This is a genomic window from Geobacter sp. AOG2, from assembly GCF_019972295.1.
Taxonomy (GTDB): domain Bacteria; phylum Desulfobacterota; class Desulfuromonadia; order Geobacterales; family Pseudopelobacteraceae; genus Oryzomonas.
Genome location: NZ_BLJA01000001.1, coordinates 1,072,726 through 1,188,068, shown reverse-complemented (window position 1 = coordinate 1,188,068; position 115,343 = coordinate 1,072,726). Strand labels below are relative to the sequence as shown.

At 55.7% G+C, this 115,343-nt stretch carries 104 protein-coding genes (2 of these 104 only partly in view); 53 read left to right on the top strand and 51 right to left on the bottom strand.

Going from position 1 to position 115,343, the window contains the following annotated elements; genetic code table 11:
• A protein-coding gene (locus tag LDN12_RS05470) for a hypothetical protein (RefSeq protein WP_223921671.1) crosses the window boundary here: on the bottom strand, positions 1-29 show its 5' end (the start). The gene continues 127 nt to the left of window position 1, outside the view; 29 of the gene's 156 nt are visible here — the first part of the coding sequence; it begins with the start codon at positions 27-29; its stop codon lies beyond the left edge, outside the window.
• A 130-nt stretch (positions 30-159) separates the two neighbouring features.
• On the opposite strand from LDN12_RS05470, the gene LDN12_RS17950 reads away from it, so the two are divergent.
• Positions 160-441 (top strand): PilZ domain-containing protein, encoded by a 282-nt coding sequence (locus LDN12_RS17950; protein WP_223921670.1) that lies wholly within the window; start codon positions 160-162, stop codon positions 439-441.
• Between the two features lie 201 nt (positions 442-642).
• On the opposite strand, the gene LDN12_RS05460 is transcribed toward LDN12_RS17950, so the two are convergent.
• The 7 genes from LDN12_RS05460 to LDN12_RS05430 all read right to left on the bottom strand — a co-directional run bounded on the left by LDN12_RS05460 (position 643) and on the right by LDN12_RS05430 (position 7,994).
• Entirely contained in the window at positions 643-1,428 is a 786-nt protein-coding gene (locus tag LDN12_RS05460; protein WP_223921669.1) for an FRG domain-containing protein, read from the bottom strand.
• Between the two features lie 39 nt (positions 1,429-1,467).
• The gene (locus LDN12_RS05455) at positions 1,468-1,917 is read right to left on the bottom strand and encodes a gamma-glutamylcyclotransferase family protein (RefSeq protein ID WP_223921668.1); all 450 of its coding nucleotides are present in this window, start codon (positions 1,915-1,917) and stop codon (positions 1,468-1,470) included.
• 66 nt (positions 1,918-1,983) lie between these two features.
• On the bottom strand, positions 1,984-2,916 hold the full coding sequence (locus tag LDN12_RS05450; protein WP_223921667.1) for a zinc dependent phospholipase C family protein: 933 nt from the start codon (positions 2,914-2,916) through the stop codon (positions 1,984-1,986).
• 31 nt (positions 2,917-2,947) lie between these two features.
• On the bottom strand, positions 2,948-3,451 hold the full coding sequence (locus tag LDN12_RS05445; protein ID WP_223921666.1) for a DUF2062 domain-containing protein: 504 nt from the start codon (positions 3,449-3,451) through the stop codon (positions 2,948-2,950).
• A 10-nt stretch (positions 3,452-3,461) separates the two neighbouring features.
• Complete coding sequence (locus tag LDN12_RS05440) at positions 3,462-4,514, bottom strand: prolipoprotein diacylglyceryl transferase family protein (RefSeq protein ID WP_223921665.1); 1,053 nt, start codon at positions 4,512-4,514, stop codon at positions 3,462-3,464.
• Complete coding sequence (locus LDN12_RS05435; protein ID WP_223921664.1) at positions 4,505-5,548, bottom strand: phosphatidylserine decarboxylase; 1,044 nt, start codon at positions 5,546-5,548, stop codon at positions 4,505-4,507. Before LDN12_RS05435 ends, LDN12_RS05440 begins: the two co-directional genes overlap by 10 nt.
• Positions 5,520-7,994, bottom strand: a complete 2,475-nt coding sequence (locus LDN12_RS05430; protein ID WP_223921663.1) for a hypothetical protein — start codon at positions 7,992-7,994, stop codon at positions 5,520-5,522. The genes LDN12_RS05435 and LDN12_RS05430 overlap by 29 nt, the downstream gene beginning before the upstream one ends.
• Before the next feature lie 664 nt (positions 7,995-8,658).
• Between LDN12_RS05430 and ppk1 the strand changes: the two genes are divergently transcribed.
• The 5 genes from ppk1 to LDN12_RS05405 all read left to right on the top strand — a co-directional run bounded on the left by ppk1 (position 8,659) and on the right by LDN12_RS05405 (position 14,936).
• Positions 8,659-10,866 carry a polyphosphate kinase 1 gene (gene ppk1, locus LDN12_RS05425; RefSeq protein ID WP_223921662.1) on the top strand — a complete coding sequence of 736 codons (2,208 nt, stop codon included), beginning with the start codon at positions 8,659-8,661 and terminating at the stop codon, positions 10,864-10,866.
• Between the two features lie 79 nt (positions 10,867-10,945).
• Positions 10,946-11,767 carry an RMD1 family protein gene (locus LDN12_RS05420; protein ID WP_223921661.1) on the top strand — a complete coding sequence of 274 codons (822 nt, stop codon included), beginning with the start codon at positions 10,946-10,948 and terminating at the stop codon, positions 11,765-11,767.
• Positions 11,768-12,269: 502 nt separating this feature from the next.
• The gene (locus LDN12_RS17865; RefSeq protein WP_274382199.1) at positions 12,270-13,544 is read left to right on the top strand and encodes a DUF3300 domain-containing protein; all 1,275 of its coding nucleotides are present in this window, start codon (positions 12,270-12,272) and stop codon (positions 13,542-13,544) included.
• A 40-nt stretch (positions 13,545-13,584) separates the two neighbouring features.
• Complete coding sequence (locus tag LDN12_RS05410) at positions 13,585-14,562, top strand: DUF2950 domain-containing protein (protein ID WP_223921660.1); 978 nt, start codon at positions 13,585-13,587, stop codon at positions 14,560-14,562.
• A complete protein-coding gene (locus LDN12_RS05405; RefSeq protein ID WP_223921659.1) occupies positions 14,562-14,936 on the top strand; it encodes a hypothetical protein in 375 nt (124 codons plus the stop codon). Before LDN12_RS05410 ends, LDN12_RS05405 begins: the two co-directional genes overlap by 1 nt.
• A gap of 33 nt (positions 14,937-14,969) precedes the next feature.
• Here the strand turns inward: LDN12_RS05405 and LDN12_RS05400 are convergent, their stop codons facing one another.
• Genes LDN12_RS05400 through LDN12_RS05385 form a run of 4 tightly spaced genes read right to left on the bottom strand, consistent with a single transcriptional unit; the run spans position 14,970 to position 19,115 of the window.
• Positions 14,970-15,878 (bottom strand): hypothetical protein, encoded by a 909-nt coding sequence (locus LDN12_RS05400; protein ID WP_223921658.1) that lies wholly within the window; start codon positions 15,876-15,878, stop codon positions 14,970-14,972.
• Between the two features lie 23 nt (positions 15,879-15,901).
• Entirely contained in the window at positions 15,902-17,338 is a 1,437-nt protein-coding gene (locus LDN12_RS05395; protein WP_223921657.1) for an MBOAT family protein, read from the bottom strand.
• A 3-nt stretch (positions 17,339-17,341) separates the two neighbouring features.
• Positions 17,342-17,578: an acyl carrier protein gene (locus tag LDN12_RS05390; RefSeq protein WP_223921656.1), complete on the bottom strand. Its 237-nt coding sequence runs from the start codon at positions 17,576-17,578 to the stop codon at positions 17,342-17,344.
• A 1-nt stretch (position 17,579) separates the two neighbouring features.
• Positions 17,580-19,115, bottom strand: coding sequence for an AMP-binding protein (locus tag LDN12_RS05385; RefSeq protein WP_223921655.1), 1,536 nt, complete (start codon positions 19,113-19,115; stop codon positions 17,580-17,582).
• Between the two features lie 490 nt (positions 19,116-19,605).
• Here LDN12_RS05385 and LDN12_RS05380 point away from each other — a divergent pair, with 490 nt between their 5' ends.
• Entirely contained in the window at positions 19,606-20,076 is a 471-nt protein-coding gene (locus LDN12_RS05380) for a Spy/CpxP family protein refolding chaperone (RefSeq protein WP_223921654.1), read from the top strand.
• Positions 20,077-20,286: 210 nt separating this feature from the next.
• A complete protein-coding gene (locus LDN12_RS05375; RefSeq protein WP_223921653.1) occupies positions 20,287-20,628 on the top strand; it encodes a hypothetical protein in 342 nt (113 codons plus the stop codon).
• 257 nt (positions 20,629-20,885) lie between these two features.
• Here the strand turns inward: LDN12_RS05375 and LDN12_RS05370 are convergent, their stop codons facing one another.
• From LDN12_RS05370 to LDN12_RS05335, 8 genes are all read right to left on the bottom strand, one after another.
• Positions 20,886-21,353, bottom strand: coding sequence for a hypothetical protein (locus tag LDN12_RS05370; RefSeq protein ID WP_223921652.1), 468 nt, complete (start codon positions 21,351-21,353; stop codon positions 20,886-20,888).
• 96 nt (positions 21,354-21,449) lie between these two features.
• Positions 21,450-22,313, bottom strand: a complete 864-nt coding sequence (locus LDN12_RS05365) for an undecaprenyl-diphosphate phosphatase (RefSeq protein ID WP_223921651.1) — start codon at positions 22,311-22,313, stop codon at positions 21,450-21,452.
• A gap of 371 nt (positions 22,314-22,684) precedes the next feature.
• The gene (locus tag LDN12_RS05360) at positions 22,685-23,074 is read right to left on the bottom strand and encodes a hypothetical protein (protein WP_223921650.1); all 390 of its coding nucleotides are present in this window, start codon (positions 23,072-23,074) and stop codon (positions 22,685-22,687) included.
• Positions 23,075-23,339: 265 nt separating this feature from the next.
• Positions 23,340-23,834 carry a HyaD/HybD family hydrogenase maturation endopeptidase gene (locus LDN12_RS05355; protein ID WP_223921649.1) on the bottom strand — a complete coding sequence of 165 codons (495 nt, stop codon included), beginning with the start codon at positions 23,832-23,834 and terminating at the stop codon, positions 23,340-23,342.
• 21 nt (positions 23,835-23,855) lie between these two features.
• Positions 23,856-25,556: a nickel-dependent hydrogenase large subunit gene (locus tag LDN12_RS05350; RefSeq protein ID WP_223921648.1), complete on the bottom strand. Its 1,701-nt coding sequence runs from the start codon at positions 25,554-25,556 to the stop codon at positions 23,856-23,858.
• Positions 25,557-25,615: 59 nt separating this feature from the next.
• A complete protein-coding gene (gene nrfD / locus LDN12_RS05345) occupies positions 25,616-26,899 on the bottom strand; it encodes an NrfD/PsrC family molybdoenzyme membrane anchor subunit (RefSeq protein WP_223921647.1) in 1,284 nt (427 codons plus the stop codon).
• On the bottom strand, positions 26,892-27,905 hold the full coding sequence (gene hybA, locus LDN12_RS05340) for a hydrogenase 2 operon protein HybA (RefSeq protein WP_223921646.1): 1,014 nt from the start codon (positions 27,903-27,905) through the stop codon (positions 26,892-26,894). The genes nrfD and hybA overlap by 8 nt, the downstream gene beginning before the upstream one ends.
• A 2-nt stretch (positions 27,906-27,907) precedes the next feature.
• The gene (locus LDN12_RS05335; RefSeq protein ID WP_223921645.1) at positions 27,908-29,071 is read right to left on the bottom strand and encodes a hydrogenase small subunit; all 1,164 of its coding nucleotides are present in this window, start codon (positions 29,069-29,071) and stop codon (positions 27,908-27,910) included.
• A gap of 271 nt (positions 29,072-29,342) precedes the next feature.
• Here LDN12_RS05335 and LDN12_RS05330 point away from each other — a divergent pair, with 271 nt between their 5' ends.
• Positions 29,343-30,707 carry a sigma-54 dependent transcriptional regulator gene (locus tag LDN12_RS05330; RefSeq protein WP_223921644.1) on the top strand — a complete coding sequence of 455 codons (1,365 nt, stop codon included), beginning with the start codon at positions 29,343-29,345 and terminating at the stop codon, positions 30,705-30,707.
• Positions 30,707-32,668, top strand: a complete 1,962-nt coding sequence (locus LDN12_RS05325) for a cache domain-containing protein (protein ID WP_223921643.1) — start codon at positions 30,707-30,709, stop codon at positions 32,666-32,668. The genes LDN12_RS05330 and LDN12_RS05325 overlap by 1 nt, the downstream gene beginning before the upstream one ends.
• Positions 32,669-33,542: 874 nt before the next feature.
• Here the strand turns inward: LDN12_RS05325 and LDN12_RS05320 are convergent.
• Positions 33,543-33,722, bottom strand: a complete 180-nt coding sequence (locus LDN12_RS05320; protein WP_223921642.1) for a CsbD family protein — start codon at positions 33,720-33,722, stop codon at positions 33,543-33,545.
• 1,420 nt (positions 33,723-35,142) lie between these two features.
• Here LDN12_RS05320 and LDN12_RS05315 point away from each other — a divergent pair.
• The 6 genes from LDN12_RS05315 to LDN12_RS05290 all read left to right on the top strand — a co-directional run bounded on the left by LDN12_RS05315 (position 35,143) and on the right by LDN12_RS05290 (position 43,024).
• Positions 35,143-35,622, top strand: coding sequence for an outer membrane protein (locus LDN12_RS05315; RefSeq protein WP_223921641.1), 480 nt, complete (start codon positions 35,143-35,145; stop codon positions 35,620-35,622).
• A 115-nt stretch (positions 35,623-35,737) separates the two neighbouring features.
• Positions 35,738-37,318: a methyl-accepting chemotaxis protein gene (locus tag LDN12_RS05310; protein WP_223921640.1), complete on the top strand. Its 1,581-nt coding sequence runs from the start codon at positions 35,738-35,740 to the stop codon at positions 37,316-37,318.
• Positions 37,319-37,568: 250 nt separating this feature from the next.
• Complete coding sequence (locus tag LDN12_RS05305; protein WP_223924033.1) at positions 37,569-38,486, top strand: MoxR family ATPase; 918 nt, start codon at positions 37,569-37,571, stop codon at positions 38,484-38,486.
• A gap of 44 nt (positions 38,487-38,530) precedes the next feature.
• Positions 38,531-39,349 carry a DUF58 domain-containing protein gene (locus tag LDN12_RS05300; RefSeq protein WP_223921639.1) on the top strand — a complete coding sequence of 273 codons (819 nt, stop codon included), beginning with the start codon at positions 38,531-38,533 and terminating at the stop codon, positions 39,347-39,349.
• Entirely contained in the window at positions 39,336-41,258 is a 1,923-nt protein-coding gene (locus tag LDN12_RS05295; protein ID WP_223921638.1) for a DUF3488 and transglutaminase-like domain-containing protein, read from the top strand. The genes LDN12_RS05300 and LDN12_RS05295 overlap by 14 nt, the downstream gene beginning before the upstream one ends.
• Positions 41,259-41,494: 236 nt before the next feature.
• Positions 41,495-43,024: a Ppx/GppA phosphatase family protein gene (locus LDN12_RS05290; RefSeq protein WP_223921637.1), complete on the top strand. Its 1,530-nt coding sequence runs from the start codon at positions 41,495-41,497 to the stop codon at positions 43,022-43,024.
• Positions 43,025-43,084: 60 nt separating this feature from the next.
• Here the strand turns inward: LDN12_RS05290 and LDN12_RS05285 are convergent, their stop codons facing one another.
• The 8 genes from LDN12_RS05285 to LDN12_RS05250 all read right to left on the bottom strand — a co-directional run bounded on the left by LDN12_RS05285 (position 43,085) and on the right by LDN12_RS05250 (position 54,795).
• The gene (locus LDN12_RS05285) at positions 43,085-45,235 is read right to left on the bottom strand and encodes a GGDEF domain-containing response regulator (protein ID WP_223921636.1); all 2,151 of its coding nucleotides are present in this window, start codon (positions 45,233-45,235) and stop codon (positions 43,085-43,087) included.
• 21 nt (positions 45,236-45,256) lie between these two features.
• Complete coding sequence (locus LDN12_RS05280) at positions 45,257-46,627, bottom strand: sensor histidine kinase (RefSeq protein ID WP_223921635.1); 1,371 nt, start codon at positions 46,625-46,627, stop codon at positions 45,257-45,259.
• A gap of 615 nt (positions 46,628-47,242) precedes the next feature.
• The gene (locus LDN12_RS05275) at positions 47,243-47,752 is read right to left on the bottom strand and encodes a chemotaxis protein CheW (protein WP_223921634.1); all 510 of its coding nucleotides are present in this window, start codon (positions 47,750-47,752) and stop codon (positions 47,243-47,245) included.
• Between the two features lie 51 nt (positions 47,753-47,803).
• A complete protein-coding gene (locus LDN12_RS05270) occupies positions 47,804-48,148 on the bottom strand; it encodes a hypothetical protein (RefSeq protein ID WP_223921633.1) in 345 nt (114 codons plus the stop codon).
• Positions 48,149-48,166: 18 nt separating this feature from the next.
• Positions 48,167-49,807 carry a methyl-accepting chemotaxis protein gene (locus LDN12_RS05265; protein WP_223921632.1) on the bottom strand — a complete coding sequence of 547 codons (1,641 nt, stop codon included), beginning with the start codon at positions 49,805-49,807 and terminating at the stop codon, positions 48,167-48,169.
• 59 nt (positions 49,808-49,866) lie between these two features.
• Positions 49,867-51,510 carry a methyl-accepting chemotaxis protein gene (locus tag LDN12_RS05260; RefSeq protein WP_223921631.1) on the bottom strand — a complete coding sequence of 548 codons (1,644 nt, stop codon included), beginning with the start codon at positions 51,508-51,510 and terminating at the stop codon, positions 49,867-49,869.
• Between the two features lie 262 nt (positions 51,511-51,772).
• Positions 51,773-53,182 (bottom strand): sigma-54 dependent transcriptional regulator, encoded by a 1,410-nt coding sequence (locus LDN12_RS05255; protein WP_223921630.1) that lies wholly within the window; start codon positions 53,180-53,182, stop codon positions 51,773-51,775.
• A complete protein-coding gene (locus tag LDN12_RS05250; RefSeq protein WP_223921629.1) occupies positions 53,179-54,795 on the bottom strand; it encodes a response regulator in 1,617 nt (538 codons plus the stop codon). The genes LDN12_RS05255 and LDN12_RS05250 overlap by 4 nt, the downstream gene beginning before the upstream one ends.
• Positions 54,796-54,962: 167 nt before the next feature.
• Here LDN12_RS05250 and LDN12_RS05245 point away from each other — a divergent pair, with 167 nt between their 5' ends.
• The 5 genes from LDN12_RS05245 (at position 54,963) to LDN12_RS05225 (ending at position 61,208) form a co-directional block, all read left to right on the top strand.
• Positions 54,963-56,915, top strand: coding sequence for a cache domain-containing protein (locus LDN12_RS05245; protein WP_223921628.1), 1,953 nt, complete (start codon positions 54,963-54,965; stop codon positions 56,913-56,915).
• 53 nt (positions 56,916-56,968) lie between these two features.
• Positions 56,969-58,363 (top strand): sigma-54 dependent transcriptional regulator, encoded by a 1,395-nt coding sequence (locus LDN12_RS05240; RefSeq protein WP_223921627.1) that lies wholly within the window; start codon positions 56,969-56,971, stop codon positions 58,361-58,363.
• A 135-nt stretch (positions 58,364-58,498) separates the two neighbouring features.
• Positions 58,499-58,918 carry a hypothetical protein gene (locus tag LDN12_RS05235; RefSeq protein WP_223921626.1) on the top strand — a complete coding sequence of 140 codons (420 nt, stop codon included), beginning with the start codon at positions 58,499-58,501 and terminating at the stop codon, positions 58,916-58,918.
• A 156-nt stretch (positions 58,919-59,074) separates the two neighbouring features.
• Positions 59,075-60,349 (top strand): nodulation protein NfeD, encoded by a 1,275-nt coding sequence (locus tag LDN12_RS05230; RefSeq protein ID WP_223921625.1) that lies wholly within the window; start codon positions 59,075-59,077, stop codon positions 60,347-60,349.
• A 79-nt stretch (positions 60,350-60,428) separates the two neighbouring features.
• Complete coding sequence (locus LDN12_RS05225; RefSeq protein WP_223921624.1) at positions 60,429-61,208, top strand: slipin family protein; 780 nt, start codon at positions 60,429-60,431, stop codon at positions 61,206-61,208.
• A 120-nt stretch (positions 61,209-61,328) separates the two neighbouring features.
• Here LDN12_RS05225 and LDN12_RS05220 read toward each other — a convergent pair whose 3' ends face one another.
• Positions 61,329-61,727, bottom strand: coding sequence for a secondary thiamine-phosphate synthase enzyme YjbQ (locus tag LDN12_RS05220; protein ID WP_223921623.1), 399 nt, complete (start codon positions 61,725-61,727; stop codon positions 61,329-61,331).
• A gap of 94 nt (positions 61,728-61,821) precedes the next feature.
• Between LDN12_RS05220 and LDN12_RS05215 the strand changes: the two genes are divergently transcribed.
• Positions 61,822-61,983 (top strand): hypothetical protein, encoded by a 162-nt coding sequence (locus tag LDN12_RS05215; RefSeq protein WP_223921622.1) that lies wholly within the window; start codon positions 61,822-61,824, stop codon positions 61,981-61,983.
• 69 nt (positions 61,984-62,052) lie between these two features.
• Here the strand turns inward: LDN12_RS05215 and LDN12_RS05210 are convergent, their stop codons facing one another.
• Positions 62,053-62,691 carry a LysE/ArgO family amino acid transporter gene (locus LDN12_RS05210; RefSeq protein WP_223921621.1) on the bottom strand — a complete coding sequence of 213 codons (639 nt, stop codon included), beginning with the start codon at positions 62,689-62,691 and terminating at the stop codon, positions 62,053-62,055.
• A gap of 140 nt (positions 62,692-62,831) precedes the next feature.
• Here LDN12_RS05210 and LDN12_RS05205 point away from each other — a divergent pair, with 140 nt between their 5' ends.
• From LDN12_RS05205 to LDN12_RS05195, 3 genes are all read left to right on the top strand, one after another.
• Positions 62,832-63,845 (top strand): GlxA family transcriptional regulator, encoded by a 1,014-nt coding sequence (locus tag LDN12_RS05205; RefSeq protein WP_223921620.1) that lies wholly within the window; start codon positions 62,832-62,834, stop codon positions 63,843-63,845.
• 25 nt (positions 63,846-63,870) lie between these two features.
• A complete protein-coding gene (locus LDN12_RS05200) occupies positions 63,871-64,161 on the top strand; it encodes a DUF2917 domain-containing protein (protein ID WP_223921619.1) in 291 nt (96 codons plus the stop codon).
• 88 nt (positions 64,162-64,249) lie between these two features.
• Positions 64,250-66,919, top strand: a complete 2,670-nt coding sequence (locus tag LDN12_RS05195) for an MMPL family transporter (RefSeq protein WP_223921618.1) — start codon at positions 64,250-64,252, stop codon at positions 66,917-66,919.
• 136 nt (positions 66,920-67,055) lie between these two features.
• On the opposite strand, the gene purT is transcribed toward LDN12_RS05195, so the two are convergent.
• The 9 genes from purT to LDN12_RS17860 all read right to left on the bottom strand — a co-directional run bounded on the left by purT (position 67,056) and on the right by LDN12_RS17860 (position 75,599).
• Entirely contained in the window at positions 67,056-68,240 is a 1,185-nt protein-coding gene (gene purT / locus LDN12_RS05190; RefSeq protein WP_223921617.1) for a formate-dependent phosphoribosylglycinamide formyltransferase, read from the bottom strand.
• A 39-nt stretch (positions 68,241-68,279) separates the two neighbouring features.
• A complete protein-coding gene (locus LDN12_RS05185) occupies positions 68,280-69,191 on the bottom strand; it encodes an IPT/TIG domain-containing protein (RefSeq protein WP_223921616.1) in 912 nt (303 codons plus the stop codon).
• An 84-nt stretch (positions 69,192-69,275) separates the two neighbouring features.
• Positions 69,276-70,355: an LPS export ABC transporter permease LptG gene (gene lptG, locus LDN12_RS05180; protein ID WP_223921615.1), complete on the bottom strand. Its 1,080-nt coding sequence runs from the start codon at positions 70,353-70,355 to the stop codon at positions 69,276-69,278.
• 4 nt (positions 70,356-70,359) lie between these two features.
• Positions 70,360-71,508, bottom strand: coding sequence for an LPS export ABC transporter permease LptF (gene lptF / locus LDN12_RS05175; protein ID WP_223921614.1), 1,149 nt, complete (start codon positions 71,506-71,508; stop codon positions 70,360-70,362).
• A 151-nt stretch (positions 71,509-71,659) separates the two neighbouring features.
• Positions 71,660-71,923 carry a YkgJ family cysteine cluster protein gene (locus LDN12_RS05170; RefSeq protein ID WP_374045082.1) on the bottom strand — a complete coding sequence of 88 codons (264 nt, stop codon included), beginning with the start codon at positions 71,921-71,923 and terminating at the stop codon, positions 71,660-71,662.
• Positions 71,924-72,015: 92 nt separating this feature from the next.
• Positions 72,016-72,396, bottom strand: a complete 381-nt coding sequence (locus tag LDN12_RS05165) for a desulfoferrodoxin (protein ID WP_223921612.1) — start codon at positions 72,394-72,396, stop codon at positions 72,016-72,018.
• Positions 72,397-72,712: 316 nt separating this feature from the next.
• A complete protein-coding gene (locus tag LDN12_RS05160) occupies positions 72,713-74,038 on the bottom strand; it encodes a citrate (Si)-synthase (RefSeq protein ID WP_223921611.1) in 1,326 nt (441 codons plus the stop codon).
• 195 nt (positions 74,039-74,233) lie between these two features.
• Positions 74,234-75,430: a Xaa-Pro peptidase family protein gene (locus LDN12_RS05155; protein WP_223921610.1), complete on the bottom strand. Its 1,197-nt coding sequence runs from the start codon at positions 75,428-75,430 to the stop codon at positions 74,234-74,236.
• A 40-nt stretch (positions 75,431-75,470) separates the two neighbouring features.
• Entirely contained in the window at positions 75,471-75,599 is a 129-nt protein-coding gene (locus LDN12_RS17860; protein ID WP_274382198.1) for a hypothetical protein, read from the bottom strand.
• 304 nt (positions 75,600-75,903) lie between these two features.
• Here LDN12_RS17860 and LDN12_RS05150 point away from each other — a divergent pair, with 304 nt between their 5' ends.
• Positions 75,904-76,518: an OmpW family protein gene (locus tag LDN12_RS05150; RefSeq protein ID WP_223921609.1), complete on the top strand. Its 615-nt coding sequence runs from the start codon at positions 75,904-75,906 to the stop codon at positions 76,516-76,518.
• Positions 76,519-76,614: 96 nt separating this feature from the next.
• On the opposite strand, the gene LDN12_RS05145 is transcribed toward LDN12_RS05150, so the two are convergent.
• The 3 genes from LDN12_RS05145 to LDN12_RS05135 all read right to left on the bottom strand — a co-directional run bounded on the left by LDN12_RS05145 (position 76,615) and on the right by LDN12_RS05135 (position 80,800).
• A complete protein-coding gene (locus LDN12_RS05145) occupies positions 76,615-76,791 on the bottom strand; it encodes a hypothetical protein (RefSeq protein WP_223921608.1) in 177 nt (58 codons plus the stop codon).
• 78 nt (positions 76,792-76,869) lie between these two features.
• Entirely contained in the window at positions 76,870-78,528 is a 1,659-nt protein-coding gene (locus LDN12_RS05140) for an AMP-binding protein (RefSeq protein WP_223921607.1), read from the bottom strand.
• Positions 78,529-78,634: 106 nt separating this feature from the next.
• Positions 78,635-80,800: a PAS domain S-box protein gene (locus tag LDN12_RS05135; protein ID WP_223921606.1), complete on the bottom strand. Its 2,166-nt coding sequence runs from the start codon at positions 80,798-80,800 to the stop codon at positions 78,635-78,637.
• A 320-nt stretch (positions 80,801-81,120) separates the two neighbouring features.
• Between LDN12_RS05135 and LDN12_RS05130 the strand changes: the two genes are divergently transcribed.
• The 5 genes from LDN12_RS05130 (at position 81,121) to LDN12_RS05110 (ending at position 86,381) form a co-directional block, all read left to right on the top strand.
• Entirely contained in the window at positions 81,121-82,650 is a 1,530-nt protein-coding gene (locus LDN12_RS05130; protein WP_223921605.1) for a glutamate synthase-related protein, read from the top strand.
• A 3-nt stretch (positions 82,651-82,653) separates the two neighbouring features.
• Positions 82,654-83,103 carry a 4Fe-4S dicluster domain-containing protein gene (locus LDN12_RS05125; RefSeq protein WP_223921604.1) on the top strand — a complete coding sequence of 150 codons (450 nt, stop codon included), beginning with the start codon at positions 82,654-82,656 and terminating at the stop codon, positions 83,101-83,103.
• Complete coding sequence (locus LDN12_RS05120) at positions 83,100-84,410, top strand: NAD(P)/FAD-dependent oxidoreductase (protein WP_223921603.1); 1,311 nt, start codon at positions 83,100-83,102, stop codon at positions 84,408-84,410. The genes LDN12_RS05125 and LDN12_RS05120 overlap by 4 nt, the downstream gene beginning before the upstream one ends.
• A 77-nt stretch (positions 84,411-84,487) precedes the next feature.
• Positions 84,488-85,600, top strand: coding sequence for a glutamine amidotransferase family protein (locus LDN12_RS05115; protein WP_223921602.1), 1,113 nt, complete (start codon positions 84,488-84,490; stop codon positions 85,598-85,600).
• A gap of 34 nt (positions 85,601-85,634) precedes the next feature.
• Positions 85,635-86,381: a hypothetical protein gene (locus LDN12_RS05110; RefSeq protein WP_223921601.1), complete on the top strand. Its 747-nt coding sequence runs from the start codon at positions 85,635-85,637 to the stop codon at positions 86,379-86,381.
• 109 nt (positions 86,382-86,490) lie between these two features.
• Here LDN12_RS05110 and bioA read toward each other — a convergent pair whose 3' ends face one another.
• From bioA to bioB, 3 genes are all read right to left on the bottom strand, one after another.
• On the bottom strand, positions 86,491-87,852 hold the full coding sequence (gene bioA, locus LDN12_RS05105; RefSeq protein WP_223921600.1) for an adenosylmethionine--8-amino-7-oxononanoate transaminase: 1,362 nt from the start codon (positions 87,850-87,852) through the stop codon (positions 86,491-86,493).
• 106 nt (positions 87,853-87,958) lie between these two features.
• On the bottom strand, positions 87,959-88,675 hold the full coding sequence (bioD, locus tag LDN12_RS05100) for a dethiobiotin synthase (RefSeq protein ID WP_223921599.1): 717 nt from the start codon (positions 88,673-88,675) through the stop codon (positions 87,959-87,961).
• 160 nt (positions 88,676-88,835) lie between these two features.
• Positions 88,836-89,828 carry a biotin synthase BioB gene (bioB, locus tag LDN12_RS05095; RefSeq protein ID WP_223921598.1) on the bottom strand — a complete coding sequence of 331 codons (993 nt, stop codon included), beginning with the start codon at positions 89,826-89,828 and terminating at the stop codon, positions 88,836-88,838.
• A gap of 639 nt (positions 89,829-90,467) precedes the next feature.
• Between bioB and LDN12_RS05090 the strand changes: the two genes are divergently transcribed.
• From LDN12_RS05090 to LDN12_RS05065, 6 genes are all read left to right on the top strand, one after another.
• Positions 90,468-91,127: an FKBP-type peptidyl-prolyl cis-trans isomerase gene (locus tag LDN12_RS05090; RefSeq protein ID WP_374045081.1), complete on the top strand. Its 660-nt coding sequence runs from the start codon at positions 90,468-90,470 to the stop codon at positions 91,125-91,127.
• A 15-nt stretch (positions 91,128-91,142) separates the two neighbouring features.
• Positions 91,143-91,523 carry a hypothetical protein gene (locus tag LDN12_RS05085; RefSeq protein ID WP_223921596.1) on the top strand — a complete coding sequence of 127 codons (381 nt, stop codon included), beginning with the start codon at positions 91,143-91,145 and terminating at the stop codon, positions 91,521-91,523.
• 33 nt (positions 91,524-91,556) lie between these two features.
• Positions 91,557-91,892: an FKBP-type peptidyl-prolyl cis-trans isomerase N-terminal domain-containing protein gene (locus LDN12_RS05080; RefSeq protein ID WP_223921595.1), complete on the top strand. Its 336-nt coding sequence runs from the start codon at positions 91,557-91,559 to the stop codon at positions 91,890-91,892.
• An 83-nt stretch (positions 91,893-91,975) separates the two neighbouring features.
• Positions 91,976-96,742, top strand: a complete 4,767-nt coding sequence (locus LDN12_RS17855) for a chitobiase/beta-hexosaminidase C-terminal domain-containing protein (protein ID WP_274382197.1) — start codon at positions 91,976-91,978, stop codon at positions 96,740-96,742.
• Between the two features lie 60 nt (positions 96,743-96,802).
• Entirely contained in the window at positions 96,803-97,363 is a 561-nt protein-coding gene (locus LDN12_RS05070; protein ID WP_223921594.1) for a hypothetical protein, read from the top strand.
• 225 nt (positions 97,364-97,588) lie between these two features.
• Positions 97,589-98,866, top strand: a complete 1,278-nt coding sequence (locus LDN12_RS05065) for a cohesin domain-containing protein (protein WP_223921593.1) — start codon at positions 97,589-97,591, stop codon at positions 98,864-98,866.
• Between the two features lie 83 nt (positions 98,867-98,949).
• Here LDN12_RS05065 and LDN12_RS05060 read toward each other — a convergent pair whose 3' ends face one another.
• From LDN12_RS05060 to LDN12_RS05050, 3 genes are all read right to left on the bottom strand, one after another.
• Entirely contained in the window at positions 98,950-100,740 is a 1,791-nt protein-coding gene (locus LDN12_RS05060; RefSeq protein WP_223921592.1) for a GspE/PulE family protein, read from the bottom strand.
• 7 nt (positions 100,741-100,747) lie between these two features.
• Positions 100,748-101,164 (bottom strand): hypothetical protein, encoded by a 417-nt coding sequence (locus LDN12_RS05055; RefSeq protein WP_223921591.1) that lies wholly within the window; start codon positions 101,162-101,164, stop codon positions 100,748-100,750.
• A gap of 213 nt (positions 101,165-101,377) precedes the next feature.
• Positions 101,378-101,869 carry a ferritin family protein gene (locus tag LDN12_RS05050; RefSeq protein ID WP_223921590.1) on the bottom strand — a complete coding sequence of 164 codons (492 nt, stop codon included), beginning with the start codon at positions 101,867-101,869 and terminating at the stop codon, positions 101,378-101,380.
• 186 nt (positions 101,870-102,055) lie between these two features.
• On the opposite strand from LDN12_RS05050, the gene ettA reads away from it, so the two are divergent.
• Positions 102,056-103,735, top strand: coding sequence for an energy-dependent translational throttle protein EttA (gene ettA, locus LDN12_RS05045; protein ID WP_223921589.1), 1,680 nt, complete (start codon positions 102,056-102,058; stop codon positions 103,733-103,735).
• Between the two features lie 181 nt (positions 103,736-103,916).
• Here ettA and LDN12_RS05040 read toward each other — a convergent pair whose 3' ends face one another.
• Entirely contained in the window at positions 103,917-104,393 is a 477-nt protein-coding gene (locus tag LDN12_RS05040) for a DUF721 domain-containing protein (RefSeq protein ID WP_223921588.1), read from the bottom strand.
• Positions 104,386-104,643, bottom strand: a complete 258-nt coding sequence (locus tag LDN12_RS05035) for a hypothetical protein (protein WP_223921587.1) — start codon at positions 104,641-104,643, stop codon at positions 104,386-104,388. Before LDN12_RS05035 ends, LDN12_RS05040 begins: the two co-directional genes overlap by 8 nt.
• Positions 104,644-104,718: 75 nt before the next feature.
• Between LDN12_RS05035 and LDN12_RS05030 the strand changes: the two genes are divergently transcribed.
• The 15 genes from LDN12_RS05030 to LDN12_RS04960 all read left to right on the top strand — a co-directional run.
• On the top strand, positions 104,719-105,018 hold the full coding sequence (locus LDN12_RS05030) for a DUF3343 domain-containing protein (protein WP_308464309.1): 300 nt from the start codon (positions 104,719-104,721) through the stop codon (positions 105,016-105,018).
• Between the two features lie 21 nt (positions 105,019-105,039).
• Positions 105,040-105,615 carry a sulfurtransferase-like selenium metabolism protein YedF gene (gene yedF / locus LDN12_RS05025; protein ID WP_223921586.1) on the top strand — a complete coding sequence of 192 codons (576 nt, stop codon included), beginning with the start codon at positions 105,040-105,042 and terminating at the stop codon, positions 105,613-105,615.
• Positions 105,616-105,703: 88 nt separating this feature from the next.
• Positions 105,704-107,065 (top strand): signal recognition particle protein, encoded by a 1,362-nt coding sequence (gene ffh, locus LDN12_RS05020; protein WP_223921585.1) that lies wholly within the window; start codon positions 105,704-105,706, stop codon positions 107,063-107,065.
• A gap of 62 nt (positions 107,066-107,127) precedes the next feature.
• Positions 107,128-107,394 (top strand): 30S ribosomal protein S16, encoded by a 267-nt coding sequence (gene rpsP / locus LDN12_RS05015; RefSeq protein ID WP_223921584.1) that lies wholly within the window; start codon positions 107,128-107,130, stop codon positions 107,392-107,394.
• Positions 107,395-107,448: 54 nt separating this feature from the next.
• Positions 107,449-107,679: a KH domain-containing protein gene (locus LDN12_RS05010; protein ID WP_223921583.1), complete on the top strand. Its 231-nt coding sequence runs from the start codon at positions 107,449-107,451 to the stop codon at positions 107,677-107,679.
• Complete coding sequence (gene rimM, locus LDN12_RS05005; protein ID WP_223921582.1) at positions 107,679-108,203, top strand: ribosome maturation factor RimM; 525 nt, start codon at positions 107,679-107,681, stop codon at positions 108,201-108,203. The genes LDN12_RS05010 and rimM overlap by 1 nt, the downstream gene beginning before the upstream one ends.
• Positions 108,200-108,946 carry a tRNA (guanosine(37)-N1)-methyltransferase TrmD gene (trmD, locus tag LDN12_RS05000; RefSeq protein WP_223921581.1) on the top strand — a complete coding sequence of 249 codons (747 nt, stop codon included), beginning with the start codon at positions 108,200-108,202 and terminating at the stop codon, positions 108,944-108,946. The genes rimM and trmD overlap by 4 nt, the downstream gene beginning before the upstream one ends.
• On the top strand, positions 108,927-109,520 hold the full coding sequence (locus tag LDN12_RS04995; protein ID WP_374045034.1) for an RNA methyltransferase: 594 nt from the start codon (positions 108,927-108,929) through the stop codon (positions 109,518-109,520). Before trmD ends, LDN12_RS04995 begins: the two co-directional genes overlap by 20 nt.
• Positions 109,521-109,553: 33 nt before the next feature.
• Entirely contained in the window at positions 109,554-109,910 is a 357-nt protein-coding gene (rplS, locus tag LDN12_RS04990) for a 50S ribosomal protein L19 (protein ID WP_223921580.1), read from the top strand.
• A 158-nt stretch (positions 109,911-110,068) separates the two neighbouring features.
• On the top strand, positions 110,069-110,269 hold the full coding sequence (locus LDN12_RS04985) for a carboxymuconolactone decarboxylase family protein (RefSeq protein ID WP_223924029.1): 201 nt from the start codon (positions 110,069-110,071) through the stop codon (positions 110,267-110,269).
• Between the two features lie 366 nt (positions 110,270-110,635).
• Positions 110,636-110,881 (top strand): hypothetical protein, encoded by a 246-nt coding sequence (locus LDN12_RS17945; protein ID WP_374045080.1) that lies wholly within the window; start codon positions 110,636-110,638, stop codon positions 110,879-110,881.
• 208 nt (positions 110,882-111,089) lie between these two features.
• On the top strand, positions 111,090-111,740 hold the full coding sequence (locus tag LDN12_RS04975; RefSeq protein WP_223921578.1) for a ribonuclease HII: 651 nt from the start codon (positions 111,090-111,092) through the stop codon (positions 111,738-111,740).
• Complete coding sequence (locus tag LDN12_RS04970; RefSeq protein WP_223921577.1) at positions 111,725-112,897, top strand: metallophosphoesterase; 1,173 nt, start codon at positions 111,725-111,727, stop codon at positions 112,895-112,897. Before LDN12_RS04975 ends, LDN12_RS04970 begins: the two co-directional genes overlap by 16 nt.
• A 163-nt stretch (positions 112,898-113,060) precedes the next feature.
• Positions 113,061-114,965 (top strand): GspE/PulE family protein, encoded by a 1,905-nt coding sequence (locus tag LDN12_RS04965; protein WP_223921576.1) that lies wholly within the window; start codon positions 113,061-113,063, stop codon positions 114,963-114,965.
• Positions 114,962-115,343, top strand: the start of a protein-coding gene (locus LDN12_RS04960) for an HDOD domain-containing protein (RefSeq protein WP_223921575.1). 461 nt of this gene lie beyond the right edge of the window; only the first 382 of its 843 coding nucleotides appear in the window; its start codon is at positions 114,962-114,964; its stop codon lies beyond the right edge, outside the window. Before LDN12_RS04965 ends, LDN12_RS04960 begins: the two co-directional genes overlap by 4 nt.

Genomic DNA, 115,343 nt, shown 5'->3' with positions numbered 1-115,343 from the left:
TTAACCGCCTGCACCGGTGGGGGTTCCACCTGAAGAGTAATTTCCAAGGCGGGGAGCAGTTGGTTGACCGGTTATTTTTTTCCGTGCGTTGCTATCATTCAATAAAATGGTATAAATTATGTGAGTTGATTGAAAAAATTTTAATCTGCGAAGTGCGCTATGGAAGAGCAAAGGCGTCACATAAGGCTCGTTGACGATGAGCGATGTCATCTACGCTTGGGAGATTTGTATTACTTGGCTACGATTAAGAACATCTCGTTGAGTGGTGCTCTGTTACATTTCTACACCCCGCCGGAGAGATTTCAAATTGGTGATAATTGCCAAATCAGTCTGGATGGCGGAAACCTTTACAACTATAATTGTGAGGTCGTTAGGGTTGAGACTTCTAATGTTGCCATGAAATTTATCGGCATACACTCTCTAAAAGAGGTTGAGCATTGAGTCTGCAGCAGGGTGTTCCAGACTTGAATCAAGCGATTGAAACTCTTCCAAAACAACCAATTTTGCGCCTGTCAGGCAAGCGTGATGTAAATGCGCACCATCATCTGCGCCTGTAAACACTCTCGTCTTTCAATCCGAAGCGATCAAGAATCTGCAACTCCAAAAACCGCTAAGAATCACCAGTCCAATGTGAAATTTGAGCTACATCCTCGGACTGTAATGACGTTTCAGCCAACGGCTCAACCCATCGAGGCCGGGAAAGAGGACCCGTTCGTTGATATTCGACTGGTCGAGCTTGTCCCGGATCTCCCACTTAAGAGAAGCCGGAACGACAATCTTGCGCGCGATTCCGGGATAGACCGCCAGCCAGTCGTCAAGCACCATGCAGGGATCGGACATGACCGAACAAAAGGCATGTTGGTTGACGATCCGGTCGTCTATGGATGGGGGCTCGAAGAAAATTGCCACCTTTTCGCTCGTAAGCGCGTCGAGTTCCGGCAATGAATTGACCACATCCGAAAGCAGTTCGACCGTCAGCACGTTCGCGCCTTCCAGCTCAAGCCTGTCCTTCAAGGTTCTCGGCAGCAATTCGTGCGCCTTGACATAATTGACCGCCCAGATAACGCCATCCGTGTCGAATTTGTCGATGTTGGCGGTGGCGAAGTGCATGGCGATAAATGGGGAATAGGTCCAATCGAGTACCCGTGTCGGCAGGCCGTAGTGCTGCGCAACGGAGAGCCAGTGCCAGAGGGAATCACGCTCAACAACGGTGCGGTGGGCATATTTCTTGAAATTACGCAGCAGGTGCCGTTCAAGGTCGGCAAATTCTCCGCCCAGCCGGATCAAGGTTGTCTCAAGACGATACCCGGTGTCTGAAAGTCCCCGGAAGGCGAAGCGTGACCTGAAGCGTCGCAAATCCTCATTCCACGAATCGGCAAAGAGTTCGTTTTGCAACTCCTCCCACGAACTGACTATAAGGGTTTCCATAAAACCGGAGCCTCCTTTTACCTCGGTGTCCGCACGGGTTCACACCCCGCACAAGGCATCACAACCCGTCACGGGGATGAACTTTCTCATATAGCGGGCGACATATTCGGGGCAAAGCGCTGAATCGGAGATGCCACGATTGATCCGTCCCACATATTCCGGCCATGCTACCCCTTCCGTCTCCACCGGGTCAATATATACCAGACATGGTGTGCTGTGCCCGTCCAGGATAACCGGAACGATTTCCTTACGATATCCACCCTCGTAAACGCCCTCGTAGCGGTCGAGGCTGCATTCGTCGGGCTCCGTCAGCATATATACCTTCCCGTGGACCTCGTCACGCGGAGACGCGACAATAGTGGCGTATCCGCGTTGTGATATTAGCCAGCGATAACCCTGCAAAATCCCATAACCAATCTCTTCGTGGTCAGGGCAGCGGTCATGCATCTGGTTCCGCCACAGGTTCGATCCATAGGCAAAATATAACATTACTGCCCTGTCCTTTTAAGTTCAGCGGATAGTCCAAAATCGGCCGCATCACCGTTTACCGGATTATCAGTTCCAGAAGGCATATTTCCCCTGATCGTCCCGGCCGGTATCCAGATTCCACTCCCGTATGTACGACAGGCATGACATATCATCGACACAGACCCCACGCTCGATCATTCGCCATATGAGACTCACATTCTCAATTGCCCTGTCGAATATATCGTTATAATGCATAGTGAACCCGGTGGGTATCTGTAGGTTTTCGACGTACTGCATGTCAACCCCGCCGGATGTCGGATACCTCAGGCCGGTCCGAGAGACTATGACCTTTGCCAGCGGAAACAAAGCACCATCCGCTGCATCACCGTTGTTGGCAAGGGAAACGAATCGTGAATACCATCCTTGAACATCGGGGGGATGGGAAACATACAGATCGGGATGCACCTCTTCCAGCATGGCGTTCCAAAGCTGCACGATGACGTCATCGAGCCGTTCCCGAATGATCTGCTCGCCACAACTCGATACGTCGACGGAAAAATGATTCGATTCGCCGATCTCCCCCTGGTTCATCCGCTGATACACAAACGCATCCTGATGCATTTCGCACAGGCGATGCTGCCTCTTGTTTTCAGCATAGTCCCCAACCTTGATCTGAACGACCGGGTGAATTGTGACATCTGCCGCCACATGGGCGGAGTACCCCAGAAGCCAGGCTAGGGCCTTGCACCGGGCATTATTATCGATTGACCTGACATACCGCACCCCGCTTCGGATCATGTCACCTGTCCGCGTATAGTGCATGGCATCGGCCCATAAGAAGGCATTCTCGTCATCTGCCTCGAGGTTGGGATAGTCGGGGCTTACGGCACCAAGCTCGCAGAATGCGAAAAAATCCAGGATGGCGCTCATGGCCTCACAGGTCGGCACATGGACCGACTTTTTCATAATGTTCTTTCTCAGTTCGTTGACAAGGGTTATGTGCGCGTAGGGGCCGGGCATTTCACCTCCTTCTCGGTATGAGCGGTTACAGCTACTGTCGCGGTACTTCCGACGCGGAGCGTTTCCCTCCTATCATCATCGAAAATACCAGATAAATGACAAACGCCAGTGGTGGTGCCGTCAGCAGCCAAGCGCCGGTGGCCTTGAACGTGGCCCACGCAAACAGCCTGAACATGCCGGCACCGTGTCCATGAAGCACATACGTAAGGATTTCGGCCGGAAACGGAGGTCCCCAGGGGAACAGCCGCGCCCCCAGCCTGCAATAAGGTATGATGAGGGCCAATTGGAGCGGGTAGAAGAGGTAATTGACCGATTGGAGCACGACCTGATTGAGCCTGAAAACATATGCCACCGCAATACACAGAAGCGTCGTGCCCCACACAATCGGCAACAGGCCCAACGCACCACCGATGCAGAGCGTAACAAGAAGCTTGCGGGGGGTAAGCCCGGAGGCCAGGATTGTCTTCAGGCGCTGCGCAACCGCCCGCCTTGGGCTCCAGCCGCGTGGTTGCTCTATACCATCTGTTTTGCTCATGACAGGACCTTCATATGCGATCAGTGTGGACATGGAATTCAAGGGTCGCGCCGGTAACCGTACTGCGCCCCGTGTACAGGAAAATCACCAGCCAGATTCCCTGTAAAAACAGGATCAGGGCAGGATTCCAAAGGTTTGAAAGCCCGTTCAGCAGGTCCGGCAGGCCGGGCGTCTCATCGTACAAGAACAACACCGTTGCGATGGAATAGATGACGCCGATCATACCCATGACCTGATAGGCGGACAACCTCCCCTCACCCCGGTAATCCGCCCGCAGGGTTTCGGACAGCGTTCTCCAACCCTGGGTTGCAATGGTAGCCGTCAGGAATGCCGCGGCATGATGGGCTGACAGGAACAGCCAAGTAGCAATAAACCCAAATGCTGTGTAGAGTATGGCCGTGACCGCCTGAATGGGCACCACCTCCGTCCCCTCCATTCCGCCGGCATAGGCGACCTTTTTGGTGGTCCCGGAAAAGACGAAGCAACGCCCGGCAAAAAGGCGCTTCAGCATGCCGGTTGATGCCGATAACGGCTTGCCGTAACAACAACCGAAACTTATGCACGCCAAACGGCCCAACCCCTCGCCGAAGGCGTAGGCGATGGCAATGGCGGCATAGGCCGCCATGATAGGGATATGGAAGGAGAAGGCCGCGCCAGCTGTCCGGTTGAGCAGTGCAATCAGCGGCGCTGTGATAAGTATGCCGACAAACACCGCGCCGCCTACCGTAAAGGTGTGAGCCTTTTTTTCTACGATCCGGGCCACCAGCCGTGAAGCCGGGACGCAGCAGGTAAGAAGCGCCACCACCAGCAGCGCCGTTCCCAATGGCGAGAGACCCGCTGCTCCCATCAGGACGAGGAGTACCAGTACCGCAACTAGATAGGCGTTGGCGGTAAGAATTCCGTACCAAGTAAAATTAACTCCGCGCCAGCCGCCCGGTTTTGTCCTTTCGGACGGCACCGTGGCAAAGATCTGCCATCTCTCCGCGGGCAGGCACGTAAATCCCCACCAAAGATAGAGCGACATGAGCGTTGCTGCGGAAAACAGGACGATTGTCACGAGCATGATTGACTCCCTTGCATGGAATGGCCTTGTCGGGTATTTCCGGGACATGGAATCGCCGATGCGATCAGAGACCGTACCTTGACATCAGTTTCGACCAGGGGACTTCCAAAACCCTGCGTAAAGCGACTCGACACGCCTGAACGGCGCATGTTGCTGAGCAGGTCCGCGCTGAAACCGACGCGCCCTTGCTGGAAGATAAGGATATCCGTGCTGCTTCCCGGCCGGTACAGGCTCTTCGGCTGCCCTTTTTCGAGAAACATCCCGCGTTCAAGCGTTTTCGGAGCATCGTAACCCTGTCTACTGTAAGCCTGGACAATATCGCCGATCATCAGGGCAACCACCTCGATCATCGCCACGAGGCCAGCCCCTGTCCCCCCCGGAACATCGGTATCGATGACCGTCACCACACGCTTGTTCTTCGAGTAGGGGGTGGCGACACAGACGACGGCGGAAGGGTTACATGAATGGTAATCGCCGTCAATGGCGTAGCAATCAACGACCTGCCCGGCTACCGGCGTATGGTTGTAGTGGTATTTGTCCGGCGTAAGCCGGAAGATCGCAAAGTCCCCTCCGGAAAATGCCGCCTGCCATTGTTTCTTATCATGGCCCAACAGTTCCTCAAATGAAAAGAACTTTTCCTTCAGGAACAGCAGAGATGTCTCGTGGAAGGAACCGACCACAAGCCGGGCATCGGCGGGTGAAACAACCGCCCCGGGCTCCTCCGGCATGGGGCGGCATTCCTGAAAACGAATCTTCCGTTCGAATATCTTACGTGGCGTATCCAGTCGATCAGGCGGGTCGAGACATTCGGCGAGATCAATACCACAATCATCCAGAAACCGTTTTTTCCCAAGTATGGGGCGGTCGAAATTGACCATCCCGAGGATATGCGATGACCAACTACTGGTCAAGAGCCTGAAAAGTCCAGTGCTGTTCTCCCGCACCCCATGATAGAGGAGTCTGACCATGCGATCTCCAAACAACCGTTCGGTGACGACCCTGCCGCTATGCCGTTCGATGTACTGGTGTAGCATGTTCCTGGCAACCCCCGATGTCGTTGGATTCTTGTGTTATCTGCTTTTCTTCACATGAGACTGTCAACAGGATGAGGTTCATCAGTCGCTGCAAGCTTGTGATGTCGGCCTGCTCCAACAGGACCGATTCTTTGACCGTTTCCAGAAAACGAGCAGCGTCCTGCCCCTGGAGCGTGAACCGCAGGGCTTTACGCACCCCATCGTCCAACATTGCCGACTCCTGACCGAAACGCCGGCACTCGACCTCAAGGAAGCGAAAAGCCTCCTCAATGTGTCTTCGCCTCAGGGTTTCCCGGTAATAGCGTTCAGCCCCGACATTGAAATCGCGGGACTTGAGGCTCATGGGAGAGCGTGCGTTCACCTCGTTAAGAATACCGGCCGTCAGCCGGCCTGCGGCGGTGCGCTGTTCCGGCTCGGCAAGGCGCTCTTCAAGATCTTTCAGCGTGACATTCAGATCTAGGAGTTCGATCAGGTCTGCCGCATCTTCCCTGATTACCCTGACGAGTGCCTTGCAGTACTCATGGTTCTGGACGCGCAGGTAGCCGGGATAGCGGCTACTGGAGCGTACTGCGTTGGTTTTCTTGAGAATTTTGCTCAGAAAAACATTGGTAGAGCTTTTGCTGACGAAAAAAGTGGGAATGCCGATCGCAGAGCCGAAGAAGATCTGCCGTCGCTCACTTTCCACGGAGGAGGTGTCGGGAATATGGGCATGACTGGTCCCCGTGGCGATATATTTGTAGGCGAGAACCGTTATGAGCGTTTGCAAGTCCGCAGCCCGCCCCATGTCCTCTTCGAAATTTCCGAAGAGGCTGTAATGCCTGCCTTCGAATCCAGAAAAGCCCATCTTGGCGTACTCCCGCGTTTTGTAGAGCAGGTAAACCGACATTTGCTCGTCGAAAACCCCCATATCGGCCAGATCCTTCCGCAGACGGTCGGTATTGCCCGTAAGCCCATTCAAGGCCGGGCTGCGATCGGTGGAGAGCAGGCAAACAAGATAGTCCACCAAGCGGTAATCGGGTACAAAATCGCCCTTGAGCCCGAAAACCTTGCTAAACAGCTTGTCGAGGGCCACCGGCCCAAAGGGGGTAACCGGCTGGCCGCAAACGGAAAGGCTGGCCTTTTTCTTCCAGCGACGCCACATCATCCTGAGATGAGTGTAGTCGAGTTCGTGCGGCAGAAAACCCAGTGCCTTCTCGGGATGGAAATCGGTGTAGGCGAGACGGTAGGGAGCAGCGGTGTAGGTTCCGACGAATAGCGGCAGGAAATGCTCCGTTATCTTGATGGCAAGGTCGCCCAGATGTTTCTCGTCAACCGCCCCGAAACCCGACCTGCCATCGGCAAGGGCCTGGGACAAACGCTTGCTGCCGATGCTGATGTGGGTGCCGTTGTTGGCAAGGCTCACATTTGAAAGGTTGGGGAGCACCACCAGATTGTTAAGAATGATCCGCGATTCGCGCAGCTTGGCAACGGCATTGAGCTGACTGCGGGAGAGCACCTGATGGCATAACTGCATGTAACGGTACTTCGCCTCACCCTTGTCCCAACCGGACAGACAGGGACTCATGAACAGTTCCCGGTAAAAGGTATCCGAGACGTGGTCGTTCATCTCCTTTTGCCGTACCGGAGGATGGGGCGCAAAATAGATCATCGCTCTCTGACCTTGTTTTTTCAGGCCAAAGGCTTCATTTGCATACATTACCAGCAGCTGAGTCATGAGATAGCGGATAGCGCTTTCACGGGCAATGGCCTTTCCCATGCCACCCGCCGGTGTCAGGGAAACAACATTGAATGAGAAGGTCTCCGGCGAGGTGTTGTCGTTTAAGTAATGGCCCATGAGACGGATGCCGGTTTGTCGGATACCAGGGGGAAGAATCCGCTGGGAACCGAGCAGGTCTGCCAGCGCAAGCTTGATCAGGTAACTGATCGGCAGACGGAGCATCTCTTCCCCCGATGCATCATGCAGGATAAAACGCTCCCAATCGGCTCGCCTCCCTGCGGCGGAATTCTTCTTGTCCGCCAGAAGATCCATCTCGAAAACAGCAGTTGCGTAGGACGAAAGATGTTTGCGCGGGAAACGGACCCAGCTGTTTTCCCAAACTCGTGAGGGATTGTCTGCAATGAAACGTTCCAGATCGGCAATGACCTTTCGTGGTGTTTCCCCGGCAGCGGCCTGTTTCATGATATTGGCAAAGTAGTTGGATTGTTCGATGACAAGCGGAAGGTCTACCTCGTCCTTGTCCCCCACAACTACGGCCTGCAACTCGTTTTCCGACCCTGCGGTAACGTCGCTAAAGGAGAAGGGCAACGTTACCGCCATCTTTTCCGCGGATTCAAAGGAAACGCCGATTCTCGATAAGGCTTCACGCTCACTTACCGGACGCATCACGGCTTCCGAGGGGTATTGTTTTACTATGGACGCAAAGCGTTTCTTATTTATGGTGTGCATACGATTCCCATTCCGGCTGCGACTCGTAACCTCTCAAGAGCGGATTTACGGTAGCCTGGTTCGTTGTGACGCTGTGTAACGGCTTGATCGGAGGACAGATGGTACGGAAGGTCTTTACGGGAAAGACTGCAGGTAACTGCCGGAAGATTCACATGCGCTTCACAATTCATCTCGCATGTTTATATGATAATTTTGTAGCTGCAGTATGTACACCATGTAACTTTTGTGTGAACTTCATGGGGCAGGTCACGACCAAAGCGTTCCGGTTCGGCGTCAGCTACTTCCGCTCGTGCTTGCCGGTAAGATACCGACGGCAGCGAGAAGCATCGGAGCAAATAGCTGGACGCCCGCTAGATCCAGTAAATTCATACAGATTTTATTGTTACAATATTGTTACTTTTGGTCTGCGGATATTGTAATTATTTCTATTTATTGTACTAATGGTCACAATTCGCCGGAAAGCATGTTTCTGTACCTCGTGAGGGAATGCTGTCACGGTTGATATTCGTGACGGCTTGTACAACGGGGGCATTGAAGCGAGAAGGGAAGAAAACAGACTGGAAACATACGAGACGAGGATGCAGACCAGGGTCCATCATCCAAAAGAACAGCAAGATTGCTACGAAAATCATTTTCATATCTGAATACACGCCAGCCAGACCACATGACACCACACCGAATTACCACAAAGGGGATTCCCCGAGGCCTCGCTCCGAATCAGCAAGAAAGAATCGATGAGTGCGTATCGTCATCCGCCCCGCCCTCTTCTCTCTTCGATCTTTCCGCCCCACAATGGTATCTCAACCGTGAGTTGACCTGGCTATCCTTCAAGCGCCGTGTGTTGTGCGAGGCGGAAGACGAGCGAGTGCCTCTGCTCGAACGTCTGAAGTTCATTGCCATCGTAAGCGGTAATATCGACGAGTTTTTCATGAAACGTATCGGCGGCCTCAAGCAGCAAATCGGCGCCGGCATGTGCGAACTCACCCCGGACGGCCGTAAACCCCATCAGCAGGTACAGGAGTGTTACGCTTTCGTGAGGAAGTTGGAGGTATGCCGTGACGAGATCCTCGGTAGGATTCTCCAACTCCTACGACTCAAGGGAATTGTCATCAAAAGCTACGGGGAGCTTTCGACAAATGAGAAAAAACAGATCCGGGAATACTATCACACGAACATCTTCCCCCTGCTGACGCCACAAGCCATCGATCCGGCTCACCCTTTTCCCTTCATCTCCAACCTCTCGCTTAACCTGTTGGTTACATCGTGCTATCCAAAGACAAAGAAAACCATCCTGTCACGCGTGAAGGTCCCTGTTGGTCAGGATACGCCACGTTTCATCAGGATCGGAACCAAAGAAACCTTCGTCAGCCTGGAAGACGTCATGATGCACAACATGGACATGCTCTTCCCGGGGATGCGGATGCAAGCCTGCGAACTGTTCCGGGTTACCCGCAATGCAAACACTGAACAAAACGAGGAAGAAGCCGACGACCTGATGGCGATGATCGAGTCGGAACTCAAGGAACGCAAGTTCGCACCTATTGTCCGGCTTGAGGTTGGCACCGGCATGGGCCCGGCGCATCGCGGCAAGCTGGCGAGTGCGTTGCAACTGAATGAAGAGAGCGATATTTTTGAACTGCCGTTGATGCCGGCAATGCGTGATCTATTGGAAATCGCGCGTCTGGATAACCCACGCCTGCACGACCCGCCGCATCACCCGATCGATCACCACCTGCTACAAACGCCGCGCAATATCTTTCATATCATCCGTGACGCCGGCTCTATCTTGTTACAGCATCCCTATGAGTCATTCGCCACCTCGGTGGAGCGTTTTCTGCGCGAGGCAGCCGCAGACCCCAAGGTACGCGGCATCAAGATGACCCTCTATCGCACCGCCAGCAACAGCCGCATCATCGACTCGCTGGTACAGGCGGCCCATAACGGCAAGCAGGTTGCCGTAGTGATCGAACTGAAGGCGCGTTTCGACGAGGAGGCCAATATTCGCCTCGCCGAGCGGATGGAAGAGGCAGGCATCCATGTCACCTTCGGCGTAGTGGGGCTTAAAACCTATTGCAAGGTAATCTTGATTGTGCGTCAGGACTACAGCGGACTAAGACGCTACGTCCACATGGGGACGGGGAATTACCATACCGACAAGGCCCGGGAGTTCAGCGACATTGGCATACTCACCTGTGATAACGCCATCGGTCAGGACGTGACCGAGCTATTCAACTATCTAACCACAGGGTTTTCCGTCAAACGCAACTACACGAAACTGATCCCTGCCCCCCTTTCCCTCAAGAAGGTCATCCTGAAAAATATCGAAAGGGAAATAGCGTTCCATACGGAGAACGGCGGCGGGCATATCCGCTTCAAGATGAACGCGCTGGAGGACTCCGATATCGTCGAAGGGCTCTACAAGGCATCCATGGCCGGTGTAAGGATCGATCTCATCGTGCGCGACACCTGCCGATTGCGTCCCGGTATACCGGGTCTCTCCGAGCATATCCGCGTTACCAGCATCGTGGGCCGCTTCATGGAACACTCCCGTATCTATTATTTCAGGAACAACGGGCAGGATGAGTATTTTATAGGCTCGGCCGATCTCATGAAACGCAACCTTGAGGCCAGGGTGGAGATCCTTATTCCGGTCGAGGCACCGGAGTTGAAGCAGGAATTGCATCACATTTTCGATATCCACGACAATGATCAGCGCTCGGCCTGGGACATGCAACCGGACGGCACGTATATCCAGCGGGTCCCTTCCAAAGACAGAAAAAATACCGGAAGCCACCAAATGTTAATCGCCAGCGCCGAGCAACGCTCGAAGGCGGTCATGAAAGAAAAAAAGAGGGGCCATCACACCCGTTAAAACGGAAATAACCGGTATTGTGGTGCTGAAACACAAGGAAAACGTGATAATATTGTAAAAACGGCCAAATCGAGGAGAGATGGATACCTACTCATTCAATGCCTTTGCCTTCGGAGGCGAGCTCGACCTGAATCGCCTGGCCACCGTACTCGGTATGTCCCGCAGATACCGGTGGGAAGAGTCGATGAAGCTCAATCCGGTGACCTTCGCCCTTGCTGTGGAAAACGACGTCGAGGCGGTTCATCTTTTCTACTTCGGATGCGCAGTATTTCTCAACTGTTCGGGCGCCATCATCGCCCGCTTTCTGGATGGCATCAAACAGCATGTAGAGGTCGTGAAAATTCCCCCCCAACTTACTTTCCGGGAAGAATACCAGCTTGAGATTGATGCCACCCGCGAAGCGGCCATCACCAACGACTATGCCGTCATGCAGAACTATAATCAGGCGTTTATCGACATCATCTGTTTTGTGATCGCCAAGTCGGTTGCTCTGGAACGGATTGAAGAGCGGGTCGATACGGTCTTCGATGAGGTGGAAGTGCTGATCTCCAACCTGGGGAAAGGCACCCTGGAACTCCCCGACCGCGACATGGCGCGGCTGGCATCGTCCATCCTGGGCTTCAAATTTACGTCGATTGCCCACATCATGGTGTTGGATAAGCCGGACATCACCTGGGACGACCCGGAGGCCGACCGTCTCTACCTTACCATGGCACGCTTGTTCGAACTGAACCAGCGCTATCAGGAGATCAAGCACAAGTCGGAGACGCTGCTCGACATGACCGACGTCTTCTCCAACCTTTCCCATGCCCGCCGCGCCGCCCGCCTGGAATGGATCATCATCATCCTGATCGCCATCGAGATCATCCTCTATATCTTCGAGATCATGCGACGCCACTAGGCCCGTTCATAGTAGCCGGGCAGGCTGTGCGTCTCTGAGGCACCTCCGACAAAGCTTCAGCGAATTCATCCGGAAAACCGTGCAACTCCTGGCGCTGGCCCTGTCTCATGCCATGTCCTCATGATCGGGCACCATGCCTCGGCACTTGTGCAGTTTTCTTTTCTCGTCTATACCGCCACACCATTCCCGTTCCCGCCAGGGGCCTTCCAAAATCGCTGGCAGCATTTTTTTTGTAACCAGAGCTCTGGTTTCCGCGTTTAAAAGATATATGCACCGTGAAAAACCATCGGGCAGAGTATCAGCCGCGGGGCATCATACGAACATCCGTATTTCCGGGCGTGACCCGGCAGTGCTGATGCAGCCCGATCTGAGACCTGTCGGGACGCGGGATGTGGGACAGACCTGCGGAGCCCATGCCTGTAAAGACGGCTTACCATCCCGCAGAGTTCTGGTACACTTATTAAAGAGCCCGGTACAACGGCCGGAGTCCATGGAGAGAGCCATGAAACCATTTTTGATCACTCTGCCTGCGGTGTTCCTTGTCCTGGGGCTGGTAGCAGGCCGTGCGGCGCGCGCCGAAGGCGACCAGTATGTTCCGTCCGACGGGATGGAACAGGTGAATGACGCCCCTTTTACAGCTGAGGAGTTGGACGATCTGCTCGCCCCCATCGCCCTCTACCCTGATCCGCTGCTCGCCCAGATACTGCCTGCGGCCACCTTTGCCGACCAGATAGACCTGGCGGCCCGGTATGTCAGGCAGTACGGGCAAGCGGCCCGGATCGACGACCAGCCGTGGGACGTGAGCGTTAAGGCGGTGGCCCATTATCCCGACGTGCTCTCCATGATGGATCAAAAGTATGATTGGACCGTATCCCTTGGACAGGCCTACATCAACCAGCAGCAGGACGTGATGGACGCGATCCAGCGCCTGCGCGCCGAAGCGGAGGCCAGGGGAAATCTTGCATCCACCCCTGAACAGCAGGTGGTGAACGAAGGAGGGTTCATCAGCATCGACCCGGTGGCGCCCGATGTGATCTATGTCCCCTTGTACGATCCCCAGGTGGTATACGTCGAAACGGGGTACGGGTTCATTACTTTCGGTCCCGGATTCATCATCGGAACCTGGCTGAACCGTGATTGCGACTGGCACGGGCACCGGATCTATTACCACGGTTGGCGGGGCAATGGGTGGATCGGCCGGAGTCGCTCTCATGTCCATATCCGGAACAGCGTCTACATCGACAACCGTTACCGGACGATCACTACCAACAGAAAGACACTGCAACACGACACCACGCGCTACCGCGAGGAGATCCGCCGCAACGTGCGGCTTCGTCCCGAACTTCCGGGCCGTCCGGCAGCCCCGGCCAAGGGCGGCGGGCAGCGTCCTCCGACCATGACCGGCAGCGGAGCCCCTGTGCGGCCAGCCCCCGGGGTGGGTGGCCAGCGTACCCCGGCCACGGGCAACCGTCAGCCGGCACCCTCCCCGGTCACTAACGTCTACCGGGGTAGGGACGTCCAGAGATCGCAACCGGCGTCCCAGACCGGCTACGGCGGCTACGGCAGCAACAGGGACGCGGCTTCCTACCGTCAGCGCGGGCAGAGCAGCAGGGGAACCATGCAACAATTCACCCGCCCGGCCCCAGCCCAGCGCCCGGCGGTTTCACGCCCAACGCCTGCCCCGAGGTCGGTTTCACGTCCGGCGCCAGCCCAACGCCAGCCCCCTTCTGCCCCCCGTCCGGCGCCGTCCGCCGAAGGAGGACGGCAGCAGCGTTAGGTAAAACGGGTCACGCAGCCGGTTGTACTTGAAGAAAGGAATGAAGCGTATGATGGATTTGGGGAAGATCGTGTTCCGCGGCGCAGGGGCGTGGTGTTTGTGCGCCTTGTTCGTAGTGATGGCGCTCAGGCCGGCAGCCGGCTTTGCCGCCCAGTCCGGCTCGGTCCAACGGTTCTTTGCATCTCCCGAAGAGGCCCGCCAAGCCTTGATCAGCGCCGTTCAGCACAAGGACCATGGAGAGTTGAAGAGAATCTTCGGCCCGATTGCCGCTGAATTGGAACCGGGCGATCCTGTGGAACAGGCCGCGGAATTCGACCATTTCAGCCGACATGTGCGGGAAGGGACCGAACTGGTCAAAGAGGGAGATACAAAGGCAATCCTGGTCATTGGAGCGAAGAAATGGCCGTTCCCCGTACCGATCGTCAAACGAGGCGACGCTTGGCTGTTCAACACGGAAGAGGGGCGGGAGGAGATCCTCAACCGACGCATCGGTCACAACGAGCTGGTTGCCATCAATGTCTGCCGGGCTTATGTGGATGCCCAGCGGGAATATTACGCCATGCCGGAACCGGATGGCGAGCAATTGCCCAAATATGCGCGGCACATGATCAGCCGGCCGGGTAAAAGGGATGGGCTCTATTGGCCGACCGTATCCGGCGAAAAGGAGAGCCCACTCGGTCCCTTGGTCGCCAAGGCAAAAGAAGAAGGGTACATGCAGAAGCGCGCGGCAGGGCAACACGGCCCCCGGCCATACCACGGCTACTATGTCCGGATTCTCACCCGTCAGGGGCCGAACGCACCGGGCGGCAGGTTCAGCTACGTCATCAACGGCAATATGGTGGCCGGCTATGCCCTGATCGCCTATCCAGCCAAGTGGGGGGTTTCGGGGGTGATGACGTTCATTGTGAACCAGAGAGGAAGGGTGTATGAAAAGGATCTGGGGCCGAAGACCGGAGAAATCGCGCGCAAGATGGAGGGCTACAATCCTGACCTGACGTGGAAGCTGGTAGAACAGTAATGATTACGGCACACAACACCGGTATGGCGAGCGACAGGCAGGAACACCCAAGGGACAACAGGCTGCAAACACGCCTCTACCTTTGCGGAATCTTTATCCTGCTGGCCGGCCTGGGCGCCGCCGTCCTCATCTTCCTGGCAGCGGGGGATGCGCCGGAGGGGATACCGGAGTTTGACATCGAAGGGTCCAGGAGATCGCTTCGTGACTTGGAGCTTTACGGCGGCAAGGCCAATGTCCTCGCTACGGAGTTCATCGCTTGGTTTGGCGGGTTGTGGCATGGGCGATCCCTCGCCGCTACCGTGGCGTGCATCGCCGTGGTACTCGCTGGCGGGCTGTTCCATGTCGCCCACAACTGGCTGCCAGAGCATCGATAAAACCGGACACGGGTATATCCCCGAGCGGCCAGATCACATTATCGGCTTTATTACGCCGACAAGGCCATCAGTAGCCAAAGCCTGACCATGCTTGTTGAAGTGCAGAGGATCGTAAAAAAGTTCGCGTCGATGTTCGAACATTTGGTTGTGATCAATGAAGAACACATCCGGGTCTTGCGCGTCATAGCTGCGAAACATTCCCACGACCTTATCCCGATAAGCTTTATCAATCCTGTCCCGTTCCAAATCTACAATAGGCAGAAACAACAGGACGGTCTTGACGTTTTTTGATTTAAGCAGCGCAAGTGTTTCCTCGAAACATTTCACTGTAGCAGGATTTATGGTGAGATTGGCATAGGGGTTACCGTTCCTGACCAGATTCTTTCTGTAACTGACCTCATCGAAATAATCGCCAGGAATCTCGGCGGTTTTAAAATGGTTGATGACAGCCCTGGCAAAAACCTTGGGGTCGTTATACCGTAAGGATCTGATGTATTTTTGTGAATAATATTCGGACCATGTACTTCTGCTTTTCAGATAACCGTCGATATTCTCGTTGCCCATAAATGGAAACAATTGCTTGTACTGTTTCATGTGCTCAGGATTATAGGTCCTGCCGTTAAAAGTAAAAAAATCGACATCATAGACTACTATTTTTGTTTGATGCGGATGTTCGCCAAAGTAATGACGAATCATTGCCAGTCGGTCGAATGCATCCATTCCCGCTACCGCATATTTGGCTACCGGGACCTTGAGACCCTGTTCCAGCCTTTTTTTATCTATGGCATGGTCTGAACGGGAATGCCCGACGCACAGAATCCTTGCCCCGTTGGTGAATCCATAATACCTATTGAGACCATCTTTCAGGTAGGCATCCACCGCGTAGTCAGTAGCAAGAATGGCTACGCAAATGAGTATCAATTTTAGAATCAATCTGGTCACTTCGATACCCTGGAATGGTTATACTAAAACTTGAAATAGACAAACATACTGTCGATGTCGATATTACAAACCAGCAACAACACTACCAAGCCGTAATATATCGACCACCTAAACCAGAGTGGCTTATCGTAAAATTTAGTTTTCACATCAGAAAATCTTATGAAAATATATGACAAATTAACAATGCCTAGGGAACACAGAAGTATCAAGAGCGATATTTTTCCGGAAGTCAGGAGTGCCGATGTGATATTACTATCAAAGCCTGAAAACAGATGCCTTATGATATACAAGGCATCTGACAGGGAATTTGCTCTGAAAAATATCCAGGCAAAACAGACCAGATTGAAAGTGGCTATGGTTTGCCAAATCTTAAGAACTGCCGTCTTTTCCAGACCTGTCTTTTTATGAATCTTTTTTTGCAGAGGCTTGTAAAATACCGATGTCGCCAAGTACGCACCGTGTAGAAGCCCCCACACGACAAAACCCCATGAGGCCCCGTGCCAGATACCGGAAATAAAAAACGTCACCATGAGGGCTGACGCGGTGCCCCACGTCTTCCAGTCGCGCCAACGCATTTGAAGGGGCTTGAAGATATAGTCCAGAATCCAGCGGGAAAAGGATATATGCCATCGTCTCCAGAAATCGGCAACAGAGTTGGCCATATAAGGGCTGTTGAAGTTCTGGCTCAGGTTTATGTTGAACATGCGCGCAGTGCCCAAGGCCATATCGGTATAGCCGGAAAAATCGAAATAGATCTGCATTGCATACAGATAGGTAGCAAAGATGAAGGAAAAGCCCGTAAATGAATGGACATCATTGTAAACCGTATCGACGATCAGGCTCAATCGGTCGGCCACCACCACCTTTTTGAAAAGCCCCCAGGTAAACAGGAACATGCCGGAACGCATGGCATCATAATCGAACCGGTACGGCCGCTTCAACTGCGGCAGCAGGTCTCCGGCTCGCTCGAGGGGGCCTTGCAGCAGTTTCGGGAAGAATGCCATGAAGAGAGCGTAATGGCCGAAGTGTTGTTCCGGCTCCTCGATCTCCAGATAGATGTCTGCCAGGTAGGATATCGCCTGAAAGGCATAGTAGGAAACACCTATGCTGATGAGCGTCCGGGAGAGGGTGGCATTGAGCCCGAAGATGCTGTTGGCGTAGGACTCGATAAAGGGAAAATACTTGAGGACGGCCAGGACTGCAACGCACGCAAAAGTGCCTGCCCAGAGCCAGCGTTTACGGATGGTTTCATCCTGGGATGCGGCAATGCGGAGTCCGCAAACATAACTGATGCCCGTTACCGTCAATAGCACTGCCAAGAGATAGGGTGCCTTGAGAGCGGCATAGAAGCCGTAGCTGGTTCCGAGTAGGACCAGCCAGCGCCAGCGGTCGACAGTTACGAAGAAAAGCAGGTAGGTGGCTGGCAGAAAGAGAAAATAGACAAGCGAGTTGAACGGCACCCGTTAGGCCGCCAGCTTTCGTTCGATGTCGGCTATCAGGTCGCCAACATTGCGCTGTTTGAGCAACTCTTTCTGGGTAAAGCGGATATTGAACTTTGCCTCGATGGTGGTTACCAGGTTGACGTGGGAAAGGGAATCCCACCCATCGATATCGTTGGCGGACGTAGTGGGATGTATCTGGATAGCATCGTCATCGAACACCATGCAAAATATCTGGTTCAGGGTTTCAGTTATTGTCATGTCATATCTCCAGGGTTGAGATGTCGCCAGGATCTTCGCCGGTATAAATTGCTTTGAGCACTCGGCGCATGATCTTGCCGCTCTTGTTTTTGGGAACCCCTTCACAGAAGATGATTTCCTGAGGTGTGGCAATGCTGGAAGCACGATTTGATACGTGCAGCCTGATTCTGATCTCCAAGTCTTTGGTCGGCAGACATCCTTCATGCAGGTGGACATAGGCCACCACCTTCTCGAAGAGTAGGTCATCGGGCACGCCAATTACGCCCGATTCGGCTACCTCTTTTACCTCCAACAGGGCACTTTCAACCTCGAATGGGCTGATGAGATGGCCGGCGGTATTGATAACGTCGTCGCTCCGCCCCATAAACCAGTAGTAACCGTCACTATCCCGTCGAGCGGTATCGCCGGTATAGAAGTAGCCGTTCCTGAACTTGGAGTTGTAGGCCGACTCGTTATGCAGGTAGGCCACAAACATGGAAGGCCAACCGGCCTTGATGCACAAGTTTCCCTGTTCGTCATCCGCCAGCTTCGTGCCGTCATCCGCAAGGATAGCCGCCTCTATACCGTCAAAAGGCTTGCCCATTGAACCGGGACGGATGGGAATACCAGGCAGGTTGGAAATCATTATTGCACCGGTTTCGGTCTGAAACCAGGTATCATGGATATCCCGATGCAGGAGGCGGCGCGACCATGCAATGACTTCCGGGTTCAGTGGTTCGCCAACGCTGTAGATGGTGCGGAGGGCCGAGAGGTCGGCATGTGTAAAGATGTCCTCCTCTTCCCGCATGAGCATGCGCAAGGCGGTCGGCGCAGAATACCAGACTGTTATCCGTTCCCGTGCCAAAATATCCATCCATATCTGAGCATCGTACCCGCCGCCGTAATGCACCTGGGTTATGCCAAGGCTCCAGGGGGCAATAATTCCGTAAGAGGTTCCGGTAACCCATCCTTGGTCGGCAGTACACCAGTAAATGTCGTTATGCTGCAGGCCGAGTACGTTCTCTGCTGTTGCCCTCTGGCCCACCAAGCTGCCATGGCGGTGGAGTACCCCCTTAGGCTTCCCTGTGGAGCCGGAGGTGTAATGCAGGACCGACGGGCTATCCGGCGAAGTTGGCTGCACTTCGAATGAGTCTCCTGCTTCAGCCATGGCGCGGGCATAGCTGATTATGCCGTTGCCGGGATCATCGTCCCCATCCACCAAGATAACGAACTTAAGAGCCGAGAGTTGCCCGCGTATGCGGGCAATCTTCTTATAGAGGCTCTTACGGGTAATGATACCAACCGATCCTGAAGCACCGAGACGGTCAAGGAGTGCATCCTCGCCAAAGTTTGAAAAAAGGGTACCGCAGATCGTCTGGGCCTTAAGGGCGCCAAGGAAGGCAAAGAACTGTTCCGGCATCTTGGGGAGAAAGGTGAAGAAGATGTCCCCTTTACTGATGCCAAGGCCGGCAAGCACATTGGCAAAGCAGCTACTTTGGGCGTCAAGATCGTCAAAGGTGTAGTCGGTCCTGCTGCCGTGTGCGTCAATCCAACGCATGGCAGTTCTCCCCCCCAGCCCCTTCCGGCATTGGAGTGCAGTGCAAGCGTATCCGATGTTGTGTTCAATTCCCGCATTCATGGCTGAACCATTAAAATGTATCAAAATGAAGATTAAAAACCACATTGGCATCACCCCACGTACCGACAACACAGGGAGATGGGAAACTTATGGCTGTATAACACATTTGGCCTCACCTCAAAAACAACAAATGTAACAGGCCTGCGTACCAGCGGGTCTGATGCTTCCCCTCACACCCTTCCGTGCCGATTTTCCGCCATCCGGTATTTACCCATCCCTTGAGAACAAGCCTTAAGTATGGGCCAGATCAACGGTTCCTACCGTTTTTCCCGCTTCTCAAGGAGGAGTCTTTTCCGTTGTTGCCCGCCGCGGATAAACCCGTAACCTTTTCCCCGTAACTACCGTCTACAAAGCAGGTTGCACAAATCGTTCGGCGGAGGTTACGACAATGTTTAGAAACCGAAAAAGTATGGCAAAAATCGTAGTACTGTTGTGTATTGGGGCAATAACGGCGTTTGCCGGTATGGCACAGGCAGACGACGGAGGATGGGATAGCGGGCATTGCGGCAATCACATGAAGCAGCGGATGCATCACAACTTCAAGAGAATTGCCAAAAAACTTGGCCTGACCGAAGCGCAGAAAGCCCAGGCAAAGGCGATCTTCCAGGCCAACAGGGATGCGATGAAGCCGATATTCGCCAGCCTGCGCACCGAGCGAAAGAATCTCCAGGCATTGATCCACGCCGATACCATCGACGAGGCGGCGATCCGCGCTGAAACCGCCAAGGTAGCCGGTATCCAAGCTGACCTTAACGTCGGCAAGGCTAAAGCCGGGGCACAGTTCCGCGCCATTCTCACACCTGCCCAGTTGGAGACACTGAAGACCATGCACGACAAGCGGCGGATGAAAGACGCCCCGGCCGCCCCTCCAGCCCAATAAGCCATTCCTGTCCGGCCGATCAGTTTATCTGCGCATGAAAGACACGCAGCACAAAGCCCCTTTGCACCTGAGGCTTTGTGTTGCGTGGTTGAATAACTGGAACGTGATACCGGATCACGACAAGACATGACTTTGCAACGACCAACGAAAATCTGGTAAAATAATTTTTTAAGGGATATGTTTCAGGTGCCACCGTCAGAGAGGTCGTTCATGCCGGATACGCCCCCAACATACAACATATTCCACGTCGTAAAAGCCGTTGTGCTCACCACTATTATTGTTTCCCTGCTGGGCTATATCGACTGCATAACCGGTGAGATATCCATAGACGTACTATATATATTTTGTATATGTGTCGTAACATGGTTTACGAATACCCTTATCGGCATCGTCTGTGTGCTGGAAATCATACTGGCAAAAACGACCGCCGACTACTACGACCATATCAAGATAGGCTCGCACCTTTATGAATGGAATACCTTTACCTATCTGTTCATATACCTTGTTGTCTGCCTGTTGGTTAAAAAATTAAAAAAGGCGCTGTCAGCGTAATCAGCTCTCAAAAAATGATGGCAACGTGAAAGAAAATCATACTATCGACACGTTGCTCATGCATGCTTCCCTGTTACAACCCAAAACAGCCCAGAATAACTACGTCGGATTGACTATGCTCGACGCCAAAAGGGTTGGCAACATCCTGCAGATGGCCCGATACCGCCGCTCGAGACGAAGCAGTCGAGGCGCACCAAATAGCTTTAACGACCGTCCAACACCATCGATGCTCTCATCAATAATCTTTCAACAACAAATTAAAATTTGACTCCCGCACCGATACTGAAGAAATCCATGCGGTCGTTGACGTGCCGGCGGTATTCTGCGTTCAGGAAGAACAACCCAAGGGGAATATCGGCACCGCCCATCACTACCGGGGTGTAGGTCGCGGAGTTGTGGCCGTGGAATTCGACAGCCTCACCCAGACCAGCATAGGGCCTGATAAAGGGAATCGGGAGATGGGCCTTGAAGAGTGCGGTGATCGGCACGGATTTATCGCGCTGGATAGAGTTGATGTGATTCTTGTTGGGCATGACATAGCCGGCGCTTGCGCCGACAGAGATGATCGGGTTGAGATACAGATCGCCGAACACCTCAAAGGAATTGGTGTCATAGTGGCCGTGGGCGATGCCGTCGCGAATACCGATGCCGATCGAGTCGGCCGCCACGACGTTGTTGCAAATAGCCAGGGTCAGTACTAATGATAGGGCCAGTAAAGTTTTCATGCCTGTTCTCTCCTCTTGAATAGTAGGTCTGGCAGCGCAGATGCGAGCATTAGCCATCATATTTGATACGGGAATACCGGACGAATCGGGCTGTCTTTACATCCCAATCCGATAAAATGTAAAAACAACGGAAGCCGCAACAAGGCAGTAAAAACCGAAGAACTGCCAACGTCCTTTCTCCAGCCAGCTCGAAAGCCAGCGTAAAGCGAGGAGGCCTGCCAAAAAGCTCAATACCATCCCCACAATGCTGGGGAAGAAGAGTCCCGCCAGATGCGCCCCCTGGGTTGACGTGGTGAGTGTCTGCGCCTTCAAGAGACGCCAAACCTCGCGAGCGATCACGGGTGGTGTGAGTATAACCGCCAGAGCAAAGCTGAATTCTTCGGCCTTTTCCCTGGCAATCCCCAACAGCAATCCTGCGGAGATAGTAGCGCCGGAGCGCGAAAAACCGCGAAAAGGGAGACAGAGGCCCTGGACCATCCCGATCAGGGCCGATTCCCTTACTCCCAAGTCGGCAGACGTCGACGCACGTTTCCCATACAGACCGGCAACGATAATCAGCACTCCAGCCGCAGTCAGAGCAGCCGAGATTAAACCCAGATTCCCGAACAGCAACTCGATCTCGGCATTGGGGATCTCTCTCAGGACAGCCCTTTCGATAACTGCTTTCAGCACCAGCCCGACCATGCCGGTCAGGATGGTGGAGATCATGATGAGCTTGAAGGCACGCATAAACTGTTTCCGGGAAGCAAAAAAGCTCTCCCGCCACGACCTCCAAAAATAACAGATGACCGCAAACATGGTCCCGGTGTGCAGCATGACCAGCAGGAGCGTCATTTCCGGAGTAGTGGGATCGAGGCCCATAAGTTTGGCAATCACGATTACATGGGCGGAACTGGAAACGGGTAACAACTCTGCAGCACCTTGAACTGCTGCAAGGGCAAATATCTGGAGGATAGTCATGGGAAGATCACACCTGTCGATTCTTTGAAGTCGGAGAAAAATTGTGTGACAGACTAGCATATATCTATGCGCAAAAGAAACAAAACCGCTGTGCATCCCTTAAGGGTGCGGAACCGGCAATGTTTGGGGTCCGACTACGTGGGTGGAAGGAGGATACGACAGAAAATCGGCAGATCTTTCGGAGCCCACAGTGGAGTAAGGTGACCATTTCAAGATGAGACTTGGTGGGTGGCGTTGAATAAAAGATGAGGGAGTAGAGGGACTGCCACATACCCTCCGGTGTTAGGAAGCGGAGACTGCTCTGCCCTCTCCCCAGCCGATTGCGATCCGACACTCAGCGGGGACGCCTTCCGATATATTGGCAGGGTGTCTCAATGTTCAGTGTGGAGCGTTGTCTGCCCTGCCCTCTCGCGAGTGAGCATTTTGGAGAGCACGGCGGCGATTTCATCAGCATCATCGTCCAGGCACCCCATAAAACGCGGGTGGAGATTGTAGCCATCCGCGACGGTCTCCATATCCCGGTCAGGCAGAATCAGGACGGTGCAAATATCATGCAGCAGCCATTTCATCAGTTGTATTTCGGCAAACTCAACCTTGGAACCGACAATCAGCACAGCAACCACAGGCTCCATGGACGGGTTCATGATCCTGCTGACCAAGCTGCCCATTGCGCTGAATACTTCAGTTTCAGGGACGGTCCGCACCACAGCATCCCGGATATGGTCACCAACCCCATCTCGTGCGAACAGGAGTATCTGCATGGTCTTCGATCCTCTGGGAAATTGCCTTATGAGCGAAGCACCGGCAATAATTGTATCGGCATCTGATACCCCTAGGGGTTATCGTTACAATGCCGATAAAAATCACAGTTCCGCAAAGGCGGGGAAATGACACCATCCCCTACGGATGCAGGTCGATCACACCGACCTCGAAACCCATACCTTGCGCCTCTCAGCAGGATTCAATTCCCTCATACGTTTTTTGCCTTGTAGTTGTCATTGTCGCGCTTTCCTTCCAAAAGAGAGCCTATCGGCAGGGTTCCCCCGATTTCGGTGCAACATCCAACCCGAGAGAAGTCAATTCAAGGGCGACCATTTCTGCCAGTCTCCCAATACTGCCGCCAACCTCCTCGGACATCTCGAGGCCGGTTTCTATCGATTTGGGCTCAACGCCGAAAAGCACCACCCGCTTGGGCATCCCGTCGATCAGTTGCGCGGTGGCGAGAAGGTCCGAGACCCCAAGCTGATGTGGCGAAATCTTCTTCTGAAAGAGGGCCGGTACCTTCTCGCCTTCCAACCGGATAAAGCTGCCGGGCGGATTTCCGCTCTTCACCACGTCGAGGAGAATGAGATAATCTTTCCCCCGGATATACTGCAGAAGCTCTATACCACTTGTGCCGCCGTCAAGGAGTTCGACTCCCGGCGGGGTCTCGTAGCTCCTTTCGAATTCTTCCACGGCCCTCACACCTGCCCCCTCATCCTGAAGGAGCAGGTTGCCGATGCCAAGCACAAGAACTTTCACAGCGAGCCTCCATTCTCTATCCTAAAGTGCTTTGACCTTCACGATTTCCCTGTTTTCCGTATCAACCATGTGGATGGCGCATGCCAGGCAGGGGTCAAAGGAATGTACCGTTCTCAGTACCTCAAGCGGTTTTTCAGGATCAGCCACCGGGGTTCCCACCAACGACGCCTCGTAGGGGCCGGGTACATCCTGTGCGTTTCGCGGTCCAGAGTTCCAGGTGGAAGGGACAACGGCCTGGTAGTTTTTGATCTTGCCGTCTTTGATCACAATCCAGTGGGAAAGCACGCCCCTCGGCGCTTCGTGCAGCCCAACCCCCTTGATCTCACCGTTCGGAAATTCCGGTTTGTTGAAGGTCCAGCTGTCTCCTTTCCCGATATTGTCCATCAGGGCCTGCCATTGTTTCTGCAGGGTTTCGTACAGAACCGCTGCGCGTACGGCCCTGGCCGCATGTCGACCGATGGTCGAATAGAGCGCCGTAATGGGCACCTTCTCGCCGGCCATGCCGCTGATGGTCTCAAGGGCCTTGTTCGTATATCTCTTGGTGTGCGCGTCCCCCGCGGCGTACATGCAGAGGATATTAGCGAGGGGGCCGACCTGGGCGGGCTTGCCGTTGAACGTGGGGGCCTTGACCCAGGAGTATTTACCGTCGTCCTGAAACTCCGTATAATGGGGTTCCGTGTCCTCTTCCCAGGGATGGCGGGTCCAACTGCCGTCGTACCAGGAATGCTTGACGCTCTCCTGCACTCCCGCCCTGAAAAACTCATCATGAAAGCCCGTTATGGGATGGAATCTGCCGATGTCACCATCGGGGATATAGCCGCCGGGGTGGTCGAAAACGGTCCCCTTGGTATCCATCGGGAATTCTGGCACCGACAGGTAATTGGTGACGCCGGCCCCGTATGCGGTCCATCCCTTGTAGAAGGCGCCGATGGCGCATACGTCCTGGAAATAAACGTTGTTCACGAAGTCGCCGAGTTCGTCGATAAGGGCTTTGACGTAGAAGAGCCGCTCCATGGTAAGGGTGGAGGGGCTGTCCGTATTTATGGGATTGGCCACGCCCCCCACGGCCAGGTTTTGGATGTGCGGCGTTTTCCCGCCCAGAATGGAGACGATCATGTTCGCCTTGCGCTGGACCTCAAGCGCCTGAAGATAATGGGTCACGGCGAGAAGATTTACCTCCTGCGAAAGCTTCATGGCCGGGTGGCCCCAATAGCCGTTGGCGAATATACCCAACTGCCCGGTCCCCACAAAGCCCTTCAGCTTATTCTGCGTCTCCGTGAATACCTGCGCGCTGTTCAGGTGCCAGTTGGATGTGTTCTGGGCCAGTATCGCTGTTTTTTTGGGGTCAGCCTTCAGGGCGGATGTTACATCCACCCAATCCAGGGCCGAAAGGTGGTAGAAATGTACGATATGATCCTGAATGGCATGAGCGGCCATCAGGATGTTCCTGATATATTGCGCGTTCAGGGGTATTTCCAAATTCAACGCATTCTCAACCGACCTGACCGAGGCTATGGCGTGGACAGTGGTACAGACCCCGCATATTCTCTGGGTATACAACCAAGCCTCTCGTGGATCCCTGTCCTTCAATATCAGTTCTATGCCGCGCCACATCTGGCCCGACGCCCATGCCTTGCTTACGCGGCCGTTGTCCAGTTCACAGTCTATCCTCAGATGGCCTTCAATCCTCGTGACCGGATCAATGCTGATTCGCTTTGCCATATCTTCCTCCAGTTGAACCCAATAAACGTACGGTTCATTCAGATAGTTACTGCTCTTGTTTAATGATGCGACTCGGGAAACAGGGGCAGATATTTGGCGCAGAGTTTGAAGCCGAGGATCGCAAAGGCGATCATACCCATCGTCAGCGTCGTTTCCATCATCGAGGGGAAATAATCGCCGCCCGAACGGCTCGCAAACTCGGAAACCCCGAAGACCCCCACGTCCATACGGTTCATCAGCACCCCAAGTATCACCAGGATATCCACCACAAAGATACGGTCCAGATTGGTCCTGACGGAGCGGAAGGAGAGCAGGAAAAGCGGCAGTATCACACCCACCGTCATCTCGATCAGATAAAGGTTCCCCAGGAAGCTCCCATCCAGAACCGCACCCACGCCCGGCCCGGTCGCCAGGTGCCAGACCTTCATGACGAGGTACACGGAGCCGACGATCATTACCCCTCGGGCCAATCCTTCGACCACATCACGGGGAGGCTTGTGGTTGAACACCTTGCCGGTGAGCAGGGTCTCGAAGCTAACGATGGCCAGCCCCAACATGATCGCCGAGACGAGGAAATGATAGGGGATCAGATGGCTGTACCAGATCGGGGACAGTTTGGCCGGCACGATCAGATAGTTGGCCCCCAATGAGGATTGGTGAAGCAACGACAGCGCCACACCGAACATGACGGCTCCTATCATGATACGGCTGACGAAGTTCAGGGCGCGCTGCCAGCCGAGTTTTTCAAACACCATGGGACTCGATTCCGTGCCCAGGGTGGTAAGATAGAGCACAAGGTGCAGGGCGACGATGAACATGATCGAGTTAACCTGCCACATCACCAGGGGATGCCAAATGACAAAGGAACGTCCCACGTCAAGGGTGATGGAGATGGCCGCCAGCAGGTAGCCAAAAAAGGCGTTCAGGATCGAGGCGCGGGCAATGCACTTGTACTTTTTCCAGTTCAGGATGTAGACCGCCCCTGCAATCAGGAACGCTCCGGCCGCCATGGCCACCCCACCCAGGACATCGAAACCGATCCACAGCCCCCACGGCCAGAGATCGTTCAGGTTGGATGCGGCCCCGATGCCAAAGATCAACCGGTACGCGGCAACGACCGCTGCAAGGCCTATCAAAGCTACCAGCACAAGGGTAAACGGCGTGACCATCTTGATCCCCAGGTCCTTGCTGGGTGTATCGTCCAGAAGCTTGTTGATGACGCCTCCCAGTTTTGTACCGACATACCTGGTCGCATCGATATCGGAGAGGCTGTATTCATCGGCCATAAACCTGTTGATGACGCCGCCCCATTTGGGGCCGACATATTTGGTCGTATCAATCATGGCTCTCCTCCTTGTCCTTCCGATGCGTAAACGTATAGATGGCCGTCCCTCCCGTAAAAACCCCCGCGAAAACCCACAGGACCTTGCGTACATAGGCCCACGTCAGGGAAGGAAGATCGAAATGGGGGATATTCTTCCGGAAACCGAGCAGTTCGAACGACACGCCTGAGAGCATGATGTTCTGGGTTCCTCCCGCCTCGGTCAGGCCGTAGACACCGTCGGCATACCGGGCAACCGGCCTGCGCGACTTTTCCGTCGAATCAACGGTCTGTATCGGGAAGTCATACTCCGTTCCCGGTTTCAGGCTGAGCCGATACCGGGCCTCGTTGCGTAAGTCCACGACCTTACCGAAGATGGTGGCCCCGGTGGGACAGAACTCGGCGCAGGCGGCGTACTTGCCCTCGGCGTAACGATGCCGGCACAACTGGCACTTTCTGACCTCCGGCCAGGCCGAGTCCCATTCATAGCGAGGAACCCCGAACGGGCAGGCGAGCTGGCAATAGCGGCAGCCGATGCACCTCTCGGCAAGGTAGTAGACGGAACCGTTCTCCGGGTCCTTCCTGAACGCGCCGGCCGGGCAGACTGAAACGCATGCCGGAGAGACGCAATGGAGACATTGCTGCTTGAAATAGGAATACCCGTTCACGGCCGTGTCCTTTTTTTCTGCCGTGCCGTTTTTGTAGACCTTGACTATATTGAGCGTCTTTCCCGACAACTCCTGCGGCGCGTCCCATATCCCGTTGTTGCCCGGAACTCCCCCGTTCTCATAGGGCGGCGCCGTCATCCCCTTCTTGTAGAGCGCACCGCCGGGCACACTGTTCTGCTCCTTGCAATTGACCATGCAGGATTTGCAGCCGATACAGAGCGTTGCGTCGTACAGAATCCCAACCGCATGGGGTGGGAGTTGCGTTGACATACGCGCGTCAGCGAGCGGAATACCGGAAACCAGGAGCAGCCCGCCTCCGCCGGCGACGCCTTTCAGAAATCCCCGTCTGCTGATCGCCATGGCTACTCCTCCTTGTCCCGGGCGTTCTCCTCATGCTGCCCGTGGGGCTTGTCCTGGGTGGTATCTTTCTTGGTGCCGAGGCCGGTCAGCATCGCCGCGCCGGCGGCACCGACCACAATACCTGCGGACCCGGCAGCAAAGGTCTTGATGCCGGGGGAAACACCCGGCTTGTTCGGGAACGCTTCGCCGAAAAACACGGGCGGGGTCAGTTCCTTCAGGGTTGCTAATTGATGGAGCGGAGCGGAGAAGCCCACGCCTTTTTCGGCGCAGCCGAAACAGGGATGCCCCACACCTACGGGCCATGTGCCAGCGCCGGTGTCGCCGAAAAGAACGGATGGGCAGTTGGCGTAGGTCTCGGGCCCCTTGCAGCCCAGTTTGTAGAGACAGGCGCCCTTCCGGTGTAACCCGTCGCCAAATTGTTCCGCAAACCTTCCTGCATCGAAATGAGGTCTTCTTTCACAATTCTCGTGGATAAGGCGACTGAATGCGAACCGGGGCCTCCCTTTTTGATCAAGTTCGGGGAGCTTGTTGAACGTGACGAAATAAAGAATCGTCGAGAGCAGGTTGTAAGGATTCGGCGGACAGCCGGGGATCGTAACGACTGTTTTATTGGTAAGGATTTCCGGCACCCCCTTGGCCTCGGTAGGATTCGGGCTCGCTGCGGCAACCCCGCCCCATGAGGCGCACGACCCCATGGCCACGATTGCAGCGGCCTGCGGCGCTGTTTCGTTCAGGATATCCAGGGCGGTCCTTCCCGCGATCTTGCAGTAGATCCCGTGTTCTTTGGTGGGAATGGCTCCGTCCACCACCAGAATAAATTTGCCCTTGTTCCCTTTTATCGATTCAGCCTTTGCGGCCTCCACCTGATGACCCGCCGCGGCACTCAGGGTTTCCGAGTAATCCAGCGAGATGAGATCGAGAATGAGGTGTTCCAGGGTAGGATGGCTGGAACGCAGGAGTGACTCGACGCACCCTGTGCATTCCTGGAATGAAAGCCAGATTACCGGAGGACGTTTGGGATTGACGATGGCCTCGGCAATTCTCGCACCCACGCTGAGCGGAAGGCCCATTCCGACGGCCATAACCGAACAGAATTTAAGGAAATCCCTTCTCGAAACTCCGCCAAGTTTTTGTCTGACCGAGTTAAACGCATCTGAGTTGCTCATAACTCCTCCTTTCCTTGATGGCACTAAAAACCTGATGCTTTTTTCCTGAAATTGCGCAAAACTGTCTTGAAAAATCATGCTATACTGTATACAGCAATTCATACGCCAATCGAGGTTATCTCGCTGTATCAAGCGGTTGTGATGTCAGTGTTACAAAGGCTTTCAGGGGTTTGGGCAAAAAATAGCAGGTTTGACGTGCGGGAGATTTTCCAACTGCAACGTTGTTTAAAACTGACTTGATTTGCGCAAAACTGTCTTGGAAGGTGGGCACATGTCACATATCTGCATTTGCGACGATGAGGAAGGAATCCTCAAGTACTTCGGAAAAGTGCTTAAAAAGTATCAAGTGGCCACCTTCAACCGTGGCGAAGAACTGCTGGCGCACCTGGAATCCGAGGCCGGCGACCGGGTTGAATTGTTGCTGCAGGACCTGAGAATGCCGGATCTTGACGGCATCCAGATACTACGGCGTGTCAAAGAAATGCGGCCTGACCTGCCGGTGATCATCATAACTGCCTATGCAACGATCGATGATGCGGTCAGGGCCATCAAACTGGGCGCCTATGACTATGTGACCAAGCCATGTCCCAACGAGAAGTTGCTCAGCATGGTGGAAAACGTACTGCACCTGAGCCGCCTGACAGCAGAGAACCGCCGTCTACGGGCCAGGATACACGGAGGGGGGCATGAGCCGATCATCTTTTCCAGCCCCCGCTTTCGCGAAGTTTACGACCTCACCCTCAAAGTTGCATCCAGCGACGCCAATATCCTGATACTGGGCGAATCGGGCACCGGCAAGGAGTTGATCGCCAGCGCCCTGCATCATAACAGCCTGCGGCGCCACCATCCCTTTGTCTCACTCAATTGCGCCTCCCTGTCGGATACCCTGTTGGAAAGCCAGTTGTTCGGGCACCTGAGAGGCGCCTTTACCGGGGCCTTCGCCAATCAGAAGGGTATGCTGGAAGAAGCCGATGGAGGAACCCTGTTTCTGGACGAGATCGGCGACATCAGTCCCGCGGTTCAAGGCAAGCTACTTCGGGTGATTCAGGAGCGCGACTTCATACCTATCGGGTCCACGCATCCCAAAAACGTGAATGTGCGCTTCGTGGCGGCCACCAACAAGGAGTTGCAAAACGAGGTCTCCGAAGGACATTTCAGAGAAGACCTCTACTATCGGCTGAACGTAATCACCATTACCCTGCCGCCCCTCAGGGAACGCCCCGAGGACGTGGAGCCTCTGGCACGGCACTTTCTGCACCGCTTCTCCGAATGCATGGGGAAGGAGATCCACGGCATCGATTCCAGGGCACTGGCAGCCTTGCAGGCCTACACTTGGCCAGGCAACGTGCGCGAACTGGAAAATGTCATGGAACGGGCCGTAATCCTCACCTCCGGCAGCCACATCAGTGCCGACGTCATCCCTCTGCACAGCGAACAAAAGGAGCCTTCATCTGTGCCTGCTCCGGCGCATCAACCGCAGATGGTTGCCCTGGATGAGATGGAGCGCCAGCATATCGAGGCGGTATTGAGGGGAAACCATTACAATAAAAGCCGTACGGCAGAGATACTTGGCATCTCGCGCCGGACGCTTGACCGACGTATCTCCGATTTCGGCCTGATGAACTGGGAGGAGTGATGAACCACCCACATGCCTCCATCCGCCGTAAGTTCATCTTCGCCACCCTGACACCACTCTGTGTTGCCATACTCCTCAGTTGGCTGATCGGATTTCAGTTGATCACCGACCATGTATTCCGTCAGGCCCAGCAAAATATGATACAGGGTCTCAACCTCGCCCGCACGGTCTACCGTGACGAAATTAATCACCTTGATAGTGTAGTTAAGGGAGCCGCACTCATGCCGGAGCTTGTCCAACGGCTTGGCGACTCCCGTTTCGAACGGTCGGAAAAAGTGTTGTTGCAGATTCTGCAAACGGAGAATCTCAGTTTTTTGAACCTGATCGATGCAAAGGGGGTGGTGCACTACCGGGCAGCCAACCAGCAACAGCATGGAGACCGGTTGGAAGACGACCCGATACTGGACCGCGCCCTTAATGGAGAGTTGACCGGCGGGGTGCAAATCTACTCCCAGGAACGCCTGAGGCTGGAGAACCCGGTTCTGGCACAGACGGCACAAATAGCTCTTACGCCGACCCCCAGGGCTCGCATAATTACGCGGAACAGGGAGCCACGCGGGCTGATGCTGGTAGCGGCGGCTCCCTTGCTGACTAGTGACGGCCGTGTTGTCGGAGCGTTACAGGCCGGCTTCATGCTTAATGGCGACAGCATGGTGGTCGATACCATCACTCGCATCGTCTTTGGCCAGGATGGGAAAGGCGCAGCCACGATCTTTCTGGGAGATGTGCGGATCGCCACCAACGTCCGTGATACGTCCGGAGACCGCGCCATCGGCAGCCTCATGTCGGAGGATGTGGCTCGAGTAGTGCTGAAGCAGGGCGAGAACTGGAGCGACCGCGCCTTTGTGTACCGTAACTGGTATATTTCGGCCTATGAGCCGATTCGCGATCCCTCCGGCAGCGTGGTGGGAGCTCTTTACGTCGGCATGCCGGAACAGCCTCTTCTGGACCTTAAAAAAAGACTCAACCTGATCTTTGCCGGCGTGCTGCTGTCCGTAGCCCTGATCGGCATTAGCCTTGCCACCTGGATCAGCAGTCGCATGGCCCGACCGGTGCGCGCACTGGCCGAGGCCACCCGGCGTATGGCCTCCGGGCAACACATAGAACCGATAACGGTAACAAGCAACGATGAGATCGGGCTATTGGCTAACGAGTTCAACAAAATGACTCGCGAGGTCAGTTTACTGAATCAAACCTTGGAACAGAAGGTGGCAGAGCGCACTAGGGATCTGGCGGAGAAGAACGCGCAACTGCTGGCGACCCAGAATGAGTTGTGCAGAGCCGAGCGGCTGGCCAGCCTGGGCATGCTGGCGGCCGGGGTGGCCCACGAGATCAACAACCCGCTGGCGGTGATTCGCGGCAATGCCGAGCTTCTACAAAGCGCCATTCCGGCTGGGAATGAAAACCGCGAAGAGGCTGACGCCATTGTGGAAGAAGCCATCCGCATCGAGCGTATCGTCAATAATCTGCGGGTCTTCTCGCGTAACGGTATAAAACGCGTTTCAAGTTTTTCCTTGGGGAAAATGCTCGACACCATCCTTAATCAGATCGGTCATCAGATACCCCTCGACCGCTACCGGATAATGAAGAATTATCGGGAAATGGATGTGGATATCGAAGGGGACAAGGACCAGTTACGGCAGGTTTTCACCAACCTGATCATAAATGGCTTGCAGGCTATGCCAGAGGGTGGAGAACTGGTAATGAGTGCCGAGACTGACCAACGGGTAAGGGTAATGGTGCAGGACAAAGGCTGCGGCATTCAGGATGAGGACAAGGAGCGGCTCTTCTCCCCCTTCTTCAGTACCAAGGCCCAGGGTACGGGGCTGGGATTGGCAGTGTCTTACAGCATCGTCAGGGACCATGGGGGGGAAATTCGGGTGGAAAGCCGCGTCGGTGAGGGGACAACCTTTACAGTGGTGCTGCCTCTCCGGCAGGAACCAGTCGACCGAACCGTATGAATGCTCCGGCATCCCATTGCATACGATGCGCCTCCCATGGAGTTACTTGTCCGCACTTATTCTCCCGATCTCTTCCCTGTCCGATGTCTTGGATAGGACCTGTCCACCGTCACCCCTCTCTCTGTTGATCCCCTCAATTCAGATACCACACAAGAACTCACTCACGTACGGTCGAGATCCGGCAGCAAAGTTGCATGCCAATAAAGAAAGTCAACGGGAGGGTATTTAATGGAAACACTTGATAGGGATACGGCCGGAAAATTGTTCAACCACTATCGTAAGCACCGTGACGGCATCAGGAACAAACCGGAAATGGCGTCAATCTGCCTGATCTGTGGCTCTATCCATGTCTTCCCCGACCCACGAGATGCTCATATGTTGGTTTGTCGCAATTGCGGCTTTGCTTTTGACCGTTATGAGTGTACGGCTTGCGGTAAAACCATCGATGGGCGGGACCCGCAAAACCCCGGTTGCCGGGAGTGCGGTTGGAGAGTCTGCACCTGCGGACAATGCGGCTGTCCACAGGTGCAGACAACTGTTGAGTGAAAAAAGGTTTTAATAGGGACCTTCCTGGTAGGGACGCGCCCTATTTTGATCAAAAATTAAGCACTTGACTCGCAAGCGGAATGATCGAGAAGCTTGTGGAGGATAAAACCTGTTATGGCATTGACCACAACGGTTGTTTATATAACGACCTGTCGTATACTACATTGCTAAAAAAACGGAAAGCAAGTTACCAAACAGGGGGTACCGGCGATTCCTCACGGGGAATCAGGTCCCGATGCCCCCTGCATGTTTCTCCATCACTTTTGCCCACACCTTTCCATAGGGAACACGGACTTTCAGCCGGTGGGCAGTCTGCCGAAACGCCGCTTTAAAGCCCGCAAAACCCTTGAACCTTGCCGATCTTCCATTGAACCTTGCCGGCTACTTTTTCAAGTTTACCTCTGGTTCCCAGCATGGTATTCGAACAGACCTTCCCGGTAATCTCCCTAACCGTGCCGCGCACTCTGTGGAAGAGTCCTCTTGCCTGGAACTTGGTGCTTAGTTTCATAACACACCTCCTCTTTCCCCCCATAATGCCATTGATCGGTATTTAAGACTTCTGACAAACGGGGATCCTCGCAACAGCACTACTCTTCTGACCACCAGCTTACAGCTTCCCGCCGGTTCGCCTTGTTACTCGAGAAGTCTCCGGCTCTTACTTAGCCTTCAGTGTACGAGAGACTTCTCTTGCAACACCCATTTCTGGCACCTATTCTTTCTCTTGATACGCAGTATTCGACCATTCTTTCTAAGTGGTATTATAACAATAATCTTATGAAAAATGTCATAAGATTATTGTCCTGCCGGAAAATCATTCACCCACATGACCATTGCCAGCATATGAGGATTGTCGCATATAATACTCCTCCTGTTTGCTCCAAATTAATTGCGTGGCACGATCCAACGTCAAGTTGAGGTCTTGAATGCTCGTACGTGGGTGACGATTGGCGATCCTGTTCAACACCTTGCTGGTGATAGCCGGATTATTGTACCATGGCATGTTCATCATCTCCCTTCCGAGTAGTGTCTTTCAACAGCCATGACTTCGCTGAACGTCGCGGCCGACTCAATCAATCCTCCATGGATAGCACAAAGCATAAGACGTACCACCATTATAACTAGTTATTATAACTGTACATTATATTTTAACCACAATATTAGGACCCTGAGAAAACACTTTTTGTAGGATTTTTTTACACATGGAAAGAACTCTGTGCACTGGACATTGTGGTTTTTAAGACAGATTTTTTAGCGATAGATTCAGGCGCAAAAAAAATCCCCGCAGCTCGGAGGGGAAGCTACGGGGTGCCTTATGGGCAATTGTTTTCTTTTCAACGTTATGGCCGTATTCTATCTTCGAAGGGAAACGCTCCTTTTCTAAATCCTTATTTCTGACTAAAAATATCATTTTTATCCGAAATGTCAATTCCCCGATCCAAACACGGCCGTTACAGGTATTGGAGATATCCCGGCAGCAAAACAGCGGACCTGTATATCCCGGGTAGCTGTTACAATAGATCCTCGGAAATGGGTGAGAATAGATGCCTGTTGCGCCAAAAAGCCGAGCCCCCGGATTGGTATCTGTCATGTTGCGGCTACGCCGGTTCGCTTGTTTGGCAGCCAGACTCCCGCATGGCACTTAAAAACAGCCTGGTTAAGTGGAAATGGGCGTATAATTATAACATAAGGTAAAAAAAGACCGCCCTAGGAAAAGGAGGCGGAGATGACCGTTTTTTTCAGTTTTATTTATGCGACAGGGGTAATGCTCGGGCTCTTCATCCTGGCTTTTGTGGGGGTCTATCTTCTGGCGTTGCTTCTATTTCCGATCGAACGCAAGGTTTCGAGCTACATATGGTCCCACCCCATGCATGCAACTACGATAGGCACCCACAAGGGATCATTCAAAAAATTCAGCCAGAGGATTCAAGATGGACATTAACGGAAACAACGAAATACAAAAAATCCAGCCTCGGCGAAGAGCAAGGGTTACGTTGGCGGTGGCTGCGATAGCGTGTACTGCCATACTTAAAGCGGCCATCTGCTGTGCCGACGATGGAAAGGAGGGCTTTTCGCTGGGCTACGCCACCTTGCAACCTGTTGCAACCGACACAACCGACAAGCATCCCGGTGTGCTGACGGCAAAATATGGTTTCAGCCTTCTAAAAGACATCACCCCGTACGTGGGGACAGGCTTGGCATATGTCCTCCCCCAGGAAACCGTCGTTACCGACACCCCGACAAAGCTCAAAACCGGTCTGGCGGGCCAGGCAGGTGTGAGCTTCAATCTTGGCGGCAATTCATCGTTAGTCATTGATTACAAATACCTGCATTTCGCCAACGATACCCCCAACAGCGACAAGGGGACACCCCCCCAATCAGTTGGAATCGGTGTGAACATCAAATTTTGACCCATCTCGAATGACTCGCTGTGTATACGTTTTTAACACCATTTGACTAACGCAATGGCCATCAGCTATAGTTTTCAGGAGATTTTGCAAACAATCGGGTAATCGAGGTGAGGTAATGCTCAGAAAAAAGTTGGCTTTCAAGGTGTTGGTGATCCTGGGAATCTCGCTCGGTTGCGGTTTGGCAGCCATGATGGTGATTTCAATCTGGCAGCAAACCAACTCCACCATGAAGTTGCAGTTAAAAAATACCCGCAACCTTGCGGCCATATTCATCAGAGATATCGACGACTACATGATGAAAGGCGACTCAAAAGAGGTCAATAAGTACATACGCGAGGCCAAAGAGAGGAAACTGTTCCTCGACCTCAAGATCTACGACGAGCATGGCAAGGAAACGGAATCCAAGGATGGGGCGGCACAGCCCGCCATTGTAAAGGCGCTTGAAGCCGGCAAGACTATCGAGTTCAAAAGCGAGGAGAACGGCATTAAAGCCTTGAATCTCGCTATTCCCTTTGAAAATGAACAACGCTGCAAGCAGTGCCACGATGCAGCCCCAAAATTTCTGGGGGGAATGCTCCTGAAAACCTCTATTCAGGAGGGATATGAAAGCGCGAAAGAAACCTCCATAACACTTCTTTTCACCAGTATTCTGTTTTTCTTCATCCTGCTTGGAACTATCTTTCTTTTCCTGAGAGCGGCAATCATCAAACACATTCTCGCATTTTCCCGTAAAGTTGATGAGTTGTCGAGCGGCGCCGGCGACCTGACCACGGTCATCCAGGTGTCGTCAGACGACGAGATTGGCCATCTTGCCGTTGGCATCAACAAGCTTATTTCCAAAATCCACAACATCATGGCCCAGATAGCTCAGAACGCGGGGGCGCTGTCATCCTCCGCAGACCAGTTGCTCACCACATCCCAAAAAATGACCACAGGGATCGAAGATGCCGTCACACAGACGGACACGGTGGCCACCGCCAGTGAAGAGATGGCGGCGACTTCGGGTGCCATAGCCGCAAATTGCACCGCAGCTGCCGAGGAGTCCGACAAGGCGAACGATTTTGCTACCGCCGGCGCGCAAGTGGTGGAAAAAACGATGGAGGTTATGGCTCGCATCGCCGACAAGGTGCGGGAATCGGCGGAGACTATCGAGTCGCTGGGCAGCAGATCGGATCAGATTGGAGAGATCGTCGGCACCATAGAAGACATCGCCGACCAGACCAACCTTTTGGCCTTGAATGCCGCCATTGAAGCGGCCCGCGCCGGAGAGCAGGGACGCGGCTTTGCCGTTGTTGCCGACGAGGTCCGCGCCTTGGCGGAGCGAACCACCAAGGCAACCCATGAGATCGGTAAAATGATCAAAGCCATCCAAAACGAAACCAAAAATGCGGTTACCACCATGGAAGAGGGCGTTCGAGAGGTGGAGGCCGGGACCGGTGAGGCTGCCCGTTCCGGTGAAGCAATTTTCGAGATTATCGAGCAGATACGCGCCGTAGTGTCCCAGGTCAACCAGATCGCCACCGCGGCGGAGCAACAGACGGCAACCACCAGCGAAATCAGCGGCAACATCCAGCGGGTCACGACCGTCGTCCAGGGAGCGGCGCACGGGGCACAGCAATCAGCTGACGCGGCCAAGCAACTGGCGGTTCTTGCCCATGACCTGAAACAACTCGTGGGCCAGTTCAAACTTTCGTAGCACGAGCCATTCCCAAACTCATGATTCCACAAATACAAAACGGGGGACTCCATCTCCCGTTTTGTATTTGTGGGTGTTCCTCACGGGAGGTAGAAAAGGATCACACAGCTAACCGAATGCACTTTTGCCCCCACCTGTGGTAAACTATGTGCCGGGAACAGGTTCTTTATCAACAGCAGCCACGACAAACACCGGATCGATTAATACGCGTTGAGGACCAAACGTGATATTTCCTCACAATAACCGCACCATGATATCCATACTCGACACCTTGAGCCGCGATTATCTCCACGGCAAGGAAGAGGTGCTGCGACTTTCCATGATTGCACTCCTGACCGGTGGACACATCCTGATTGAGGATTTACCCGGATTGGGCAAGACAACCATCGCCTTGGCTCTTGCCGGCATTACCGGCCTTTCCTTTGGCAGGGTGCAGTGCACCAGCGACCTGCTTCCTTCGGATATCACCGGACTGTCGGTGTTCAACCGCGACGAAGGACGTTTTACGTTTTTGCCGGGGCCGATCTTCAACAACATCGTCCTCCTTGATGAGATCAACCGGGCCATGCCGCGCACCCAGAGCGCCATGCTGGAGGCTATGGAAGAACGGCGGGTGACGGTGGAAGGAGTAACACACCACCTACCTGATCCCTTCATGGTCTTCGCCACCCAGAACCCTTCCGACCAGAGCGGCACGTTCCCTCTGCCGGAATCCCAGCTCGACCGTTTCCTGATCTGCACTGGCATTGGCTATCCACCGGAACACCTGGAAAAAGCGATTATTGCAAGCGGCGGCATCCGCGAGCGAATCGGCAACATGGCACCGGCGGCCTCGACTGCCGACATCCTGGAAGCACGCAGGAATGTCGAAACCGACATCTATCTCTCGGACAAAGTGGTCGGCTATATCTACGCTCTGGTGGCTGCCACACGTAGCCACGGCATGATTCAGACAGGTCTCTCCACCCGGGCCGCTATCAATCTCGCCCAGGCTGCACGCGCTGCCGCATTTCTGGAGGGGCGAGACTACGTGGCGCCGGATGACGTAAAGGGGATTGCAGTTGCCGTCTGTGCCCACCGGCTGGTCATGCGGGCCGACCAGGAAACCGCTGACAAAGGTGAATTATTACGGGCACTCATCGCCGACATAGCGCTTCCTTTGGCCTGAGAATCAGTAAGGCAGGGGCGCTCTATATCGCCACGACCCTCCTGTTGGGTTTCTCAGCCGTCAATACCGGGAACAACCTGCTGTTTCTGATGGTATCGGGCCTACTGGCGTTCATGTCGGTTACCGGTTATGTCGGCATGCGCAACATCAAAGGACTCACCCCCGAAGTACTTCCACCGGCCGAGTTGTTCGCCGGAACCGCCGCCACTTTTTGCCTGCGCCTTCACAACAACAAGCGACATGTTACCTCCTTCCTGATCCGACTGGAGTGCCCCGGCGGCCAGGGTGTCACCTTTCCTCTGATCGGTTGCGGTGCATCGGCTGAGGGGAAGGTTGCCCTCACGTTCGCCGATCGAGGCCACGCCGCCATTGACCGGATAACCGTAAGTTCCCCCTTCCCGGTGAATTTTTTCACCCGCTACTGGACATTTGCAGCAGACAACCGGTTTGTCGTCTTTCCCCATCTGCTGGCCGGAATGACGGTCGGGAACGATGGTGAAACGGAACGCCAGGGAAACAGTATCCGGCAGGGCCGGGGCCAGGACGGCGAACTGGAGCGGATTGCAGCCTACTCCGGCAGTGAGCCGTTACGGATGATTCACTGGAAACTCTCCGCCCGTAGTGAGGATTTGCAGGTCAAGGAGTTCGGCAGCCAAGCGGTACCGCCCCTGATTATCGACCTTGATGGGCTGCCGGGACGAGACCTTGAACAGCGTATATCCCGCGCGGCCTGGTTGGTGAGGCGCTGGGTGGGACTACGGCCGGTCGGCCTCAGGTGGGGCGGAAGGATCATCCCGGCCGGGACCGGACGGCGTCACGGCATGAAATTGCTGACGGAGCTTGCCCTCTATGGTCGCGATTAGCTCACTGATAGCCATACTCTCATACGTCATCGCCCTGTGCGGGATCGTGCCGCTCTTCCCCTGGTTAGCTACGGCGCCGCGGGCCGCCCTTGCGGCGGGCCTGCTGGCGGGTATCTGGCAGGATCGTCGGGGGGCATGGCCCGTGAAGAATTGGCAGTTCAACCTGGCCGTCGTACCGGCATTCCTCTACTATGCATTCCAGTTCAGCCGCAGTAATCCGGTCCAACCGGTGGTAAGCACGTTGGCCATCATGCTGGCGGTCAGGTTGTGCGGAGAAAAGAGTGTGCGCCACCATCTGCAGATTGCAGCCTTGTCCCTGTTCTGCCTTGCCTCCTCCTCCCTGTTCGACCTCAGCCCCATATTCCTCCTCTACCTGACCCTTTTGCTGTTATTGGTGGCGGTGTGTCTGGTTCTTTTGACCTTTCACTCCCTGGACAGCCGCATGGTCCTGCACCGTGCCCATTTGCGCAAGGTGCTGACGGTGGGGCTCGTAATGCCTCTGGCCTCCCTGCCGCTTCTGGTTGTCTTCTTTCCGATCCTGCCCCGCACCCAGATTCCCTTGTGGAATATCCTGGCGGCACCGGCAGTTCGCCCCTCAGGCTTCAGCGACAAGGTGGAGCCCGGTACCAGTACCTCTGTCGGAGAATCGCGAACCATCGCCTTCCGTGCCGAGATGCCACGCCAGCCGCAGCAGTACCTCTATTGGCGCGGCACGGTCTTCAACCGCATGGACGGACAGCGATGGGTGCGCGACACCGCCATCCCGCCGGAACAGCTTTTGTACAAGGAGGTACGGATACCCCAGACTATCTACCCGGAGCCGGGACCGTCCCGGGTCCTCTTCAGCCTTGACGCGCCTGCCGCTATCGCCTTGCCCAAGGCGCGGGGAGCCTCGGACGGCACTTTCGAGTATCCGGTGCCGATCACCCGGCGCTTGGGTTACCGGGCTGATTCTGTTACCTCGGGCATCCTGCCAACGGCCAAAGGGATAAACCGGGCCTTCTATCTGAGACTGCCCGCCGATATCCCGCAACGGGTACGGCAACTCGCGGACGACATAAGGCGGCAAGGGACCAGTGATGCCCGCAGGCTGGAGTTATTGGAACAGTATTTTCGCAACGGGAACTACCGTTACAGCATGCGCGGCCTGCCTACCGGCAAACACGCCCTGGAGCAGTTCCTGTTTGAAAAAAAACAGGGGCACTGCGAGTTTTTCGCCTCCGCATTTGCCCTGCTCCTGCGCGCCGCCAATGTTCCGGCAAGGTTGGTAGGCGGATACCTGGGGGGGGGATACAATGAACTGGGAGGCTATTACCTGGTCAGCGACGACCTGGCTCATGTCTGGGTCGAGGCATATATCGACGGTCGCGGCTGGCTGCGGGTGGACCCCAGCAGCTTTGCCCGTAACGCCGGCGAGGTATGGGGAGGTGAGAAATGGACCAGCCCGACGATGAAACTGCGCCTGTTCCTCGACTCACTCGATTACACCTGGAACCGCACTATCGTCACCTACGACTTCGAGCAACAGGTCGAAATTGCCCGTAGTGCCGGCAAAAGTCTGCAAAAATTCGAGGCAGGAAAGGCTGCCAGGGCCGCCCTGCCCTATCTCCTGCTGCCAGTAGTACTGATGGTGGCACTGATCATTATCGCTCGTCGCCCATGGCTGTACGGATCACAGAACGAGCGACTGCTACGGCGTTTCTACCGTTTGATTGAACGAGACTGCGGAATATCGGCACAGCCGGGCAGACAGGGACTCTTTGAGATTGCGAGACAGGCTAGGAACACTACGGTGCGGGAATTTGCGGGCATCTACGCTGGAGCTGTGTACCGGGATCGAAAACTGACAAGCCCTGAACTCGCGCGCCTGCGACGCATCCTGAAAAACGGATTTGTTACAAAAGCATAACAGCGCGTCGTAACACTTGCATTAATCAGCCCAATGCATACAATAATTTGTTTCTTTCGGTCGAAGCGGGATTTGCCAACCCATCGAAACGGGCTAGTATCATTTAAGAAGACCAAAGACACCGTATCATGCGGGTCTATTCGTGGCGGGGCCTGACGACGAACCATCTCAGGCCCTTACACTGCTACTCGACAAGTACTCAATCCGTTATCAATTTTCGATGTAAGAGGCCTGCGATGAAAAAAACACGACTTGCCGCTATCGATATAGGAACAAACTCCATTCGCTGTATTGTGGTCGAAGCGGACCAGCAAGGACGCTTCATGGTGTTGGACGATGAGAAGGCCACTGTACGGCTCGGTGAACAACTCAGCAAGACCGGAGCCATATCTCCTGCGGCTTTCACACGGGCAGTTGAGGCCATCAGTCGTATCCGCAAACTGATTGACGGTCTGAAAGTGACCGATGTCGAGGCGGTAGCCACCAGCGCCGTCAGAAGTGCAACCAACGGCCCCGAATTGGTGGAGGTCCTGAGCCGCGAGCTAAGCCGGGAGATCCGGGTCATTTCCGGCGAAGAGGAGGCAGAACTGGCCGCCATATCCGCTCTGCACAACTTCGAGATGAACGGCAAGCGCTATGCCATGATCGACATTGGCGGCGGCAGCGTTGAGATCGTCACGGCCTTGGGAAACCATGTTGAAGAGTGCTATTCCCTTGACCTGGGCGCCGTGGTGCTGACTGAACGATTTTTCCCCACCGACCCGATCAGGCCCGGCGATTTCCAAAAATTTCAGCGTTATGTGCGGGCAGAGCTCAAGAAGGCCTTTTCCGGGCAGAAAATCTCCGTCCAGACATTCATCGGCTCCGGCGGCACCATCACCTCCCTGGGCTACATGGTTATGAACATGCGGCGGCAGGAGTACTCGTCGGTCCACGGCTACGAGACCATGCGCTCCGAACTGGTGCACCTGCTGGCGATGCTGATGCGGCGGGATATCAAGGGAAGACGCGCGGTACCTGGTCTGAATCCTGATCGGTCCGACATCATCGTGGCCGGCTTGGGAGTTGTCGACGAACTCATGCGCTTTTTTGGCGCCAATACACTGTTGGTTAACGAGCGAGGCATCCGCGAGGGGCTGATTATCAGATGCATGAAACGCCTCGGACTCATGCCGGTGGAAGAGGGGCAGCGCAATTGGCGCCAGTCGGTTCTGGAGTTCGCCCGTTCCTGTCACTGTGACGAATCCCACTCCCGACATGTGGCCGGTATGGCTCTGGCCATCTTTGACTCCCTGGCCAAAGAATTCCGCCTGAAGAAAGTGGAGCGAAAAATGCTCGAAGCGGCGGCCTACCTGCACGACATAGGCTACTTCATCAGTTACAGTAGCCATCACAAACATTCCTACCACCTGATCCGCCATGCGGATCTGTTCGGGTTTGCCCCTCAGGAGCGTGAGATGATCGCCCATATCGCCCGCTACCACCGCAAGTCGCTCCCCAAAAAAAAACATGTTGAATTCCTGCGCATGCCGGAAAAAGACCAGCAGACCGTCTGCCGGCTAGGGGGAATCCTGCGTCTCGCCGATGGCCTTGACCGACGCAGGAGTTGCCTGGTGGAGGTGGTGGAACTCGTCCACAGCGGGAATGACTACAGGATGAAACTCTTGGGGACCGAGGACATCTCGGTTGAGATATTCGGCGGTAACGCAAAAAAAGACTTATTTGAGAAAGCCTTCGAAGGGAACATCATCTTTGTAACCAGCTAACGTTGCGGACTATCGGCCTCCAACATTAATAAATTTGTCCCCATCCCGACCCCCACCAACTTACGTTGGAATAGGAAACAGCCGCACCAGTTTTTCAAAATCATCCGGTGGAAGCGGCCTGCTGAAATAGTGCCCCTGCATCTCCTCGCACCGCTGCTGTGCGAGGAACACGTATTGTTCCTCCGATTCAACCCCTTCGGCAACAAGCTTTTTGCCCAGACTGTGCCCCATGGTTATGATTGCGGAAACAACCATCGCTTCGCCCGGATCGACGGTAATGCTGTTGACCAGGGATTTATCGATCTGCAGTTCATCAATGGGGAGCCTATTCAGGTAACTGAGCGATGAATAGCCCGTGCCAAAATTGTCGATGGAGATCTTGACGCCGATCTCCCTTAATTCTCCAAGCTTGCGCACGCTTTCGGTGATGTTGTCCATGATGATCTTTTCCGGCAGTTCGATTTCCAGATAATGCGGATCGAGCCGAGTGCTTGCGAGGGCCTGGGATACCTTTTCCGTGAAGTCCTCCTGATGGAACTGTCGCGCCGACGTGTTCACCGCCACGCGGAGCGGTTCCATCCCCCTCTCCTGCCACGCCTTATTCTGGCGACACACCATATCCAGCAGCCACTCACCCGCCGGGATGATCAGACCGCTCTCCTCAAGCATGGGAAAGAACTCCGCGGGAAAGGCCAGGGGAGCTCCTCGGGGTTGCCAGCGCATCAAAGCCTCCATCCCGGTAATCTTCCCGGTGGTGGCGTCGATGCGCGGTTGGTAATGGGGCAGGAACTCTTCCCGTTCCAATGCAGACCGCAGCCGTTTTTTCATGATGGCGCGTTCGTCACTCTTGAGAGCCATTGATTCGGTGAAGAACTGAAACGAATTCTTCCCTTCCCTTTTGGCCTGATACATGGCTATATCGGCCGTCTTCAGCAAGCCTTCGACCGTGGTACTCTGAAGCGGATAGATGGAAATCCCGATGCTGGTCGTAACGTAGGTTGGTTGGTCAAGGATATAGAAGGGGCGCTGAAACAGCTCCAGCACCTTTTCGGCAAATTTGACGATGTCGTGGATATCCGGCATCTCGTTGACAACGATGACGAATTCGTCACCCCCAAACCTGGCGACCGTGTCGTACTGCCGCATGCACTGCTGGAGACGTTTGGCCACATCCTTCAGGAGAATATCCCCGACAACGTGACCGAGCGTATCGTTAATCGCCTTAAAGTTGTCAAGATCGAGGATCATCAGGGCCAGCAGGTTGTTATGCCGATCTTCGTAAGCCAGGGCTTGTTTCAGACGGTCAAAGAGCAACTCCCGGTTGGGAAGACCGGTAAGAGAGTCGTGATTCGCCTGATGCTGGAGTTGCTTTTCCGAATTTCTGCGTTCGGCGACCTCCTGCTTGAGGAGAGTATTGACCTTGATCAATTCTGCATTGAGGGCACGAATCTCTTCTTCGGCCCTCTTGATCTCAGTTATGTCGATCATCGACACGACACACCGCTCCGTGCCGGGCACTTTTTTAATCTTGGTGCAAACATAGCTGGTACGTTGGTTGCTGCCGATAAACAAGGAAACATTATCCAGTGAAACCGCTCCGCCTGCAGCTCCTCTCAGGCATTGCTGTATCTCTTTGGCAGCGAATTGCTCCATCACAAAGAAGTCAGACCATTCCTTCCGACATTCGACTTCCTCCTTCGAGTACCCGGACAACTGCGCGAATTCTTCGTTGACCATGGCAATAGTGCCGTTTTCGTCAACGATCATCATTGCGCTGCCGCTTACCTCGAAGATCGTGCGGTAGTGTTCTCCGCTCTCCTTCAATTTTTTTTCGATCGCATGTTTGGCAAGCGCTATTTCTATGGTCTGGCGAAGGCGCAGGGAGTCAAACGGCTTCATGAGGAAAGCAAAGGGACCAGTCAGGAGCGAGCGTTGAAACGTATCGTCGTCAGCAAGAAAGGAGAGATAGATCACCGGTATATCGAAACGGGCTCGGAGCCTCCCGGCGGCCGTAATACCGTCGTCGCCCCGCCCGAGAGAAATATCCATCAGAATGAGCTCCGGCTGTTCCTCCTCCGTCGCCTCAAGGACACGCTCCCCCGAATAGACCACAGCGGGCACGTCATATCCCATCCCGATCAAGGTCTGCTTGAGGTCTTCAGCGACAACGGCTTCATCCTCAACGACCAGAATTTTAACCTTACCGGACATTCTCGTCATTCCCCCCGGGGCCTATCCTCTGAATGATACTTTGCAAACGGTCCCTGAGGTGCCAACGAATTCGGCAACCCCCTGAAGCTGCTTTGTCAACGTGTTGATCAGGCTCAGGCCGAGCGTACCCGGCATCTCCATATTGAGTCCCTTGGGAAGGCCGATACCGTTGTCACCCACCACAAGTGTGTACAAACCCGACTCGTCGCGCTCAAAATCGATGATGATCGTCCCTTTCCGGACATCCGGGAAACCGTGTTTCAGGCTATTGGAAACCAGTTCATGGATAATAAGGCCGCACGGCACTGCTATGTCCAGGCTGACCATTATCCGGCCGATACGCATTTCCACCTGAAGTGAACTCTGGTCGGGACTGTAAGCGCTTATGATGCTTCCCACCAAGCCTCGCGCATACTCATTGAAATCGATCCGTGCCTGGCTGCTGGAGTTGCACAGCATTTCATGAATAAGCACCATGGCCCTGACTCTTTCCTGGCTCTCCTTGAAAAAGTCCTGAGTTTCGGGGTTGCTTACGTACCTTGACTGTAGGCTGAGCAGACTCATGATGACCTGCATATTATTCTTTGCCCGATGGTGGACCTCCCGCAGCATGACATCCTTTTCATGAAGCGACGACTCGAGATCGGCCTCGGTATGCTTGCTTGCGGTTACATCCATGGCCATGGTGATGAACAGACGGCGCTCATCGGGAAGCACACCTGCGGGGGCCGAACTAAAATTCCACACAAGCTTCTCACCGCTGTTGGTAGTTACCGGAAGTTCCTCATACGTACAGGGAGCCTTGGTTTTATACAGAAACCCAAACTTATCGCACATCGAAACAGACTCGGCGCCGAAGGCCTTCTTCACCCAGGCATCGATCGTGGGGATATCCTTGAAGGAATAACCGGTTCGTCTCGACCATTCGCTGTTGATCATCACAACTACGCCGTCCTCAGTATGAATCATGATGGGGAACGGCGCGGAAAAGACCGCCTGACGGAACCTGCCGCCCGTTTCCAGGAGGTCCTTTTCCACGTGCCGGTACATGGTGACATCGCGGATAAAAGCGCAAAAAACCTCCTTACCCTCGAAGTGAAGCAGGCTCAGCCTTAACTCCACGTCAATCAGACTACCGTCCGACCGCCGGCATTTCAGTTCGCCGATATACTGTTCATTCCTGGAAAGGACATGCTTATAAAGCATCTCGATCCCTACCGGAGAAAGGTCGATAAAATCATTGAGGGTCAGGGAGAACAACAGCTCTTCTGGATAGCCAACCAACTCCTCAAAGGCCTTATTGGCCTCCAGCAGGTATCTGCTGGAGCCGTCGATCAGGACGATCCCGTCCGACGCCTGCTCGAAAACAGTCTGAAAAAAGCTTTCGTTCATAATGTTCCTAAACCCTCTTGAGTGGCAACCGTATCCGTCAATGACCCGGTGCCAGCGAAGTTCCCATAGTGGATCAGATTCCGTCTTATTGCGGCTTCAAACGGCCAAACACCGGAGAGCGGGGGCACGCGGTGTTTAGGGCACAACTCCAGATTTGTCTCAAAGAACACCCGCAACATGCCGGTGTGCCTCTTTGGTCCCCGGTGCTCTACCTGCCCGTCCACAAACAACTGGCTTCAGCATCAAAAACATTTGCAAGAATTGGTCCTTAATGAAAACGAAAAACCTGAAAGAACGGCAAAGAGCGTTTACAAAAAAACCCCGAATACACAGCACATTACCGCCATGAATTCGAGGCCTCTGTTTCTCTTGGAAAAAACAGTGATAAATTTTTTATGAATGAGTTTCTAGCAAATTTTTAAACCTGCATCAAGCGAAATTGGAGGGTACCAGGCTCTGATCCGACCCCTGATGAAGATTTCCTTTTTATCAAAATCTTTGTAAAGTTATCAATAAGCCCTGTCGGTTTTTTTTACACAACTAATGTAAACCAGATTTTACTTACCACCTCGGCATAGGAAGACCGGGAGATTCCGGTGTCCGGAGAAAAGATTTTTACTGAATCCCACTGAGGCTTTCACGCTCATCCCGCGAGAACATCAGGTCCACATCCATTATTATCAGGAGACGATCTGCGTGATTGAATACGCCGGTAATAAAATCCTGGTCAATACTTCCCGACACCATGGAGGGCGGCGGCTGAATCTCGTCGTTATGGATACGGATCACCTCGGATACGCCATCCACGATGAATCCGGTCAGGCCGCCGGCCACATCCATTACCATGATGCGGGTGTGGCCGTCATGGTCACTCTCCGGCAGATCGAACCTCCGACGCATCGAAATGATCGGGATCACCTTGCCGCGCAGGTTGATGATACCCTCAACATAATCCGGCGTATTAGGCATCTTGGTGATGGAAGGCATGCGGATGATCTCGCGGACCTTCAATACCTCAACACCATATTCTTCATTGCTGAGCAGAAAACTCACCAGTTGGATCAGTTCACCGCTTCGGCCGCCCCCTCCATTTTCTTGAACCTTGACAAGCGCCGTACTACTCATCAGATGCCCCCTTTGTACCGTGGATGGTTAACTCATATATCTGCCATACCATTACGTGCAATCTTCATCAACAGGTGATGAGAACTGCCAATCAATACCCTGCAAATACTCCGCATCCGCGTGCCTGATCACCGGATTGAAACCCCGGTGGTCCAGGTGCCCCAACCACATCACCAGCATCCGCCGTCCGCTTTCATCCAGGGCAGTGATTCCGTGCAGGTCGATCTCAGTGATTATCCTGGTATCAGGAGAGGTCTCGCTAAAACGTAAAGCCTGCTCCGAGATCAGATGGGACTGTCGGGCAATCCAGGGGATCCGGTCTGCCACCGCATTAACGGTCCAATCGCCTTCCAGCGAAACACGACAAACCTGACATTCGCTCAACGTAGTCTGCATCAGAATCGCCAGTTGCTGTTACAGCTTGAACTGGTTCACAAGCCTTTGCAGTTCCTCGGCCTGTTGGGAAACGTCGTTGGCCGCCACTGCGGTCTCCTGGATCGCCGTGTTGTTCTGATGTGCCAGTTCATTCAGGTTCAGTACGTTACTGCTGATCTCACGCGTCGTGGCCGTCTGCTCCTCGGCTGCCGTGGCAATCTGGCTGATCTGTTCGGTCACGTCGTTGATGATGTCCAGGATCTCCTGCAATGATCGGCCAGAGGCGGATGCATGGGTACTCCCCTGCTCAACCTGGGCAACGCTCTGCTCCATCGTCTGGACCGCCTCTCTGGTCTCCTTCTGGATTGCCTTGATCATCTCGCCGATCTCCTTGGTGGCCCGCGTCGTGCGTTCCGCAAGAGCCCGAACCTCGTCGGCCACAACGGCAAAACCGCGCCCCTGTTCTCCGGCACGCGCCGCCTCGATGGCAGCATTCAGGGCCAGCAGGTTGGTCTGGTCGGCAATATCCTCGATGGTCCCGACGATGGTACCGATCTGATCGGAGCGGTTACCCAACGTCTCGACCGTATCGGAGGCATTCTTGACCCGCTCGGCAATGGCCTGCATGACCTGGATCGACTGATTTACGACCGCGGCACCCTCGGCAGCCTTGCCCGAGGCTCCACCCGCATTGGTGGCTGCGTGGTGGCAGTTGCCGGCAATGTCCGAGGATGTGGCCGACATTTCTTCCCCGGCGGTTGCCAGGGACGTGGATTGGGACGAAAGGTTTGCAACGCTTTGCGACATTTCCTTGGAGGTGGATTGCAGTTCGCTGGCCGACGAAGCCAGTTGCAGGGCACTGCCCGATACCTGGGAGATGATCCCGTGCAGTTTGTCCACAAAGGTATTGAACCATTCGCTCAGTTCGCCGATCTCGTTATTGCCGTGGATCGGCAGGCGCTTGGTCAGGTCGCCTTCGCCCTGGGCGATGTCCCTGATGGTTTCCACCACCTCCTTGACCGGCCGGGTGATGGTGCGGGAAACCACCAGGGCCAGCAAGACGCTGAGCACCAGGACAGCAACGAGTCCCCCGGCAATGGCAACCTGGACGGTCCTCATGTCCTGGTCCACGCCATCGATATAGATACCGGTCCCAACAACCCAGCCCCACGGCTTGAAAAGCTTGGTGTAGCTAAGTTTCGGCAGCGGTTTGCTTTCCTTTGGCTTTATCTGACGGTAGGCGACAAACCCGCCACCTTTATCATTCGATGCCGCCCGGGTGAATTCCTGGTAAATCAGTTTTCCGTCGGCGTCCTTGAAGGAACTCATGTCCTTGCCTTCGTTTTCGGGGCGCAGGGGATGTGCCACAAGACGATTATCCAGATCGCTGATAAAGAAGTATTCCTTGCCGTCGTAGCGTAGTTGTTTAATATCTGCGGCGGCCCGTTTCTGGGCATCCTCCTTGGTAAGTATCCCCGATTCGGCCTGCTTCTGGTAGGTAGTCAGAATGGTTGACGCCTCCTCAACCAGAAAGCGGACCATGTCCTTTTTCTCATTCATGATCAGTCCCCGGATATAGGGCACCAGCACGAATGTGGTCGCCAGCACCAGGACAAGCCAGGACAAGAGCGACAGACTTATGATCTTGGAGAAGATCCCCCAATGTTTATAGCTTTTCATCATGTTCTCCCTTCCACGCACGAGTGCTGAAATTCATGAAGCACTAAAATGAATTTTAGTTACAGCTTGAACTGGTTTACGAGTCGCTGCAACTCCTCTGCCTGTTGGGAAACGTCGTTGGCCGCCACCGCGGTTTCCTGGATCGCCGTGCTGTTCTGATGCGCCAGTTCATTCAGGTTCAGTACGTTGCTGCTGATCTCACGCGTCGTGGCCGTCTGCTCCTCGGCTGCCGTGGCAATCTGGCTGATCTGTTCGGTCACGTCGTTGATGATGTCCAGGATCTCCTGCAATGATCGGCCAGAGGCGGATGCATGGGTGCTCCCCTGCTCAACCTGGGCAACGCTCTGCTCCATCGTCTGGACCGCCTCTCTGGTCTCCTTCTGGATCGCCTTGATCATCTCGCCGATCTCCTTGGTGGCCCGCGTCGTGCGTTCCGCAAGAGCCCGGACCTCGTCGGCCACAACGGCAAAACCGCGCCCCTGTTCTCCGGCACGCGCCGCCTCGATGGCAGCATTCAGGGCCAGCAGGTTGGTCTGGTCGGCAATATCCTCGATGGTCCCGACGATGGTACCGATCTGATCGGAGCGGTTACCCAACGTCTCCACCGTATCGGAGGCATTCTTGACCCGCTCGGCAATGGCCTGCATGACCTGGATCGACTGATTTACGACCGCGGCACCCTCGGCAGCCTTGCCCGAGGCTCCACCCGCATTGGTGGCTGCGTGGTGGCAGTTGCCGGCAATGTCCGAGGATGTGGCCGACATTTCTTCCCCGGCGGTTGCCAGGGACGTGGATTGGGACGAAAGGTTTGCAACGCTTTGCGACATCTCCTTGGAGGTGGATTGCAGTTCGCTGGCCGACGAAGCCAGTTGCAGGGCACTACCCGATACCAGAGAGATGATCCCGTGCAGTTTGTCCACAAAAGTATTGAAGTAGAGGCTCAACTCGCCGATCTCGTTATTGCCGTGGATCGGCAGGCGCTTGGTCAGGTCGCCTTCACCCTGGGCGATATCCCGGATGGTTTCCACCACCTCCTTGACCGGACGGGTGATGGTGCGGGAAACCAGCCACGACAGGAAAATGCTGAGAACAAGGATCAGCAGGAGCCCGCTCCCGATACCTATCTGAATATGGTGCATATGGGTATTGACGTCGTCGATGTAGATACCAGTCCCAACAACCCATCCCCAAGGCTGGAAGAGTTCGACATAGGAGAGTTTGGGGACAGGCTTGGGATTCTCTCCCTTGGCCCAGGCATAGTCCACAAAACCCTTCCCCTTTTCGCGGCAGACCTTGGCCATCTCGACAAACAACAGCTTGCCGTTGGGATCCTTGTTGTCAGACAGATCCTTGCCGTTCAGCTCCGGTTTGAGAGGATGCATGACCATCCGAGGCGCCAGATCGTTGATCCAGAGATAGTTGGAGCCGTCGTAGCGTATACCGGCAATATTGTCAGAGGCCCTGCGTTGCGCCTCTTCCTTGGTCAAAGTACCGCTTTCCACCTGTTTCTGGTAGGTGGCCAGCATACTGGTTGCCTGCTGTACCAGATAACTTACCGAGGCTTTTTTTTCATCCATAATCAGTCCTCGGATATAAGGCACCAGCGCAAATGTCGTCGCCAGCACCAGGACAAGCCAGGACAAGAGCGCCAGACTCATGATTTTTGTGAAAATGCCCCAGTCCTTGTATCTCTTAAGCTTCATGTTCACTTCCTCCACGGGCTAGTTTTCGTCTCTTGTATACAAAGTTGGTTAGCAGGGCGCGTGCCAAAATGGTGACAGCAAATTAAACAAGAAATTACAGCATGTTGCACACAAATCACATTGCCACCCCCTGCGCCAAAAGTTGACGTTTGATTCGGCATGACCGGAGTTGAATGCCGTAGATAGGCGAGTGGCGTGCTGTGGACAAAAATTGCCGGTGCAAAAACTGTCGCAGGGGTGCTCGGCCTGTGCCGAAGGCTCGTCAGGAAGAAGCGCGGGAGAGGCGTTTGTTAAGGGCTTGGCGCGTAATTCCGAGGTATGAGGCGGCCAGGCGCTGGTTGCCCCCGGCCAGCCGCAATGCCTCGGCAATCAGGTATTCTTCGGTGTCTTTCAATGTTGGGAAGCGGTCCCCCCAAAAGCAAGCGGAGCAGTGTCCCTCGCTTGGAACACCATGTGATGAGCCGACGAGATTGCCGCCAATGACGGCCAGAAACGGCTCAAGAGAGAGGATACGGCCGGAATGGCGGGCCAGGGCGTCGCGCACCAGTGATTCGAGTTCGCGGATATTTCCTGGAAATCGGTATGCAGCCAGATAGTGGCTAAGCTCAGCCGGGACAATGGGACGGGGCTTATTGAGCGCCTGGGCGGCCTTATCGAGAAAATACTCCAGCAACAGGGGAATGTCCTCGGGCCGTTCCCTCAGGGGAGGTAGCGCTACTTGGTGGGCGCAGAGACGGTAATAGAGGTCTGGGCGGAAACGGCCTGAATCCCTGCCGGCTTTCAGGTCCGCATGGGTCGCTGCCACGATCCTGGCATCGCTGGTGCTGGAAACATCGGACCCCAGAGGCAGGTATTCGCCTTCTTGCAGCAGGCGCAAAAGTTTAACCTGGGACGAGAGCGACAACTCTCCGATTTCGTCCAGAAAAAGCGTTCCCCCTGCAGCTCGGCCGATCAAACCCTCTCGTGGCCGGTCGGCTCCGGTGAAAGCGCCCCGTTGATGGCCGAAAAGCGTGTCGCTGAACATGGTGTCGTCCAGCCCCGCCAGATTCACCGCCACAAACGGGCCGGTCAACCCGCTCAGGGTATGAATGGCACGAGCAACCAACTCCTTACCGGTGCCGGTTTCGCCGGTAATCAGCACCGGTTGCCGGGACGGGGCCACCGACTCAAGATAGAAGAAAATACTTCGCATACGCGAAGAAGCCGTGATGATGTCACGGAAGGCCTTCTCGTCCCTCAACGTCCCCGTAGACAATTGGTGACGCAATCGATCCAACTCGGCGCGGGTGCGCCCCAGATCGTAGCAGGTCCTGACCGTAGCAATCAGCCTTGCGCGGTCCACCGGTTTGACCAGGTAATTGTCCGCACCGGCCTGCATGCAGGCAACAGCAGTTTCCACGTCGTTGACAGCCGTCATCATAACAACCGGCAATCCAGGATGGATCGTCTTAACGTGCCGTAGCAGATCCAGCCCGGAGAGGTGAGGCATGGTCATATCCAACACCAGCACAGCGACAGGTTGCTCTTCAAGCGTGGCGGCCACCCGGCGGCTGTCCGATTGGGTAAGGACGTTGGCAAAGCCCTCCCGACGAAGGATCAGGCTGGTGCTGAAGAGGAGATCTTCTTCATCGTCGACCAGGAGTACGGCCGGTTCCTTGATGGCAGCGTTCATTGGCTGCCCCCCTGTTCTTGCGAAGCGCATGACGACAAATAGATGATGGCTCGCGTTCCCTTTCCCTCTTCGCTCTCAAAGTGGAGGGTAGCGCCCTGTTCTCTCAGGATGGAGTCGCTTATGGAGAGCCCCAGCCCGGTCCCGCCGGACTCATGTCTGGTCGAGAAAAATGGCTCCGTGAGACGTGCAAGAGTTTCGCGGGCCATACCCGTCCCCTCGTCGGCTACCGTAACGACAACACCACCTTTATGGCCATCCTTGGCCGTGCTGACCTTGATCCCTTTTTCACGCCCCGGCAGAGCCTGCAAGGAATTACTGATCAAATTAACCAGCACCTGTTCGATCTGCTGCGAAAAACCGCGTACCGGCGGGAGATCAGTGCCGAGATCGAGTTCGAACCGGTCGGTTACGCGCTTTATCTGATGATCCAACAGGGTAACGGCACTGGTGACCGCCCGGTTGATGTTGCACCCGGCGGCGCCCGCAGCCTCACTGGGACGCGCGTACTGTTTGAGTTGTCCCACTATGGCGTCGATCCGACGGGAACCGTCGGCAAGCCCCTTGAAGAGGCGATCCGTTGTGGCAGGTATCTCCCCAAAAGGGAGCCCCCCCAGGGTAAAACCGGGATGAGTTCGGGAATACTGCTCCAGCACCGGCAGGGAGTCGCACCATATCTCTGCCAGCAGATCGGTATTGAAGGCGATGAAGTTGTTGGGGTTGTTGATCTCGTGGGCGATCCCCGATGCCAGCATACCTATGGACGCAAGCTTGTGCGCCTGGATTAGGCGGGCCTGGGAGGTCTGCAACTGCTTTTCGAGCATGATTTTTTCGGTTGTGTTGCGCAACGAACAAAAGAGCACGCTTTCATTACCAAGGGATATGGACCAGGCCTTCAGGGACACAATCAGTTCAGCACCGTTTCGATCTTTGGCCTGGATATGCTCTCTCAGAAAGATCGATTCTCCGGCAAGATGAGCCAGACCGGACGTCAGATCCGTGCGTTCCGCCGCTTCGAAGAACAACGGAAATTTTCGTGACAGTAACTCCTGGCTGGAATATCCGAACAGTTTGGACGAGGCAGGGTTCGCATCGAGGACGATTAAGTCCGGGACCCGGCACAGGATAATGGCATCATCATGTTGAAAAAAAAATTGATAAAAACGCTGTTCGCTTTCCTTGAGTTGCCGTGTCCGCTCCCCTACAAGATGTTCAAGGCTCTGGCGATATTCCAGATTTTCCCGCACCAGGCGGGCGCGCTCAAGCACGCGTGCAATGGTGATACTGATCTCATCCAGGTTCGTGACCGGCTTGGTGATATACCCCCAGGCGCCGAGATGTATGGCTCGGATGGCTTCACCGACGTTTCCCACGCCGGACATGGCAATGATTGGGAGTTCGGGGAGTTCCCGCGTCAACTGGTCCACCAGCGCGAAACCATCCATGACCGGCATGCGGAGATCGGTGAAGACCAGCGACGGTCGATGCCGGAGACAGATTTCGAGCCCCTGGCTACCGTCGGAAGCCTGGAGCACGGCATAACCCTGGTCTTCGAGGCAGCTTGCAAGCGACTCGCGGACCATCGGTTCGTCATCAATAACGAGTATTGTTATCATGGGTTCAGTCATATCCATCTACGAGTGAGCCGGTTTTATTGGACAATAGTTTTTTAACGCAGAGCTATATCATAAGCAAATGATATCTTAAGCATGACTGCTTGATTTACCGATAGTATTCAAGTATATCATGAAAGCTGATTCTGTATACATCTAAGGGCGTGGTGATGGAATTTCTCAGCAAACTTAAACTGCGCTGGAAGTTGTTGGCGTTGGTACTGCCGCTGGTAATCGGCCCGATCTTTATCGTTGCCGGAGTTATCGGCTCTATTGCCAACCATCAGGCTTACCTGGGGATCACCCAGACCAGCAAGGATGACCTGCAACACATCACTGCCTTTACCATCGACCTGCTCAATTCCCATTACCAACAATTTCAGGTCTACAAGCAGGACAAGATTAAAAACTTCAACAGCGAGCTGGCTACCCTCACCAATCTTTCCTATAACCTGGTCGAATCCGAACACAAGCAGTACAAGCTGGGCCGGCTCGACTTGGCCGCCGCCAAGCGGGAAGCGCGCGACGCACTGAAAAAGGTCAACGTGGGCGAGACCGGCTACATCTATGCCATGACCAGCCATGGCGACCTGAAGGTGCACATCGCCCGCGAGGGCGAGAACGTCTACAACGAAAAGGATGAAAATGGGCGCTACTTCATCCGTGAGATGTGCGAAACCGCCAAACTGTCCAAACCGGGTGAGGTTCTGTTCATCATCTACCCTTGGCGCAACGCCATTCTGGGCGACAAATATCCCCGCAAGAAGGTCGTCGCCTACCGTTACTTCCGGGAATGGGACTGGATCATAGCCGCCGGCGGCTACCTGGATGAGACTTACGATGAAGCGGCCTTTGAACGTAAGTCCTTTGCCGAACTGAAGGAAAAGATCAAGGCCAAGAAGGTGGGGTCCACCGGCTACATCTTCTGCATGGATAGCAAGGGAACTTTCACTATCCATCCCGACTCGGAGGGTATGAACTTTTTCGACGCCCGCGACTCCAACGGTTTCCCCTTTATCCGCGAGATGTGTGAAAAAAAGAGCGGTTGGATCCGTTACCCCTGGAAGAATGTCAGCAACAGCGAACCGCGCATGAAGATCGTGCGTTATGCATATTTCAAGCCCTGGGACTGGATCGTGGCGGTCGGCTCCTACGAAGACGAGTTCTACCACGAGGCCAACAAGATCAAGGACCGCATCATGATCAGCATGGTTCTGCTCAGCCTGCTGGTGGGGTTATTTGCCGTAGCCCTGGTCTTCCGCGCCTCAACCATCATCACCAGCCCCATTACTCATATGATAGATGTCATTCGGCGCGTCAAGCGGGGTAACCTTGAGGAAAGGATGAAGGTTGAAGGGCAGGACGAACTAGCCGAACTGGCCGGCGCCTTCAACCGTATGACCGACATAATACGCCGCAACAAGGAGATGGAGGCCAGCCTTGCCCAGCACGGCAAGATGGCCTCCCTGGGCGTCCTTTCATCTGGGGTGGCCCACGAGATCAATAACCCCCTGGGCGTAATCCTTGGTTACGCCGGCTATCTCGAAGGTAAAATGACCGTGGACGATCCGAACTACAAATATATCCACGAGATCAAGCGCGAAAGCAAGCGCTGCAAGAAGATCGTTCAGGACCTGCTCTCATACGCCCGGACCCCCCGTCCGAGCCTGGAACCGGTTGACTTGAACGACCTCCTGGCGCAAATTGCGGATTTTGCCGCCAACCACACCGATATGCGCGGCGTGACCATCCGGACGGAATTTGCTCCCGATCTGCCCAAGGTCCACCTTGACGGCGACCAGATGCGCCAGGTGGCCATCAACCTGATCCTGAACGCAGGCGGTGCCATGCCGGACGGCGGCTCCCTCACGATCCGCTCCGAAGCGGTTGACCCCGAACATGTCCGCATGGTATTCAGCGACAGCGGCTGCGGCATTCCGGCCGAAAACCTGGAGAAGATCTTCGAGCCGTTCTATACCACCAAGGAACGCGGCACCGGTCTGGGACTGGCCATCACCCGCCAGATCATCGAACAGCACCATGGCGAAATCAGTATCGTAAGCGGTCCTGATACGGGCACCACGGTCACCGTAACTCTGCCCGTCGAGCGGGATGAACTGTAAATTTCTGAACGACTGAAACACCTGCCCCGGTATAAAAAAGGAACGATGTAACAATGCCCGACAAGAAACGCATCCTCGTAATCGACAACGAAGAAGGCCTGTGCCGCATGATGGAACAGGTACTGCTGGACAACGGCTACCTGGCCCGCGCCTACACATCGCCGCTCAAGGCAATTGATGAGTTCCGTCCCGGGGCTTGGGACCTGCTTATCACCGACATCAAGATGCCCGGCATGAGCGGGCTTGAGGTCCTCCAGAAAGCCAAGGAGAAGGAAAAGGACATCCCGGTAATTATGATCACCGCCTACGCCACGGTGGACATGTCGATCCAGGCCCTGCGCAAGGGGGCCTACGACATGCTGACCAAGCCGTTTGAGCCGGAAGAGTTGGTCTACCGGGTCAAGAACGCCCTGCAGCAGTCGCGCTTGATCGAAGAAAACCGTGAACTGCGCGCCGAACTGGAGGGCAAATTCTGCTTTGACAACATCATCGGCGCTTCAGGCGGATTGAAGGCCATACTGGAACGGGTCGAGAAGGTGGCGGTGCGCGACACTTCGGTGCTGATTACCGGTGAATCCGGAACCGGCAAGGAACTTATTGCCCAGGCGATCCATTACAACTCGCCACGGCACGAGCGCAAGTTCATCGCCATAAACTGCGGTGCGTTGCCCGAAACCCTACTGGAGAGTGAACTGTTCGGCTACAAGAAGGGTGCATTCACCGGCGCCAAAGAAAACCGGCACGGCCTCCTGGAAGCAGCCGACGGGGGTACACTGTTCCTGGACGAGGTCGGCAACCTGCCGATGAACGTACAGAAGACGCTGTTACGCTTTTTACAGGAAAAGGAATTTAATCGCCTGGGGGATACCGCTCCCACCAGAGTGGACGTGCGGGTGCTTTCGGCCACCAATTCCGATTTGAAAGAGGCTGTCAAAAGCGGTGCCTTCCGGGAAGATCTCTACTACCGGCTTAATGTGGTCAACATCCATCTGCCGCCGTTGCGGGAGCGGACCGATGATATCCCACTGCTGGCGGCGCACTTCATCATCCTGCAAAACCAGAAGTTCGACACGATGGTCAAAGGTTTCGACAAGGAAGCCATGCAGGCGATGTGCGACTTTACCTGGCCCGGCAACATCCGCCAGTTGAAAAACGTGATCGAGGCATGTATGGCCATGGTCGGCGAGGAGTACATCTCTCGCGAAACCCTGGATCAGTTTTTGGAGATCAGCCACGAACCGGTTGGCATTCCCCCGGCAGCGGCCACCACGGAGGGGGAACTTCCCTTTAATGCCGCCCTGGAGCGCTTCGAGGCCGACCTGCTCAAGGGGCTACTGAAGAAACACGGTGGCAATATCGATGCCGCGGCCCGCGAGGCAGGCATGAACATGGCCACGATTTACCGCAAAATCAAGAAGTACGGGCTCAAGAAAGAAGAGTACCTGTGATGCCGGTTGCAGATCACTGATAGGGTCAAGACGGCGAAGGCTGAGACGACAGGGACGTACAGAGTAAATAAGTTGGGAGCCGAAGACGGACTGTGCCAAGGACGCCTTGCGACGGAATTGGAATGAGGTGATGCAATGTTCGACTGGTTCCGCAGAAAAGCAGAGCCGCCGTTACGGTTCCCTGATAACGAGGCTGCTTTTGCCCATGCCTGCACCTTGGGCTACCGCCTGTTGCTGAATGCGCTGATCCCGGCCCTGGTGGTTGGAACGGGGCGGCGCGGCAGCGAGGGGGAACGGTATTTCCGCCTTCGCCTGGCCGGCCCCAAAGGGGCGCTGGAGATATGGGGCTGCACCATGGCCGATGCTCCAGGATACCCGGAGGTTGGTGACTTGGTTGCTTTCCGCATCGTCAGGATCGCCGCGGAACTACCGGAAGAGGGTCAACTGATCGGCTACATTGCAAGCAAACTCGAGCCGGTTCTGAACGGGAGCAAGGGCTGGCAGGTTGCCTCCAGCTTCACCCCAGCCCATCTCAAACCAGAACTACATATGTGAATATGCCCTAGCAAGTTGTCCATACCAGCATCGCCCCTCATTTACGACCCGCCTTCCGGGTCGTTGCCGTCTCCGTACGCCTGCACGATTCTTTCCTCGACCTCCTTACAACGCCATCATAATAGGGTATACTTATAAAAGGAGAGAGGAGTTTCCATGCGCCTCAGCCTCAGTATCATCCTATGCCTGCTGGTGTGTGTAACCGTGCCGGCAGCCGAACGAGGCCGGGTTCGGGTCGTGACGATCCACGATCCGATCACTCCGGTGACGGCCCGGTTTGTCCATCGCACCCTGAGAGACGCGGCCCGGGGCGGAGACAGTCTGGTGCTGGTGGAACTGGATACCCCCGGCGGCCTGGATACAGCCATGCGGGAGATCGTGAAGGACGTTTTTGCCAGCCCGGTACCGGTGGCGGTCTATGTGACGCCGTCCGGTGCCCGCGCAGCATCGGCTGGCGCCATCATCTGCCTGGCAGCCGACGTGTGCGCCATGTCTCCGGGCACCAACATCGGCGCGGCCCACCCTGTTTCCTTGGGCGAAAAACCCGACAAAATAATTGAGGAGAAAGTGGTTAACGATGCCGAGGCCTATGCGGAGGGGATCGCACGCAAAAGGGGCCGTGACGAAACCCTGGCTCGACGAATGGTGAGGGAGAGCATCTCCCTGAGCGCGGACAAGGCGCTGGCAGGCAAGGTTATCGATCTGATCGCTCGGGACCGGGCCGAGTTGCTGCAACAAATGGAAGGATATCGCATCATGCGAGGCGGCCGGGAGGTACCCTTGCGGCTGGCCGGAGCCGAGACGATTCCGGCCGAGATGCGGCCGGGAGAGCGGATGCTGAACGCCATCAGCAATCCCAACGTGGCCTACGTCCTGATGATGCTCGGCACACTTGGGCTGTTCTTCGAACTGTCCAATCCGGGCGTAATCCTGCCCGGGGTGATCGGGGGGATCTCCTTGATCCTGGCTTTCTTTGCCTCCCAGACGCTGCCGGTCAACTACACCGGTGCCCTGCTCATCCTGCTGGCGCTGGTGTTCTTTATCGCCGAGATCAAGGTTGCCTCCCACGGCATGCTGACGGTTGGAGGAATTATCGCAATGATCTTCGGGTCACTGATCTTGTTCGAATCCCCGGCACCTTACCTGCGTGTTTCCTGGAGCGTGATCACGGTCACGGTGCTGACCACGGCCGGGTTCTTCTCGGTGGTCATCGCTAAGGCGTTACGTGTCCATCGCCTTAAACCGGCCACCGGCCGGGAAGGACTACTGGAACAAGAAGGGCGCGCCGAGAGCGACATCTGCCCTACGGGGAAGGTTTTTGTCAACGGAGAATATTGGGATGCCTGGAGTGACCAGCAGATTGCTGCCGGGTCCAAGGTCACGGTAGTGGAGATGGAAGGCATGCGAGTCAAGGTAAGAAAAATGTCGTAGGGCTGGCCTCGCCCGAAGCGCGTCTCGCCCTTTTTCAGGTGTCCCATGGGGGCACCTCACATGAAAACGGAGGTTTCACATGTTCGACCTGTTCAATTACATTCCGATACTTTTTGTCGCTGTCCTGTTCATTATGTTCGTCGCCAGCGCAGTACGCATCCTCCCCGAGTACGAACGGGGCGTGCTGTTCCGTCTGGGCCGGTTGGCCGGGGTGCGGGGACCGGGCCTCTTTTTCATCATTCCCGGCATCGACCGTCTGGTGAGGGTGACCCTGCGCACCGTTGTCATGGACGTTCCCCCTCAGGATGTGATCACCCATGACAACGTAACGGTCAAGGTATCAGCGGTCATCTACTTCCGGGTCATGGAGCCCCAGAAGGCCGTCGTAGATGTGGAAAACTACCTCTACGCCACCAGCCAGTTATCCCAGACCACCTTGCGGAGCGTTCTGGGACAGGTAGACCTGGATGAACTCCTGGCCAACCGAGAGAAAATCAACAAGGAGTTGCAGGAGATTCTCGATCGCCATACCGGGCCGTGGGGTGTCAAGGTGGCCAACGTGGAGGTAAAGAACATCGATCTGCCCCAGGAGATGCAACGGGCTATCGCCAAGCAGGCCGAGGCGGAGCGGGAGCGTCGCGCCAAGATCATCCACGCCGAGGGCGAACTACAGGCATCGGAAAAACTGGCCCAGGCAGCCACAATCCTGGCTGCCGAACCGACCGCACTGCAATTACGCTATCTTCAGACCCTGACGGAAATAGCCGCGGAAAAAAACTCCACCACTATCTTCCCGGTCCCCATCGACCTGATCAAGATGTTTCTGGATCGTGGGGACTCAGGCAGTCGAAAAATTTAGGTTGTTCAAAAATAGTCAGATAGCCGCACCCGCAGAAGGCCCTGCGGCGGCGTAGCAGCGCTACGCCGCACAAAAGGGACTTCGAGGACGGCGGCGAGATGGCTGTTTTTCAACAACCTCCTAGGAAAAGGCGACGAACATCTTGCGCTCCCGGGGACCGTCGAATTCGCAGAAATAGATTCCCTGCCAGGTTCCGAGCCAGAGCTTGCCTTCCCGCACGATGACCTGCACCGACGAGCCAAAGAAGCTGGCCTTGATGTGCGCGTCGGAGTTCCCCTCGCTATGATGGAAATGACGACTGCGCGGAATCAGCTCGTCACTGAACCACTCCATGTCCCGCGCCACGTCCGGATCGGCGTTTTCATTGATCGTAACGGCGGCGGTGGTATGGGGCACATACACGGTCAGCACACCATCTCGCCACCCGCTCCGGTCCACAAACTCCACAATTTGTCGTGTTATGGAGATAAATTGGGTCCGCTTGTCGCTCGAAACAGATATTTCGCCACTACTCAGCATGATGGCCTCCCTGTGCGAAGTTGAATGGTCTGACTTCCGCTTCAGAAATCGTGTTATACTGGAAATGGGAAGGAAAGAAAAGGAGGTGGCAGCCATGAAAGACATGAAGGGAATGTTGGCAAAACCACGACACATGATGAAGACGACCATGACCGGCAAACATGAGCTGATGATCCGCCGTGCGGCCAACCATAATCTCCACGTCATTACCCCCCACGGCAAGATTCAGGCGGGTCGTAAGGGCCGTAAGGGATGAGGGGGCACTGAATCGACCCACGAAAAAGCCCGGTTTAAGCCGGGCTTTTTTATAATTGCTACCGCACCGTTACCCCGTAAACACCCTCTTCCAGATCAGGCTGGTGCCGATCCCCCACATGGTGCACCCTACCAGGATATCAAGAACCCGCCAGGCAATCGGCGTGCGAAACAGCGACGCGAAAATTCTGGCGCCATAACCAATGCCGTAAAACCAGACAAGCGATGCCGCCATGGCCCCCAGGGCGAAGAGGACCCGTGCCTGCCCGCTGAATTGCGCCGCCAGGCTTCCCAGTAGAAGGACTGTGTCCAGATAGACGTGTGGGTTCAGAAGGCTCAGAGCCAGAGTAGTCGCCACCACAGCAGCCAAGCCTTCACCTCCCGTATTCTCCAGATCGGTTGCCAACGCTTGCGGCCTGACTGCCGACCAAAAGGAGCGGATACCGTAACAAAACAGAAAAACGGCCCCTCCCCACAAGGCAACCACAAGCAGCCGGGGCGATGAGGCCACGAACGTACCAAATCCGCCGGCACCCAGGCCAATCAGAACCATATCGCACAGAAAACAGATGGTGCTTACCGTAAAAACGTACTCACGCCGTAGGCCTTGCCGCAGGACAAAAGCGTTCTGGCTTCCGATGGCGATGATCAGACTTGCACCGAGGCTGAAACCATGCACAAGGGGTTCAGAGAATGAAGAATGGTTCATGAGGTTTGCACTCCTGCGGCAAGAATACCGGCTTCAGCACTATTTATCAACAATGCTGTCCCGACACAACCGGGCACATGGCAGAAAACGCCTGTTTGTTGTCATTGCGCCTTGTGCCGCTTTGTGAAAAGATGCGGACCATGAATCGTTACAACCAAGAATTGCACAGCGAAACCGGGACAACCGAACCACGCTCCGTCGTAGTGATAGTCCACGAAGGGTGCGAACTCCTTGATGCCACCGGCCCTGCCGCGGTATTCGGGGTGGTGAACAGGACGTTGCGGGAACAGGTGGCCGCGCCCGGTTACCGGGTCACGATTGCGGCACAGGAGCAGGGCATCGTTACGACCTCTGCGGGGGTCCAACTGGTGGCCGACGCGGCATGGCGCGACATTACCAGCCCAATCGACACCCTGCTCGTGGTGGGGAGCCCGGACGAGCCTCTCTGCCGCGCCTTGGAAAACAGGGAATTGATCCAATGGTTGAAAGAAATTGGGGGGCAAACCAGACGCCTCGTCTCGGTCTGCACCGGCGCTTTTTTCCTCGCAAAAGCGGGGCTCCTGAACGGGCGGCGGGTCACAACCCACTGGATGGACGTAGACCGCATGGCCAGGGAGTACCCGGAGGTAACCGTTGAGCCGGATGCGATCTACGTAAGGGACGGCTCCATTGCAACCTCCGCTGGCATCACGGCCGGAATCGACCTGGCGCTTGCCCTGGTGGAGGAGGATTACGGCAGAAAGCTGGCCCTGGCAATCGCTCGTCGGCTCGTCCTCTACCTCAAGCGGCCGGGCGGGCAGAGCCAGTTCAGCAGCCGCCTCCGCTCCCAGATGGTCACGGGTGGGCCGCTGGCACCGCTCCTAGCCTGGCTCGAGGAAAATGCCTATCAGGATATCACGGTTGAAGATCTGGCGGACAGGGCAGCCATGAGCCCCCGCAATTTTGCCCGGGTTTTCCTTCGGGAAACCGGCATAACTCCCTTGAAATACCTGGACCGGCTACGCATCGAACGGGCGAAGCATCTCCTGGAGGAGACGAACCATCCCATGGAGGCAGTTGCACTTAAGAGCGGTTTCAGCAGCGCCGAACAGTTACGGCGCACCTTCCAGCGCTGCTTGGGGATCACACCCCGCGCCTACCGCGAACGTTTTTAGCGATCAATCTCATGAGGAGCCGCCTATGGACTATCTGCTGAAAAAAGGCGAAACCGTGTCGGTCACCGCAGGCCCCGAGAGTTGTTCCCTGCGCATGGACCAGGGGAGCGTGTGGCTGACCCGTTACGACGATCCCCGCGATTATATCCTGAAATTGGGTGAAACCTTTGCCGTGAGCACTCCCGGAGCTGTGGTGATCGAGGCGCTGGAGGATACGGCGATTGCGCTGGAATACGCCTGCACCGGCAGACCGGCCCGGACGACCATCCAGATCGGCCTCTGCCTCCCCTCTTCCATTGTCATGGAACGGAACTGACCCATCCCCGTTACACTCCCCCTTTGATTGACTTTTCCCCCCCGGCGGTATATTCAGAAGTGTCACAATCTTGCCCAAGGAGTCATGTGTGTCTGATACACCGAAACCGAGCCGTTTGTTCGCCTTCGTCGCCAGGCGTCCGCGCCTGATCCTGACGCTGGCCTTGCTATTTTCCGTCTGTTCCGTCATCTATACAAAAAAGAATATGGAGTTTCTGACCGGCCGCGACGACCTGATGGCCAAAAACGCCCCATTCCAGATGGATTACCAGGCCTATCGTCGGGAATTCGGCGACCAGGAAGAAATCGTGGCGGTCATAGAATCAGACGACGCGGAGAAATCGACCCGTGCCGCCGATGCTCTCTATCAACGCCTGAACCGGGAAACCAGCCTGTTCCGCGATGTGTTCTACCCCGGCGGCCTCCCCTTTTTCCGGAAGAACGGCCTCCTGTTCATGCCGCTGGAGGATATCCAGCGATTGCGCCACACCCTGACCATGGCCGCACCGGTCCTGAAGAGTCTCTCCGCCTCCCCCTCGGTGCAGACGCTCTTCACCAGCCTGACGGGCCAGATCGATGGGTATCTCGCCTCCGGCGACCCGACTTCCCTTGAAAGCCTGACCTTCATGCTGTCCACCCTGGACAAGGGGTTCAAGGCCTTTGACGGCAAGGGGAGCGGCATGACCATGGATTCGTTCCTCAAGGGGAGCGGCGACGGCAAGCCATCGACCCTTGAAAACGCAGGCAAGCAGCAGGTCATCACCATGCGTCCGGTCAAGGACGAGGGTAGTTTCGTGGCCTCGGAAAAACCGATCAAAGCGGCTCGCGCCGCCCTGGCCGAGCTGGTGAAACGCCCCGAGTTCAAGGGGGTTACGGCCGGCCTGACCGGGGTGCCGGTGCTCGAGTACGAGGAGATGGCCACCAGCCAGCGGGACATCGAGATCGCCACCATACTATCCCTCTCCCTGACCGTGATCCTGCTGTTGTTCGCCTTCCGCGGCCTTTTGAACGTGATCAGCGCCATGGTTTCGCTGATCGTAGGCATCTGCCTTTCCTTCGGCTTTGCCACCGCCGCCGTGGGGCATCTCAACATCCTCTCCATGGTCTTTGCCATCATGCTGATCGGCCTGGGGATCGAGTACGGCATCCAGGTGGTCCTGCGCTACCAGGAGGAGTTGCGGAACGGCTCGTCGGGTCTGGCGGCCATCGAAACCGGCCTCTCCGCCAACATCCGTTCCATCGTCATGGCCGCAGCCACCGTGGCACTGGCATTCGCCACCTTTGCCTTCACCGATTTCAAGGGCATCGCCGAGTTGGGCATCATCGCGGCCGGCGGGGTCGTGATCTGCGTTATTACCACCTTTACCGTGCTGCCCTCCATGCTGATCCTGTTGGAGCGGTTCAGGAAGCCGCAGCCGAGCGTACCCACGGAGCAGGCTCCGGCAGAGCTTGGCGAAAAGCCTTTTTTCCGCGCCCTCTTCGCCAGCCCGCGGACGGTCGTCGGCGTCACCCTGTTCCTGGCACTCGTCTGCCTCTACCCCACCCTGACCATGCGCTTCGATTACAACCTGATGAACCTCCAGGCTAAGGGGCTGCAATCGGTGGAATACGCCTACAAGCTGATGCGCAGCAAGGAGAACTCCGGCTATTTTGCCGTGGTGACCGCCAAAGACCGCGCCGAGGCCAAACAGTTGACCGAGCGGTTGGAAAAACTGCCCAGCGTGGACCACGTGGTCAGCCTGCCAGCCCTGGTGCCGGACCAGCAGCACGCCAAGCTGGCCGAATTGGCTGCGCTCCGGCAGGTATTGGCGGATGTCAGGCCGGTGCCCTACGAGGAGAACCTGCGGGTCATGGAACTGCCCAGAGTCTTCGAGGCGTTCCGAGACCGGGTAAGCAAGCTGAAGACAGCGTTGGATGCCAAAAAGGCGCCCGAAGCCAAGCCGGTGGGCGCATTTCTGGCGACCCTGGACGGCTTCTTCGCGAAGCTGGAGAAGGAAAAGGACAAAAATGCCCTGGGGATGCTGCGGGAGTTTCAGGGGGGGATGTTCGCCGAGCTGCCGGCCAAGCTGACCATGATGAAGGAAAGCCTGGAGGCGTCACCGGTCGTTGAAGCAGACGTGCCGGCGGAGCTGAAGCAGCGCTTCGTGGGTAAGAGCGGCCAACTGCTGCTCCAGGTCGCCCCGAAAAAGGAGATATTCGAACATGAGCCGCTCCAAGAATTCGTCACCCAGGTCAAGGGCATCGTCCCCAATGCCACCGGCGAGCCGATCATGGTCTACGAATCCCTGACCATCATGCGGGACGCCTACCTCAGAGCCTTTGCCTACGCCTTTATCGGTATCGCCGTGATCCTGCTCATCAACTTCAAGAGCATCAGGTTCGCCGTGATGGGCGCCTTGCCGCTGGGGGTGGGATTACTCTTCATGGTGGGGGGCATGCGGTTGGCGGGGATCAGCTTCAATTCGGCCAACATCATCGTGCTGCCGCTGATCCTGGGGGTGGGGATCGACTCGGCCATCTACATCATCAACCGCTATCGCCAGGGGAACGAAACCCCGGCCCAGGTGGCCACGCGCAGCGCCGGGATCGGCGTGTTCCTCAACGCCCTGACGATCCTGTTCAGCTTCGGCGCCCTGATGGTGGCGCACCACCAGGGGGTCTTCAGCATCGGCGCGGTCATGTCCCTGGGCATGACCGCCAGTGTGGCGGTCTTCCTGATCTTCCTGCCGGCGCTGCTCTCCCTGTGGGGGAAGCGGTAAGTATCCGCACCTTCTGAGCTAGTTGGAGCTGAAAGACCTCCGAGGTATGGAACGCCTCGGAGGTCTTCTTGTTAGATGGTGGGTAAATATTTGGATGATACCGGTTCCGTTTATTCGTCTCTTTGAGCCACAACCGTCACCTCTGAGGCACCAGCCGCACGCAATGGGCGCTGGCCTCGGCCCGGCTTCGGGCCTCGTCGGTCGATGTCCCCTGGACCAAGGCCACTCCCATGCGCCGGCCGGGGCGGGTATCCGGCTTGCCGAACAGGCGTAGCTTGGCGCCGGGAATGTTGAGGGCCTCGGTCAGCCCCTCGAAACGTACGTTGTCCAGGCTTTCCTCCGCCAGGATCACATGACTGGCCGAGGGGGCCAGGTTGAGGATTTCGGGCACCGGTAGCCCGAGTATGGCGCGCACATGGAGTTCAAACTGGCTCAGGTTCTGGGAGATCATGGTCACCATGCCGGTGTCGTGGGGACGAGGCGACACCTCGCTGAACCAGACCTGATCACCCTTAACGAACAACTCAACTCCGAAGATGCCATAGCCCCCCAGGGCGTTGGTGACCGTTTCCGCTTGGCGCCGAGCCTCGGCAAGGGCTGCCGCCGACATGGCCATGGGTTGCCACGACTCGTGGTAATCCCCCTTGATCTGCACGTGGCCGATGGGAGGACAGAACGAGGTGCCGCCGGCGTGACGGACGGTCAGCAGGGTAATCTCGTAGTCGAACGCAATAAACTCCTCGATGATGGCGGTATCGGAAGCGCCGCGAGCGCCCTCCATGGCGTAGCGCCAGGCAGCATCAACGTCCGAGGCTGACCGTACCACGCTCTGTCCCTTGCCCGACGAACTCATGATCGGTTTCACCACGCAGGGGAACCCGGTGGCAGCAGCATTGGAGCGCAACTCATCCAGGCTTTTCGCAAAGGCGTAACGTGCCGTGGGCAAGCCCAATTTTTCGGCCGCCAAACGCCGGATGCCTTCCCGGTTCATGGTCAGGTTCGCCGCCCGCGCCGTGGGGATCACCCGCTGCCCTCCCTGTTCCAGTTCCAACAGAAAGGCGGTGTCGATAGCCTCGATCTCCGGTACGATCAGGTCGGGCCGCTCCTCCGCCACCACCCGCCGCAACGCCTCCCGGTCCAGCATACTGATGACGTGACTTCTGTGGGCCACCTGCATGGCCGGGGCATGGGGATAACGGTCCACGGCAATTACCTCAACGCCGAGACGTTGAGCTTCGATGGCAACCTCCTTGCCCAATTCTCCCGATCCCAATAGCAGCAGTTTGATAGCGCCCGGTTTCAGCGGGGTTCCAAGGTTCATATCGATATTATCCTCCGAGTTCAAAAATTTCTGTTCCTATCACGGTGCGCTGACGTTAACGACCTGGCTCCCTTCGTTCCCGGGGTTCACCACCTGCAGGCGGAACTCCTTGGCAACCGGCGAATAGGGGAACCGCTGATAAACGAGCCTGGTGCAGTCGATAAAGATAACCTTCTCCCGTGCGGCCGCATCCTGGCCGCTATTCCCGCCAATGCGCTGGCCGTCCACATAGAGGGCCGAGTTCTGCTGAAAGTTCTTCCCATCTATTATCAATTCGTAATAATTTACGTATTCATCCCCTCTCCCTACCTGACTGATTTCAGGCTTTGTCTCTATCTCAAGCGCCAGCGGCACCGAAGCGTTCTCCGGTGAATTTTTCACCAAAACCTGGTGCAGCCCCCCCGTCACCTGCGGAACCCTGAAAACGATGGCCTCGGGCGAAACCACGCGGCTCTTGATAGAGGTATTGTCAAAGAAGAGAAGCGACGTCTCGCTAAAATTTCGGCCCGACGCGGTCACATCCCGCTCTCCCCCCTGAGCGCAGGAACTGATCCTGTCGGGTGAAAGGGCATTCAGCACCGGCCGCTGGGGCAACACCGAAAAGTTGTAGACCCGGCCGACAACACCATCACCCCGCTTGAGGTACAATGCGTACAATCCTGCATCGAGTGACGGAACGATGAACTCTAGCTGCCTTCCGTCGGACACCTTGGCCGGTATCTCCACGCTGCCGAGAAAGGCCGAGATTTGCTCACCGAAATTGGAACCGAAGATGGTTACTTTGTCCCCTGGTTCCGCCAGGGCCGGTATAATGCTGAGAATTGAGGGAGCGGTGTCCGGACTCGCTACCGCAGGTTTCATAACGCGCTGCGGCCGTTCCGCCGCAAAGAGGTAGGCGTTCCCTGCCAGGCAAAACATCACAATGATCAGGGCAGCGGCAACGTTTTTCATGTTCGGCCTCCTTGTTGTTGCTGTCAAATACGGGGCGCCCGCACTGCTACCGGGAACCCGTGACGCGCCCCATTGTATTGCTTGTCAATTCTTCACCGTCATGGCCAGCCACACGCCGCCCAGACAGAAAATGATATTGGCCCCCCAGGCGGCGACCACCGGCGGCAACACCCCGCTGCTCCCGTAGGAAAGCAGCATGGCATTGACCACGAAATAGGCGAAACCGATACCGATGCTAGCCCCGATCCCGAGGGCGGTACCACCCGAGCGACTGTTCCTGAAGGCGAACGGGATACCCAGAATGACCATCACAAAGGCAGCAAATGGACCGGAAAGCTTGGTGTGCATCATGGTCAGGTAACGAAAGGCGTGATATCCCCCGCTCTGCAGATTGTCGGCATACTCCTTCAGTTTCCTGAAGCTCAGGTTATCGGCATTGTTGCCTAACACGCGCAGGTCGTCCAGTTTCAGATTCAGGGCCACGTCCAAGCTGCGTGCCCGCCGGGTAACATACCCTCGCCCCTGTCCGAAATCCTTTATCACCGCTTCCTTCAGGGTCCAGCGTCCGTCGTGAAATTCGGCCGACTCGGCATCTGTACGACTGATCGGATTCATGGAACCGTCCAGCTTCCAGAGGGTGATCCCCCGCAGCACTTTAGCCTGGGGGTCGAACAGGTGGGCCTGAAGGATCATATCGTCGGAGTGGAACCAGATATTGTTGCGTCTGAATACTGCATTGATCCCCTGTTTCCTGATATCGACCCGCTCAACCTTCTCCATACGTTCATAGCTGCCGGGCACGACCAGTTCGGCGTTCAGAAGCAGCAAAAAACTGGCCGTCAAACCCAGAAACAGCATGGGAAACGCGATGCGCAGCAGGCTGATCCCACAACTCCGCATGGCAATAATCTCGCTGTTACGGGAAAACAGGCCCAGGGTCAACAGGGTCGCCATCAGAATCGAAAACGAGGCGGTCTGGCCGATCATCTCCGGCAACTTCCAGATGAAAAAGCGTAGAATGTCCCCTCCCGCGCCGCCGGCGCGGATAAAACGCGGTATCTTGTCCATCATGTCCAGCACCAGATACACAGCAACGAAACTACCCTGGCAGAGGGCCAACAGACGCAGCCAGGTAACTGCTATATAACGGCTGAGGATACTCACCGGGCTATGCCTTCCTTCCGATCAGGGTCAGTAGCGTATCCTGCACCTCAGCTTGGATGCTTCGTTCCAAGGACGCCATCCTCAGGAAATACCATCCCATGGTCAAAAAGATCATATTGGGAAGCCAGAGCGCCAACCCCGCCGGGAGCGTTCCCCGTTCCGCCAGGGTCCGCAAAAGCGACAGCAGCACGTAATAAGCCAACAGAATGCCGATACTGACGGAAAAACCGGCCGATTTGCCCGAACGGCGGTTCTGGATGCCAAGCGGCACGGCTACGATGGCAAATACCAGAGAGGCAAATGGAAAGGCGAAACGGCTCTGAAGTTCGGCGGCCATTTTGAGGCGCGTTGCCGGAGGCGTTACAGGGTCGCCGATCTGCCGCCGGAGTTCGCTGATCCCCATATCCAACTCGTTGCGCCCAATGCCTCCTCCCCTGCCTGGCCCGGCCACGGTCATGGCGTATTCACCGAAATTGACCAGCCGGTATTCGTCTTTCTTACCCGCTGCATGGATGCTGCCGTTGTTAAGCACCAGGCAGATGTCCTGCTGATTGGGGGTACAGCCCACCTTTCCGGTAGCGGCAAAGATGGTCATGGGCCGTACCGGGTCACGGCCATCATGGATGATGACCCCTTTGAGGGTGTGGTTCTGCTCATCGTAATGGTCTGTGTAGAGGATGATGCCGGGGATCTCGTCCCAGAAAACCTTCTCACGGATCGTCGCGGCCACGTTCTGTTTCAGCATTTCGAAACTGATACGCTTGAAGGCGCTGTTGCCCCAAGGAACGCCAACGGTGCTGGCGGCAAGGGTCAGCAATACCGCTATCATGCCGCACAACAACACCGGCGGCATGATCTGCACCAGACTAAGGCCGCTGGATTTCATCACCGTGATCTCGTTATCGGCCGAGAGGCGCCCAAAAGCCAGCAGCACTGCCAGCAGGAAGGCCATGGGGATCGTGAATACCAGAAAGGAAGGCATCAGGTACAGGATCATCCGGCCGATATCCGCCATGGGCACGCCGCGGGATATGACCAGATCGGTCAGCTTGATCAGCCGCCCCATCAACAGGATCAGGGTGAATACGACGATACCGAGCAGGAATACCGAGGCAATCTCGCGGATTATGTAAAGACTCAGGATTCGCTTCATGATGGTTGATGATACATGAGCCGTGGACAGGTGTAAAGGGAGGCGGGAAGAAAAGCGATTGGGAGGGGAGAAGGGTGGCCAACCGGGACAATGCAAGCCATTGATTCATGTGTGAACGCCCTACGAACCAACACCGCCAATTTACTACTCATTACTGGGGATCGGGGAGGGTAAGCAGTTCCATCTTCGACAAAAGCTCCATAGCTTCCCTGTCGTCCTGACCACACATATCCTGGCTCGGCCGCAGGCTGGTGCAAACCGGAGGTCGTTCACGGAGGCCAAAGAGACCGCAACGGTTGTCAGGCGTTAGTTGCACGCAACGCATACCGGCCGGTTTGCCGTGCTCCATGCCGGGAATAGGCGATGAAATCGAAGGGGCGATACAGCAGGCGGCACACCCGACACGACACGTCATGATGAAAAGGTTTTTCATGATTGTGCTCGTGATAGAAAAAATGCCCGTCGGGGTCCCCGGCGGGCATTGGTCTTTTAAGGTTCAGTGCGGCATTAAGCTTTGGCAGACCAGAGACCGTGCAGATTACACAACTCCCGGGCCGTCAGGCTGGTGGCGGTGATATTGAACGTGGCGGTCGGCACGTCGCCCGGCTTGAGGGCTTGGCGGTAAACCTTGCCGTCGGCAACCAGTTCAATCCATTCGATGTAGTGTTTCTCCTCCATGGGATGCAGCACACTCCCTACCGTGACCTTGACGACACCATCGGCGATTTCGATAACCGGCACATGTTTTTCCTTGGCGGCATCGACCGTATTTTCCGTCAACTGTTTCATCTCCTCGCCACAGCAGACCAGGGGCGCTCCGCCACCGTGGACGATTTCGACGATATTACCACAATGTTCACATTTGTAGATTTCAAGAAGCTTCGGCATGATGATATTCCTCCTGTGTTGTTGTGTAGACCTGTTTCCAGGCAGTGGGTTACGCATAAGCGTCCAGAAAAAAATGGGGCCAGGGATAGCGATAAACAGGGCAGTGTTCAGGACTTCCGACCGGTGATGGGTTTCACAGTAGTGCCGAACCGCCTCGGCACCCCATTCTGACCAGATCATTCTTAGCTTCGGAATGCTGAACACCAAATACGACAATTTTTATCCTTTATACCGCACTTTAATTTTTTTGCAAGCCTGAAAATAAAAAAAGGGGGATGCGTTACCGCATCCCCCTTCTGCACGCAAGAAAAAAAGATCAGGACAACTGGCGACCACCATCGGCGGCCCACTTCTCAAGCATGGCGGTGGTTACGGACTTGGGACGCTCGATAGCGTAGCCCAGACCACGGTCCCAGGTAATGTTGGCCATGCAGCCCAAGGCGCGGCCGACACCGAACAGAACCGTGTAGAAGTCCCATTCCTTGACGCCGTAGTACCACTGGATAACACCGGACTGTGCATCGACGTTCGGCCAGGGATTCTTGGTCTTGCCGTGCTCGGTGAGGACGCCCGGAGCCGTTTCAAAGATCATGGCAACCAGTTTGAACAGGGGATCATCCTTGAGGCCCGGGGTGGCGAGACAGAACTCACGCTGAGCGGTATAACGCGGGTCGGTCTTGCGCAGAACGGCGTGACCGTAACCCGGGACAACCTGACCGGCGTTGAGGGTGTCCCAGAGGGCCTTAGTGACGTTTTCTTTAGTCGGCTCGGCCCCGTTGAGTTTTTTCTGGAACTCCATGATCCAGCCAAGAACCTCCTGGTTGGCCAGGCCGTGCAGCGGGCCGGCCAAGCCGTTCAGGCCGGCGGAATAGGCGTAGTAGGGGTCGGACAGGGCCGAATGCACCAAGTGGGTGGTGTGGGCCGAGACGTTCCCGGACTCATGGTCGGAGTGCAGGATGAAGTACATGCGGGCCACATCCTTGTACTGCTCGCTCTGCCCGATCATGTGGGCAAAGTTGGCGCCCATGTCCAGGGTCGGGTCGATGGCGATCTGCTTGTCACCCTTGTACTTCAGGTTGTAGATGAAAGCGGCAATGATGGGGATACGGGCCACGATGTCGCTGGCGTCTTCATAGACGGATTCCCAGGCAACCATCTTGTTGAATTTGCCGGAGTTGTAGAAAGCGGCAAACTTGGAGTCTTTCTGCAGTGCCATTATGCCGACCGAGAGCATGACCATGGGATGGCTGTCCCTGGGCAGGGCACGAATGGCGTCGAACACGTACTGGGGGACGCTCTGGCGCGTCTTCCACTCGGCCACCACTTCGGCGACCTGGGCGTCGGTCGGCACATCACCGGTCAAAAGGAAGTACCAGAAGGACTCAACAGTCGGATAGGCCGAACCGGCGGCCTTGGGCAGCGCCGCAAAGGTCTCGGGGATGGTCTTACCGCGGAAACGGATGCCTTCCTGAGGATCAAGATAGGAGATGTCGGTGACGAGGCTGCGAATGTCGCGGGCACCGCCGATGCATTGGTCGATGGTCACCTGATCGATGATCACCTTGCCGAATTCCTTGGTAAGCTTGGTGGTACGGGGGCGGTGTTCCTCAATCTTCTGTTTGAGCGTCTCTTTCAATGCCATGTTGGTACTCTCCTTTCGTTGTGAGGTTTTAGCTGAGATCAACAGTGAGCCAGGCTTCTTAGACACCATTAAGACCAACAAAAATCGGTCGTCTACTCAATAGGAAAATATTTTTTTAGGATACTGTATACAATCAGGAAGTGCCGTAGTTATACCAAAGCTTGGCCAAAATGCAACAAAAATTTTGTGGAGCGGCTAGCGGTGCAGAATAACCAGTTCTTCGCTTGAATAGGTCAATTGCTTGAGCCCCTCCTCGCTGATATAGAAGGTATTCTCGATACCGACAGCTCCCTCACCCGGAAAGACGACTTTGGGCTCAAAGGCAAAGGCCATTCCCACCTGGAGAACCATATCCTTGAACCCCCGTGCAATAAAGGGATATTCATCGATCTCGACCCCCAGGCCATGACCGATGAAGGAGACCTGAGAACCTTTGGCCCCCATGAAGCTGTCGGCATAACCCATCTCCACTGCCAGCGCCAGACAACGGTCATACACCTCCCCCCAAGGTGCGCCCACAACGGCGATCTGCTTCATCAGTTCCTGCACCCGCACCATGTCGTCATACCCCTTGCGCAACCGGTCGGACAGACCATCAAGGGCAAAGATGCGGGTCTGGTCAACCAGATAGCCGTCAATGCTCCCGGCAAAGTCGACAATGATCGGCTCGTTGCGGCCGATCGGCTTGTAGCTCGCCCCCTGTCCGAAACAGGGGCTGGGTCCCACGCCGCCGAAGGGAGTGTCCGTATAGGCCGGTACAGCGCTGTCCGTGCCGGAAAAGGTATGGCCAAAGAGCATTTCGCCATTAAAGGCCCGCATTCTGATCAAACCCAGGTGTCCGTTCAGGCGGGCCGTATGCTCAAGCTCTGCCGCCAACTCCACATCGCTCATCCCTTCCCGGATCACCTCCGCCGCCCGGCGGGTCACCTTATCGACCTGGTCCGCCGCATCCTTCATGAGGTGGATTTCGTAGTGGCTTTTGATCATGCGCACCAAACGGATCAGTGGCGTGGCATCACTGAATTGCGCATTGGGAAACACCTTGCGGTAGCGCTCGAACAGGCCGACCGGCAGCACGTCGAACTCCATGCCGATCCGCTTCGGTTCGGGATATCCGTACCCTGCCACCAACGGTTGGATATCCTTGGGCGAAGTGAAGGGCATCACCTCCCTAAGCCCCGACTCCATACGCGCCCTGGCCGCATCCCGGCGTACCAGGTACAGCGGCTGTCCATGCGCAGGTACATACAGACAGCCGCTCTGAACGGTGCCCGTAAAATAGAACAGGTCGGCATTCTGGACGATAATGATGGCATCCAATTCTTCGGCGGCCATATGATTTTGTAACATTTTACAACGGTATTCCAACTCGGTGGCAGGGGTCAGGCGCATGCATCCTCCGTAAAACGATTCATTTTAACTGCCTATCTAATTAATGTTTTTCACCATCGGTATTGTCAGTGGCGCCACGAATGGCGACGATGTCTTCATACCCGATGTACGTGTATATGATGCCACTGGTCCGCAGCCCCATCTCCAACTCTCCTGATGTTTTTCGCAACGGCCCGCACCTCCATGAAAGTTGGAATTTTACCTACGAACAGGAAATGTGCAAGCAGACATACTCTCGTGTACGACTGTTCCAAAGCAGGTTCCGACAAATCCAGAGAATGGTCAACCGGATATTCCGTATTAATAAATTATTTTTTTTCAATACAAAAACTATTTTCTTGACTTGTGTCATTTTTTCAATGAAATTGTCACAAAAAGGGACTAAGCGAATCTTCTAAATCTTATTTCTGGTTTCCGATATCGGTATTGAGGTGCAAACCTCAAATAACCACACAAAGGGGAGGATCAGGCTAATGAGAAGAGCATTGCTTGGAGCGGCGGGGATTGCGGCATCGATAATGATGCTGGGGATGGCGACCATAGCCGGGGCGGCGGACGACTACCAGAAGTTCGGCGTACGTTTCAGGGCGATCTACGTCATGCCGGATGAGACGTTCGACAGCGAACTGAGCGCAGCAAAAGCCAAGGTGGGCGACGACATCATGCCTGAACTCGACCTGGAATACTTCTTCCTGAAGAATGTGTCCACGGAGCTGATAGCCGGCGTCACCAGGAACGACATCAAGATCAATGGCCAATTCCAAGGGTCCACATGGCTGCTTCCTCCCACCCTGACCGTAAAATACCACCCACTGGCCGGCGATCTGGTTAGCCCCTACATCGGCGTTGGTTTGAACGTCACCTTTCCCTTCAATTCCCGGCTGAACAACGATCAAAGTTTCAGCATCGACAACAGCGTCGGCTGGGCCGCCCAGGCTGGCGTCGACATCAAAATCAAGGACAACCTCTACTTCAACTTCGACTACAAGTACATCAACGCCGACACCAAGGTCAAGATCGCCGGCACCAAGTACGACCTCGACATCAATCCACACCTCTTCGGCATCGGCGTCGGCTACCGTTTCTAAGCGCTGGCCAAATCTGCTGACCATGGGAAAAGGCAGGGAACTTATGTCCCCTGCCTTTTCTCATTCCTGCCTATACTCACCGAATAGCGATTCAGCTCACGACCCGTTTTTTTCTTGTCCACTCTCAGGTTCCACCGCCCCCGCCTCCGCCCGGCGCTGGCGCTCCAGTTTTCGCCGGCGTTTGCCTCCCAGGAACAGCTCTTCGATAACAATGGCAATGAAGCAGATCACGAAAAGCAAAAAAACAACGGCGATAAGTTTTTGTAGAATCATGTTCCCTAACCTTGGTGTCCCGAAATCATATACTCATCAGAAGATGACAGGCCGCTCAGCACGCCCCCACTTCAAGAACTACGCCGTCTCGCTGGCATCCTCCAATTGCAACTCTTTAATGGCCATCTCCCGAAGTTTGAATTTCTGGATCTTGCCCGAGGCGGTCATGGGATAGCCGTCAACAAACTTAACATACTTGGGAATCTTGTAGTTGGCGATTTTGCCCTTGCAGAATTCCCGCACCTCAGCCTCGGTCATCTCCATCCCTTTTTTGAGGATAATGGCCGCCATGACCTGTTCGCCGTATTTGCGGTCCGGCACACCGTAGATCTGGACATCGGAAACCTTGGGATGGGTATAGAGGAACTCCTCGATCTCTCGAGGGTATATGTTCTCCCCACCCCTGATGATCATCTGTTTGATCCGGCCCGTGATCTTGCAGTAACCGTTCTCATCCATGATAGCCAGATCGCCGGTGTGCAGCCAGCCGTCGGAGTCGATCACCTTGGCGGTTTCCTCCGGCATTTTGTAGTAGCCTCTCATGACCATATACCCGCGCCCGCAAAGCTCTCCCTGCTTTCCGGGAGGCAGGGTGGCGCCGGTTTCGATGTCGATGATCTTGACTTCGGCACCCGGCAAAGCCCGGCCAACGGTAGCCACCCGCAGTTCGATCGGGTCGTCGGTGCGGGTCTGGGTAATGCCGGGGGAGGATTCGGTCTGGCCGTAGACGCTGGTGATCTCGGTCAGGTTCATATCCTTCACCGCACGCTTCATCACCTCGATAGGGCAAACCGAACCGGCCATAATGCCGGTTCGCAGGCTGCTCAGATCAAACTTTGAGAATTCCGGGTGTTCCAGTTCCGCGATGAACATGGTCGGCACGCCATGGAGCGCCGTGCACTTCTCCTGTTCAACGGTCTGCAGCACCTTGAGCGGGTCGAAGATTTCCACCGGCACCATGGTAGATCCATGGGTAACGCAGGCCATGACCCCCAGTACGCAGCCGAAACAATGGAAAAAGGGCACCGTGATGCAGAGACGGTCTTTTTCGGTAAATTTCATGCACTCGCCGATATTAAACCCATTGTTGACGAGATTGAAGTGGGTCAGCATGACCCCCTTGGGAAAACCTGTCGTACCGGAAGTATACTGCATATTGATCACTTCATGGCAGTCGAGCGTTGCTTCGACGGCATTCAGTTCCGCGTCGGATATCCGTTTCCCGGCCGCAACCATCGCCTCGAAAGTGAACATACCCGCAGGGGATTCATCGCCGATAAAGACGACATTCTTGAGATAGGGCAGCTTCGGACACGACAGCTTGCCCGGCTCCGTAACCGGAAGTTCCGGCGCGACATCGTACAGAGTCTGCACATAGTCCGTATCCTTGAAGGACTTGACCATGAAGAGTGTGGTGGAGTCGGACTGATTGAGGATATAGTCGAGTTCGGCCGATTTGTAGGCCGTATTGACTGTTACCAGCACAGCGCCGATCTTGGCCGTGGCGAATTGGAGCATGACCCACTCGGGAACGTTGTAGGCCCAGATGGCAACATTGTCCCCCTTTTTGACCCCCAAGGCGAGCAAACCCTTGGCTACCTGGCGGCATACCTCGTTAAATTCCCTATAGCTGTAACGCAGACCTCGTTGAGGATGGACCAGGGCGTCATTTTCAGGGAAACGCCGCGCCATATCATCAAGGAGCCCACCTACCGTCAGAGTGATTTGTTGTGACATCACCGCCTCCACATATATAAACTAAAATTTGCTCACGCAAAAAACATATGCAATTTAACATATTGATTTTAAAGAGTTGTTTTAATAACACAGCCGTGCATGTGCGTCAAGATGCAAAAGTGCAGGAATCCGTGGGATTTTCGGGTTGCAGGGTAAAGTAAAACGTGGCGCCTTTCTGCGGTTCGCCCTCGGCCCAGATCTTACCGCCGTGACGGTTGACGATGCGCTGTACTGTCGCGAGACCGATGCCGCTTCCCGCAAACTGGGAGGGGTCATGCAAGCGGGTAAACACCCGAAAAAGCCTGTCCGCATCCTTCATATCGAAACCGGCCCCCGTGTCGCTGATGTAGAAAACCGGGGCAGAACCATCATTCAAGACGCCGAACTCAATCCGGGGGGAAGTACTGTAGGCCGTGTACTTCCAGGCATTGTTGAACAGGTTGGTCAGCAGTATCCTCAATAGTCGCAAGTCACCTACTGCCGTCACATCTGGGGCGATGACCACCTCGGCCCGCCGTTGCGGTTCCATTGCCCCGCATTCGGCCGCAAGACTCGCTACAATACCACTGAGATCGACCTGTTGCGGCTGGAATTCACTCCGTGCGAGCTGGGCCAACCTGAGCATGGCGTCTATCATTTCATTCAACCAGCAACTGGATTCGTAGATCCGGGTTACGTACGACCGCACCTGAGGATCGAGCGTCGATTCATCCTCCAGTATCAGTTGGCTGTACCCGGAAATACGGGTAAGCGGGCCGCGCAAATCATGGGACACCGAATAATTGAAAGCTTCCAATTCACTGTTGGCTGCTTCCAGGCCGTTGGCCTGACGGGCAAGCTCGGTATTCAATTGGCGGATCTGTTCCATGTGCATATGATCGGTTTCTTCCGCCAGTTTTCGGGAAGTGATATCACGGTCGAACCCAAGTACGTAATTTTTGCCATTCAGCCTAACGGGACCGGCATGCACCTCGAGAGGAAAGCGTGCCCCATCTTTCCTGAAATGCCACGATTCGAAGGTTATCCACTGACCGTTAAAGATACGTCCCATCCAATCGGGCGCAGTTTCATTTGATTCCGGGGTATTAAGATCATTAATGCTCATACCACACAGTTCTTCAACGGTATAACCGTGCTGGTTGGCTGCTGCCTTGTTTGCCGCGATGATCCTGCCTGCCTCATTCCCTTCCGTGCCGATCAGCAGAATGCTGTCCGGCGCACGTTCAAACAGGATGCGATACTGTTCTTCACGTTCCCGCAAGGCGTCCTCAGCATGTTCCAGAGATTCCAGCATGCCATTGATGGTCAGAGCCAGATCGTCAAGTTCGTCGTTACGCTCCGTAACCCTCAGTCGGGAGGAGATGTCGCGGTCGTTGCTGATCTGTCTAACGATGGCACTGAGTTTCCCCAAACGTTTGAGGACCGTGCCCCGGACAAAAAACAACATAACACAGCAAAAGACGAAGCCAGCAATACACAGGGCGGCCAAGATATAGGTAATGCTCGCTTTTCCCTGCTGGTACAACAGACGTCTCTCGGTCAGCTTCACCAGGAAGAGCGGTTGCCCATTGATATCGTTCACAAGGGCATAACCGGCTATGAGTGAATCGTCAAGCGGGGCGGCATAAAATGGGCTTCCATTACTGAGTAGAGAAAGCGCCTCCCTGAAATCGGCAGGCAACGCCTTGTCCCGGACCTGTCGGAGATCAAGGGTAAATTCGCTTATGTCGGACAACTTAAAAACTTCTTCCCTGTCCATATTTCTGCCGACCAGCAGAATACCGCCGGAACAGGGCCTGGCGACTATCAGGTGCAAACGCGCGTCGCTACGGATTGCTCCGCTCAGATACCCCTTCTTGTTCTGGATGGCAAAAAGCGCTGTTTTTTCGAGACATTGTTCCAATACACCATCAAGATCGGCTGGGCTGCGAAAATGATAATCCGCCGACTTGGTCGAGAGTAGTTTGCCGGCGGCATTAAACAGGGCGACAAAATCCACTCGATGATTGACGAGCGAGTCGATATCCAGTGCGCCGACCTCGCCAGGGCCGCCACTCTGTACCAGAGTAACATAGTCCCTGGCGGAGGAATCCATGTCGCCAAGGGCTTCCCGCATCTCGTACTTGACCTTGGCGATGCTCTCGCTCAGCAGCTTGTTTTCGAGCTTGTTAAAACTGTTAAGCAGAATGAAGTCGGAGGTTATGGCCAGAATAAAGACCAGTCCGATAAAGGTACTAACAATGACGAGAATTGTCTTGCGGGAAATATTCATTGCAATCCATGTATATACCGATAGTCATGATACACATTTGTGTAACAAAACGACTCAAACACAGGAAGAGTAAAAACTTACCTTGGCAACAACGGAAAATCGTCGCACCACCGTCACAAGGATGCGGCCTACAAATCCCTCGCTATTTCAATGGGTAATAATACTCATGGTCTCCTCTCGGCCGCAACAGTTTTTTCAGGCACAATGGTTGCTTAAGCAAATAGTTTGCTATCAGCTCATGAACTCCCGGCATGCCGATGACAACAACCGCGCGGCTTGCCCGACGCGGTACCCCCGGTCGGCGCCGGAGGAGGTAGAACGTGCTTTATAAATCCGTCAATGAATCGTTCAATGAATTTATCATCGAACGCAGCGACCTCAAATGCATCCGTTGTAAGGTGTGCGTCCGTCAGTGCGCTTATGAGGTCCACAACTACGTGGAAGCCGATGACCGCCTGGCTGAAGATAATACCCTCTGTATCGGCTGCCGCCGCTGTTCGGCGCTTTGCCCCACCGGCGCCATTACCATCCGCCAGAATCAGGAGGCATTCAAAAAGAACGAATCCTGGTCCACATCCCATATCCGCAATCTTTATGCCCAGGCCGATACCGGCGGCATCCTGCTCGCGGCCATGGGCAATCCGGCCAAGTACCCGATCTACTGGGACCACCTGCTTCTGGACGCATCACAGGTGACCAACCCATCCATCGACCCGCTGCGCGAGCCGATGGAACTACGTACTTATCTTGGCAAGAAGCCGGACCATATCGAAGTCGTTCATAACAAGAAAACCGGAAAACCTGAGCTGAAAACAAAATTGACGCCGCAACTCACCCTGGAATACCCCTTTATCTTCTCTGCCATGAGCTACGGCGCCCTGAACCTGAATGCCCATCGCGCCATGGCCGCCGCTGCCCAGGAGTTGGGCACGATCTACAATACCGGAGAGGGGGGGCTACACAAGGACCTCTATAAGTACGGGAAAAACGTCATCGTCCAGGTTGCTTCGGGCCGTTTCGGCGTCAGCGAACAGTATCTGAATGCAGGGGTCGGCATTGAAATCAAGATAGGTCAGGGTGCCAAACCGGGGATCGGCGGCCACCTCCCGGGTGAAAAGGTCGATGACCAGATATCCGAGACCCGCATGATTCCCATGGGTTCCGACGCCATCTCGCCGGCGCCTCACCACGACATCTATTCCATCGAGGACCTGCGCCAGTTGATCTATGCCTTGAAAGAGGCCACTAACTACACCAAGCCGGTGTCGGTCAAGATCGCCGCGGTTCACCACATAGCCGCTATCGCCTCGGGCGTGGCCCGGGCCGGAGCCGATATCATCACCATCGACGGATTCCGCGGCGGCACGGGCGCCGCGCCCCAGGTCATCCGCGACAACGTCGGCATCCCCATGGAACTGGCCCTGGCGGCGGTTGACTCCCGGCTGCGTGACGAAGGCATCCGCAACCAGGTATCCATCGTGGTCGGCGGCGGCGTACGTAACTCCGGCGATGCCATCAAGGCCATTGCCCTGGGCGCCGATGCCATCAACCTGGGCACTTCGACCCTGCTGGCCCTGGGATGCACCCTCTGCCAGCGGTGCTATACCGGTAAGTGCCCATGGGGCATCACCACCAACAACCCCTACCTGGCCAAACGTCTCAACCCGGAGATCGGCGCTGAGAAGTTAGTCAACCTGATCCATGCCTGGGGCCACGAAATGAAAGAGATTCTGGGCGGTATGGGCCTGAATGCCCTGGAATCTCTACGCGGCAACCGTTACAAACTGCGCGCCGTCGGGTTGACTGAGAAAGACATGTACTTGCTCGGCGTCATGCCGGCCGGAGAATAGACCATGAAACGAATCTACACCATTGAAGACGCCTGTATCGGCTGCCACCTGTGCGAGGTGGGCTGTATCACCGAGCACTCGCTCTCGAAAGACCCGGTCAAAGCCTTTCTGCATGAGCCGGAGCGCCCCATTTCCCGCTGCACGGTGGAGGAGTTGCACGGCGGGATCATATCCCTTTCGACCACCTGTCGGCACTGCGACGAGCCGGACTGTCTGCGAGCCTGCATTTCCGGCGCCATACAGAAGAATGCCGAAGGGATTGTACGTATTGACACCGAACAATGCGTGGGATGCTGGTCATGCGTGATGGCCTGCCCCTACGGGGCCATCCAGCGCAACCTCAAAAAGAAGAAGGCCAACAAATGCGACCTCTGCCCGGACAGGCAGTCGCCGGCGTGCGTTGACGCCTGCCCCAACCGGGCACTCGTGTACAGGGAGGGGAGCCAGAAATGAACTACGTGATCGTCGGCAATTCCGTGGCCGCCGTGGGCGCCATCCGCGCCATCCGCGAGCGGGACCAGCAGGGCAATATCACCGTCATATCTCGGGAGAGGCATAACGTCTATGGTCGGCCTCTAATCTCCTACCTCCTGGGCGGCCTGATCAACGAGAAGCGTATGGCCTATCTGCCGAACGAATTCTACCTCCAGAACCGCATCAACCTGCTGCTGGAGTCCGAAGTAGTGGCGGTGGACACTGCGGCCAAAAAAATCAAACTGGCCGCCGGCGACGCCATCCCCTACGACAAGCTTCTGCTGGCCACCGGCGGCGACCCGTTCATCCCGCCCATTGAAGGAATGTCCGACAAGGATCGCATCTTCACTTTCACCACCTGGGAAGATGCCGCCAAACTGAAAGGTATCGCTCCTGACATCAGCCGGGCCGTGGTGATCGGCGGCGGCCTGATCGGCCTCAAAGCGGCCGAGGGCCTGAACCTGCTGGACAAGCCGGTGTCCGTCGTAGAACTGGCCGACCGCGTGCTTTCGTCGGCCTTTGACCGGCCGGCCGGCAAGATTGTCGCTCGCAAAATGAAAGCCAACGGCATCGACGTCATCACCGAAGACACCATCGTCCGCATCGAAGGGGACGGGGCCGATATCAGCGGCGTAACCCTCAAATCAGGGGACTTCATCCCCTGTGACACCGTTGTCGTGGCCATCGGCGTACGCCCGGCGGCGGCCTTTCTCAAGGGGAGCGACATCGAGGTCAACCGTGGCATCGTGGTGGATGCGACGATGCAGACCTCCAAAAAGGACGTCTACGCCGCCGGTGACGTGACCGAAGCGGCCGACTTTTTCAGCGGACAGAAAAATCCCATGCCAATCTGGCCCGACGCCTACATCCAGGGAGACATTGCCGGTGCCGCCATGGCCGGCGAAAAGAAGGAATACGTGGGCGGCCTGGCCATGAACTCCATCGAGTTTTTCAAGGTTTCCACCATCTCCATGGGGGTTACCAACCCCAAGGAACCGACCGAATACGAAATCCACACCTATCAGGACATCCAGAACTACCAGTATCGCAAGGTTGTATTGCAAAATAACCGCCTAGTGGGCGCGGTGCTGGTAGGAAACGTTGACCGTGCCGGCATCTTCTCTGGATTGATCCGGGAAAAGATCGATGTAACCCCCTTCCGGGAGAGCTTGCTCACGCCTGACTTCGGGTTCCTCAACCTCTCCAGGGATATCAGGGACAGGCTTTTTGCACCGCAGGGAAAAGTGACCGACAACGGCCACACCGAGCGGGCCGCGGGACACTGAACCTGCGGAGCGGCATTCCCGGCGAATGTTCCGGAGACCGGGCAAATACGGAATTTGCCCCAACATGAGGACAATCTATGAAACTACAACCGACCCACATCTTTCAGAAAGACATCTCCAACTGCGGACTGACCGGCTTCATCTCCAAAAAGGGGACACGGGTAGAAGGCGCAGTGATCATCAAATCCATCTCGCTCATGCATGACCGGGGCAACGGACTGGGGGGAGGTTTTGGCGCCTACGGGATCTACCCGGAGTTCAAGGACTTCTATGCCTTCCACCTCATGTACGAGAATGCCATGGCCCTGCAACTGACCGAGGAATATCTTGAGGCGAACTTCCACATTGAACAGCAGGAGGATATTCCGACCCGTCGCACCAAGGCCATCGCCAACCCGCCGGTTTTCAAGCGCTATTTCGCCACTCCACTGGAAACCGATGAATATCGGGAAGCGGTGGAATACCAGGGCTTGACCGACTCAGACATGATCGTCCGCCACGTCATGGCCATTAATCATGAGATAGACGGGGCCTTTGTGGTTTCCTCCGGCAAGAATATGGGTGCCTTCAAGGGGGTCGGTTTCCCCGAGGAGATCGCCGAGTTCTTCCGCCTTGAGGAATACAGCGGCCATATCTGGACCGCCCACAACCGTTTCCCTACCAACACCCCCGGCTGGTGGGGCGGCGCACACCCCTTCACCCTGTTGGACTGGTCCATCGTCCACAATGGGGAGATTTCCTCCTACGGCATCAACAAGCGTTATCTGGAGATGTACGGCTACCTGTGCACCATGCTGACCGATACCGAGGTTGTGGCCTATATGCTTGACCTGCTGATCCGCAAGCACGGACTGTCGCCCGAACTGGCCTGCACCGCCCTAGCGCCGCCCTTCTGGTCGCTGATTGATCAACTTCCCCAGAACGAGCGGGATCTTTACACCGCTATCCGCCAAGTCTACGGCAGTGCTCTGTTGAACGGGCCGTTCGCCATCCTGTTCGCCAGCAACAAGGGCCTGATCGGGCTGAACGACCGGGTCAAGCTGCGGCCACTGGTCTGCGCAGAAAAGGACGACTTCGTCTACATGGCTTCCGAGGAATCTGCCATCCGCGAGATATGCCCTGCTCCGTCCCGCATCTGGTCGCCGCGCGGTGGGGAGCCGGTCATCGCCATGGTGGAAGGAACCGCTTAAGCATCTATCACACTGAGAGTTTGTGGAGCTTTATATGAAAATAGACGCACAGGGTATCTACTACCGCGACCTTAACAACACCATACGTGAAGCGGTACAGGCCGGTACGGACAGGATCGAGTTGGACAACGTCAATGGCCAGTATTTCATCGGCGACGGGATCAATAAACCTGTGACCATTACCATCAACGGCGTCCCCGGCAATGACTTGGCAGCATTCATGAATGGCGCAACTATTATTGTGAATGAAAATGCCCAGGATAATATCGGCAACACCATGAACGCAGGCAAGGTCATCGTCCACGGCCATGCCGGCGACGTCTTAGGCTACGGTATGCGCGGCGGCAGGATTCACATCAGAAAAGACGTGGGCTACCGGGTCGGTATCCACATGAAGTCCTACAAGGAAAACAAGCCGGTCCTGATCGCCGGTGGTAAGGCGGGTGACTTCTTCGGCGAATACATGGCTGGCGGTGTGCTGATTCTCCTGGGCATGTTTACCGACGATCCGGCCAAGGACAAACACGGCTACCTGTTCGGTACCGGCATGCACGGGGGAGTGATCTACGTACGCGGGGGCGTGGATGAATCCCGCCTTGCCAAGGAGGTAGGTGTTTTCGAACTCAATGACAATGATCGTGCGGAGTTGGAAGGGCATGTCAAGGAATTCTGCCGGGATTTCAAGCTCGATGCGAAAGATGTACTGAAAGAACACTTCGTCAAGGTGCTGCCCCGCAGCAAGCGGCCATACGGCAATATGTACTGCCCGATGCCCAAGTAATTCACATCACACACAGATGCACTTCATAGAAAAACCCCGCCTGGCATCACACCGGCGGGGTTTTTCTATTCTATTGTCATTAGTTGAGGGAAAGGCCGTCAGGCCGCAATCAGTCGCCGGTAATCGTTCGTATGGACCGATCCAGCCCATCCATGAGGAAATCAAGCTCGTCCGGGCTGACGACAAGGGGAGGGAAAACCACCACCGTATTCCCCAACGGACGTGAAAAGATGCCATGTCTACGAGCCTCTTGGCAGACCCTGACGCCGATCTTCTGCTCCCACGGATACGCACGGCGACTCTCCCTGTCGTCCACCAGTTCGATCCCCGCCGCCATGCCGCACTGACGTACGTTGCCCACATGCGGGAGTGCCATCATACTCTCCAGGCGCCCCCCCAACAGGGCAATCTTTGGCTGCAGATTTTCCAGAAGATGGTCGCTCTCGAACAACTCCAGGCTTCTCAAGGCAACGGCACACGCCAGAGGGTTGCCGGTGAAGGTATGGCCATGAAAAAAGGTCTTGAGTTCTGCGTACTCCCCAAGAAAGGCCCCATAGACCCGCTCGTTCGTCAAGGTTGCGGCTATGGGCAGATAACCTGCGGCAATCCCCTTGGAGACAGCCATGATGTCCGGGACCACATCCTCGTTTTCGCAGGCAAACATCCGGCCGGTGCGCCCGAAACCGGTAGCCACCTCGTCGGTAACCATCAACAGGTCGTAATAGTCGCACAACTCCCTGACCCGTTTCAAAAAACCGTGCGGCTGCACGATCATCCCCCCCGCCCCCTGAATAAGCGGTTCGATCACCAGGCCTGCACAGGTGGCGGCATGCTCCGCCATCAAGGCTTCCAGGACATCGAGACATTTCATGCCGCATGCAGCCTGGTCGGAACAGCCCAGTTCGCAACGGTAACAATAAGGAGCCGGCGCCTGTACAGTCTCGAACATCAAAGGGCGGAAGGTGGTGTGATAGATGTCAATGCCACCTACGCTGACAGCCCCCAACGTGTCACCGTGATAGCCGTTTTTGAAGGTGATGAAACGGCTGCGCTCCGGCCGGCCCAGGTGCACCTGGAACTGGTACGCCATCTTGACCGCCACCTCCATGGCCGTGGAGCCGTTATCTGAGTAAAACACCCGATCAAGCCCGGACGGTGCAATCTCCGCCAACTTGTGAGCCAGTATCACGCTTTGCTCACTGGCAAGCCCCAAAAGCGTTGAATGTTCCAGACGGTCTACCTGGAGCTTCAGTGCCTCGTTCAATTCCTTGCGGCAATGGCCATGTACATTGGTCCACATGGCAGCCACACCGTCCAGATAACGTTTACCGTCGCTGTCGATCAGCCAGCATCCCTCGCCGCGAGTAATGACAATCGGCTCCTCGCGCTCCCAATCCTGCATCTGTGTAAACGGGTGCCACACATGGCGTTTGTCCCACGCCCTCAGTTGCTCGCTTGTATAGGTGTTCATGCCGCTTTGTCCCTTCTATATGCACACTGCCGTGTTCAAACGACGTGCAATGGATCTCTTGGTCGGCGATATACTCCGTGGCTTGCAGCGCCTTCTCATCACCGGCTCATACCCCCAATTCCCTCAGCACAACGGCCGTTTCCGGCTGACGATCCAACCAACGGGCTAACTGCTCCACTGCCGCCATCTGGTCGGGAGCGTCCTCATGGGGCCAGACGCCGAGCACCGGTGCCCCGCACAGGGAGCCGATGTAATGGGGCGCGCTTTGTTCAGCCAAGTCCGGCTCATTAGGGAAGCTATTGATGATGACCCCGGATACGGGAATCCCCATCTGCTGGGCGGCAAAGCAGGTCAGCACGGTATGGTTGATAGTGCCCAGGTTCGGGCGCGCCACCACCAGCAACGGCAGATCGAGCTCCCGAGCCAGATCGGCCATGAGAAACCCGCCGACCACCGGCACCATCAGCCCACCCGCCCCCTCAACGAGCACAAAGTCGTACGCCTCTGCCAGCCGGTCGAATGACTCCCGGATCCGGGCGAACTCGATCCTGACGCCGTCGATCTTGGCCGCCTCGGCAGGGGCCAGCGGCTCCCGGAGCAGGTAAGGGGTGACATCTCCGCTGCACGGAATGCCGGCGGCCCGGCTCGCGAGGAGCGCGTCGTCGGAGACCAACTCCCCGTCCACCTCGCTGCAGCCGCTGGTCACCGGCTTCATGACGCCGACGCTGATGCCCCTCATCCGCAGGAGCCTTGCCAGGACAGCGGTTACAACAGTTTTGCCCACGCCAGTGTCGGTGCCGGTTATAAATATGCCTTTACCCATTGCAATCCTCTAAAATGGTTGTTGATAAACCCAGGTCGTTCAAAAATAGCCAGATCATCGCACCCGCAGAAGGTCCTGAGGAGGCGTAGCAGCGCTACGCCGCACGAAAGGACCTTCGAGGACGGCGGCGAGATGGCTGTTTTTCAACGACCTGCTTGCATCAGGAGCACCCGCAGGGGGCTATTGTCAGGCCGAGGTCAGCCACCATCTGGCGGTCAAAGACGGGGTTGCGTCCGGTCTTTGTCAAATAATTGCCGGTCATCATCCCGCTGGCGCCGGCCATGAAAATCCAGGACTGCAACTCACGCAGGTTTTTCTCACGACCACCACAGACTGTTATCTTCCGGTCAGGCAGGAGAAAACGGTATACGGCGATGGTCCTGAGGCACTCCAGCGGCGTCAGAAAATCTGCGTGCTCAAGACGGGTCCCTTCAACCGGGTCGAGGAAATTGATCGGAATTGAATCCGCCCCCAGTTCACGTAACGTCAGAGCCATCTCGATACGCTGGGCAAAACTCTCACCGAGACCGAAAATTCCGCCGCAGCAAACCTTCAGGCCGGCACGTTTGACGGCCTGGATCGTTTCTACATCCTGATCGTAATCGTGGGTGCTGCAAATGTTCGGAAAAAAACTGCGCGCAGTTTCCAGGTTATGATGGTAGGTGACCATGCCCGCATCCCTGAGGAGGCAGGCAGTTTCATAATCGATAATACCCAGTGAGCATGAAGGCGCGATACCAGCCTCCTCGCGAATACGTTTCAGGGTACGACAGATTCGGTCCAACTCGTCCCTATTTCCGATCCCCGTTCCGCTGGTGATGATGCCGTAACAGGAGGCACCGTGCTGCTCGGCACTTTTTGCGCAACTCACCATCTGCTCCTCATCAATAAGCGGATAAGCCGCCGCCTGGGTCGAATGGTGCGCGGACTGGGCGCAAAATGCGCAATCCTCGGGACAGGTGCCTGATTTGGCGTTGATGATCGAGCAGAGCGTCACCGCCTTGCCGACAAAATGTTCGCGGATGCGGCCCGCTTCGGCCAGCAGTTCGTAGAACTCCGCCCCTTCAACATCCCCAAGGCGCAAGGCGTCATCATAATCAACCGAGTGACCAGCCATTACAAAGTCAGCTAATTTTCGTATAGTCTCTTTCATTACCCCTCCACCTTTTCTGCAATATCACGACGTCTTCGCATTGTCAACCGTAACAACGACACAGGTTTACCACCCGTTCCTGCAAACAGCAACATATATTGCATATGCAACATTGTTTTCATATCTCAAACAGCCATTATCTGGGCGTTTCCTTGTCATGCATCTTTAAACATGCTGCAACTATAGTTGCATAGAGGGCTCGTGCCATCAAAGAACCACAGCTAAAAAAACTTTTAAATTAAGGCAGTTATAGCATATCACTGATTCGGTATACATAGTGCAACAACAATGAATTAATTAGTAACAATCTTCCAGATGGATAAATAGACACATCGTGGTAACGTTTACAAATATCAATGGCGTGATATTCTTTCACATCATCCACAATTATTTAATATTATTATAATTAACGATTTATTATTGACCTGCACGGTAAAGATACATAGGATAATTGTACTGTTTTGCAGAATGTTGCATGTACTATCTGGAAAATTGTCACCCTCGAAAACGGCCGATTCAAGACAAGGCGCTTAGATTCAGGACAATGTCGTTTGTCATAAAAAATGGTAACAAATTGCCTGCCCCACACTAATTAACCTACGTTGCAACTACGGGAGAAGGAAATAAATGAACATGAAGATGCATATAGCGGCTGGTTTGGTTCTCCTTTTTACCAGCGCGGCATGTGCCGGTGACATACCAAAAACCGAGGAGCAGAAGACGCTTTATGCTCTCGGCCTGATGGTATCCCGCTCGCTTTCCGTTTTTAACCTCACCCCGACGGAACTCGAAGTGGTTAAACAAGGACTCACCGACGCCGTAAGCGGCAAGACCCCGAAAGTCGATCTCGGTGTCTACAACGCCAAAGTGCAGGAGTTGGCTCGGACACGCCGTAAGCTCCAAGGAGAAAACCAGGTGGCGGCAAACAGGGATTTTCTCGACAAGGCGGCCAAGGAACAGGGTGCGGTCAAAAGCGATTCAGGTTTGGTGTACCTCTCACTGAAAGAGGGAACCGGTATCACTCCGGGCCCGACCGATACGGTTAAGGTCAACTATCGTGGGACTCTGCCTGATGGTAAAGAATTCGACAGCTCGTACAAACGCGGCAAGCCAACCGAACTCCGCCTGGACGGTGTCATCAAGTGCTGGACCGAGGGGTTGCAGAAGATGAAGGTTGGCGGTAAAGCAAAGTTCGTATGCCCCGCAGCCATCGCCTATGGTGATGCCGGAGCGGGTGACCTGATCCTGCCGGGAGCTACCCTGGTTTTCGAGGTGGAACTGCTCGATGTGAAAAAGTAGGTTACGGGCGCAAGCATGATGCGAACACATTTGATATTGACCATTGCTTTGACGCTGCTGACATGCTCGGCGCTCCACGCCTCCGATAAGTGTGTGGTCATCGAGTATCCTGATCACGTAGAGGCTGGCTGTACGGGAAATTCTGTAACTGCCCCGGTATCGCCGGATGCTTCTGCAACTCGCGTTGCGGCTCCAACAGTCGAAACTGCTCCGCAAGAATCGACCGTCGCCATCTCTGCCGCGCCTGCTGCCCGGAACGAATTCATGGGGCCGGACTCCCAGAGCCCCCCCTTGCCACAGGCGCCCGGTAGCCACCAGCAGCGTCGCCTGGCGGTAGACACGATGGAGAACGCTAAGGCGGCGCGTCTCCTGAAGATTATGAACAGTAGGCAATGACGAAGCTATTTAATATAGAGAAAGTGAGTCCCCATGCAGCGTGTAACGTTCATACCCCTGTATCTGCTGGCCCTGACGGGAATATGTCTTATTGCTACCCCGTCCCGTGGGGAAGACAAACAACCCTTTAAGTCCTCCAACGATAAAATCCAGTACGCTATAGGGGTTGAGGTTGCCAGAAATTTCAAAAACCAGGGAATGATATTGGACCTGGATATGGTTATTAAAGGCATGCGGGATGGATTGTCCGGCGGGCAGCTTCTTGTTTCCGAAAAAGAACTGCGTGGCATCCTGATCTCTGTTCAGAGCGACATACGGCGAAAACAGTCGCTGTCAAAAAGGGAGGCTGCCGGTGACAAAAGACCATAGAGGCACGACCTACGGTCGAGACTATTCAATATTCGAGAAAACGTGTAGCGAATGACTTTTCACCAGGCAAAGAGAGGGGCATTATGAAAAGAGAACCGATCTGGATGTTGATGCGATTTATGCTGGCAATAATTGCCGTTTTCCTCTGCGGCCCTCCGTTGGTCCAGGCAGGTCCGGGGGGCGGCACCTACTACGCCAACAGCCCTGCCGGAGGCGTCACGGGCACGGCGCTCCGAAAGTTTGTCGACAGACTTCCGGGTTTGGGTCTCCCCAATTGTACCATGAGCAGCCCGCCGGGCACAGGAACCTGCAACGAGAACAACCTGGGGAACTTCATCCCGATTGCCAACAAGGTCACCAGCCCCGCATTCCCGGCAACGGTCGCAACCGATGGCGTGACCCAGATACCCGCTTCCGACTATTATGAAATCGGTTTGGTGGAGTATTCCGAAAAGATGCACTCCGACCTGCCGAAAAAAACCCGGTTGCGCGGCTATCGCGATCTCAACCCAAGTTTTGCCAACATGTCGACCCAGTACCTGGGACCTCTGATCATCGCCAAAAGGGATGTACCGGTCCGTATCAGGTTCCGGAATATGCTGCCCACGGGTAATGCCGGCAAGCTCTTCATCCCGACCGATCTCAGCCTTATGGGCGCCGGACGGGGGCCTGCGGTAACCACCTCCGCAATTCCCAGTACGATCGGCGCCGCCGTTCCCGCGTTTACCAACTACAGCGGCTACTACACGCAGAACCGCTCCTCGGTTCATCTCCATGGCGGCAACACCCCCTGGATCAGCGACGGCACCCCTCACCAATGGACGGTGCCGGTCAACGAGATATCCACCCCCTACCAGAAGGGCGCCTCTGCCAGGGATGTGCCCGACATGGTGCCGACAAACCCCGGGGAATTGACCTTCTACTGGACCAACCAGCAGAGCGGGCGCATGATGTTCTACCACGACCACGCTCTCGGGATAACCCGCCTGAACGTCTATGCCGGTGAGGCTGCGGGCTACCTGATAACCGACTCGGTCGAGGAGTCGCTGATCGACAACGGGACGTTTCCGAACATCTGCCCCGGCGGCGGGACGGCGGTCTGTGAATACCGCTACGGGATTCCCCTGATCATCCAGGACAAGAGCTTTGTTCCCCAAAATATAGACACCCAGGATGCCCTCTGGACAAAGAATTCCAAAGGGGTTGCCAATAATTGGGGCGTCTACGGCGATCTCTGGTTCCCCCATGTCTATGAGGCCAATCAGGATCCAACCAGCCCGGCCGGAGCCAATCCTTTCGGACGATGGGATTACGGCCCCTGGTTCTGGCCGCCGGTATCCATAGCGGCGGACAAGTCCATCTTGCCCGAGCCTTCGACAACACCGGAAGCATTCATGGACACCATGCTGGTCAACGGCACCGCCTACCCCTATATGACGGTAGAGCCCAAGCCGTACCGGTTCCGCATACTGAATGCCTCCAACGACCGCATGCTCAACCTGAGCCTCTTTGTCGCAGACCCCAACGACCCGCTGGGAACGGAAGTCAAGATGGTCGATGCCGTCCCCAATCCGACCTATCCGGCCGGGCCGTTCCCGGATGTAGCGGTATGGCCCACGGACGGCAGAGCCGGTGGCGTACCCGACCCGGCCACCATGGGTCCGAAGATCATCCAAATCGGCAATGAGAGCGGCATTCTGCCCAACCCGGTAGTTCATCCCAACCAGCCGGTCAACTACAACTATAACCGCCGCGACATCGTTGTCCTCAATGTTCAGGAAAAGAACCTCTTCCTGGGTTCAGCGGTACGGGCCGATGTGATCATCGACTTTTCCGACCCGAAATACATCGGCAAGAACATTATCCTCTATAACGACGCTCCGGCACCGGTCCCGGCCTTCGACACGCGTATCGACTACTACACCGGCGATCCCGACCAGACATCAAGTGGCGGCGCTCCGTCGACCCTGCGCGGGTACGGCCCCAACACCCGCACCATTATGCAGTTCCGGGTAGCAGGTACTCCACAGCCCAATCCAAACCTGCTGGCAAACCTCCAGGCAGCTCTGCCGACGGCATTCAAGGCCAGCCAGCCGGCCCCTCTGATACCGGAGCCGACCTATCCCGTGGCGGCGTGGGGCGTTACCGCACCGACGGAACAGTATGCCAAGATCCAGGATTACTCCATAACCCTGAATCCATTGAATCGTGACTACACCCCAAGCGCCATACCGGTCACCATACCCTTCCAGCCCAAGGCCATCCAGGAACTGTGGGACCCCTACGGGCGCATGAACGCCACCTTGGGGATCGAGCTTCCCTTCACAACCCAGCTCAACCAGACGACCATCCCCATGGGCTACGCCGAACCGGCCACGGAGCGTATCGTGGACGGCCACCCGCAGATATGGAAGATCACCCACAACGGTGTCGATACCCACCCGGTCCATTTCCATATGTTCGACGTACAAGTCCTTAACAGGGTCGGCTGGGACGGCGCCATCCGTCCGCCGGACGACAACGAACTGGGCTGGAACGAAACCGTCCGCATGAATCCGTTGGAGGACATCATTGTTGCCCTGCGGCCAAGGTCGCAGACACTACCCTTTACGCTCACCAACAGTGTGCGTCTCATCGATCCGTCCCAGGCCCTCAACGCACCTATTTCAACGACCGACATCGGCAACCTCGGTCAGGGGGGCACGCCGGTTGCGGGTCTTGCCGTGACTGTTCCCAACATACCAACCGACTACGGTTACGAATATGTCTGGCACTGCCACATTCTCGGCCATGAGGAAAACGACTTCATGCGGCCGGTTGTGTTCAGCATATCCTCCGGGCCTCCTGCCGCTCCGTCTGGTCTGGCCGCCTACATTGGCGGTGATACGGTACCGGGGCTGACCAACTACATAACCCCATACACCAACACGAACATTAACCAGATCGTGCTCCAGTGGACGGACAACGCTCCCGTTTCCACTCCCAGTCGTTTCCAGGTATTGCGTGCTTCCGGCGCAGCGCCCACATACCCCGGCTCATATACCACATTAGGCGAAATATCCTATCTGCCGGGTTATCCGCCAATCTATACCGATACCAATGTCAACCCGGGGACGGCATATACCTACGCCGTAATCTCCCTGAACGACTTCGGAGCACCGAACACTCAATCAGCCCCGGCAACGAGCACCCCGGTCACTACGGCTACCTGGACCGACGCCACCGGCGTGACCATCACCGACAGCAAGCCGGTTGGGCATGTGGTCGGCTCCAATGTTTCGTTCACCGCCGCCGGTACGGGTGCAACATCGAGCAATCCTGCCCTGGCCGTGGTCTACCAGTACCGCTTCCTGCTCAATGGCGCCGAGGTCCAGGCTTTCAGCACCAAAAACCTATGGACCTTGCCGGATACAGCCGCGGTCGGCAGCTATACCATCACGGTCGAGGCCCGCACCAGCGCAGGCCAGAACCCCGTTGCAACCAATACCATTACCCATGTGGTCAACAGCCCGCCCAGCCCGCCGGTAACGGTCGCCAGTCCGGTCCCTGCCGTCTATTCGGCGGAACCGGTAGTGGTCACCCTGACGGCGACAGCGCCCAATCCGCTGGTGCCGGTTGCCGGAATCTACTACACCCTGGACGGCACCACCCCCACTACGGCCATGCCGCCGTACACCGGGCCGATCACGCTGACCCAGACCACCACCATCAACTATTTTGCCGTTGACGTAAACGGCACGGCCGAGGCGGTCCACAGCGACACCTGGTACATCCATGTGCCGGACCTTGTGGCCACCATGCAGATCAACAACGGCGCGGCCCAGACCAAAACCCTGGCCGTCACCCTGAACCTGAACGCCTACGACCCGGTCGGCGTCGCCACTATGGAATTCTCGAACGACGGCACCAACTGGAGCGGCGAGGAGCCCTACGCCACCAGCAAGACCTGGACCCTGCTCACAGGCAGTGATGGACCACGCACAGTCTATGTCCGCTTCCGCGATAAATCGCTCCCCACGGGCGTGCAGTATCCTCCGATAACCGCTACCATCATTCTGGACACGACCCCGCCGGTCACCACACCGAGCCCGATTCCCGGCTCGTACACCAACGGCAGTTCGCTTGCGGTCACCCTGACGGCAAACGAAACCGCCACCATCTACTACACCGCCGACGGCAGCACACCCACAACGGGTTCACTGGTCTACGCCACCCCGATTCAGATCAATACCGCCGCCGGCTCGTCAACCACCATCAAATACTTCGCCGTCGACAGTGCCGGCAACCAGGAGGCCGTCAATACCGCTGTATGGAGCATGGCGACGATTGACCTGGTCGCCAGCGCCCTGATCAACAACGGAGCAACGTGGACACCGACGCAAAATGTCACTCTGACGCTAAAAGCCTTCGATCCCACCGGCATTGCCAGCTATGAACTCTCCAACGACGGTTCGGTCTGGTCCGGCCCATTTGCCTCGCCTGATACATCTGCGGGGGCCAACGTGACCATCACGCCAAGCTGGACTCTGACCAGCGGCGAGGGTCTGAAAACCGTGTACGTGAGATTCACCGACACCAACCTGGGTGGCGGCACGACCTATCCGCCCATCACGGCTTCAATCCTTCTGGGTAGCAAAGATGCCTTGTTGCCGGGCACCAGCAGCTACGTGGCCAGCGCCCTGAAGGCGCTCCGCATCGCCGCCGGCCTCTCGTCGCCCACGCCGTTGGACCTCGTTCATGGTGACGTTGCACCCTATTCCGGCGGGGCGGCACACCCCGACGGGAAAATTGATCTGCTTGATGTTTACACCATCATGCTTCGTAGCGTAGGGCTGATAGCAACATTCTAATTGCCTGGAAGGCCTCCGGAGAGGAGGCCTTCCTCTACTACCTTCCAGGAGAGTTATTTTATGAAAAAATATATCAAACCAGCAATGATCTGCATTTTTTCAGCACTGGCGCTTGTTGGCTGTGGCGGGGGCGGAGGTGGTGGAGGATCGGTAACCAAGGCGGTAACAAAGGTCTCACTGTTCGGTAATATCACATCCGCAGGCAACATTGTGGCAACGGTCAGTACCACCCTGAATATTCCCAACGGCGTGCTGGTGAATTATTCGTCCGCACCCGGGGTCACAACCGGCCTCTGCACATTGCGTAAAGGGGTGATTGTTCCATCGGGACCTGTGCAGGTTTCCGCATCCGACTTCAGTCTAAGCACGTATGATCTTGATAGCCGGGTTCTGACGCTCTCTCTCGTAAACAATTCAAGGATTGCTCTGAAAAGCGGGGCAACCGGCATGGGGAAGGAAATCGCCACGATCAACTTTAGCCTCGCAACACCAGGGACGCTCCCCACGTCCTCCATGCCGTTAAAAGACACTTCAGCACTGGTTGGTCAGGAGACGCTTGCCACCCACGATACGAGTTACCCGCCCGGCAGCGAAACAAATTTTGAAACCACGTATCAGTAACTGATCAAGGCAGGTACCCTATCCTCACCTGTTTGGCAGCGGTGTTTGATTCACCGCTGCCAAATTCCATTTCCAGCGCCCAACTTCATGCATACCTATGATAAAAATTTTAAAGAATACTTGGCGTTCCATTGATCCATTTTCATGCCATAATCAGATTGAATTCGATGCAACCCTAAGCTATGCTCATACATATAAAATCCATTCGACAGAAAGAGATAAACCATGACTCCACATATCAGACCAATAGTCACGGCCGCGATTCTGCTCCTGTTGAGCGCCTCGCTTGCCTTGGGCGCATCGGTGTCGGTCACCTCCCAGGGTAACGGCGTCTACACGGTCCAGGCAAGCGACATGGACGGCGTCTCCGGTTTCGACCTCGTCCTGAATTACGACGCCACCGTCCTGGCGTCGCCGTCAATAAGCCAGGGAGCGCTTGTCTCCGGAGCAATGTTCGCCGCCAACCCCAATTATTCCAAAACTAGCATCAAAATTGCGGCTGTCAGCACCAAATCCTTTTCCGGTAGCGGTCCGATCGCCACCATTACCTTTGGAACCCATTCGGGAACAGGCAGTGTCACCGTAGCCAGCTTCAGCCCGATAAACAGTAGCGGCGCGACGGTAAGCGGCAGTATCACAACCGGCGACACAACCAGCAGCGATACTACCGGCACCACCAGTAACGAAACAACCAGCAGCAACACCAATCGCGGCAGTAACGGTACCAGCGGCACCACCACTACCAATACTACCACCACCGGCAATTCAGGCCCCACCTATCTCGGCACGGTCACCATGCCATCGGACAGTCAGTCTCAGCATGAAACAAAAACACCTCCTTCACCTGCGCCGGAAGGAAGCGCCAAACCGGCCGAAGCGCCCACCCCCTCCGCAACCGAGGCGGCGCCCACAATCGAAACACCAGCCGTGAACGAGACTGCGGCGGCAAAGACGAAAAAAGCCGAGACTATCGCCACCGCATCCAACACGGCGGTGCTTGAGCGGTTCAGAGCCTACAAAGGGGAGAAAACCCCCGCCATCCTGATCGCCCTCTTCAAGGAACAAATTTCCGCATCTTTCCGCCAGGAGCCCTTTGTCGCTCTGAGCGACGGCACAACCACCGTGACCATAGCCGCCGACCTTTCGGCAGAGTCGGGCGGTTCGCCCAATTTTGCCCTGAATGGCGCCAAACTGGTTTCCTTGAGAAAGAGTGACACCTCACCCACATGGTATATTGAAGCCCTGCCAACAAAGGGTGTGCTGAGCGCAAGCTTGATGGTACTCAGCGAGAATCATGTCACCGAATATCCGCTGACCATTGCCCCGGCTATCAAGAATGCGGCCTCTACGGAGGTTGAATTTGCCACTTTCCTCAAGGATGCCGCCAAGACTCCGGCGCAGCATGACCTGAACGGCGACGGCAGGTACGACGGGATCGACGATTATATCTATGCGGCCAATTACCTTGCCCGGCAGATGAAGGCACAAACCATCGCAAAATAGACCAAACTCTTACAGGCCGAAAACAAAGAAAGCCGACCGGAATTTCCGGTCGGCTTTCTCATGCCCCCTATCAGCAGATTGCGTCATCCCGTCATGGCAACGACCTCTTCATAGGTCGTGGTCCCTTCCAGCATCTTTTGGATGGCGATCTGACGCAGAGAGGCCAAACCGTCCTCACGGGCGGCGGCCAGCAGGTCTCCAAGTTCCACCGAACCGGTAACCAGCGACTTGACCCGCTCCGTCATGTCCAGCACCTCAAAGATACCGGTACGCCCTTTGTAACCGGTGGAACGGCATTCCTTGCACCCCTCCCCTTCCCATACCCTGCACGCCTTTTTGCCGAGGTGCAGGTAGTGGCGTTCATCGTGGGTCAACTCACGTTCACGCTTGCAGTGGGGGCAGATCCTGCGCAGCAACCGCTGCGCCACAATACCGATAACCGTGGCGGAGATGAGAAATGACGGCACCCCCAAATCGAGCAGGCGGACGATGGCCGACGCCGAGTCGTTGGTATGGAGGGTGGAAAGCACAAGATGACCGGTCAGGGCCGCCTGCACGGCATTCTCAGCGGTCTCACGGTCACGGATTTCGCCGATCATGATGATGTCCGGGTCCTGACGCAGGATATTGCGCAGGATGGTATCAAAACCGACACCGATGGCCTGCTGCACGCCTATCTGGTTAAACTCCTCCATGACCATCTCGATCGGGTCTTCGACGGTTATGATATTCACCTCGGGGGATGACAGGGAGCGCAAGGACGAATACAGGGTAGTGGTCTTGCCGCTGCCGGTCGGACCGGTAACGAGGATGATGCCGTTGGGCCTCCGGATGAAGGAGTTGTAGAGCGCCAGTTCTCGGGGATAGAATCCCATACTGTCCAAATCTTGCAACAGGATGTCGGGATCGAAGATCCTGATGACCACCTTTTCGCCGAAGGCGACCGGAACGGTTGAGATGCGCAGTTCCACATCCTTACTGTTGGAACTGGTTTTGATCCGCCCGTCCTGTGGGCGGCGTTTTTCCGCCAGGTCCATGCGGGCAAGCAGTTTTATGCGTGAAACGATCGGGGCATGGAGTGGCTTGGGGATCATGTGGATATTGTGCATGACACCGTCGATCCTGAAGCGGATCAGGGATTTTTCCCGTTTGGGCTCGATATGGATATCACTCGCGTTCTGGTCAAAGGCATATTGCAGCAGAAAATCGACCGCCGTCACCACATGTTTGTCGTTCCCTTCAATATCCTGTTGCCCCTTGAGCTTGAAGAGTTGCTCCAGGTTTCCCAGGTCAACGCCGGATGACGCCTCGGCCTCGGCCGCCACGACCGAGGCGCGGAACCCGTAGAATTCGCGCAGGATTTTGAGAATATCGCTTTTGGAACTGAGGACGCGCCTGATTTCGAGACGGTGCGCGCCGGCTAACTCTTTTATCATGGCATCGTTGAACGGATCCGCCACCGCCACCGTTATGGCTCCCTTATCCTCGGCAACGGCAACGATCAGATTTTTAAGGGCAAAGGGACGCGGGATGTGGGCAGTTACCACATCCAGGTCAAGCTTGAGGGGGTCTATCTTGAGATAGGGCATGCCGACGGCAGTGGCCACAACCTCGGTAATGACATCTTCGGTAAGGAATTTTCCGGGGGATCCTGACAGTTCAAGATTGAAGGAGGCGATCACCTCCACCGGTGAGATAATCTCAGCGCCGTGCTGGACCCTGCGCGATGCACCGGCTTGATGGTGGGCGAACAGCTTGCTTTCCTGGGCTTTTCCCCGCGAAAGGATCTCCTTCAGTTGCTCTTGGGAGAGCAGTCCGCGTCGTTGTAGCAACAGGAGACAGTTTTCAAGGGTCAGTCTGTTCGGTCCGGGCATGGTCCCTTCAGTTCGTAAATTTATTTTTCTTGACCGCGTCAGCCTTCTGGCTCTCTATCCTCTTGACAACCTCTTCCACCACCTGGTCCGGCGAGAAACTCGATACGGCCGGAATCTGACCCGCCACCACCCCCTCGGGCTGAACCTGCACGCGTTCCGACGCCCCCGACCGGTGATGACGCACCGGTAGCGATGCATCCTGATACTGCGTCATGGCGTCCATCAGGCTGCGCAGCAGTCGAATCCCCATAAATACGGTGATCGCCAACGCCATAATATCCTCACGCCAGTACGCAAGGCTGAGGTTGGTCGTCATGGAACCGGCCAGCAAGCCTGCAGATGCGATCAACAGGCAAAAGGCATTGCCGATAACGCTTAATTCAATATCTTGGGACTGTTTTTTCTCGACCGCCTCGCTTGCCATGGAGAACCTCCTGCCGTTACCTTCACATTTCCTCATCGGCAACCGGGGCCTCCGACTTAAGCCAGATACGCAGCAAGCCCCCCGTCTGCACGCGACCTGTATGATAATACACCACTGAGGCGATGTACAGCGCCATAAGCAGACAGGGCCCCTTCATAGGAGGCATGAAGGAGCCCTGTTACAACAAACCGCAGTTTGCGAAAAAAATGTCTGTTATTCCCTTACGTACGTGTCCATATCCGTTTCATGCACCATGCCCATGACGCGAGCATACTCGGACTCGATCATCAGATAGTGATTGTGGGTTTCCTTCGCGTTCAGCTCATACACCGCCCGTACCCCGGCATCGTCGAACTTTGCCGCTGTTTCCAGCAGGGCCTGTTCCAGGTTTTGTTCACGTTCCATGGCCAGTTCCAGGGCCTTTTGCTCGGTAAAATCCGGACCGATAATCCGGGAAATCGACGCCATCCAACTTGATTCGTTGTCGGGAGCGGCATCAAGGAACTGATCCAGGGACGGGATATCGTTTCCAGGGTATATCCGGTAAAACTGCCCGGCGTGTTCCCGCTCTTCCTTTGCCAGCAATTCAAATGTCCGGCGGGCATCCGGGTCTTTCATCTGTCCGGCACCCACCTGGTAAAAATTCATGGCGTTTTTTTCCGTCTGGATCGAGCGTTTGACAGCCTCCTGAACGTTAATACTCATGGTGACTGCTCTCCTTTCCGTAAAATTCGTATTCTCATCGATAACAATTGCCATCGGCAGATTATATACACTACCTTTTAAGTCTTGTTTGTCAAGCCCATACCCCAAAAAAATCCAAAGCGGTTGACAGCCACGATGGGCGGCGTGTACAAGGGTGTGACATTTGGTTTACAAAGGAGGCTACGCGTGGCACAGGACGTCAACAAGGTCATCTATTCCATGATGCGGGTAAGCAAGTTTTACGACAAAAAGCCGGTCATCAAGGACATATCCCTCTCCTACTTTTATGGCGCAAAAATCGGCGTACTGGGCCTGAACGGTTCTGGCAAAAGCTCGCTGCTCAGGATTATGGCAGGCGTGGACAAGGATTTCAACGGTCAGGCAGTACTCTCCCCCGGTTACACCGTGGGCTACCTGGAGCAGGAACCACACCTGGACGAGACCAAAACCGTGCGGCAGGTGGTGGAGGAGGGGGTACAAGAAACCGTTGACCTGCTGGCCGAATTCAACGCCATAACCGACAAGTTCTCAGAGCCGGATGCGGACTTTGAAAAGCTGTGCGAGCGCCAGGCCACACTACAGGAAAAACTGGACCACCTGGATGCCTGGGACCTGGACAGCCGCCTGGAAATGGCCATGGACGCTCTGCGCTGCCCACCAGGAGACACCCAAGTCACCGTGCTCTCCGGCGGTGAAAAGCGCCGTGTGGCACTCTGCCGGTTGTTGCTGAAAAAGCCGGACATTCTGCTCCTGGACGAGCCGACCAACCATCTGGACGCCGAAACGGTGGCCTGGTTGGAGCACCACCTGCATAGCTACCCCGGTACGGTCATCGCCGTGACCCATGATCGCTATTTCCTTGATAACGTGGCCGGATGGATCCTGGAGTTGGACCGGGGCGAAGGCATCCCCTGGAAAGGCAACTATTCCTCCTGGCTGGAACAGAAGCAGAATCGCCTCGCCCAGGAGGAAAAGCAGGAGAGCGAGCGCCAAAAAACCCTGAACCGCGAGTTGGAATGGATCAGGATGTCCCCCAAAGGTCGCCACGCCAAGTCCCAGGCCCGCATCAGCGCCTATGAACAACTGGTGGCCCAGGAGAGCGAGAAGAACGCCAAGGACCTGGAAATCTACATCCCGCCCGGACAACGGCTGGGGGATATCGTCATCGAGGCGGACAACGTGGCAAAAGGCTTCGGCGACCGGCTGCTGTTCGAGGGGATGAACTTCCGTTTGCCCCGCGGTGGCATCGTGGGGATCATCGGCCCCAACGGCGCCGGCAAGACGACCCTGTTCCGCATGATCACCGGCCAAGAAACGCCAAACTCCGGCTCGTTCCGCATCGGCGATACCGTGCAGTTGGCCTACGTGGACCAGAGCCGCGACGCCCTGAACCCGGACAAAAACATCTGGGAGGAGATCTCAGAGGGGCAGGAAGTTGTCCAACTCGGTAAGGTTGCAGTCAATTCAAGGGCCTATGTGTCACGCTTCAACTTCTCCGGCGCGGACCAGCAGAAGAAAGTGGGGATGCTATCGGGGGGCGAACGCAACCGGGTGCATCTGGCCAAGATGCTCAAAAGCGGAGCCAACGTAATCCTGCTGGACGAACCGACCAATGACCTGGACGTGAACACCATGCGCGCGCTGGAGGAGGCGCTGGAAAATTTCGCCGGATGCGCGGTGGTCATCAGCCACGACCGCTGGTTCCTCGACCGCATTGCCACCCACATACTGGCCTTTGAGGGGGATTCCAGCGTGGTATTCTTCGACGGGAACTATTCGGAGTACGAGGAAGACAGAAAAAAGAGGCTGGGCGCGGCGGCCGAACAACCGCACCGCATCAAATACCGCCAGTTGACCAGGGCTTGACGTTTAACAACGCGGCCTCGATCCAAAACCAGACAACCCCGGCCTTCGCGAGTCCTTCACAAAGGTCCGGGGCTGCCTGGTTTTCCGTATTCACATGGGATTATTGTCAGGCACCGGGCTTCAGGGGCCCGCCCACGTCGCCGGCAACACGCCTTCATCCCGCTACTCACTTACAGGGATACTAGTGGCCTCTTTCGAACGTGGTCTTCATGAGTTCGGCAAAGGCCGCGCGTATCTCAGGGTCGGTAATGCCGGCAACCTGTTCGGCAATGAACGCTTTCTGCTGCTCGTTCAGGACCTTTGGGGGAGTGGGATCGTCCTCAACAGCGGACGGAGACGCCTTTTCAATCGTACCCGGCCGGAGAACGATCTCCTTGATCAGTACTACTCCAAGGCGATCATTGAGTTTTTCCTTCATCATGGTGGTAAGAAAGCGCAGTTCCTGCATCCAGGCCGGGCTGGACACAGCCACCGTCAGGGTGCCGTTGATGATCCTCAACGGTTGTGCCCGCGAGGCCACCGCCGGGCCGACCACTTCGGGCCATAGGCGCCAGATCTCGGCCTCCCGCAGACGCTCCGCTAATCCGAGCCCTGCCAGTTGCTTCCGGAGCAGGTCGGGAAGGAGTTGAGGAAAACCCATTCTCGCCCGCTTAGCCATTTTGTTTTCTCCGTCGGTTAATGATACCACCCACGATCTGGCCGGCCACCGATCCACCCAGGGTAAGAGGGATCGCATGCCAGCTTATACCGGCAAAGATGCGTAATGCGACGATTACGGGTATGGAGATATGGATCAGGATCCACCACATGGGAGAGAATTTTTTATAGTTTTCACGCAGATAACCGCATGGGATATTGATGATAAAGGCCAGATAAACCAAGCCGACGACACTCAAAGACTCTTGCATGCGCTACTCCTTTCGCGCATAGTAGAAATTCGTTTGCGGTTTGTCAATCCGCTTATGGTTTAATGGGATATGACGATGGAGAAACGCCTTATGGTACAGGAAGGACATTTGCTGGCGGTATTCAATTCCGGCCACCGCGTGATGAAGGCCGAAAGCCTCCTCAAGGCCCTCGGGCTGCCGGTGCTGCTTATCCCCGCCCCCCGGCAACTCCAGACCGACTGCGGGCTGGCCCTGCGCTTCAATGAGGATGTTCGCGAGCAGGTCATGGGGGCATTGGAACGGGATGGATTGCTGCCGGCCTTTGTCAGTGTATATCGGGACGGGCTGTTCGTTACGATCTGGGGCATCGGGCCTGATGGCTCACACAGCATATAGAAAGAAAAGAGGCACACAAGCATGACTACCATCGACTGCAGGAACCTGGCCTGTCCGGCCCCGGTAATTACGGTAAAAAAGGCGCTGGAAGAACAGGCCGAATTTCGGGTTTTGCTGGATGACGGCGCGCCACGGGAAAACGTTACCCGCTTTGCCCGCAACCGCGGCTGCCAGGTCTGCGAAGAGCGTGACGGCAACGGATGGGCCTTGACCATTTCCACCGCGGAACGAACTCCGCAACCCGCAGCAGGCACGGCCACCGGCGAGCGGGTTGTACTGATCACATCCAACCGGCTGGGAGATGGCCCTGAAGAGCTGGGAAGCCTGCTGATGAAAAATTTTATCCATACCCTGCTGGAGACGAGCGATCTGCCGACGCGCATGCTGTTCCTCAACACCGGGGTGTTTCTTACCGTAGAAGGGTCGGATGTGCTCGAGGCATTGGAAAAGCTGGGCGGCATGGGGGTGGAAATCCTCTCTTGCGGTCTCTGCCTGGACTTCTTCAAACTCAAGGACAAACTGAAGGCCGGTACCACCACAAACATGCTTACCACCGTCGAAAGCCTGCTTTCGGCACCACAGGTAATACGGCTTTAAAAACAAATAGTTCTTGACAGCTCTCGCAAGGCTACTTTATAGTAAACCCCTTTTGGAATATTCCGTACCATGAGACGATGCAACGACGATGTTTGACAGCCTTTCTGAAAAACTCGAGTCGGTCTTTAAAAAGCTCCGCGGCCAAGGGGTAATGACCGAGGAAAACATCAAGGAGGCGCTGCGGGAGGTCCGCTTGGCGCTTCTTGAGGCTGATGTCAATTTCAAAGTCGTCAAGGATTTCGTCGAGAGCGTCCGCGTCAAGGCGGTCGGCACCGAAGTTGCGCAGAGCCTGACACCCGGCCAACAAGTAATAAAGATCGTCCATGAAGAGTTGGTGGCTATCATGGGCGGCAACGAGGATAATAGCCTCAATTTGGCGGCCAAGCCGCCGGTGGCGATAATGATGGTCGGGTTGCAGGGCGCCGGCAAGACCACGACCTGTGGCAAGCTCGGCAGGCATCTGAAAAGCCAGAAACGGCGCCCGCTGCTGGTTCCGGCCGACGTTTACCGTCCGGCAGCCATCGAGCAGCTCAAGACCGTCGGTAAACAACTCAGCCTTGAGGTGTTCAACTCCTCGGCTGACCAGAAACCAGTGGATATTTGCTCGGCCGCCATGCGTTTCGCCGAACTGAACGGCTACGACACGGTTATTCTGGACACCGCCGGGCGACACCAGATCGATGATTTCCTGATGAACGAACTGGCCGAGATCAAGGCCGCTGTTCAACCTATGGAGATCCTCTTCGTCGCCGACGCCATGACCGGCCAGGAGGCAGTCAATGTCGCCGGCGGGTTCAACGAGCGGCTGGATATAACCGGCGTGGTTCTGACCAAGCTGGACGGCGACGCGAAAGGCGGCGCCGCCCTTTCGGTCAAGGCGGTCACCGGCAAGCCGGTCAAGTTCGTCGGCCTGGGCGAGAAACTCGACGCCCTGGAGATATTCCACGCCGATCGCCTAGTTTCGCGCATCCTGGGCATGGGCGATGTGCTGACGCTGGTGGAAAAGGCCCAGTCGGTCTTTGACGAAAAAGAGGCCGCCAGGCTCCAGCAAAAACTGAAGAAGAGCCAATTCGACCTTGAGGACTTTCTGGCCCAACTCCAGCAGATCAAGAAGATGGGGTCGCTGGAGTCGATCATGGGGATGATCCCCGGCATGGGCAAGATGATGAAGCAGATGCAGGGAGCCCAGCCCAGCGAAAAGGAAATGAAGCGGATCGAGGCCATTATCCGCTCCATGACGCCGGGTGAGCGGGCTAACCACGGCATCATCAACGGCAGCAGGCGCCTGCGCATCGCCAAGGGGAGCGGCACCACCGTGCAGGAGGTCAACCAGTTGCTCAAGCGCTTCACCGAGGCGCAAAAAGTGGTCAAACAGCTCCAGAAGCTCGGCCCAAAGGGGCTCCTCAAAGGCATGGGGGGGCTTGGCAAGGGCATGCTTCCATTCGGATAGACGAAATATCTCATTACGTTTTACGTAAACTTCGCAGAAGGAAAGAATCAGGAGGATTCACGATGGCAATCAAGATCAGGCTTGCACGGGCAGGCGCAAAAAAAAGACCTTTCTACCAGGTGGTTGTTGCCGACGAGCGCTGCCGCAGGGATGGACGTTTCATTGAAAACGTGGGGACCTACGACCCCACCAAAAATCCGGCCGCGATCAAGCTGAACGCCGAAAAGGCCCAGGCTTGGCTCGAAAAAGGCGCTCAGCCGACTGACACCGTCCGCCAGCTTCTCAAGAATGCGGGCATTCTGGACAAGGTGGCGGCACCGGCGGCATAGCGAGTGTATCCACCCCGGTCCGCCGGTGATTCTACATGAGCAGAGGATACCGACATGAAAGCACTTGTTGAAACCATCGCAAAGGCATTGGTTGACGATCCGACTCAGGTCAAGACCGCCGAAGAGACTGAAGAGGACACGCTGGTCATAAAACTGACCGTCGCCAAAGAGGACATGGGCCGCATCATTGGCAAGGAAGGCCGTACCGCCAAGGCGATCCGCACAATCCTCAATGCCGTGTCCACCAAGGACAACAAGAAGGCTATCCTCAAAATCGTAGAATAATGGGCAAAACGGACGAACTGATTACCGTGGGCAAGATCACTGGGACCCATGGGATCAAGGGGCAGCTCAAGGTCTATTCCTATTCGGGCAACCTTGAGAGCCTTGGCGCTGCGCGGGTCATAACCCTGAAAAGCCCTGACGGCGCGACGCTACGGGAATTCGGCGTCAAGAGCATAAAGCCGCACAGTGCCGGTTTCATCCTCGGCCTGAAGGATTTCGACAGTATCGACCAGGCGCTTCCCCTGGTGGGTAGCGAGTTATGCCTCCGGCGCAGCCAATTGCCGGAACCGGAAGATGACGAGTATTACTGGTGCGACTTACTCGGCCTGCGGGTCGTGACGGTCGATGGAGTCGAGCTTGGTACGCTGGCCGACATCTTCGAGACCGGAAGTAACGACGTCTACGTGGTGCGCAAGGACAAGCAGGAATACCTGATCCCGGCGGTAGCCTCCGTAATCAGTTCCGTTGACTTGGCAGGGGGCACCATGGTCATCACCCCTCTGGACGGTCTTCTGGATTTATGATTTTCGATATTTTGACCCTCTTTCCCGGAATGTTCGCCGGTCCTTTCGACGAGAGCATCATCAGGAGAGGTAAAGACAAGCAGCTCATTGACATTGCGTTGCACAACATCCGCGACTGGGCAACCGACCGGCACCAGACTGCCGATGACGCCCCCTACGGAGGTGGTGCCGGCATGGTCATGAAGGTGGAACCTCTGGCCGCCTGCATCGAATCGGTCAAGGCCGACCGGCCCAACTCGACCGTGGTCATGACCTCCCCCCAAGGCAGGCGCTTCACCCACCAGGTGGCAGCGGAACTGGCGCGGCGCGACGGACTGATCATCATCTGCGGCCGCTATGAGGGCATCGACGAGCGTGTTCGGCAGTTGTACGTTGAAGACGACATCTCGCTGGGGGACTACGTCCTCTCCGGCGGCGAAATTGCCGCCATGGCCATAGTGGATGCCGTGACACGACTTTTACCCGGTGTACTTGGCAGCGACGAATCGGCTGAAACAGACTCATTCTGCGACGGTCTTCTGGAGTACCCCCAGTACACGCGTCCTCCTGAGTTCAGGGGTATCAAGGTGCCGGAGGTGCTACTGTCCGGCAACCATGAACTGATCAGGAAATGGCGAAGACGCGAATCACTGCGCAAGACCCGCTGGCTCCGGCCGGACCTGCTGGGGGAAATCGCGCTTAATAAGGAAGACCGCACGTTGCTGTCCGAGATTGAACGGGAAGATGGCGCCTGTGGCTGCTGACATGCTAAACCTGGCGATAGCACTGCTGCATCACCCGGTCTACAACAAACGGCGCGAGGTGGTCACCACCGCCCTGACCAATCTGGACTTGCATGATATCGCTCGTTCGTCGCGCACCTTTGGACTGGAGCGATTTTATATCGTGACCCCATCCATCGAGCAGCGCAACCTTGCGGAGCGCATCACCGGCCACTGGCAGACGGGATGGGGTGCGGACTACAACCCGGATCGCCGCGAGGCGCTCGGCATCGTCCGGGTCTGCACGGACCTGGAAGCGGCCGTCAACGATCTCCAGGCCGGATTCGCCAAACCAGTTAAGACGATCATCACCGGCGCGACGCAACGGCCGGATAGCATTACCTTTACGTCCTTCAGACGGATGTTGGCCGAGACTGACCAACCGCACCTGCTCCTTTTGGGTACCGGATGGGGCCTGACGGATGAATGTTTTGCCGCGGCGGATCATATTCTTGAGCCTATCGCGGGCACAGGATTTTACAATCACCTCTCGGTCCGTTCGGCGGCGGCCATAATGCTCGACCGCCTGAGGGGAATACAACAAGAGGCACTTTAACAGGAAGCAGATACATAGAGGAGGAAAGCACCCATGAACACCATCGATATTCTGGAATTTGAACAAATGAAGAAAAACATCCCCCCTTTCAAGGTCGGGGACACCGTCAAGGTGCAGGTCGCGATCGTTGAAGGCGACAAACGCCGCCTCCAGGCCTACCAGGGCGTGGTGATCGCCCGCCAGAACGGCGGCATCCGGGAGTCTTTCACGGTGCGCAAGATATCCAACGGCATCGGCGTCGAGAGGGTATTCCCGCTGCACTCCCCCAGCATCGAGGCCATTGAGGTCGTTATCCGCGGCCATGTCCGCCGTGCCAAGCTCTACTACCTGCGCAAACTGCGCGGCAAGGCGGCCCGTATCCGCGAGAAGAAATATATCGCCGGAGCCTGAGAAGAACCGAAAAAGCCCCGCTCAGCGGAGTTCAAAAACTAGTAACTTTTTTATTTTTAACAAACATTGCTGCTTATCATCGACTGCTAACGCTCGGTGGAGGCAGCAATGTTGCGTTTACGGAGCTACATAGCATATAGTTCTGCGATAAAAAACTCATCATTTTGGGAATTGCCATCAGCTCCCGTTGTGAAGGCTGTATAACCTTTCATATTCATGATGCTTTAAAAGCTGGTGCATCGCGCCAGAAGATTTTAGAAACCATCAGTGTCGCTATCTTGATGAGTGGTGGACCCTCCCAGGCCTATGGAAGCATTGTTCTGGAAGCCCTTGAACAATTTGAAAAAACAGTAGCCTGATTTTGGCGGCCCCCAATATAGTCGAGTTCACATCACGGTTTCAGTCAGAAGGGAGATGAGATGAATATGAAGGTAACCTTGAAAGCGCAGAAAATCATTGCTGAAAAAGGTAACAAAGTAACTGTCAGTCTGAATAAACAGATTTGTTACAGTTGAGGCGGAGCTCAAGAGAGAGACATCCCATCCGTGCGATTGGGAACACCGGAAACATTTGAAAACGAAGAATACGAAACGATAAACCTTAATGGAATATCAGTATACATTCATCGCGCAATCAAAGGAACTGCCGGTGCACGCATCGATGTAGTGACTGGCGGAATCGGCACTAAGTTTATATTTCTGGGATTTGCAGGATGCAAATAAAGCATTATTTCTGGAGAGCCGTACTATAATATTAAAGCTGATATGGTTGACATGGAAACATTTTCAGCCTGGAGAGCCTGTCAAAAGTTCTCTGTTCCAATGATTGGAATCAGAGGTGTCTCTGATGGGAAAAAAGAGTTGGCATGTCCCGCCGATTGGGAGAAACATCTCGATAAATTATGCCAAGCGGTTGACAAGCTTGAGGCCGCAATAAATATTGGCTCACTCCGGCCCCATAGTTTCAAGTAAATATCCACTCCAATAGTGCATGGGTTTCGACGTCACATCAAATTAGTCCTGTGAAAATACCTATAGACGAATTGCTATTTTTTTTGCTAATGTCGGCACAGGGCTTTCGACTGTCGCAAAGCAATTATTTTACATATCAACATATTACTATGTGCCCCAAAAGGACAAAGACTTGTTCAGCGGGGCTTTTTTGATTCCGGGACCGACCATGCACCAAACGGAACTCTTCGTCGCCCCTCCTCTGGATACCCTGGCATTGGAGCAGCACGCCCGCAACCGGGGCTTTGCCCTGGTCGCCGGCGTGGACGAGGCCGGGCGCGGCCCCCTGGCCGGCCCCGTGGTTGCAGCAGCTGTCATCCTACCCGAGGGGATGCGCATCCCCGGAGTCGATGATTCAAAAAAACTTTCGCCGGAAACCCGAGAGCGCCTTTTCGACACCATCCAGGCTCAGGCCCTGGCCATCGGCGTCGGCATGGGCAGCCCGGAGTTGATCGACCGCATCAATATCCTGCAAGCCACCCGTCACGCCATGCTGGAAGCGGTCTCCACCCTGTCGGTCCAGCCTCACTTCATCCTTATCGACGGCATCACGCCCATCGAGTCCCCCATTCCCCAGAAGACCGTCAAAAAGGGGGATTCCCTCAGTCTCTCCATCGCAGCCGCCTCGATCATCGCCAAGGTCACCCGTGACCGCCTGATGCGGGAACTGGATGCCATCCACCCCGGCTACGGCTTTGCCGGTCACAAGGGGTACGGCTCTGCCGCCCATCTTGAAGCCATCCGGCGGCTCGGCCCTTCGCCGGTCCACCGCCTGAGCTTCGGCGGCGTCAAGGAACACATCCCATGTCCCTCTTCCTGATCACCTTCCTAAGCCTCTACGGCGGCATGCATGCCTATGCCTTTGTCAGGCTGCGCGGCGCATTCCTGTCGAACCATACCGCCGCCACCATTGTACTGGCTGCATGGATGATCCTGATGGTTGCCGCACCTATATTGGTGCGTCTGGCTGAGAGCGCCGGACTGGAACGGAGCGCACTCTTCCTGGCTTGGCCCGGCTACACCTGGATGGGAGTTCTCTTCATCTTCGCCTCGACCTTGCTGGCATGCGATGCGCTCCGGCTCGTCGCCTGGCTAATGAATCGCCTTCGCGGAACTGCCACCCCCTGGTTCATGAACGCTGCCGTCACCTGTTCGGTCGCGTTGGTCATCGCACTCATTGCCGGCGTCTACGCCTTCTACGACGCGCGGCGCATCAGGACCGACCATGTCATGGTTACTACCGCCAAGCTCTCGCCATCGGCAGGCCGGATCAGGATTGCGCAGATTTCCGATGTCCACATCGGTCTCCTGTTTCGTGAATCGCGGCTGAACGGTATCCTGGCGGCCATCCGTGCGGCCCGGCCCGACATCCTGGTATCCACCGGCGATCTGGTGGACGGCAGGCTCAGCCGCGAAGACATCATTTCCCACCAGAACAGGCTGGCGGATATGTTGGCGTCGATTGAAGCACCCGGTGGGAAATTCGCCGTAACCGGCAACCACGAGTTCTATGCCGGACTGAACCAGGCTCTAGCCTTCACACGCACGGCCGGCTTTACCGTGCTTCGCAACCAGACCGCCACCCTCGCCAATGGCATCGCCATCAGCGGTGTTGACGATCCGGCCGGACTGCGCATGGGCGTTCCCGCTCCTCCCCTTTCGGAACAGGCACTTCTGAAGTCCGTCCCCCAGGATCGTTTTTGCCTCCTGCTCAAACACCGGCCGGATGTGCCGGCAACCAGCGACGGTCTTTTCGATCTGCAACTGTCCGGCCACGTCCACAAAGGACAGATATTCCCCTTTAACCTGCTGGTGCGTCTTCAGTACCCGATCCCGTGCGGAACGACCGCCACCCCGGGGAACTCGCTTATTCACGTATCCCGCGGCAGCGGCACATGGGGGCCGCCATTACGTCTGCTGGCGCCTCCCGAGGTTACGGTCATAGACATCATCCCCAAGGGTTTGCAGAACCTCTGAAAGCCTTCAACTGCGTCTATGGGGGAGGGACGGCGCCCCTGTTAACCGGAGACTTCAAATGCGGGGGCAAAATAAGCCGGGAGGAGGAAAATACATTGATTTCCCCATCTTAATGAGTGTAATCTCTGTCTCAAAATGCACTCGTTGAGACCGTGAGGGCTCCATGACCCAAACAAGCATCAGCAGTCCGACAACATCCCCACCCATTGAAAGTACGGGCCTCATCTCGGCGCTCCTGTTGAAAGACGGCGTCATCGATGAACGGCAACTCTCCTACGCTACCAGGGTCCGTTCGAAACTCACCACCCCCCGGACCATGATGGACACCCTTCTGGACCTGGGCTACGTGACCCAGGAACAACTCCAGAATACCCTGCGCAGCAACCAGATGAACATCCGCCTCGGCGACCTTCTTCTGGAACTGGGCTACCTGAGGGAAACAGACCTCCAGCAGGCCCTGGGGATTCAGAAAGAGCTGTTAGGCAAAAAACGGCTCGGCGAAATCCTGGTGGAACGGGGTTTCATCGAGGAACGTCGGTTGCTGGAGACCCTCGCCTACCAACTCGGCTATCCTCTCGTTGAACTGAGCTTTGTCACATTAGACCGGTCCCTCCTTGCCGCCATACCACTCAATATCTGCCGCGAACATAAGTTCGTGCCGGTCAGACGTGACGGCGACTCCATCGTTCTGGCGCTCTCCGACCCCCTGGACCAAAAGGCTCAGGATGTGGCCAGGAGCATACTGGGGCAGAGCCTGAAAATCGCCATTGCCCCCCGCGAGTCGATCCTGGAGAATCTCGCCGCCCTGGAGCGGACATCAAGCCAACCGGCCATCTCCGACGAATCCACCATCATCGGCATGATCAATGCCCTCTTTGAGGAAGCCATTGAAGAATGCGCCAGCGACATCCATATCGAACCGCTGAAGGATCGCCTGCGCATCCGGCTCCGTTGCGACGGCGTCATGCAGCAGCACAAGGACTTCCCCAAGGAAATCGCCCCCCAACTCACCAGCAGGATCAAGGTCATGGCCCAGGCCGACATCGCCGAACGGCGCCGTCACCAGGACGGCCGCATCCTGTTCGCCAGCGCCAAGCACGGCATTAACCTTGACATGCGCGTTTCCTTCTTCATCACCATCTACGGTGAGAAGATCGTTCTGAGACTCCTGAACAACAAGGGTACCTTGCTGGACATCAGGGAGATCGGGATGGCCCCGCGCATGCTGGAACATTTCATCTACGAGGCCCTGGAGGTCCCCACCGGCGTCATGATCATCACCGGACCCACCGGGTCGGGCAAAACCAGTACCATGTACAGTTGCGTCAACTATCTGAACAATATCAACACCAGCATCATTACCGCCGAAGACCCGGTGGAATACATCATTGACGGCATCACCCAGTGTTCCATAAACCCCAAGATTGGCGTAACCTTTGAGGAAACTCTGCGCCACATCGTGCGCCAGGACCCAGACATCATCGTCTTGGGCGAGATCCGTGACCATTTTTCTGCCGAGACCGCCATCCAGGCGGCTCTGACCGGCCACAAAGTGCTGACGACCTTTCACACTGAAGACAGCATCGGCGGTCTGATCCGCCTGATGAACATGGAGATAGAGGCATTCCTGATCTCCTCCACCGTAGTCTGCGTGGTGGCGCAACGCCTGCTCCGCCGAGTCTGCCCCGACTGTGCCGAGACCTATATCCCCACCCCTCTCGATCTGTCCCGCCTGGGCGTGTCGCCCAACGATCTGGTCGGAGCTGAGTTCAAAATCGGCCGGGGATGTAAATCCTGCCGTTTCAGCGGCTATCGTGGCAGGGTCGGCGTATTCGAGCTGCTGGTGATGAACGAAATGGTTAAAAACGCCATCCTGAACAACAAGAGCTCCTACGATATCCGCAAGATCAGCATCGAAACTTCGGGCATGGTGACGCTCGTCGAGGATGGTATTGTGAAAGCGGCGCAAGGCCTGATCTCCATGAAGGAGATCATCACCGATCTTCCGCGCTTGGGAAAACCGCGCCCGCTTGGTGAGCTTCGAAGAATACTGGGAGTTACGCAATGACTACGGAAAAACCTCTCGTAGAACTTATCAGAGACCGACTTGCCGGAGATCTGCGAGGCCTGCCGGTCTTTCATTCGGTGGCGGTAAAACTCCAGCAGATGATCCTCGACCGGAACTTTCGCATAGAAGAGGTTATCCTGCTGATCAGCGAGGATCAGTCTCTTGCCAGCCAGGTCCTGAAGGTAGGCAACTCATCCTTTTATACCGGACTCTCCAAGGTGGGCACCATCAAGGATGCCGTCGTTCGGCTGGGGGCACAGGAGATAGCCAACCTTGTGATGATGGCATCCCAGGTCGAACAATACCGATCCTGCAATCCGATTCTGGACAATGCCATGCAGCGACTATGGGACCATGCTCTCTCCTGCGCCACAGGAG

What these genes read in the sequence shown, in the direction of transcription:
- LDN12_RS17950 (WP_223921670.1), top strand. Translation starts at nt 160, where the DNA reads ATGGAAGAGCAAAGGCGTCACATAAGGCTCGTTGACGATGAGCGATGT.
- LDN12_RS05460 (WP_223921669.1), bottom strand. Translation starts at nt 1,428, where the DNA reads ATGGAAACCCTTATAGTCAGTTCGTGGGAGGAGTTGCAAAACGAACTC.
- LDN12_RS05455 (WP_223921668.1), bottom strand. Translation starts at nt 1,917, where the DNA reads ATGTTATATTTTGCCTATGGATCGAACCTGTGGCGGAACCAGATGCAT.
- LDN12_RS05450 (WP_223921667.1), bottom strand. Translation starts at nt 2,916, where the DNA reads ATGCCCGGCCCCTACGCGCACATAACCCTTGTCAACGAACTGAGAAAG.
- LDN12_RS05445 (WP_223921666.1), bottom strand. Translation starts at nt 3,451, where the DNA reads ATGAGCAAAACAGATGGTATAGAGCAACCACGCGGCTGGAGCCCAAGG.
- LDN12_RS05440 (WP_223921665.1), bottom strand. Translation starts at nt 4,514, where the DNA reads ATGCTCGTGACAATCGTCCTGTTTTCCGCAGCAACGCTCATGTCGCTC.
- LDN12_RS05435 (WP_223921664.1), bottom strand. Translation starts at nt 5,548, where the DNA reads ATGCTACACCAGTACATCGAACGGCATAGCGGCAGGGTCGTCACCGAA.
- LDN12_RS05430 (WP_223921663.1), bottom strand. Translation starts at nt 7,994, where the DNA reads ATGCACACCATAAATAAGAAACGCTTTGCGTCCATAGTAAAACAATAC.
- ppk1 (WP_223921662.1), top strand. Translation starts at nt 8,659, where the DNA reads ATGACACCACACCGAATTACCACAAAGGGGATTCCCCGAGGCCTCGCT.
- LDN12_RS05420 (WP_223921661.1), top strand. Translation starts at nt 10,946, where the DNA reads ATGGATACCTACTCATTCAATGCCTTTGCCTTCGGAGGCGAGCTCGAC.
- LDN12_RS17865 (WP_274382199.1), top strand. Translation starts at nt 12,270, where the DNA reads ATGAAACCATTTTTGATCACTCTGCCTGCGGTGTTCCTTGTCCTGGGG.
- LDN12_RS05410 (WP_223921660.1), top strand. Translation starts at nt 13,585, where the DNA reads ATGAAGCGTATGATGGATTTGGGGAAGATCGTGTTCCGCGGCGCAGGG.
- LDN12_RS05405 (WP_223921659.1), top strand. Translation starts at nt 14,562, where the DNA reads ATGATTACGGCACACAACACCGGTATGGCGAGCGACAGGCAGGAACAC.
- LDN12_RS05390 (WP_223921656.1), bottom strand. Translation starts at nt 17,578, where the DNA reads ATGACAATAACTGAAACCCTGAACCAGATATTTTGCATGGTGTTCGAT.
- LDN12_RS05385 (WP_223921655.1), bottom strand. Translation starts at nt 19,115, where the DNA reads ATGCGTTGGATTGACGCACACGGCAGCAGGACCGACTACACCTTTGAC.
- LDN12_RS05380 (WP_223921654.1), top strand. Translation starts at nt 19,606, where the DNA reads ATGGCAAAAATCGTAGTACTGTTGTGTATTGGGGCAATAACGGCGTTT.
- LDN12_RS05375 (WP_223921653.1), top strand. Translation starts at nt 20,287, where the DNA reads ATGCCGGATACGCCCCCAACATACAACATATTCCACGTCGTAAAAGCC.
- LDN12_RS05370 (WP_223921652.1), bottom strand. Translation starts at nt 21,353, where the DNA reads ATGAAAACTTTACTGGCCCTATCATTAGTACTGACCCTGGCTATTTGC.
- LDN12_RS05365 (WP_223921651.1), bottom strand. Translation starts at nt 22,313, where the DNA reads ATGACTATCCTCCAGATATTTGCCCTTGCAGCAGTTCAAGGTGCTGCA.
- LDN12_RS05360 (WP_223921650.1), bottom strand. Translation starts at nt 23,074, where the DNA reads ATGCAGATACTCCTGTTCGCACGAGATGGGGTTGGTGACCATATCCGG.
- LDN12_RS05350 (WP_223921648.1), bottom strand. Translation starts at nt 25,556, where the DNA reads ATGGCAAAGCGAATCAGCATTGATCCGGTCACGAGGATTGAAGGCCAT.
- nrfD (WP_223921647.1), bottom strand. Translation starts at nt 26,899, where the DNA reads ATGATTGATACGACCAAATATGTCGGCCCCAAATGGGGCGGCGTCATC.
- hybA (WP_223921646.1), bottom strand. Translation starts at nt 27,905, where the DNA reads ATGGCGATCAGCAGACGGGGATTTCTGAAAGGCGTCGCCGGCGGAGGC.
- LDN12_RS05335 (WP_223921645.1), bottom strand. Translation starts at nt 29,071, where the DNA reads ATGAGCAACTCAGATGCGTTTAACTCGGTCAGACAAAAACTTGGCGGA.
- LDN12_RS05330 (WP_223921644.1), top strand. Translation starts at nt 29,343, where the DNA reads ATGTCACATATCTGCATTTGCGACGATGAGGAAGGAATCCTCAAGTAC.
- LDN12_RS05325 (WP_223921643.1), top strand. Translation starts at nt 30,707, where the DNA reads ATGAACCACCCACATGCCTCCATCCGCCGTAAGTTCATCTTCGCCACC.
- LDN12_RS05320 (WP_223921642.1), bottom strand. Translation starts at nt 33,722, where the DNA reads ATGAAACTAAGCACCAAGTTCCAGGCAAGAGGACTCTTCCACAGAGTG.
- LDN12_RS05315 (WP_223921641.1), top strand. Translation starts at nt 35,143, where the DNA reads ATGGACATTAACGGAAACAACGAAATACAAAAAATCCAGCCTCGGCGA.
- LDN12_RS05310 (WP_223921640.1), top strand. Translation starts at nt 35,738, where the DNA reads ATGCTCAGAAAAAAGTTGGCTTTCAAGGTGTTGGTGATCCTGGGAATC.
- LDN12_RS05305 (WP_223924033.1), top strand. Translation starts at nt 37,569, where the DNA reads ATGATATCCATACTCGACACCTTGAGCCGCGATTATCTCCACGGCAAG.
- LDN12_RS05295 (WP_223921638.1), top strand. Translation starts at nt 39,336, where the DNA reads ATGGTCGCGATTAGCTCACTGATAGCCATACTCTCATACGTCATCGCC.
- LDN12_RS05290 (WP_223921637.1), top strand. Translation starts at nt 41,495, where the DNA reads ATGAAAAAAACACGACTTGCCGCTATCGATATAGGAACAAACTCCATT.
- LDN12_RS05285 (WP_223921636.1), bottom strand. Translation starts at nt 45,235, where the DNA reads ATGTCCGGTAAGGTTAAAATTCTGGTCGTTGAGGATGAAGCCGTTGTC.
- LDN12_RS05280 (WP_223921635.1), bottom strand. Translation starts at nt 46,627, where the DNA reads ATGAACGAAAGCTTTTTTCAGACTGTTTTCGAGCAGGCGTCGGACGGG.
- LDN12_RS05275 (WP_223921634.1), bottom strand. Translation starts at nt 47,752, where the DNA reads ATGAGTAGTACGGCGCTTGTCAAGGTTCAAGAAAATGGAGGGGGCGGC.
- LDN12_RS05270 (WP_223921633.1), bottom strand. Translation starts at nt 48,148, where the DNA reads ATGCAGACTACGTTGAGCGAATGTCAGGTTTGTCGTGTTTCGCTGGAA.
- LDN12_RS05265 (WP_223921632.1), bottom strand. Translation starts at nt 49,807, where the DNA reads ATGAAAAGCTATAAACATTGGGGGATCTTCTCCAAGATCATAAGTCTG.
- LDN12_RS05260 (WP_223921631.1), bottom strand. Translation starts at nt 51,510, where the DNA reads ATGAAGCTTAAGAGATACAAGGACTGGGGCATTTTCACAAAAATCATG.
- LDN12_RS05255 (WP_223921630.1), bottom strand. Translation starts at nt 53,182, where the DNA reads ATGAACGCTGCCATCAAGGAACCGGCCGTACTCCTGGTCGACGATGAA.
- LDN12_RS05250 (WP_223921629.1), bottom strand. Translation starts at nt 54,795, where the DNA reads ATGATAACAATACTCGTTATTGATGACGAACCGATGGTCCGCGAGTCG.
- LDN12_RS05245 (WP_223921628.1), top strand. Translation starts at nt 54,963, where the DNA reads ATGGAATTTCTCAGCAAACTTAAACTGCGCTGGAAGTTGTTGGCGTTG.
- LDN12_RS05240 (WP_223921627.1), top strand. Translation starts at nt 56,969, where the DNA reads ATGCCCGACAAGAAACGCATCCTCGTAATCGACAACGAAGAAGGCCTG.
- LDN12_RS05235 (WP_223921626.1), top strand. Translation starts at nt 58,499, where the DNA reads ATGTTCGACTGGTTCCGCAGAAAAGCAGAGCCGCCGTTACGGTTCCCT.
- LDN12_RS05230 (WP_223921625.1), top strand. Translation starts at nt 59,075, where the DNA reads ATGCGCCTCAGCCTCAGTATCATCCTATGCCTGCTGGTGTGTGTAACC.
- LDN12_RS05225 (WP_223921624.1), top strand. Translation starts at nt 60,429, where the DNA reads ATGTTCGACCTGTTCAATTACATTCCGATACTTTTTGTCGCTGTCCTG.
- LDN12_RS05220 (WP_223921623.1), bottom strand. Translation starts at nt 61,727, where the DNA reads ATGCTGAGTAGTGGCGAAATATCTGTTTCGAGCGACAAGCGGACCCAA.
- LDN12_RS05215 (WP_223921622.1), top strand. Translation starts at nt 61,822, where the DNA reads ATGAAAGACATGAAGGGAATGTTGGCAAAACCACGACACATGATGAAG.
- LDN12_RS05210 (WP_223921621.1), bottom strand. Translation starts at nt 62,691, where the DNA reads ATGAACCATTCTTCATTCTCTGAACCCCTTGTGCATGGTTTCAGCCTC.
- LDN12_RS05205 (WP_223921620.1), top strand. Translation starts at nt 62,832, where the DNA reads ATGAATCGTTACAACCAAGAATTGCACAGCGAAACCGGGACAACCGAA.
- LDN12_RS05200 (WP_223921619.1), top strand. Translation starts at nt 63,871, where the DNA reads ATGGACTATCTGCTGAAAAAAGGCGAAACCGTGTCGGTCACCGCAGGC.
- purT (WP_223921617.1), bottom strand. Translation starts at nt 68,240, where the DNA reads ATGAACCTTGGAACCCCGCTGAAACCGGGCGCTATCAAACTGCTGCTA.
- LDN12_RS05185 (WP_223921616.1), bottom strand. Translation starts at nt 69,191, where the DNA reads ATGAAAAACGTTGCCGCTGCCCTGATCATTGTGATGTTTTGCCTGGCA.
- lptF (WP_223921614.1), bottom strand. Translation starts at nt 71,508, where the DNA reads ATGAAGCGAATCCTGAGTCTTTACATAATCCGCGAGATTGCCTCGGTA.
- LDN12_RS05170 (WP_374045082.1), bottom strand. Translation starts at nt 71,923, where the DNA reads ATGACGTGTCGTGTCGGGTGTGCCGCCTGCTGTATCGCCCCTTCGATT.
- LDN12_RS05165 (WP_223921612.1), bottom strand. Translation starts at nt 72,396, where the DNA reads ATGCCGAAGCTTCTTGAAATCTACAAATGTGAACATTGTGGTAATATC.
- LDN12_RS05160 (WP_223921611.1), bottom strand. Translation starts at nt 74,038, where the DNA reads ATGGCATTGAAAGAGACGCTCAAACAGAAGATTGAGGAACACCGCCCC.
- LDN12_RS05155 (WP_223921610.1), bottom strand. Translation starts at nt 75,430, where the DNA reads ATGCGCCTGACCCCTGCCACCGAGTTGGAATACCGTTGTAAAATGTTA.
- LDN12_RS05150 (WP_223921609.1), top strand. Translation starts at nt 75,904, where the DNA reads ATGAGAAGAGCATTGCTTGGAGCGGCGGGGATTGCGGCATCGATAATG.
- LDN12_RS05145 (WP_223921608.1), bottom strand. Translation starts at nt 76,791, where the DNA reads ATGATTCTACAAAAACTTATCGCCGTTGTTTTTTTGCTTTTCGTGATC.
- LDN12_RS05140 (WP_223921607.1), bottom strand. Translation starts at nt 78,528, where the DNA reads ATGTCACAACAAATCACTCTGACGGTAGGTGGGCTCCTTGATGATATG.
- LDN12_RS05135 (WP_223921606.1), bottom strand. Translation starts at nt 80,800, where the DNA reads ATGAATATTTCCCGCAAGACAATTCTCGTCATTGTTAGTACCTTTATC.
- LDN12_RS05125 (WP_223921604.1), top strand. Translation starts at nt 82,654, where the DNA reads ATGAAACGAATCTACACCATTGAAGACGCCTGTATCGGCTGCCACCTG.
- LDN12_RS05120 (WP_223921603.1), top strand. Translation starts at nt 83,100, where the DNA reads ATGAACTACGTGATCGTCGGCAATTCCGTGGCCGCCGTGGGCGCCATC.
- LDN12_RS05115 (WP_223921602.1), top strand. Translation starts at nt 84,488, where the DNA reads ATGAAACTACAACCGACCCACATCTTTCAGAAAGACATCTCCAACTGC.
- LDN12_RS05110 (WP_223921601.1), top strand. Translation starts at nt 85,635, where the DNA reads ATGAAAATAGACGCACAGGGTATCTACTACCGCGACCTTAACAACACC.
- bioA (WP_223921600.1), bottom strand. Translation starts at nt 87,852, where the DNA reads ATGAACACCTATACAAGCGAGCAACTGAGGGCGTGGGACAAACGCCAT.
- bioD (WP_223921599.1), bottom strand. Translation starts at nt 88,675, where the DNA reads ATGGGTAAAGGCATATTTATAACCGGCACCGACACTGGCGTGGGCAAA.
- bioB (WP_223921598.1), bottom strand. Translation starts at nt 89,828, where the DNA reads ATGAAAGAGACTATACGAAAATTAGCTGACTTTGTAATGGCTGGTCAC.
- LDN12_RS05090 (WP_374045081.1), top strand. Translation starts at nt 90,468, where the DNA reads ATGCATATAGCGGCTGGTTTGGTTCTCCTTTTTACCAGCGCGGCATGT.
- LDN12_RS05085 (WP_223921596.1), top strand. Translation starts at nt 91,143, where the DNA reads ATGATGCGAACACATTTGATATTGACCATTGCTTTGACGCTGCTGACA.
- LDN12_RS05080 (WP_223921595.1), top strand. Translation starts at nt 91,557, where the DNA reads ATGCAGCGTGTAACGTTCATACCCCTGTATCTGCTGGCCCTGACGGGA.
- LDN12_RS17855 (WP_274382197.1), top strand. Translation starts at nt 91,976, where the DNA reads ATGAAAAGAGAACCGATCTGGATGTTGATGCGATTTATGCTGGCAATA.
- LDN12_RS05070 (WP_223921594.1), top strand. Translation starts at nt 96,803, where the DNA reads ATGAAAAAATATATCAAACCAGCAATGATCTGCATTTTTTCAGCACTG.
- LDN12_RS05065 (WP_223921593.1), top strand. Translation starts at nt 97,589, where the DNA reads ATGACTCCACATATCAGACCAATAGTCACGGCCGCGATTCTGCTCCTG.
- LDN12_RS05060 (WP_223921592.1), bottom strand. Translation starts at nt 100,740, where the DNA reads ATGCCCGGACCGAACAGACTGACCCTTGAAAACTGTCTCCTGTTGCTA.
- LDN12_RS05055 (WP_223921591.1), bottom strand. Translation starts at nt 101,164, where the DNA reads ATGGCAAGCGAGGCGGTCGAGAAAAAACAGTCCCAAGATATTGAATTA.
- LDN12_RS05050 (WP_223921590.1), bottom strand. Translation starts at nt 101,869, where the DNA reads ATGAGTATTAACGTTCAGGAGGCTGTCAAACGCTCGATCCAGACGGAA.
- LDN12_RS05040 (WP_223921588.1), bottom strand. Translation starts at nt 104,393, where the DNA reads ATGGCTAAGCGGGCGAGAATGGGTTTTCCTCAACTCCTTCCCGACCTG.
- LDN12_RS05035 (WP_223921587.1), bottom strand. Translation starts at nt 104,643, where the DNA reads ATGCAAGAGTCTTTGAGTGTCGTCGGCTTGGTTTATCTGGCCTTTATC.
- LDN12_RS05030 (WP_308464309.1), top strand. Translation starts at nt 104,719, where the DNA reads ATGGAGAAACGCCTTATGGTACAGGAAGGACATTTGCTGGCGGTATTC.
- yedF (WP_223921586.1), top strand. Translation starts at nt 105,040, where the DNA reads ATGACTACCATCGACTGCAGGAACCTGGCCTGTCCGGCCCCGGTAATT.
- ffh (WP_223921585.1), top strand. Translation starts at nt 105,704, where the DNA reads ATGTTTGACAGCCTTTCTGAAAAACTCGAGTCGGTCTTTAAAAAGCTC.
- rpsP (WP_223921584.1), top strand. Translation starts at nt 107,128, where the DNA reads ATGGCAATCAAGATCAGGCTTGCACGGGCAGGCGCAAAAAAAAGACCT.
- LDN12_RS05010 (WP_223921583.1), top strand. Translation starts at nt 107,449, where the DNA reads ATGAAAGCACTTGTTGAAACCATCGCAAAGGCATTGGTTGACGATCCG.
- rimM (WP_223921582.1), top strand. Translation starts at nt 107,679, where the DNA reads ATGGGCAAAACGGACGAACTGATTACCGTGGGCAAGATCACTGGGACC.
- trmD (WP_223921581.1), top strand. Translation starts at nt 108,200, where the DNA reads ATGATTTTCGATATTTTGACCCTCTTTCCCGGAATGTTCGCCGGTCCT.
- LDN12_RS04995 (WP_374045034.1), top strand. Translation starts at nt 108,927, where the DNA reads ATGGCGCCTGTGGCTGCTGACATGCTAAACCTGGCGATAGCACTGCTG.
- rplS (WP_223921580.1), top strand. Translation starts at nt 109,554, where the DNA reads ATGAACACCATCGATATTCTGGAATTTGAACAAATGAAGAAAAACATC.
- LDN12_RS04975 (WP_223921578.1), top strand. Translation starts at nt 111,090, where the DNA reads ATGCACCAAACGGAACTCTTCGTCGCCCCTCCTCTGGATACCCTGGCA.
- LDN12_RS04970 (WP_223921577.1), top strand. Translation starts at nt 111,725, where the DNA reads ATGTCCCTCTTCCTGATCACCTTCCTAAGCCTCTACGGCGGCATGCAT.
- LDN12_RS04965 (WP_223921576.1), top strand. Translation starts at nt 113,061, where the DNA reads ATGACCCAAACAAGCATCAGCAGTCCGACAACATCCCCACCCATTGAA.